Here is a 115,343-nt window from a genome sequence, read left to right as displayed (position 1 = left end):
GTTGTTTCTACCAGACCTTTGAGATGCCGCTGTCAGGGCGGTCGCTACCGCTGTCAGGGTCTTCGACCGCTGACCGGGTAGCGACCGCCCTGGCAATCAACGAATGGTTTTAACCGTCTGAATCGTCACCGGCCCCAGCAAACCCGACTCAATCAGCGGCAATTCGCCCCACGGAACCAGATTTTTGTTGGCTTTGGTAATGTTGGTTTTGGTGAACTTTTCGCCGGTGAGCGCGTCGCCCGTCAGCCGGTTCGACCAGGTGTTGACCACTTCGACTTTTAACTTGTTTTCACCGGTTTTGACCACCTCCGTAATATCGAAGCGGTAGGGGGGCGTCCAGACAATGCCCAGCGGTTTGTCGTTCAGCCAAACTTCACCAACTTTCGATAACCGTCCCAGATCGAGGTAAATCCGCTGATTCTGAGCGATATTGGAAATCGGTTTGTACGAAAAAATCGTTTGGTAGGTGCCGGTCCCCGAAAAATACCGGATGCCTTTCTGATCGGATTCGGTCCAGGAAATGAGTTTCGGGAAGGTTGCGGATTCGGGCGCTCCCCAGCCTTTGGGAAAACGGAGTTGCCACGGGCCTGTGAGTGTTACGGCGGGTTGGTTGTTGTCAATTTGCTCAAAACCGGACTCTTTTTTTACCTCGAAAGCCCCCGCCTGCAAAAATGCGAGGCCGTTGGGCGTAAAGGCCAGATGCGGTGGATTAGGCTCGGAACCCGTCACTTCGTTGTAGTGAGCCAGTACGGGTTCTTTGGAAAAGACGACAAAATACGTTCCGTACGGCGGCAGCGAAACCGGCAATTGAATGCGCCCATCCGCCTGCTTATACACCGACACCGGAGCGGTTTCGCCGGAGAGCGGGTCCCAGATTTCGGGCGTTTTATCCGCCTGACGGAAAAAACAGTTGCGGGAAACCCACTGATTCGTGGTGTTGCGGATCAGGTAAAAATCTACCTCGCCATTTCGGTAGTGAATGTGATCCAGCGGGGTTTCGCGCTGGTCGGCTTTCTGGTCAGCATAGCTGAAATCCGGCAGGATTTTCAGCTCGGTCAAGGCGGGTAAAGCCGGTTTCTGGTCCACCAAACGACCGCCCTGTTCCGCCAGCTTTGTCAGTTTCGCCCGAACGTCCGACGGAATTCGTCCTTCCGTTCCGATGCTCAACACCTTGTAGCGACCGACGCCCGGCAGCACCCACTCGCCATTTTCGACAGTCAAATCCCGCATCAGAACTTCCGTATTCACGACTTCGTAATCGTAGCCCGGCCCAACCGAAAACCAGGTGTTTTTGGGCGGAATCAGGTTTGGGACGTTGTCGCCGTAATAATGCAGCACATCGGCCACGAAAGCGGTTTTTTGCAGGATGTACGAAATCCGGCTCAGGTAGTCGTTGAACGGTTTGACTTTCGGCCAGTACGTTGTTCGGTCGTTGTAGTGCGTACCGGCAAAATAGGCGATGCCGGGATGGCCCATTTCCGCCGGATTGTGCGGAAAACCGTGAATCACCAGCCGGTTCATGCCCTCGCAGAAGGCGCGGTCGGCAATCACTTTCAGATCCGACGGACCTTCCTGCCAGTCCCAGTAACTCGTAAACGACTCTTCTTCAACAATTCCACGTTTGTAAATATGCGAAGCGGCTGCGATCTCTTTCACGAGCCAGATTTTGTCCACCAGACTATCCTTGTCGTTTTCCATGAAAAACTCGCGGTTGTACCAGTATTCCCCACGCGGTACATCCAGCGCCCCGAGTGCTTTCAGCGATTCGACCGGAATATGGTGTAAATGGCCCGGTCCGCCCGACTCCGAAATGATTTGCAAGCCGTGGCTGTTGCAGATTTCCTTGGCTTTCCGGTAGTGGTTGTTAATCATCAGTTCGGACAGTGTTTTGTTAAAATCGAACTGAAAATTGTTGGCCACTTCTGGCTGATACCATTCCTTGTTGTAGATCGCGGGCAGAAATTTATAGAGATCGTAGCCGTGAAGGTTGCGGAAAGCGGCCGGTAAGGTGGGCGTCCAGGTAAACTCCTTGGCTTCGTAACTGGCTAAATACAAGTTTTTTAACGCCGATTTACTGAAGTCGCCGATCCCGGGTTTCAGCCGGTCGATGAAATACATCACGTGCATCCGCGTCGCCGTGGAGTCGAAATGGTCGATGATCGGGCCGACCGAATTGGGCGTGGGGCGGATCAACTGCTCGCCGGAATTGGAGCAGACATACCGGTAAACATCCCACGCACCCGCCGGAGCCTTCCAGTTGAGCTGTTCGGTTTTGGCATCAAAATAGGCCGTCACGTTGATGACTTTCGTGGTATCCAGCTGGGATGTCTGACCGGCGGGCAGGGCAATCACGGCCACTTCCTCGTGGTAAGCCGGTTTGCCATCGGCACCGTATGGGATGGGTCTTGGGTTTCCTTTTTTATCGGGTGTAATGGTTGGAAAGGGCAATTTAACCGCCTGCTCGCTCGCGCCTTTCACCGTCGTTTTGGAGAAGTAAATGGTTTTTGCCGCGTGTTGGGGCTGAACCCAACTGCCCCCGGCGTTCCAGCTACTGGCGAGATTAAGCCCGACTTCCAGGTTCAGTTTGCCCGCTTCCCGAATCGCCAGTTGGATGTTTTTAACCGACTCTTCGCTCATGAAAGCTGGCCCGGCGGGAATGATCTGGTTGGGGTCGCTGGCGGGAGGCAGTCCGATTTCGAACAGATCGACGCCCCCCAATCCGGCGTTTTTGATGGCGAGCAGTTCTTCCTTCAACCGCAGGGTATCGACGTAACCGTTCAGCCACCACCAATACACTTTGGGCCTGGCCTGAATGGGCGGATTTTTGAAGCCTTCTTTTAAGGTCGAATAACTGATCGCTTCGGTTTCGGATGCGGTTTTGTTGCAGGAAACCAGTGAAACGAAAAGCCCAATCCCCAGCAGGCAGGAGGTGAATTTCATCAGTAAGAATCAGTTAAGGGTTTAGGAATTGTCACCAGAATGCGACTAAATCACCACTTACGTTTTCAACGACGTAGTGCTTTCCGTACTTTTTATCGCCGGATTTGAAGGCGGTTTTTCCTTTTTTCCAGGGATAACTGGCATTCGTGTAGACGTTCAGACCTTGGTCGGTTACCTCGTCGTCCGGGTAAATTCGCACCGTGGCGTTTTTCAGGCCCGTCAACCGCACGCAGCGTTTCATGTGTTTTACGCCCGACGTCATCTCCTGACACGAAACCATGCCCTCGGCCTGCTCGACAAAAAAGCGGCTTTCGCGGTGCCAGGCTTTGGGCATCGCATATACGGAATGGCCATTGGCCAGTTCGGTTTCGTAACCCGTCAGGATGGGCGCGCCCTGTGGCAGCTTAAACCGGTGGGTTATGGTCGTGTTCGGGCAATAGCCGGAGAACATAAAGCCGTTGCTGCTGCGCGAAATGGTCAATACCGGGTTTTTTACGGAGGGATTTCGCTTGTCGACCCGGTAATCGACACCGAACTCTTTCAGCACATACCGCATGAGCAACGGCCCCGTGAACAGTTCCTCGGGATTGTCGGGCGTCAGGAGTTTTCCGCCCGTAAACTTGCTCGAATTGGTACCGCGCACGTAGGTCACTTTTCCGCCTTTCCACGCCTGATTTTGCCGCACCCAAACCACGTCGCGTTCGCTCCCGGTCTGGGTCATTTTTGCAAGCACTTTGGTCCCGGCATCGGTTTTGTTTTTTACCTGCGTAGCGACCCCGCCCCCCGAAAACAGCGCCTGATGCACGATCTTGTTGGGGTACGGTTTGGTCAGTTGATCCAGCGTGATGCTTGAGTTGACCTGAAATTCGCCTTCAAGTGCCTTCGTATTCTGAAGGTTCAGCAGATTCAGAAAGGCGGCTCCGGCATGGTCGGCAGGGCCGTAGACGAGGAGTTTGCCGCCGTTCTGCACAAAATCGATTAGCTTTTTTTCGAGCGACGAACCGGCTTCCGGCACAATGGACACCAGAACCGACTCGTTGAAATAGGCCGGTTTTTCGGTGACGACTTTCTGGAAAGAAGTGGTCGAAATGATCGTATTAAGCGGAAAACCGTTGTTAATGGCCTGCCGAATGAGCCAGTCGCCGTAGTAGATTTCCGGCAGGCGATCCGGCTGTTTGTAGGCCCAGGTGTGGTACTCCTCGAACGGATAAACCCACACCAGTGGCCCCGGAGCCGTCGGCGAATCGTAGCGGGCTTTCAGAATGTGGGGCGTCACCTCGTCGGGCACCTGCGCGGGCATCTCGCCATAAGAGTTGTCGGCGGTCAGAAAATTCAGGTGTGTCGGCAGCCGGATTTCGCCTTTCGCGTTGATGCGGGCGACCGAAAGCGGCAGGTAAATGTCGTGCGGTTCCTGTCCGTAGCGATCGAGCCAGGGGCTGTTGACCCACCACGGATCGTGGGTGTAATACCGGAAAAGATACCGCTCGTCGGGCAGTTCGGCCATCCGCGACATGTAACCGACCATTTCCAGCCCAAAGTCGCCATCCAGAGCCGCCCAGGGCGAATTGGGTGGCGGCAGCATGTTGTATTTTCCACCATAAATCTGCTTCAGATCGACGCCATCGCGCGCCAGATCCGCGCCGGTGGAGAGGTTCGTGCCGCGCGTCTGAATCTGGAAGTTCGGGCATTCTTTCCGAAACAGGTTCCAGAAACCGGCAATCAGTTCTTTCGTATTCGCGAGTTTTTCCGGTAAAAATGCCTTACCCGTAAACGTCGCACCGGTCGATGACCAGCCTTCGACGCCAAAGCCAAAACCGTTGCTGAGCCAGATGTAATCGTAACCCAGATCGGTCAGAAAGTGTTGACTCTGACGACCCAGAAACGTACCAAAGGGCGTATTGGCCGGAATGCCTTTCGGAAAACCGGCGTACGAATCCGTATCGGCATTCAGCGTCGAGTAGCAACTGACCATCGTTTTGTGGCCCATGGCGTTGCCGCCCAGAATTTCCGGGTGTTTTTTGTACTTGAACTCCGACTTGGCAAATTCCGGTCCGGGGTCGAACGTGGCCCCAATCATCACGGGTTTGCCGGTTATTTTTTGCCCGGTTTCTTTCAGGGTCTGGATGATGAATTTCAAATCGCCGTACGTAAACGCGGGCGGGTTTTCCATGTACAGGTAGGCCCGTTCGTGAAGCGACAATTCTTTCGGCCCCGACCCGACTTCGTGCTGCGTGTTGGGATTGCCGATGTACCGCGCCCACTCCAGCGGCTGTTTCAGGTCGCCTTTGTAATCCAGAATCTCCGATCCGTCCGACGTCCAGAGCATCACCGAAACCGTGTCGGTATGCCGCAGGAGCGACTGCCACTGGGTGAAGAGTTCCGTTGCCACCTGCTGAATATACGCCTTGTCGTTTTTCTTGAATGGCTTGAGCGAGGCTTCCAGCGTGATGTTGTTGAACGGTTTTCCGCGCAAGGTCGAATTGTCCAGATTCGGGGTTTCCGTGGGAATGAAGCCGAAAAGGAGGAGGGTTAGTGAAATGAATAGGCGCATTTTTTGAATGAGTTGTTACACAGAGTTAATCAGAGAGGATCAGAGTTAAACAGAGAAAAACTTTGATAAACTCTGATCCTCTCTGATTAACTCTGTGTAATAGTTAGCATCAATACCCCGGATTTTGCTTGATCAGCGTCGGGTTCAGGTCGACTTCGTTCTGCGGAATCGGGAAAATCAACTCGAAATCGTCCACTTTAAAGGACAGATTCAGGCTGGCGTAATGGGCGTTCAGCACGGTTTGCGCCCGTCCCGTCCGCACCAGATCGAACCAGCGCTGGCCTTCAAACAAAAACTCGACCCGGCGTTCTTTCTCGATGGCGGTTCGTAGTCCGGCCTGCGTCAGACCGGTCAAGTCCGGCAACTTGACCCGCGTCCGCACCTGGTTGATAAAGGGCAGAGCCTCGGCGGTTTTACCCTGTTCGTTCAATACTTCCGCATACATCAGCAGCACATCGGCATACCGGAGTTGGGTGAACGTAATCGTTCCGTCGGATAGATCGATGGCTTTGAAGTCCACGAATTTCAGACCATAACGGCTGTAGGATTTCCGGCCATTGATCAGCAAAACCGAGTCGTTGACCGAGATGGCCTTGCGGGCATCACCAGTTTCGTAGGCTCTCAGCAAATCCAGCGTCGGCACAATGCGCCCGGAGCCCTGGAGGTTGCCCGGAAAAATCGCCATGCTGGTAATGGCCGGGGTAAACAAGGCCGAATAGTTGTTGCCCATGCTGCGCCCCGCGACGTATTCAATTTCGAAAATCGACTCCGCCAGGTTGTTGTTGCCGTTGGTAAACAGCGTCCGGTAATCGGGCACCAGCGAATAGGTTTTGGCGTCGATCACTTCTTTCAGTTTGGTTGCGGCCAGGTCGTAGTTTTTCAGCGTCAGGTAGACTTTTCCCAGCAAGGCTTTTACCGTCGGGCGCGATGCCTTCGTCCGGTCGGAATTGAGTGTAGCCGGCAACAGCGTTTCGGCGCTTGTCAAATCCGCCAGAATGACTTCATAGACCTGCGCGGCCGGTTTCAGGGCCAGATCGGCGGCTGCGACTTCCGCCGGGCTGCTGAACTCCTGGCTGATGAGCGGCACATTGCCGAACAGCCGGACGAGGTAAAAATAGCTGTAGGCACGCAGAAATTTGGCTTCCCCCTTGATGCGGTCTTTGGTGGTTTGGTCGAAGTTCACACCGTCGATGCGGTTGATGATCGCATTGCTGCGGGAGATCGTGTATAAACACGTGTTCCAGGCCGCCTGAATGTTCGTGTTGGTCGACACCACGGCATTCTGGTCGAGTTGCATCTCGTTGACCGAGGGCGACGACCACTGGATCTCGGTGTTGTCCGTCGTCAGGTCCGCCAGATACACCACATTGCTGGTGTTGAACAAACCGCGAAAGGTGCTGTAAACGCCCGTCAGGGCCGTCTCGAAATCGTTTTGATTTTTGTAAAATGTTTGGTCACTGATCTGGTATTCAGGTGTTAGGGCCAGAAAATCCTTGCAGGAAGTAGCCGTAACGAGCAGGAGCAGGAAGACTAATAGGTTCTTTTTCATGGCAGTATCTGGAAACAGGATTAGAAAGTCACCCGCAAACCGATCGTGTACGTCCGGGGGTTGGGATACGCAAAAAAGTCGATCCCGCTGCGGGCAATGTTGTCGCCCGTCGTGCTTCCTTCGGGGTCATAACCGGGGTACTTGGTAAAGGTGTAGAGGTTCGTCGCGTCGACGTAAACCGAGAGTGCCTGCAACTTCAGCTTGCTCACCACCGTTTGAGGAAGCGCGTAGGCCAGATTGACGTTCCGGATGCGGACAAACGAGCCGTCGAACAGATACTTGGTCGTACCGGCACTGAATCCGAAGGCGTAGTCGTTCCGAATGGCGCGCGACATCGTTCCTGCTCCGGGATCCGTCGGAGATTTCCAGCGATCGGCCATGATGCCCAGTTGATTCTGCACCCCGGCCCCGTTCAGCGACACTTCGCCCCCCTGAAAATAAATCTCGTTTCCTTGCGAACCGTTCACGCTAATGTTCAGGGTCAAGCCTTTGTAGGTGAAGCGGTTGCCCATGCCCCAGGTGAAATCCGGCCAGGGATTGCCCACGATGGTCCGGTCATTCTGGGTGATGGTTCCGTTGCCGTCGGTGTCCTGATACCGGTAATCGCCGGGCTGCACCCGGGGGTGTTGTTTCGGACTGGCGTTCACTTCTTCCTGCGTCTGGAATATGCCCAGAATGTTGAGCAGGCGGAAGCTGGAGATGGGATAACCCACCTGCGCCACCTGATAATCAGACGTTTGAATCCGGGCGGTTTCGGAGTTGAGCGCCAGCACCTTGTTGCGGTTCCAGCTAATGTTAAAGTCCGTACTCCACTGGAAAGCGCCTTTGCGGATGTTTTCCGAATTGATGGTCAGCTCAATTCCTTTGTTCTCCACTTCGCCGATGTTCTGGAGGGAACTGCTGAAACCGGAGGCTGCGGGCAGAATTACATTCAGCAGAAGGTCTTTTTTGTGGGTTCGGTAGGCATCCACAATAAACGACAGGCGGTTCTGGAACAACGAGAGATCAAGACCGATGTTGGTTTGCACCGATTGTTCCCAGGTCAAAACGGTATTGGCCAGACTGCTAGGCACCACGCCCGAAATGACCTGCCCATTGGAAACGTTCCGCGAGATGCCCAATAGGCCCTGGCTGGCATAATTCGGAATCAGGTTGTTCCCGGAAATACCGTAGCTCGCCCGGATTTTCAGATCGCTGATGAAGCTGACCGGTTTCATGAACGACTCATCGGACAGGCGGTAAGCCGCCGAAAAGGAGGGGAAGGTGCCCCAGCGGTTTTCGCGCCCAAACCGCGAGCTGCCGTCCTGCCGGATCGTAGCCGTAAACATGTATTTGCCAGCCAGCGTATAATTGACGCGGGCCAGCCACGACATCATCGACCATTCACTCAAGTAATTTGTTCCAGATGTAACCGCTCCGGCGGCCAGAAACGGCACGTCGTCGGTCGGAAAATCAGACGCTCCGGCCTGCAAAATCTCATCGGTATTTTTCTGAATGGTATAGCCCACCAGCGCGTCGAGGTCGTGTTTTTCACCAAACCGGTGCCGGTAATTCAGCGTATTCTCGTTGAGCCAGTTCAGGCTTTTGCCTTCCGTTACCCCGGCCGTTGCCGCGCCCGTCCGGCTGGTGGCCAGCCCTACTTTCGACGATTTCCACAGGCGGGTGATGTTGTTGGAATAATTAACCCCAATCGATGTCTTGAAAATCAGGCCGTTCGCAATTTCGTATTGCAGGTAATTGTTGGTGAATACGTTGGTATTGTTCCGTTTATCGGTGAACTCAGCCGCAATGATCAGCGGGTGTTCGACCGGGATGCCCGTCGGGTCGGAAAATTCGGAATAGTAGTTGCCGTTCGCATCGTAAACCGGAATGGTCGGATCGCTGGCCAGAGCCGCCGAAATCAGGCCCCGGTGTTGCAGGTGGCCCTCGGCGCGGGCAAAATCGCCGTACGAGTGTGCCCCCGAAAACGAAGCCCCCAGTTTCAGACGCGGAGTCAGTTGGGCGTCGATGTTGGTACGGAGGGTAAACTTCTTGAAATCAGAGCCGATGATGATGCCTTTCTGGTCGAAATACCCGCCGGAGACGTAGTAACTAACGTCTTTGCTGGTACCGCTGGCGGCCAACTGATAATTCTGCACCAGACCCTGTTGGAAAATAATGTCTTGCCAATCAGTGCCATACCCGGAGTTGGCAAACTGGTCCGGCGTCCGGAAACCCGGTTTTACCTGCGTGGCCGTACTGCGGAGGTTGTTGGGGTCCGTGGCTTTTCCGCCGGCAAACACCCAGGCGTTGTCGCGTCCTTCGGCCACGTATTGAGCATACTCGCGGGGCGTCAGCAGGTCCAGTTTTTTGGCCAGTTGCTGAATACCGGTCGAGTGTTCGAAGTTAATCGTGGTTTTGCCCTGCTTGCCGCGTTTGGTCGTAATGATCACCACCCCGTTGGCTCCCCGGGAACCGTAAATGGCGGTGGCCGAGGCATCTTTCAAGACCTGAATGGATTCGATGTCGGACGGGTTGATCGTGCTGAGCGGGTTGATCCGGTTGGTTCCGCTGCTGCTGGCAATGTTGCTGGCTGAATAGGAACTGGAGCTGAAACTGCTCAGATCGGAGCCACCACCACCCGTTCCGATGGCATAGCCGTCGACCACGTACAGGGGTGAATTTCCGCCGGTAATCGAGCTGATGCCCCGGATGACGACGTTGACGTTCCCGCCCGGTGCACCCGAGGTTTGCGTGATCTGCACCCCCGCGACTTTCCCCTGCATCATCTGATCGACGCTCGTGGCCGATGGCACCGGGACAAGGTCCTTGCTGGACAGATTGACGATGGAACCCGTCAGATCCTTTTTCCGCTGGGTTCCGTAGCCCACCACCACCACATCCTGCAATTGCTGCTGATCGGTTTTCAGCGTGATGTTGATGGACGACCGGTTTTTGACCGCTATTTCCTGGGGCGTATAGCCAATAAAACTAACGACAACCGTGGCATTGGGCGATACCGACAGTTTGAAAGTGCCTTCGGTGTCCGATGTCGTTCCGTTGGTCGTGCCTTTTTCCGTCACGGTGGCACCAATCAATGGCTGGCCATCTTCTTCGGCGGTTATTTTGCCACCAATGGATACTTTGCCACCCGACTGAGCCAGGGCAACGGTACTGGCGACCACAATAGCGAACACACTGACCAGCAGCAGTCGCAGACGATGGAAGAGATTAGGATTCATAGGAAGAGGGTTTAGTACTCTGATTTACCGGATGTTATCAATTGATAATGACGGATTCGATTTTGAGGTACTCGGCAATTTTCCGGATCGTTTCGGCGTGGTGGCCGACGCCCAGCGCAAAATGGTGCGTGGGACCTTCTTTGATCCAGCGTTTCAGGAAAGTCCGGACGTCCGGTTTGAAAAAACCGCGCGTATTGGTGTTTCCCGTTGGCGGAATGGGTCCGGCGAGCGATTCGCCTTCGGCAATGATGAACTTCATTTTTCCCTCGTACGTCGAGTTGATGCTCAGCATCGTAATCGGCCCCTGTTTGATTTTGAACTCGACACCCGCGCCAAAACCGGGTTTGCCGTGGTATTTTTTCAGGCTCCGCAGAATGGGCTGGCCGTCGGCGATGGCGATGTTGTGCGGGCCGTCGTGGCCCACCAGCACAAAATCTTCCTTGAAATCGACCGGGTGAAACTCCGCGAAACTGCCGCCGATGCCCAGCCGTTCCATGATCAGCATGGCGATGCAGGTTTTCAGGTCCGACTCGCCACACATCGGGAAACCCGCACCCTGGAGCAGTGAATTCCCAACAATCAGGTTCGACATCACCACCCGCGTGTCGCTGCCATCGGGGCCGTCGTAGTAATAGGCCAGTCCGTCCAGTTTTTTCGCCTTGACAAATTTTTCGAGAGCCACCGTCACCTGAGCGGCAATGCGCAGGTCCGAATCCCGCAGTTTTTCAGAAATGGGGTCCGAAACCGGGTCGGGCGTGTCGAAAAAAGCCAGAATCCGATCCTGAACGACTTCAATCTCCTCTTCTGTCGCCTGCTGATACTGCGTAACGATTTCGTGGGCTTCACACTGCACAATGTGGGCGCCGAAGTGCGCCGTCAGCATCGTCGAGTCGGAATGCATGTCGAGCATGGCCTCGATGGGGTGGCCGATGTGCCCGATTTTAGCGGTTTTGAGATCGTGCAAAACGGCGGCAATCCGGCAATATTCTTCGATTTCAGCTTCCGCAGCCGGATCGTCATACAGCGTACCGATCACCATTTGCGGCACTTTTTTGCCCATCCGAACGGCTACACCGGCAAACTCCGGCAGCGCACAGATGTCGTCGTTGTAGAGTTGCAGGTAAGTGGAAGCCCGGCTGTAATCCATCGCTTTATCGGGTTGCAGGGCTACCAGCACAATCGGGGTGTCGATGCTTTTGATAATGACGCCGAACGTGCTGGAAGTGGCGTAGGTCAGCATGTCGCAGAAAATCAGATCGAGGTTGGCGGCCTGGAGTTTCGGGACGATCTCGTAGGCTTTTGTCACGTCATCGACCAGTCCAAAATCGACAATCTCCACGCTTTCGAGGGCTTCGATGCGTTCGATGAAAACCGCCTGTTTTTTCATTAAATCGTCCAGCAAGCCGTCAAACTGACCCCAGTATTTGAAATAGCCCACGCCAAAGACCCCAATCCGCGGACGCGTTTTTTTTCGTTTTTCAAAACCCGTCTGTACGGAAGCCACGTGATTGAGCGATTCGTTTTCCATAGTTGCTAAGTTGTATCTTCTTTCTATTTAGTTAACGCACTAAGTTGATTTTGACAAATCTAGCCCGCGGTTTTAACCGTGGGTTCAAATGGTATCAAATGGGTATTCGTCAAACCGTTTTAACGGTTTTTGGATGGTTGCTGACGATTGGGCAAAACCGTTAAAACGGTTATTGAATCGCCCCATCGCCATTCGTTTCCCACGGTTAAATCGCAACGGCGAACCGTCCGTGGGCTGGTGTTTATAAAACCACCGGACATGCTATTGTATTCGTCAATCTGCCTGAATGCCTTCCGGAACAACGGGAGCCGGGTTAGCGTCTCCGAACAACGGTTTAATTCTGGGAATCAGCCAGATAAACAGCACGAATGCCAAGGGATACAGCAATCCCGATGCAATCCAGAGCGGGCGGTAGGAGTACTGCTGAATGACAACCCCCATCAACGGATTAAGCAGCAGACCCGAAACCGCCCCCGCCGTTCCCGACAAACCCACCACCGTCGAGGTCGCTTTCTGGCCAAACATATCGGAAATCGACGTGATGTAGTTGGTGATCCAGAAACCGTGGGCGAACATGAACAGCGCCATCAGCGCAATGGCCACTTCCACCGACGACACCCATTCGATGGCTGGTGTCAACAGGGTTAGTCCGGCCGCAATGCCCATGACGGTTTTTCGGGCCTTATTTACGGAGTAGCCACGGGCAATGAGTTGCCCCGAAAGCCAGCCGCCGATGATGTTGGAAAGGCCCAGGGCCAGAAACGGAATCCAGAAAAGGCTGCCAATTCGCTCAAAAGAGACGTTCCGTACCGAACTCAGGTATTTTGGAATCCAGAACATCATGAAGTAAAAAACCGGGTCGAGCAGAAACCGTACCAGGATAAACACCCAGGTTGGACGGTTTCTGAGCAATTCCAGAAACGATACGGTTTCCTCTTTTTCAGGCAGAAACGACGACTCGGTAATCAGGTTTTCTTTCTTCCAGGGGATCAGCAACCAGATCACGACCCAGGCAATCCCGATCAAACCGGGAATCAGAAAACCGCCCCGCCAGCCATAATTAGATGATAGCCAAATGGTTAGTGGTGGTGCTACGACAGCTCCGATGGCCGAACCGCCAATGGCAATGCCGTTGGCCAGCGCGCGCTCTTTCTTGTCGAACCAGCGGTAAACCGTCCAGGCCGCGCCGGGAAAACAGCCGCCTTCGCCCATGCCGAGCAAAAACCGGAACGTCAGCAACTGCGTGAAACTGGTCATCACCGCGTGCAAGCTATTGGCAATCGACCACAGGCCAACGGAAAGGGCCAATCCCATTTTCCCGCCAATCCGATCGATGAGCCAGCCACCCAGCGTAAACATCAGGGCATAACTGATCAGGAAGCTGGTATTGATCATGCCGTACTGAACATCCGTGATTTTGAATTCTTCCTGAATCTTCAGAATAGCGATCGAAAGCACCTGCCGATCCAGAAAACTCAGACCGGTTGCGATGAAAAGCAGAAAGACAATCAGCCAGCGGAGGTTTCGGGTCATGATACTTAACGCACTAAGTTAGTGCTTGCAAAGATAGAAGCGGTTTTGAGAAAAAAACAAGCTTTTGTAGTACTTTTTTTAAGTAGTAGCTCATGCATTGAGTCAATGCCTGGCTAACTTAAACCTCTATAGTCTGGGTGACCTCGTCTGGGCAATTTTATACCTTGCTGATGCTGACTGAGTATTCGGACACTTATTTTGTGAAGACTTCCGGTTCGTTTGTCTGCGCAGATCAATCCCGGCAAATCCGAAACCCGATTTCCCTGTCTTTTTGATTCTCTTGTTGATGATACCGTACATACGGGAAAATAAATAACTTGAATGTTTCTTTTTGTGGTGCCAGAACATTTTCGCTGGTTGCCAGATCGGCCTCAAAATACAATCCGGAAGCGTAAGAAATGCCCCGGTAAACTTTGCTATTCCCTTCGGTCGTATTGACTGGATTCGTATTTGCGCCAGAATCATAGAAATCAAGACTAAACGTGTCCTGGCACCATTCATAAACGTTACCAATTACATCATAAAGCCCTAACGTATTGGGCTTCATTGTTCCAACCTCCTGCGTACGAATTCCATATTGTGGGCCATCCAGCGTGATTGCATTCGGACCCGATGCCACATTCTCTCTCCATTTTTTTCCTGGTTTTCTGCTGCTAACACAACAAATTTGCTCTGTAAGAGTGTGGAATCGTTCCTTCCCATTTTTGCCTCCCAGGGCGATGTATTCCCATTCGGCTTCTGTGGGAAGTCGATACTTTTTACCTGTCACTTGATTCAATTTTTCGATGAAATTCCGGGTTTCATTCCAGCTTACATTTTCTACCGGACAGTTCGAACATCCCTGATGAGCACTGGGATTACTACCCATGATGGCCTACCATTGCGACTGCGTAATTTTGTATTTACCGATATGAAAGCCGCTGATGGAAACTTTATGCCGGGGCGCAGCCGAATTATCGAGTTTTCGTTTGTAAATAGCTTTTACGTCGGCCTGCGACATTCCCATTTTGAAGTCCCCCGCTTCGATAAAAACCATTTGTTCCTCAATCTGTCGGATGACGTTTTGGATCGCGACCTCTTTTTGCGCTCGTTCTGCCTGTTGACTATTTTCCAGGGATTGCCTGATCGCCAGAACTTCCTGAATTTTTGAAGAGGGATACTTTTGGGCCTGGGCCACTTCAAGAAAAACCGGAAAAGATTGCAACAGGGCTGGTTTAAATTTCTCTTCTTTTTGAGATAATGCGTATAATGATTTGATTTTTAAGTACAAGACTTTCGCATCAGGAGTCGATGATAATTGCTGGACTTTCTCCAGTAAAGTCAAACATTCGGTCAGTTTATCCTCTTCATAAAACTGACTGGCTCGCTGGTACAAATCCGTAATTATTGCCTGATTTCCAGTTTGGGCCTGTGTAACGCAGTAAGTAGATACGAATAAAAAAAACCAAAAATATTTCATTTTATGAACAGCTATTTGCATTGGTGATCGCTTTCATATTCCATGAAATTTCTTCCATTTTACGAAACAATACACCTATCTATACAAGGAATTAAACAATTCTTATTCACTTCGAGCTAATCTAAAACCGGTGGTGGCATCCGATTTGGTTGGCGCCAGAGTTGCTCGTGTGTTAATGATGACCGTTCCAAAATCATCCAGTTTTACTTTTTCATATACTTTATTAAAATAAGAAAACCCCCGAACTACCCGTTCGTTCGTGTCGGTTGAGTTGACGGGATTTAGTTCGGGGCTATTTTTGTAATAATTAGCATCGTAGCCATCCTGCACCCATTCCATTACATTTCCAACGATATCGTAAATGCCTAATTCATTAGGAGCTTTCTTTCCAACCGGATGGGTGGTTCCACCGCTGTTGGGCTTAGTCCATGAGGTTTCTTCTATATTATTACTACCACCATACGTTGTTCCATTACTTTTTTGCCCGCCTTTTCGCACGTATTCCCATTCTGCTTCAGTTGGCAAACGGTACGTTTTGCCAGTCATTTCGTTGAGCTTTTTGATGAATTCCTGAACTTGATTCCAACTGACTGTTTCGACCGGACACTCCGGGCAATCCTTGTTTGTACTTGGATTGTCGCCCATGACTTTTTGCCATAGTTGTTGCGTTACCTCGTATTTACTCAGATAAAAATTGCTTAAAGTAACCTTATGCAAAGGCTTTTCGTCTGCAGCGGGCCAATGGCCTTTTGATCCCATTTTATAGGAACCGCCCTCAATCAATACCATCGTCTGGTCGACGATAGTGGCTACTTCTAGATGGGCATTTTCTGCTCTCGTTTTTTCTATTTTTTTGCTGGAGGCTATTGTTTGTTGAAGGTTGCTAATTTCCTGAATTTTTGCGGGTGGATAATTTTGTTGTTTGGCTACTTCAAAAAACTGAGAAAACGATTTCTCAAGAGCCGCAGCAAACTGTCCGTTTTGACCCGCTAGTGGCTGCAATGTTTTGATTTTTAAATACAAAATCTTCGCGTCGGGAGCTGAAGCTAATTGCTCGGCTTTCTCCAGTAAAGTCAAACATTCGGTCAGTTTATCCTCTTCATAAAACTGACTGGCTCGCTGGTATAAATCCGCTATCAGGGTAGAGTTGCCGGTTTGAGCGAATGTAAAACAACAGGTAGCTGTCAGAAGATAAATCGATAGAATGTATTTCATAGCATATGAGTTAGGGTATTACAATTTCGTTTGGATTTCCTCCTTGTTTGTCCTGTGGTACGACCTTTGTTACAAAAAACTCTTCTTCGGTATTTTTCCAGACAGGTACATAGTTGCCCGGCCCCGCATTCCCTAGGTGCTGGATGCTTCCATCGGGTTTTATCATGCGCTGACTTCCCTCGGGTTCTGTGATGAGGATACTGCCGTCGGGGAAGGTTGTTTTTTGCTGTTTTCCACCAGTGCCAGGATCGTTGTTGGGCAACTTTTCGGAATACCGGATGTAAACTTTTAGCTTAACGGTTCCTACCGGCAAATCCGATCCATCAAAAACGACCGTTTTCTGTGTGTTCCACAGGGATCCGCCAGCACCCACCGGTCGCCCGTTGTAGGAGATTCGCACCAGGGAAGGGGGTTTTTTGCCGGTCACTTTAAACCGCACTTTCGCCATTGCGGGTGACGAAGGGGCAGATGTAGGGTTATTTTGGCTGTTATTTGGTGAGGACGGAACGCCGTTTGGCGAAGAGCCTTTCCCATTGGGCGATGAAGGCAGTTGAGCCATTGGCTGCTTACCGGGCGAAACCGGTCCCTGCGTCTCATCACTCCCAATGAATTGGCTACTTCCATCCGGATAGTCAATCCGGATGGTGCCGTTGGGTTGAGTCACGAGTGTTCCAGGCTTTACGGGTTCGGCGGGCAATATCTTTTCAAGATTCTCATTAACGGCCCCATTTAGTGGTCGTACATCAGCGATTGGAGCGCCCCCGTTATCGTCCTCTTCGCCCGGTCCTAAATCATCCATATTGAGGTTATTCCGTTTGGCATCGCCCATGATTCCCTTGTTATCAGTAGGCTGATGCTGCTTTCGAGGATTGTTGATCGCCGAAATCTTATCCTGCAAGTCGTTCGTTTGTCTGGCAAAACGGTCCGGATCAACACCAACCGACCGGATTAAGTCAACAACGCCGTTGGTTAGGGCATTCATTGCCGCAATTTGCTGGTTTAGGGCTTGCTGTTTTAATTGCTGCTCGCTTACAACTTGTTGGCCTGCGGCCGTAGCCGCCGAATTGCCATAGTCGGCATCACAGGGAGGTATGGCATTCATTTCTGCATCAGAGGGTTGATTTCCCTGGCGGAATTTGGCCGCCAACTTTCTCATGTAGGCTGCTCTGCCAAGGCATTTTGTAATTTTGGCCTGTTGTTCTAATGCGTTTGCCGCTGGTTCAAAGGCTCCTAAACCGGTTGATTTTTGAGGACTTTGGTAACTATTCGTATTGCCATTTGTATTGGAAGATGGGGTTGGTTTCTCACTATCATAACATGGGTTATTGTAACAGTCTGGGCATGATGGAGGGCATCTTAAACTACCTGATGTTGACCGCTGCCCGTAAACAATCTGCGAGCTGATGATCAACATCAGGAAAAAAGTCTTTATTACGATTGATTTCATAGTCTACGCCTGTTAAAACCGTCCTACTACTTTTTTCGGCAGCTGCATTCCCCACGATTCGTAGCGGTTTGCCTGTACTTCAATGTGTTGAAAACAGCTCTGGAATTCACCAATGGCGGTTTTCTGCTGATTGTCATCCGTTTCGGCGAGATATTCCTCCAGCGCAACTTTCAGGGCCGGTTTGTCTTTGGCATACGCCAGAAGCCGTTTCCCCACCACGTCCCGGTCGGGCCGTACGCCCAGGTGCCACAGAATTTCCAGGTTCAGATACAGCTTGTTCAATTCGACTTCGGTGCCGCTTTCATCCCGCACTTCGAAATTTTCATAGGCCACATCTTTCAGCGATTCGGCTACGGCCGCCCGCATGTTGCTGGTGACGGCCTGGGCACCTTCGAGCTGACTGGTCAACTGCTGAATGCTGGCGCTGGTCAGGGTTCCCCCGGTTTTGCTGGCTGTAACTGCCGCTCCGGCTAGTGCGCCCACCGCCATCAGGGCGTTGGTACGTTCCTGCGCCCGAATCGACCGAGCCGTTTTTTCGGCATCCTGACAGAGCTTCGCTGTGTTCTGCAAGGCCGTATAATACTCCTGATGGCTTTGCGATGCCAGAGGACTGGCCAGATAGGAGCTATTCAGGTCGGCAGCCAGTTCGAACAAGCCGGACAGGTAAGGCTGCTTACGGACACTGGCCACCTGATTCATGCGCTGATAGACCAATTGCTTGACGGCGGCTTTTTCGAGCGTGCTGGCCGCAAGGTTATGGGATAGCAGCAAGGCCGAGTAATACGAACTGGCTGCACCGTCCAAGTTATTTTCGTTTTCCCGGAAGGCATCACCGGCGGCTATGTAGCTCAGAGCGGCACCAATCCGCCGGGAAGTTGGCTGGGTGATCCGACGGACGGCGTCTTTCATGTCTTGCGGAATATTGCCGTTGGTGAAGAAAAACTGCTTTTCGTCGGTTTGCTGATAAATACCTCGTATGGTTTGAGCAATCCCGTTGGGAGTGGCATTTTTCAGGTAAGGCAGGTTATTGGACCGGTTTGATAAATGGCTGAGCGGGGCGGGTAAGGAAAGGCCGGGTGGCAGATAGTGCGTGGTGACATCCGGAAAAAGGCGACTGATTTCGGTTCCTTTCCGAATTTCGCTTTGAATCACGTCGATTTGATCGTACAGTCCCTGAGTACGAGGATGCTCCTGAACAATGTAGTTGTCGGTGTTGCTGCTTAGAATACGCCCAATCTGTTTGCCAATCAGCGTCATTCGTTCTTCAAGGGTTGTTTTGGACGTGAACGGAATGACAATTTCGGCCAGGAATTTTTCTTTCTGCCAGAGTTTCAGCCGATAGGAATCTTCATTCATTGTGCCACCAACGGCAAACTGGGTATGTGCCCGATAATCGGTTAAGGAGCTTTGTAGCGTATCTTTGTTATTGATAACGAGTGGATTATCTCTTAAATACTGATGAATCAGGAATTGTTGGTTTAAGTTTGTCTTGGTATCAATGACAGGCATGATCCCTAAGTTGGGGCGGTATTTTCCCGTAATTTCAATGGCTGGTAAATTGACTATTTGGGTCTTCTCTCCTTTGGGTTTGGAGACAATAATACCCGTCGAAAGATCCGCAGCTAAAGGGGGTAGAGGATTGGTGTCTGGATTAACATCGAAGGCAACAGCAAACCGATTGATTTCGTACGCAGCAATTTTTTCCTGGTAAGTAGCCCAGGCTTTCTGAGCAACTAGGGAGTCCGTAAAATACCCTGCCAGGACAACTTTGTGTATCGGTAAGCCCAGAGAGTGTGCAAAACGTTGCCGGGTATCTTTGGCAGAAGGCCAGGTACTATCCGAATACATGGATACGGGCAGGATGTCGGTTGTATAGGTGCTTACATTCTTTTTTCCCACCAAAAACACATAGACTTTGCTACTGTCCGTTGGGTTAGCTGCTGAAGGCATTCCCTTTTGGGGCAGTTCGTTAAATAGTTGCTCCAGAATAAGCTTCTTTAGCTTAAGACCAAATGGGTCATCGCCGGAGCGACTATTTGTGGAGTTTGTATTCTGTTGAGGAGAATGTGAAGTGCCTGAATTGGCTAACTCCGGGGAGCCAGGCCGGTCGGAGCGACTCTGCATACTCGTGTTGGGTGCCGATTCGGGTACAGAGGTCGTTGAAAGAGTGGATCGAATTGCGACCGGAGCCGCCACTGGAATAACCGGTTCTGCAGGCGTGGATTGAGGAATATCGGCATGGAGTGTTTTCGGATACCGTAACCAGGAATTGGTTGCCGCATCTACAATGATTCCCACAGTACCGCCGAATAGCAAATCAATGAAAATATACCCTCCCATGAATTTGCCTTTCAATTCGGCCGTTGTCGAGCCCTGCTCATGCTGAAATCGAACAACATTGGTCTTCTTCTTCTTAATCCTCGCTGTCCAGGGGGTATTCCCGATCAAGTTGTCATTTACGTAAACTTTGGCATTCGGCAAATTGGAGGTAAAGGTTACCTTTTGTTTGCTCGAACTCAGGATGGTCGCGCAATTGGAAAAAGTCAGCCCAACCAATAATAGGGGTAGAAAAGTCAACTTCATGAAGAGCAGTAGTAGGACGTGATCAATTGATTGTAGCTGGGTTCTTTTATTTTCCCGCGTGGCAACTCACTTTTTTAGTCGGTACCAGAAAATACCGGCTGATGAGTTCATAGAGCTTGGGATCGTATGTTCTGAGTTCCTCCCGGGTGTTGATCTCGTTATGAATCCCGTTAGAAGGAATGGCCTCTTTGTTCAGGTCATACCAGCATTGAACCCCCTCGGCCCAGTATTCATAGAAGTTCGTGGTGGCGTAGGTATTGTTCCATAGCCCTTTTGCAATTGCTTCCTTAAAAATGCTTTCCAGTTCCTTGTCAAAGGTTACATCGACATAAGCAATTCCCATGATGTGAATCGTGTGCGCAAATTCATGTACCAGGATATCTTCGCCCAAATACCGGTCCGTAGGGTAGCATAGCAGATTTTCTTCGGCGCAGCTGGTCGCTGGCCGTTGAATGGTTGCACCCAATCCCCGGGCGCGGGTATTCCAGTCGGTTCCGGGAAAAGCCGTATACAAATCACTGTGCTCAGGAATGTCCGTTGTTACTTCACTTTCGGCCATGATGGCCAACCGGGTCTTGTTCTGAATCATTTTGGCCACCACATTCGGGATTTTCTCGACCATCTGATTAATTATATTCCGGGCCTGAACCAACGCGGCATCCGGTACTTTTTCCGAACTGACGATGGGAATGCCACTGGCGTCGAGGTATTTCTTATAGAAGCTATTTAGATTCAGTTCGGCCGGAACAGAAGACACCTGCCGGACGTTGATGGTAACTTCGTACACCTGCGAGCTACCGTCTTCCGCAACAACGGTGTAATTAACCGGGTTTGTGAAGTTTTGAGCCGCTCCCGACGCGGGGTTTACCGTCGCTTTGGGTGATATCCCGATTGTGGGCACCAGCGCCGTAACGGTTGTTCGGGCCGGAACGGTGGCGGTTATTTTCCGGGAAGATTGCTCGATGGTTGCCTGAACCGCGGGCGAAAGACCGCTCAGTGAAAAACTGAGAATCTGCTTTTCCGGGGATTTCGCAACGGTTACGGTAACTTTATACTCTGCCGTACTACCATCTTCCGCCGTAATCCGGTAAGTAACGGGAGACGTAAAATCATTGGCAGTAACCCCGGTTTCCTGGCGAACCCCGCCAACCGTGACCGTCGAAAGTGGTGAACTGCTGAAGGTTGCTTTCAGGCCGTTCACATTTGCACCAACCGGTAACAGGATGGTTACCTGTGAACCCGAAATCGTACCGGTGATGTCGGCCGGGAGGGTGGGATTAGCCGGTTTTGTAAAGGAAAAGGTCAGTAAAACCTTCTGATCAGAAAAAATCTCCTCCTTTTTACAGGAAGAAACCAGAGCGAGCAGGAAGATAAATAGTCGAAGAAGTTTTTTCGTCTGACTCATTGGGCTATTCAGTGGTAAGAGACGCAATCGTAGTTGTTTTGTTTTTCGAAAGTGGTAACTCTAAAGCAAAATTCTTCATACGACGTTTGGGTTTCAATACTCATTTTTGAGTATTTTTACAGGATGCCACTTTTCAGGTACGACTTTTTTTCCGTTGAAAACTCCTCGGGTACATACGTATAGGGATTTTTTGGAGTTGTTGACTAATCAACCACAGTCCAGTTCCTGGGATCATACTTCCTTTCACAAAGAGATCAACAACGCATCCTCCTGGATGAGCGCCTTGTCGGCTGCGGTTTACCTGCTTGATTACACATCGCGGCAGTACATGATCATTGGCGAAAACGCAGAACGGGTGATGGGTCATCCACGGGAAGCCTTTTTCGAAGGCGGGCTGGATTTTATGTACCATCACTACCACGATTTTGAGTTGATGCGGAAAAGCATGTTTCCCGATGAAGTGAATTTTCTGAAAGAAAACCCGACCATCGAGTCTGAAAATATACGGGTTACCAAAAGTTACCGGTTTCGCCGGGATACAGGCGAATACAGTCACATCCTGCAACAGGCTACACTCATTCGTGCCCCCGGTCAGCCCATTCCGGTTGCTGTTTTCGGGTTCACTTCAGACATTACCGATTTCGCCGAAAAGGGTAAAGTGATTCATAAGATTGAGCAATATTCGCCAGCTTCCGGAAAGTGGCAGATTGAACATTCCAAAGAATACTATCCGGATGTGGAGCCGCATCAGATCTTGAGCAAACGCGAAATCGAGATCCTGAAGTGGGTGGCAGATGGCTATGGCAGCAAACAGATTGCCGACAAATTATGCGTCAGTTTCAATACCGTAAACACACACCGCAGGAACATGCTTCGGAAAACAAACTGTCGGAATTTAACCGAGTTGCTGCGCTACGCAATCGATCATAAATTAATGTAGATTTTGCTGATAATGAGTTCATTTATGGCCGTAGACGGTCTTTCGATTCACGTTGAAGATTTACACAAAGAACGTAAAACCGCCCTGGTTTTTATCCACAGCCGGTGCCTGTCGCTGAAAATGTGGGAACAGCAGTTAAACAGCGATGCCCTGACCGACTACCGGCTGATTGCATTTGACTTGCCGGGGCATGGACAGTCCGAGCAAAGCAACGATCCGATGACGGATTATTCCCTGCAAGGTTCCCTCCGACTCCTGACAGGGCTGCTTGATCAGTTACAGCTTAACTCTTATATTCTGGTCGGATGTTCGATTGGTGGGCATATAGCCTTGCAGGCCTTGCCCCGGCTTGCGGGCTGTATCGGCGTAATGGCGCTAACCATGCCCATCACCAAACCTCCCAACTTCGGGCAAATGTTTGCTGCGGGAGAAATAATGAACCGTGTTTATGGCGTAGCAAATCCAAATCCAACGGATGTTTCAACGTATGCAGATCGGTTAGTTAGTAAACAGCCCCTGGTTCGTCCTGCATTTCTGGAAGAAGATTTTTATAAAACGGACTACCGAATACACGAGGCAATCACGCAGGGGATTCTGGCCGATGAGTATGACGACGAAACGGAAATCATCAGAAAAAGTGGTGTTCCGATTGCTGTTGTCGTCGGCGCGGATGAACAGTTCCACAACCTGGCCTATCTGGAAACCCTTGCATTGCCCGGCATTTGGCGGAACCAAATTTTAGCGATTCCTCAGGCGGGGCATTTGCCCGGTTTGGAAAATCCACAGGTGCTCAATACGATACTGGCGGCTTTTGCCGCCGACTGCGTAACGCACTAAAAAATGCCTTTTCTCCTTTCCTAAACGGTAAATTTACCCCCGCAGCGTGATCTTCGCCCGGTGGCAAACACCCCCGATGGGCGGATTGAATTTGGAGACGCTCACCTCAACCGAATCGACGTTGGGGTAGCGTTTCCGAATTTCGGTGATGATGTTGTGGGAGATGTGTTCCAGCAGCCGGGCGGGGCGCTGCATGGCTTCGTGGGCAATGCGGTACAATTCGCCGTAGTTGACGGTGGTACTGAGCTTATCGACGCGGGCGGCTTCGGACAGATCGGCGACGACCGTAATATCGACCGAGTATTTGTTGCCAATCTTCTGTTCTTCGTCGTAGAAGCCGTGGTAAGCGAAAAATTCGAGACCTTCGAGCGCAATAGTTCCCATAAAGAGGGGCCAGACGGTTTTTGGGCCGTCTTTCCAACCGGTTAGATTTTCGCCCAAAAGTAGAACAAAAAAGCGGACTCGACGTCCGCTTTGTGTTAAATCTGATCAAAGAATGATCCGGAGCTTTTTTTCTTTTCGCCCGAATCCGATTCCTCGTGAACAGCCTGGGGTTCGGTGGTCTCTTCGTCTTCGGATTCCTGTTCGGCAATGGGCTCCGTAGCGGGCAATCCGGCTTCGGCGGCTTCATCGCCCTGGGCGGTAACAGGATCTTCAACGGCTTCGTCGGCTGGTGTTTCGGTCGCTTCGGCCGCGTGTTCCAGCGCATCGTCCGTTGTTTCGACGTGCAGCGTTTCCGGGTCTACCAGTTCCGTATCGGAAGGATGGGTTTCGGCTTCGGTGGTTGCCACCGGCTCGTCTTCGGTGTGTTGAGCGGTTACTTCATCGATTTTGGCCTGCAATGACTGCTGGTTGAATTTCTTCTCAAACCGGTCGACGCTTTCGATGGCATTGCCCGCCAGCGTGCGAATTTGTTTGATGAGTCCTTCCTTGTATTTTTCCATCGCCTTGAAGTCGTGTTCCATCGACTTCAGGTCGTTCAGGATATTTTCTTTGATAAACCGGGCCTGATTTTCGGCGTCCTGCACCATCAGCGTCGACCGTTTGCGGGCATCGGCCAGGATTTCATCGGCTTTCTGCTTCGATTCACCGAGGTATTTCTCCGCGGCTTTGTTGGCCTGATCGGTAATCTGGGTGCTGGTATCGTCGGCGGTTTTCAACGTTTTGAACAACGTCATCTCAATGTCCTTGAACTTGCTAAGTTCTTTTTCGGCCAGTTCAAGCTGCATCTTCAGCATTTTTCCTTCACTCGTAACGCGTTCCCATTCCTGCGAAAGTGACGCCAGGAAGGCATCGACTTCGTCGGGGCGGTAGCCGCCGAATCCCTTTTTTTCAAATGTATGCTGCCGTATCTCGATGGGCGTAATTTTCATAACTGAAAGGGTTAATGGTGACAAATGGTCACTTGTCTGCTAAAAGTAAAGTTATCCGACCGAAAATATCAATTTTTTAGTTTGAAATTTGTCAAAAATCCGAAAAGTAACCAAATCATTTACCTAGCGGGTAATTTCCCAGACGGAGATCAGCCGGTCGTCGCTGGCTGAAATGAGCTGGTGCTGATACGGACTCCAGAGTAATTTGTTGATCGACGTCCCGTGTCCGGCGTGTCGGGCCCGGTCGATCACCTTCAACAGCCGGAACGTATCCGCATCCCACACTTTAATGGCTTTATCCATGCTGGCTGTAGCAAATAACGCGCCATCCGGACTGTAGCAGATGTGATTAATGGCGAATAAATGGGCCGCAATATCACTTTTTGGGCTGTATCGGTCGGTAACATCCCAGATTTTCAGGTGGGCATCGCGCCCTGCCGAGAGCAAATACCGCCCGTCGGGCGAATATTGAACGGTGAAAACGGAGTTCGTATGCGCCGGAATGACGTATTTGAGTGTCAGGCCATCCTGGTCAAAAATCCGGATGCCGTTGTCGCTGTAGCCCACGGCCACCTCCCGGGTTTTCGGATTGATGGCAATGGCCCGCGCGCTTTTATCACTTACTTTCAGGTGTTTTTTAACGACAAACTCCGCAACGTCCATCACCACCAGAACGCCGTCGGACAAGGCGATCCAGGCTGTTCCTTCGCTGATTTTAATGTCGAAAATGGCCGCCGGGGTGATCTGGGCCGAGCGAACTTCCTGTTTCTGAATGGGATCGATGATGTGAATACCGTCGTAATTTTGCCCCACCCAGAGCTGTTTCCGTTCCGGATCGAACGCCAGGGCATAGACGGAAGCCGGAATGCGGGCCAGAAGCGAACCCAGATCCGGTTTGTCCAACTGCCAGCGAACCACCAGCCCATCGGCCCCGGCCGAAAAAAACTCGGTTGGCGAGGCCCCGGCATCCAGCGTATACACGCAGTCGCGGTGGCCGGCAAAAGTGTCAATTTTATGGACTTGCATTGCTATAGTTTCTGCAATGATAAAGGGAAAATATTGAATGATAAATGCAAAATGATGAATGTCGAATGGAAAAGTGAATAACGAACGAACACTTTTCCATTCAGCATTTGAAATTTTACATTTATTATTACATTTTAAATTTGAGGTATGTCCGTTTATCAAACCCATCGACTGGGGGCCGACTGTACGGCGGTGTTGTGGAAAATTGAAGAGAGTGAAGACGACCTGCGCGCGTTGCTAACGCTGACGATGCCGGAGCAACTGGAGCTGGTCGAGATCACCCACCCGGCGCAGCGTGTGGAGTGGCTGGCCTGCCGGGCTGCGGTTCGGGCGCTGGTTCAGTCGCACTGGACCTATTCAGGGTTGTACAAGGACGAATATGGAAAACCGCATCTGATTGGCCTGGCTGCGCATGTTTCGATTTCGCATACTTCCGGCTGGGCGGCTGCGGTGTTGCACCATACCAAAACCGTAGGCATTGACATCGAGCCCTTTCGGGAGCAGTTTATCCGGGTGGTGCCGCGCGTGTTGTCCGACGCAGAAATCAGCCACGCCAACGGTGATCTGCACCGGCTGGCGGTATACTGGTGCGCCAAGGAAGCCCTTTACAAGCTCTACGGCAAACGCCAGCTTACCTTCCGCGAACACCTGCACATCGACCCGTTTGCCGACGGTGCGGGGCTTTTGACGGGCCACGTGCGCCTGCCCGACGATGTGCGGGCGTTAACCATTCATTATTTCGAAACCGGCCCGGGGATGTTAGCGGTAGCGTTCTAAGCCGGTTCGGTGCGTTCGCGTTTTAGAACGAGGATGGCCGCGCGTGACTGGCCTTCGTATTTATTGGTCGCAAAAGAAGACGTAAGTTCCCAACCTTCTTCACCCAATTCATTCAGTCTGGTCGTCAACTCCTGGCTATCAATCTTGCCACCGCTCCAAAAACCGGTTGCTTCGACTTCCAGAATCTGATATTCGAATTTTTTCATGATTACGTTTGGATGAGCTTTTCTCAACTAAGACGTAAGAAGAGGCTATTCGTCACTTATTCGTGTAATCCGACAAGGGCGGAGTGGCATCTTCATCGTAAACCGCATCCAGCAATTGCTCAACTTCTTTCACGCGGCCGGTATCGCCGATTTTCTCGAACGCCAGCATCAGGTTGCGTAGCACGCGCCGGATAATATCCAGGTTCGTGCAGGGCTGGTAGTAGGTGTCGGCGGGTTTGAGGTTCAACTGTCCGATGTAGTGATCGATGTCCGACTTTGAGAACACCAGCCCGCGGTTAAAGACATTGATGTAAAACTGCGTATGGTCCTTTTTATAGGTCAGCACAAATAAACTGGGCAAGTTCACACCGTAGACGGGCAAATCAAGTTGCTGGGCGATCAGCATGTAAATCACACACAGCGAAATGGGGTTGCCGCGCCGGCTTTCCAGCACCACATTGATCATCGAATTGGAAGGCGAATGAAAATGTTTGGTGTTGGCGGCAAATTTCAATTTGTTAAAAAAGACGGTATTTAAGGTTTTGATCTGATCGATGGGGTGCATTTCGGACTTGCCTTCCAGCCACACATCCAGATAGAGTTGCTTGATTTCCAGCCGGATTTTATCGAGCGACAAATCCGGGTATTGATACGTAGCCACAATCCACAAACCTTCCAGCAGGTCGATTCCACCGGTTTCTTTCCAGAGTCTAATTCGATCCAGAACCGACTGGTATTGCAAATCGTGAATTAACTCCTCAATTTTCTTCTGATGAATAGGACTAAAACTATCTTCCCATTCACTTTCCAAATATGGGATCAACTGGCCGCCCAATTCGCGGATTTTTTGTTCAACGTGTTCGGTGATTTCCTGGTCTTCATCGTCCAGCAAAGAAATCAGGGCTTTTATTTCGTTGTCGTTTATCATGCCACTCCAATGGGTTGCGGTCCGGGGTTTTACCGGGCCGGTGCTGCAACGCTATAACCCGAAGATAAAAACTTATTTTTAGAAACCTACTGAATTTTATACTTTTGCCCCGCAAGAAACAGGCTGTATCCGAATTCTTAACACGATTTTATAAAAAATGATTTTCTTGTCCGGCGTGGGCGACAATCCGGATCGGTCAACCATAGCGGCAGGTTTTTTGCACTGTTCAATACCGTACTCAACGTTTGAAATAACGCCTTAAATGCAATTACCCTCATGAAAATCTTAGTCACTGGCGGAGCCGGTTTTATTGGTTCGCACACGGTTGTCGAACTGCTGAACGCGGGATTCGAACCCGTCATTATCGACAATTTTTCCAACTCGAACCGCTCGGCACTGGCGGGCCTGCGCCAGATTCTGAACCAGGATGTTCCGTTCTACGAAGCGGATTGCAACGATGCCGAAGCGCTCGACGCAATCTTTGAAAAAGAGAATTTTCGGGGGGTGATTCACTTCGCGGCTCACAAGGCAGTTGGCGAATCGGTGGCAAAACCGCTGATGTATTACCGCAACAACCTCGACTCAACTTTGTTGTTACTGGAAACCATGCAGCGGTATGGCGTTCCGAACCTGGTTTTCTCGTCGTCGTGTACGGTGTACGGTCAACCCGAACACCTGCCCGTGACGGAGGAAACGCCCCGGTTGCCGGCGCAGTCACCCTACGGTAACACCAAGGCCATTTGCGAAGACATCATCCGGGATACCGTCAAGGCGGGCGGACCTGTCAAATCGATTGCGCTGCGGTATTTTAATCCGATGGGGGCGCATCCGTCCGGGCTGATCGGCGAATTGCCGCTGGGCGTTCCGGGTAATCTGGTGCCGTTCATTACCCAGACAGCCGCCGGTATTCGCGAGAAACTGACGGTTCACGGGGGAGATTATGACACTGTCGACGGGACTTGCATCCGGGATTACATTCACGTGGTCGATCTGGCCAAAGCGCACGTTCAGGCGCTGCGGTTGCTCGATTCGCGCGAGGAAGCCAGTTATTACGATGTTTTTAACGTAGGCACGGGCAACGGGCAAACCGTTCTGGAACTGATCCAGACGTTTGAAAAAGTGAACAACATCAAACTGAATTATTCGATTGGCCCGCGCCGTCCGGGCGACGTGGAGAAAATCTACGCACAGGTCGATAAAGTCAATAACGTGATGGGCTGGCGCGCCGAAAAAAACCTGGCCGAAGGGCTGCAGGACGCGTGGCGCTGGGAACAAAATTTGCAACTGAAAAACTCAATCGTTTCGGAGTAAAAACGTATGTCTAAAAAGATTCTGATTACCGGCGGAGCCGGCTTCATTGGTTCACACGTCGTTCGGCTGTTTGTGACAAAATATCCAGATTATCAGGTTGTTAATCTGGATAAACTGACTTATGCCGGTAATCTCGCCAACCTCACGGATATTGAAAATGCGCCGAATTATACCTTTGTCAAAGGGGATATTACGGAGGCATCGTTTCTGGAGCAACTGTTTCAGGACCATGCCTTCGATGGCGTCATCCACCTGGCCGCCGAATCGCACGTCGACCGGTCGATCACCGACCCGATGGCATTCGTGCTGACCAACGTCGTGGGAACCGTCAACCTGCTGAATGCAGCCAAAAATAGCTGGAAGGCCGACTTCGCCGGCAAACGCTTCTACCACGTCTCGACCGACGAGGTCTATGGGTCGCTGCACAATCCGGAAGATTTCTTCACCGAAACCACCTCCTACGATCCGCAGTCGCCCTATTCGGCTTCCAAAGCCGCTTCGGATCACTTCGTGCGCGCCTACGGCAATACCTACGGCCTGCCCATCGTGCTGTCGAACTGCTCCAACAACTACGGCCCCAATCACTTCCCCGAGAAGCTCATTCCGCTGATGATCCATAACATCCAGACCAACAAGCCCTTGCCGGTCTATGGCAAAGGTGAGAACGTGCGGGACTGGTTGTATGTCATCGACCACGCGCGGGCCATCGACACGATTTACCACAACGGCAAAACCGGCGAAACCTACAACATCGGCGGTTTCAACGAGTGGAAAAACATCGATCTGGTGCATCTGCTGTGTGGCATCATGGACCGGAAACTGGGTCGGGCCGAAGGCACCTCCGCCCAGTTGATCACCTACGTGACCGACCGCGCCGGCCATGACCTGCGCTACGCCATCGACGCCCACAAGCTGATGAACGAGCTGGGCTGGGAGCCTTCGCTGCAGTTTGAAGAAGGCCTGGAAAAAACAGTCGACTGGTTTTTAGCCAACCAGGACTGGCTCGAAAACGTCACCTCGGGCGCCTATCAGAAGTATTACGATTCCATGTACGAAAACCGATAATTAATTGTGAATGAGTGAATGAGTGATTGAGTGAATGGACAAGCGTGATCTTTGATCCTATTCACTCAATCACTCATTCGCTCATTCACTCATTAAAAAACTATGAAAGGCATCATTCTGGCCGGGGGCTCCGGTACGCGACTGCACCCGTTGACGCTGGCCGTCAGCAAGCAACTCATGCCGGTTTACGACAAACCGATGATCTATTATCCGTTGTCGATTCTGCTGCTGGCAGGCATCCGCGAGATTCTGATCATCTCGACTCCGCACGATCTGCCGCACTTCAAAAAACTGCTGGGTGATGGCTCGCAGGTGGGCTGTTCGTTCGCCTATGCCGAACAACCGCTGCCGAACGGGCTGGCGCAGGCTTTCGTGATCGGCGAAGAGTTTATCGGCGATGACAAGGTGGCGCTGATTCTGGGCGACAACATCTTCTACGGTTCGGGGCTGTCGAAACTGCTGCAGGCTAACAATGATCCCGATGGCGGGGTGGTGTTTGCCTACAAGGTGAACGATCCGGAGCGGTATGGAGTGGTGGAATTCGACGATGATAATAAAGCGTTGTCGATCGAAGAGAAGCCGGAGCAGCCCAAGTCGAACTACGCCGTGCCGGGCTTGTATTTTTATGACAACGAAGTGGTCAAGATTGCCAAAGAGCTGGCCCCCAGTCCGCGGGGCGAATACGAGATCACGGACGTCAACAAGGTGTATCTGGAGCGTCAGAAGCTGAAAGTAGGGATTCTGGATCGGGGGACGGCGTGGCTGGACACGGGCACGTTTGTGTCGCTGATGCAGGCGGGTCAGTTTGTGCAGGTGATCGAGGAGCGTCAGGGGATGAAAATCGGCTCGATCGAGGAGGTAGCTTACCGGATGGGCTACATCGACGCGGAGCAACTGAAAACCATTGCGCAGCCGCTGGTGAAAAGCGGCTACGGACAGTATTTACTGAATTTGCTGAAGTAACCAAAAAGATTGGTTGAGACCAGGGGAGTGAAGACTTGACGAATGATTTTTAAATCATTCGTCAAGTCTTCACTCCCTTTTTTCCTAAAAAAAAAGCCTGGACAACGTCCTGGCCTTTTCCAAACCTAACCTATGAGATGAGAAAATCAGCTCATCCTATCGGAGACAGGACGCACCGACTCTCTGCAAATGTGCAGGGAAGATAATAAGAATGGTAGAGAAGAAATATAGGAACGGGAAAGAAGAAATACTTTTTTTTACCAGATGGTGACAAAACACGGAAAAGTACGGGATATTCCCTGAATGGTTACGTATTTATACTTGATTTTCCCGGCCCTCTACCCATCCCAATCGAATTCATTTTAACTTGGTAAAGCAAATTAATCTGCTCTACCATGCAAGAACCGCGTAAACCCTCCGACAAATTTCACGGCGATGTTGGCACCTTCATCACGGCTGCTGATGCCAAAGGCCGTACCCGCCTGCACCGCGTTTACGAAGAAGAAAAGCTGGGACTCAAGCCCGAAGAAGTTACGAAAGCGGAGTTTTTCGGCATCAACCGCATCAGCAAGTTGATGGGCCGTAAAGATTGTGTCGGCATCCGGGTGTATTACGGCAGACGCTACGAAGACGCCGATGGTGACCCCACCACCAAAGACGAAGGCGCACTCAAACCCCGGCTGGTGTTGGTGGGTGTCCGCGCCGACGGTTCCGATATCTTCGAAGATACCGAAGGATTGAAAGATAGGGGAGATGGTGATGCGCTGGCGGATGGCATGCCGTGTCCACAGTCTTGCTAATCTCAAACATTCAAAAAATGAAATGTTAGAAAGATTTTTTAAGCTATACTTAGAACATCCTTTAGAATTAGTAAATGATTTGGTCACTTTATGGCCTATTTTTTTAGGGATATTTTATGCCAATTCCAAGAACAAGGAGATAAGGTTCCTGATTATATATTTCATATTATTGTTTTCTAGGAATCTTATCTCTAATGTCTACGCCACATACCGATTGAATAATTTATTTTTGTATAACTCTTTCAGTTTTGTTGAAGTTATTATTTTGTTTTTGTTGTACTACTATAGTATTAACAGGAATTTGTTTAAAAAGACTGCGCTCATAGGATGTATCTTTGTTATTTTAAATAATATTATTTTCTGGGAAAGAAATGAATTTTCGCCTGGTATTTTTACTATAACCAGGATTTACGGTTTATTTATTGCATTGCTATATTTTGTGGATTTGTTGGCAGAGATGAAAGTGAAAAATATTCTAAAACATCCTTTGTTCTGGATCAGTAGTGGAATTATTATTCAATCGACAGGTACACTTTTAATCTTTCTTTTTTCTAAAATAATTTTATCCACCCAGGCTTCGCCAGATATTTTTTTTCAATATTGGAATTTTATATTAGTGATGTATATGGTTTTTTGTTTATTGGTTTCAATCGGTTTCTGGGTCAGCAAATACGATAAAGAAAATTATACTTGATTAATGAGTGTCATAACCCATTAAGAAGCAGGGCCGGAAGATCGAAAACCACCAAAAAGAGTCGTGCCATCTCTTTCCGTTCACTCAAAGCTGATTGCTTTCCACCACAAGCCTGTGCAACTTTGGGCAACGATTTTGAAACCTCACAAGTCCATTAAAACCTCTTTTTATCATGAGTAATATAAACCCCGGTGCGGGACGCTTTATTTCCAAAGACGAAGCCGATCAGTTCAAAGGCGCTTACCAGGAACGCAAAAAACAACAACAGATTCCGCAGGCCGACACGGTTCGCTCCGAGTTTTTTGGCAGCGATAATTTGCGGCAAATCCTGGATCAGCCGGGCTGCATCGGCATCCGGGTTTATCACGCCAAACGCCGGGAAACCGTCAACGGAAATGAACACCTGGTGCCGCGCGTTGTGTTGGTGGGCATCGACAAAAGTGGCCGGGAAATTCTGGAATTGACCGTTCCTGCCGAAGCCGGAATGAAAGATATGCCGTCCGGTCGTGAAGGGCAGTTAGCCGACGGGCCGATATGTCCGCCGGAGTGTAATCCGTAGGGAAATAGAAGTCTGTTGAAATGATGATTGATCATCCTTACGTTAAGTTAATACTCAAGTATCCGGATTCATTTTTGCCAGATCTGTTCCTCTTGCTAGCCATTGGAACAGGTCTGGTGAATTATTTTTTTCTGGACAAGCCAAACCGATGGTTGTTACGAATGTTAATTTTTTCATTCGTAATCAGTTTGATCCAAATCCACGATGCCGCCTTTCGCCAGAATAACTTATACCTCTATAATTTAAATTCGCTCGTTGAAATGAGCGGTTTTGCCGTAGCGTACTGGATCGAGCTAAAATCCCGGCGGAACCGGACGCTGATTGTAGGCGGTTTTGTGATCTACCTATTGGTGTTCCTGTACGACTTTAGCTGGACCCATTTTGCCGGGGTTGCCCTTGGTGTTCAACGAATCATCATGATTGTGTATGCACTGCTGTATTTTCATTATATCCTGACGAAGATGCAGATCCAGAATTTATTGATTCATTCCATGTTCTGGGTGAGCGCCGGAGCCATTGTCCACGCGGCTGGCACGCTGTTTGTTTTTCTGTTCGTCAAGGTGACGTTGGGAGACCTGAGTTCAAACGGCAGTTACTATTTATACATTACCATTGTCCGAACGTTCTCGGCTTTTTTCTACCTGGTCCTTCTCGTCAGTTTCTGGCTCCGCCGACGGGAATTTCGGGTAACGGACCGGCTGACCGTTTAATACATCGTTCTTGCGGTTCTGGTGCCAGAGTTTTATATTTCGCAAATTGGTTTAATTATCCCCGTGTATGGGAACGCACTTCGCTTCGGGCTCGCTGTGAACGAGGACATGAAATTATATATTGCCGTAGGAACGGCCGTTTTGCTGGTGATGGCGATTTTCATCATCGTATTTGTCGCCTATTACCAACAAAAACAAATCCGTCAGCAACTGATTCTGAAGGAATGGCAGGAGAAATACCGCAAAGGTCTCCTGGCTGCCACCCTTCAGGCGCAGGAACACGAACGCCGGCGGATTGCGCAGGATTTGCACGACGAGATCGGTACGATGTTGTCGGTCACCAAGTTGAGTCTGAATCAGTTGGGCCGAACTGTTGAACACAATGACCCCGGTTCGACGGTATTGGTGCAGAAAACCCGCTCGCTTCTCGACGAAACCATTGCCAACGTCCGGCGCATCAGCCGCGATCTGGTGCCCACCACCCTCGAACGCTTCGGCCTCGTTTCGGCCCTCGAAGAACTGGCCGAAAAAGCCAGCAACGGCGAAGTCCACGTCGAGTTGTCGTGTTCGGATAAAATGCCGACCTTGCTTCCGCAACTGGATCTGACGTTGTTTCGCATTGCGCAGGAATTGATCAATAACGCCATCAAACACGCCAATGCCGAAAACATCATCATCGATCTGCACTGCCAGCCCACCGGAATTTTGCTGTCGGTGATCGACGACGGGCGCGGTTTTGATCTGGACGAAATTCTGAAAGACAAAAAGCGTGGGTTGGGTCTGCGAAATATCGAAAGCCGCCTGAACGTCATCGACGGGCATGTTACGTTTGACGTGGAAGAAGGCCGCGGTTCCCGGATACACATCCAGGTTAAAAATTTGAAACCGGAAGTAGAGGTTGAAGTGGAAGCGGTATAGAATAGATGGTTAAAATGGTTGAATGGTTAAAATGGTTAAAAGCATGGCTTGCCAATTAATCATTTTTAACCATCCAGCCATTTCAACCATCTTTAACCATAACCCTAACCATGAAAAAGATCAAGATTGCGTTAGCCGACGATCATAATTTATTCCGGAAAGGAATGGCTTCCGTGTTGAGCCAGGTGCCTGATTTTGAACTGGTGCTCGAAGCCAGCAACGGACAGGAACTGATCGACAAACTCACCCGCCGAATGCCCGACGTGGTGTTGCTCGATCTGGAAATGCCGGTGATGGACGGCATTGCCACCACGGAATACATCCGGGAAAACCACCCCGACGTCAAAATCATCATGCTGACCATGCACGATGAAGACCGGTTTGTGCTCCATTTGCTCGAAAAAGGCGTGAGCGGATACGTTCTGAAAGATGCGGATCTGGACGAAGTGGAAAAAGCCGTTCACCGGGTGATGGACGACGGCGTGTACCTGAACGACTTCGTTTCCAAGGTCATGCACCGGAAAATGGTGAACAAACCCACCACCGTTATCAAGCAAACCTCCACCTCGACACTCTATAATAGCAAGGTGCTGCTGTCGGAGCGTGAGAAAGAAGTGCTTAAATTGATTTGCGAAGGGCTATCGACGGCCGAAATCAGTGAGAAAATCTTCCTCAGTCCGCGCACGGTCGAAGGCCACCGCCTGCGGATTCTGGAAAAAACCGGTACGAAAAACACGGCGGGGATGGTGGCCTACGCGTTCAAGAATAACCTGGTATAGGCAGGAAAAAGAAAAAAGGAAGAAAGCAGGAATCGAAGCGTGGATCAGGCGGCCGTTAGAGGCCCTTTTATCCGGTCTTCGTTTCCTGCTTTCTTCCTTTTTTTTAACTTATTTCGAGCGGCTCTTGTTACCAAAGCAAAACTGTAGGTGTATTTATAAAGAATTGAATAAATAGAAGACATCTTTCTATTTGATCGTTTAACTTTGCCATTCGAACATGGGTGATCCCGAATTATGGACAGATTCTCGTATATAGCTAACTCAGAAGCAGCCTACATCGACGATTTATACCGGGCTTATAAACAAGACCCCGGCTCAGTGGATGGAAGCTGGCAAAAATTTTTTGAAGGTTTTGAATTTTCCCAGTCATACGGCGAAAATGGGAATGGCAACGGCCACAGCAACGCCGACCAAACGACTGCAAAACCGGTTATTGACACCAAACACGCAGAAAAGGAAGTATCGGTAGCCAGTCTGATAAAAGCCTATCGCTCGCGGGGGCACCTTTTGGCCAAAACCAACCCCATCCGGAACCGGAAAGACCGCAGTCCGCGGATTGGTCTGGAAGATTATGCCCTGACCGAAGCCGACCTCGACACGGTTTTTGATGCCGGAACACTGCTGGGAATCGGACCGAGTTCGCTGCGGAAAATCATGGAATCGCTGGAGAAAATTTATGCCGGCACCATCGGTTTCGAGTATATGTATATCCGGGAGATTGATGTCAAAAACTGGCTTCGGAACAAAATCGAGAAAGAAGCGCTGGTTTTTGACCCAACGATTGAGGAGAAAAAACGGATTCTGAAAAAACTGAACGAAGCGACGGTTTTTGAGAACTTCCTGCATACCAAATATTTAGGTCAGAAGCGGTTCTCGCTCGAAGGGGGAGAAACCACCATTCCGGCCTTGGACGCCATCATCAACTACGCGTCGGAACTGGGCGTTGAAGAGGTTATGATCGGGATGGCACACCGGGGCCGTCTGAACGTACTCGTCAACATCCTGGGCAAATCCTACGAAAGCGTTTTCAGCGGTTTTGAAGGCAACGTTCCCGATCAGGTGTTTGGCGACGGTGACGTGAAATACCACCTGGGCTATTCGAGCCTGATCGAATCGTCGACAGGTAAGCAGATCAGCCTGAAACTGGCCCCGAATCCGTCGCACCTGGAAGCGGTTAATCCGATCATCGAAGGGTTCGTACGGGCGCAGGCCGATGAAGAATACGCGGGCAATTTCGACAAGATCATGCCGATCCTGATCCACGGCGATGCGGCTGTGGCGGGTCAGGGCATTGTGTATGAAGTGACCCAGATGGCGAAACTGGCCGGTTACCAAACTGGTGGAACGCTCCATTTCGTGATTAACAACCAGGTTGGTTTTACGACTGATTTTGAAGACGCCCGTTCGTCGATTTATTGCTCGGATGTTGCCAAAATCATCGATGCTCCGGTTTTTCACGTCAACGGCGATGATCCGGAAGCGGTGGTTTTCTGTGCCAAACTGGCGGTCGAATTCCGGGAAAAATTCAACCGGGATGTCATTATCGACATGGTCTGTTATCGTCGCTACGGGCACAACGAATCGGACGAGCCCAAGTTTACGCAGCCAACGATGTACAGTATCATCGAAAAACACGCCAATCCCCGCGAAATATATAACAAAAGCCTGATCGACCGGGGTGAGGTTGATGCCCAACTGGCGTCGACCATGGATGCCGAATTCAAGAAAGAGTTGCAGGATCGGCTCGATATGGTGAAGCAAAAGGCCGAAATTCCGTACAAACCACTGCGGTTGGATCGGGAGTGGGCCGAGTTGCGGGTGAGTACGCCGGAAGATTTCGAACGGTCGCCCGAAACCGGCGTGCCGATGGAGACGCTCGAAAAAATTGGAAACGCGCTCGTCACGATTCCGACCGGTTTCAAACCGCTCAAGCAAATCGATAAACTCCTGAAAGACCGTCGGCAGATGGTTTTTGAGAACAAGCAGGTCAACTGGGGTACGGCGGAATTGCTGGCCTACGGATCCATTCTGCTTGAAAATAAAGTGGTTCGGTTGAGTGGTCAGGATGTGCAGCGCGGAACATTTTCGCACCGCCATGCCGTTCTGCACGATTCGGAAACCAACCAGTCGTATAGCTTGCTGGATCACATTCAGGATGGTCAGCAGAAAATGCAGATTTACAACTCCCTGTTGTCGGAATACGGTGTGCTGGGCTTCGAGTTCGGCTATGCCATGGCCACACCCCACGCGCTGGTGATCTGGGAAGCCCAGTTTGGTGATTTCTCCAACGGTGCCCAGGTGATCATCGACCAGTTTATATCGTCCGGTGAATCGAAATGGGGATTGATGAACGGTCTGGTGATGTTGTTGCCCCACGGCTACGAAGGCCAGGGACCGGAACACTCCAACGCCCGTCCGGAGCGCTACCTGCAACTGTCGGCGGAATACAACATGGTGGTGGCTAACGTGACCACCCCGGCCAACTTCTTCCACCTGATGCGTCGTCAGTTGACCTGGCCGTTCCGCAAACCGCTGGTCGTGATGTCGCCCAAATCATTATTGCGCCACCCGCAAGTAGTTTCGCCCCTGGAAGATCTTACCAAGGGGAGTTTCAAGGAAGTGCTGCCCGACGGTTTTGCCACGGGTAAGAAAGTAAAACGGATTCTGCTCTGTACCGGTAAAATTTATTACGAATTGCTCGAAAAACAGCAGGCAGATAAGCGGGAAGATGTGGCCATCATTCGGTTGGAACAATTGCATCCGTTCCCGCAGAAGCAACTGGACGCCATCCTGGGTGGATACAGCAAAACCGCTGAACTGGTTTGGGTGCAGGAAGAACCGTCGAACATGGGCGCCTGGACGTTCTTACTGCGTTCGGCTCTGGATTTGAAACTGCGCGGCATTACGCGGAAAAACAGCGCGTCGCCCGCAACCGGGTATTCCAAAGTCCACGCTCAGGAGCAGGCCGACATCATCCGCCGGGCGTTTGAATAAGAGTTTACGGTTCCCAATCGCGGGTAACTGACAACTGAAAACTAAGAGAAAATGGCAATAGAAATGAAAGTACCCCCGGTTGGGGAGTCCATTACGGAAGTAACCGTTGGGGCATGGCATAAGAAAGAGGGCGATTCGGTGAAGAGAGACGAGGTGTTGTGCGAACTGGAATCGGACAAAGCATCGTTTGAGTTTCCTGCCGAAGCCGACGGCGTGTTGCACATCATGGCACAGGAAGGCGATGTGTTGCCCATCGGTGCGGTTTTGTGTACCATCGAAGCAGCGGGAGCGTCCAATGGCGCGGCTCCTGCCCCGAAAGCTGAAGCGCCAGCAGAGCCAAAACCGGCTGAACAACCGGCACCGGCTCCTCAACCCGAAGCGGCCAAACCCGAACCAGCCCCCCAACCGGCTCCTGAACCCGCTGCTGCCGCAGCCTCGAAAAGCATTGAAATGAAAGTGCCCCCGGTTGGCGAGTCGATCACGGAAGTGACGATTGCTTCCTGGAATAAAAAAGACGGTGATCAGGTCGCTTTGGACGAGGTTCTCTGCGAACTCGAATCCGATAAAGCCACGTTTGAGTTGCCGTCAGAAGCTGCCGGTACCCTCCGGATTGTGGCCGAAGCCGGTGCAACCCTGGCGATTGGTGCCGTGATCTGCCGGATTGAAGTGGGTGCCAGTGTTGCCCAACCCGCTGCCCAATCTGCACCTGCTCCGGCATCTCAGCCAGCCGCACAGCCTGCAGCCGCTCCGGCCGATGGCTACGCGGCCAATCACCCGTCGCCGGTGGCCGCCAAGATTCTGGCCGAAAAAGGCATCGACCCGAAAGAAGTCAACGGCACCGGTATTGGTGGCCGGATTATGAAGGAAGATGCGGTGAAAGCCGAAAAACCGGCAGCACCCGCTCCGCAACCGGCGGCCGCTCCCGCCCCCAAACCTGCCCCTGCTCCGGTCGCTTCGGCTCCGGCCCCCGCTGGTGGAAACCGGGGACAACGGCGTGAACGCATGAGCTCGTTGCGGAAAACCATTGCGCGCCGGTTGGTAGCCGTCAAAAATGAAACGGCCATGCTGACGACCTTCAACGAGGTCGACATGAAACCGATCATGGATTTGCGGGCCAAATACAAGGATAAGTTCAAGGACAAAAATGCGGTTGGTTTGGGCTTCATGTCGTTCTTCACCAAAGCAATTTGTATTGCCTTGCAGGACTTCCCGAATGTGAATGCCACGATTGACGGCGATTCGATTGTCTACAACGATTACTGTGATATTTCCATCGCCGTATCAACGGAGCGTGGTCTGGTGGTGCCGGTAATCCGGAATGCCGAGAGCATGGACTTTGCCGGAATCGAAAAGGAAATTATCCGGCTGGCGGTTCTGGCACGGGATAACAAACTGACGATCGAGCAGATGACCGGTGGTACGTTCACGATCACCAATGGCGGTATTTTCGGCTCGATGTTGTCGACGCCGATCATCAACGCCCCGCAGTCGGCGATTCTGGGGATGCACAACATCGTGGAACGGGCGGTGGTGGTCAACGGCGAAATTGTCGTGCGCCCGATCATGTACGTGGCCCTCTCGTACGATCACCGCATCATCGATGGCAAAGACTCCGTGAGCTTCTTGGTTCGCGTAAAACAGTTGCTGGAAGATCCGGCGCGGATTTTACTGGGCGTATAAAAATACCAGTAGGACGGATTGTAAAACCGCTTTTCGAGCCAGAAAATGCTCGTTGGCTGAGCGGTTTACACTCCGTCCTACATTTGTATAGAGACCATTTACCTGCAAATAGATCTGTAAATTTATGCAATACGACGTCATCGTCATCGGCTCCGGGCCGGGCGGCTATGTGGCCGCGATTCGCTGCGCCCAGTTGGGCATGAAAACGGCCATCGTGGAAAAATACAAGACGCTGGGCGGTACGTGCCTCAACGTCGGCTGTATCCCGTCGAAAGCCCTGCTCGACTCTTCGGAGCATTTCTACAACGCTGCTCATACCTTCGCCGAACACGGGATCAAACTGGCGGATCTGCAGGTCGATCTGCCCCAGATGATCAAGCGGAAGGCCGGTGTCGTGGAAGCCAATGTGACCGGAATTTCGTTTCTGATGAAGAAAAACAAGATCACGGTTCACCAGGGATTCGGGTCGTTCGTCGATGCCAGTACGCTGAAAATCAAGAAAGATGATGGCAGCGAAGAGCAGATTACGGCGAAAAATTTCATCATTGCGACCGGTTCCAAACCAACCTCGTTTCCGTCGATGCAGATCGATAAGAAACGCATCATTAGTTCGACCGAAGCCCTGACGTTGCAGGAAGTGCCAAAACACCTCATCGTGATCGGGGCGGGGGTGATTGGGGCCGAACTGGGCTCGGTCTATGCCCGCATCGGTTCGAAAGTGTCGTTCGTGGAGTTCGCCGATTCGATGATTCCGACGATGGACAAAACGATGGGGAAAGAACTGCAAAAAGCCGTCAAAAAGCTGGGCGCCGATTTCTACTTCAGCCATAAAGTTACCAGCGTTGAAAATACCGGTGAAGGTGTTATTGTGAAAGCCGATACGCCCAAAGGGGAACAGATTACCCTGGAAGGCGATTATTGCCTGGTTTCGGTGGGTCGCCGTCCGTATACCGACGGCCTGAACCTCGAAGCCGCCGGGCTAGCCGCCGACAACCGGGGGCGCATCGACGTAAACGACCACCTGCAAACCAAAGTCCCGAATATTTATGCCATCGGTGACGTCATTCGGGGGGCGATGCTGGCGCACAAGGCCGAAGAAGAAGGTGTGTTCGTAGCCGAAACCCTGGCCGGACAAAAACCGCACATCAATTACCGCCTGATTCCGGGCGTGGTCTATACCTGGCCGGAAGTCGCTAGTGTGGGCTTCACCGAAGAGGAACTGAAGCAGGAAGGCAAGGCCTATAAAGTCGGTTCGTTTCCGTATAAAGCCCTGGGTCGCGCCCGCGCTTCGATGGATGTCGACGGCTTGGTGAAGGTGCTGGCCGACAAGCAAACCGACGAAATTCTGGGTATGCACATCATCGGTGCCCGCGCGGCCGACATGATTGCCGAATGCGTTGTGGCAATGGAGTACCGGGCCTCGGCAGAGGACATTGCCCGGATATCCCACGCCCACCCGACCTACACGGAAGCCATCAAGGAAGCGTGTCTGGCAGCGACGGATAACCGGGCGATTCATATGTAGTTTCAGTGTACTCGGTTTTCTGTTTACGGTTTTCAATGACTGACGCAAGAAAATAAGAACGTGTTAGCCACCGAAAACTAAAAAGCGTAAACCGTGTACCAAATTGCAATCCGCTGGCAATCAATTGGACGAATTGCATAACTTTCAACCCGGCTTTGGAAATCAGGCCGGGTTTTCTTTTTTTAGGAGATACCCCGTCCCGAGATGAAAAAACTACTTCTTGCTTTCTGTCTTTTTGCAACCGGTGTTCAAGCGCAGTCGACCGACTCCGTTACGATTCGCAAAATCTACAACGAAATCCTGACCAACAGCCCGTCGTATGAATGGCTGCGTGAGTTGACTCAAAAGATTGGTCCGCGCCTGAGCGGTTCGGAAGGCGCGCAGAAAGCCGTCGACTGGTCGAAGCAACTGATGGAAAAGGAGGGTTTCGACCGGGTGTTTTTGCAGGAAGTGATGGTGCCGCACTGGGTTCGCGGGGCCAAAGAAGTGGCGTATATCCGGAACGGAAAACAAAAAATAACCGTACCGATTGCGGCTCTGGGCGGTTCGGTAGCCACGGCCCCGAAAGGTGTTGAGGCCCAGGTGATTGAGGTGAAGAGCTTTCAGGAATTGCGGGATTTGGGACCGGAAAAAGTAAAAGGCAAGATCGTGTTTTACAACCGCCCGATGGACCCCACCAAACTGAACACCTTTGAAGCCTACGCCGGGGCGGTTGAACAACGGGCCAATGGTGCGAACGAAGCCGGAAAACTCGGCGCGTTGGGGGCCATTGTTCGTTCGATGACCACCGTGCTGGACGATAATCCGCACACGGGCGGGATGCGTTATGCGACGGGGGTGCCGCTGATTCCGACGGCGGCCATCAGTACCAACGCAGCCGAGTTACTGAGTAAGTCGCTGAAAAAGAATGCAAACCTGACGTTTTACTTCAAACAGAATTGTGAAACCCTGCCCGACGCCAAATCCTACAACGTCGTGGGGGAAATCAAAGGCTCGGAAAAACCGGATGAAATCATCGTCGTGGGTGGCCACCTGGATTCCTGGGATCTGGCCCAGGGCGCACACGACGACGGCTCCGGCTGCGTGCAGTCCATCGAGGTGTTGCGGACTTTCAAGGCCTTGGGAATCAAGCCCAAACGGACCATTCGGGCGGTGATGTTCATGAACGAGGAAAACGGATTGCGGGGCGGAGTCGGCTATGCAGATTACGCCAAAAAGAACAACGAGAAACACATTGCCGCCGTCGAGTCCGACAACGGCGGTTTTACACCCCGGGGCTTCGGCATCGTCGGAACGGCGCAGCAACGGGCCAAAGTGATGCCGTGGAAACCGCTATTTGCGCCCTACGGACTGCACGAAATCGGTGCGGGTTCGGGCGGGGCGGATATTGGCCCATTGGCGCAACTGGGTACGGTTTTGTTCGGTTTCAAGCCAGATTCCCAGCGGTATTTCGATTTTCACCACACGGGCATCGACAATTTTGAAGCGATCAACAAGCGGGAACTGGAACTGGGGGCGGCTTCGATGACGGCGTTGGTATACTTGCTGGATCAGTACGGATTGTGAGTTTGAGCGTTGTTTCGCGGAGTTGAGCGGAGAAGAAAGGAGTTTAGCGGAGTTTAAATTTATTTTCTCTCTGCTAGACTCTTTTCTTCTCCGCTCAACTCCGCGAAACAACTCTTTTAAACCGAAGACAGCACGACGATTTCGTGATTGGGAATCCGCGGTACGCTCACCTGCGATTAAAACCGACACATTCGGTCTATTCACCTCAAAAGCGTTCGTTGTGGCAACGTTTGGGAAGCGATCCGCGTATCGGCTGGTAGTGAGTCTTCCCATACACAATCACACTGATGAGACACCAACCCATTTTAAAGAGAATTGTAGAGAAACCATCTGTAAAACGCATCATCGGCCTGGGGTCCAAACTTCTGTTGATGGCCCTGCTGCTGGCCTGCTCCAAAGAAAGCGAGGACCTGACGCCCACCGGAACCGGCACTACCGGAACGGGCACCACCACCGGCAGCTCCGTTGCCATCGACAGCACGACCACCTCCTCCGCAACGCCGGAAGGCAATGCCGACAATGCCGCCAACGCCGATGATTTGCTGGCGAACTCGACGTTTCCGTCCACCGTTAGCATCACGTTTGGTACGACGGTCAGCATTACCAACCCCCTGGCGGGCAATGGCGTATCGATTGAGCAAACCAACAGCGATGTGGTCATCACCTCCACCGCGACGGGCGTCGACTTTGCACTGACTGGAACCACGACCAACGGTTCGGTCAAAATTTACTCCGATAAGAAATTCAAACTGACGCTAAACGGGGTCAACATCACGAATGCCGACGGCCCTGCCATCAACATCCAGTCCGAGAAAAGAGCTTTCATTGTGCTGGCTGATAACACCACCAACTCGCTGACTGACGGCGCAACCTATACCGCCAGCGGAACGGAAGACATGAAAGCGACACTGTTTAGTGAAGGGCAGATGATCTTCAGCGGCAACGGAAGCCTGAGCCTGAAAGGGAATTACAAACACGCGATTGCCAGCGACGATTACATCCGGCTGATCAGCGGAAATATTACCATCACCAGTGCAGCATCCGACGGAATTCATACCAATGACGCCTTTATTGCCGACGGCGGCACGGTTACCATGACCACGCTGGGCGACGGAATACAATGCGAAGAAGGCTACATCGTCATCAACGGCGGCACGTTCACGATCAATGTGGTGGATAAAGGCATCGCAGCTTCCTACGACACCGACACGACAATCGATCCGTATCTGACCATCAACGGCGGTACCATTACGATCAACTCGTCGGCCGGAGAGGGAATTGAGAGCAAGAGTGTGCTGACGATCAATAACGGGAACATCATTGCCAAAACGAAGGACGATGCCATCAATGCCGGAACATTCATCTACATCAACGGCGGCACAGTGTACGCCTACAGCAGCTCGAATGACGGCATCGACTCGAATGGCCCGATCACGATTACCGGAGGAAAAACCGTCTCCGTGGGAGCCTCTTCGCCGGAAGGCAGTTTCGACTGTGACCGCAGTACGTTCAAAATAACCGGCGGAATTGCGGTCGGTGTGGCCGGAGGAACGAGCACGCCAACGGCGAGTGTCAGCACCCAGCCCTCAGTCTTGCTCGGTGGAGGAACCGCCAACCAGTTGATGCACATTCAGTCGGGCGAGGGTACCGAAGTGTTGACCTTCCTGATTCCGAAAACCTACACGACGATGCTTTTTTCAAGTCCGAAACTGAAAACCGGTCAGTCGTACAAGGTGTATTCGGGCGGGAGCGTAGCCGGTGGTACCAATGTGAACGGGTTGTATACGAGCGGAACCTACACGTTGGGAACGCAATCCACCACCTTTACCACGAGCAGTATGGTGACGAGGGTCGGCGGAAGCGTCGGACCGTAGCCGGTCACTGCGTCATAACTGGGGTCGGGGTGTTTATTTTGTCAACTTCCTGCGTATTTTTGGAAGAATTCACCCTTCCGTTGCCCTCGCGCACACCCCGACCCTTTATGAAAAAATGGCTTCTTTTCGTTTGCTTGTTCGTTTCCCTGCATGGCGTTGCGGTGTTGGCCCAAACGCCGGTCGACTACGTCTGGTGGAACCCCGCCCAATCCGACTTTCCGGTGATCGAAGGACAGGCCTGGCGTGGAAAAGACATCCTGAGTCCCTACGACCGGTTGCCCGCTGAAGCCGAAAAAAGTGTTCGAAAAGCCGTCTGGGATTTGTCGCGCAATGCGGCCGGGCTGATGATCCGCTTCCGGGCCAGCACCGACCGGATCACGGTTCGCTACATTGTCAAGGGAAAACAGAGTATGCCCCACATGCCCGCAACGGGCGTCAGTGGCATCGATCTCTACGCCGGTAACAGCGACGGCGACTGGCTGTGGTGCAACGGGAAATATGCGTTCGGAGACACGATCCAGTATCAGTTTGCCAACCTGGAACCGAATGATGCCTACCACCAGAAAGGCCGCGAATACCGCCTGTATCTGCCGCTTTACAACTCCGTTCAGTGGCTCGAAATCGGGGTGCCGAAAGGCGTCACGCTCACGCCCCTGCCCGTACGGGTCGATAAACCTATCGTCGTTTACGGAACATCCATTGCACAGGGTGGATGTGCGTCGCGGGCCGGGATGGCCTGGACGTCTATTTTGGGACGAAAAATGGACCGGCCCCTGATCAATCTGGCCTTTTCCGGCAACGGTCGGCTGGAAAAAGAAGTAGTGGACCGGGTGGCGCAGATCGAAGCCAAAATCTACGTCCTGGATTGCCTGCCCAACCTGGTGTCCAACACCGACGTTTATACCCTCATTGTGGACGCCGTTAGGAATCTGCGGAGCAAACAGCCGACGACGCCCATTTTGCTGGTCGAACACGCGGGCTACACCGACGGGGGCGTTAGTCCGCTCCGCCGGAAATATTACACGGATGTCAATGAGGTGATGCGCAGGGCCTTTACGCAGTTGAAAGGGGAGGGCATCGATCAATTGTATTTGTTGCCCAAATCACAAATCAACCTGGATTCGGACGCGATGGTGGACGGCACGCACCCGTCTGATCTGGGCATGCAGCAATACGCCGAAGCCTATGAACGGAGTCTGCGCGGTATTCTCAACGAACCGTCCGGAACGGTTTCGACCACAAAACCGCGCATCCAGTCCCGCGATTCCCGGATTTACGACTGGCAGACCCGCCACCACGAAATTCTGGCCCGTCTGAAAACCCACCCGCCCCGAATTGTTTACTTGGGGAACTCCATCACGCACTACTGGGGTGGCGAACCCATTGCGCCCCGGGCGGCTGGTGCCGATTCCTGGAAAACTGCGTTGGAACCGCTGGGTGTTCAGAACATGGGCTACGGCTGGGATCGCATCGAAAATGTGCTGTGGCGGGTATACCACGGCGAACTGGATGGCTATTCGGCCGCTCAGGTGGTGCTGATGATCGGGACGAATAACCTGCAGCATAACTCGGATGCGGAGATCACCGCCGGACTGAAGTTTCTGGTGCAGGCCATCAAAGTACGGCAACCCACGGCCGACATTCTGCTGATCGGGATTCTACCGCGCCGGAATGAGGAAAAACGACTCACGGTTCTCAACGAAGAACTGGCGCAGATGGCCGGGGAAGCCAACATTCACTTTGCCCAGCCCGGTTTGGTTTTCCTGAAACCGGACGGTAAAATCGACGAAGCGCTTTTCAGCGACGGGTTGCATCCCAACGCGGAAGGCTACCGGCAATTTGCGGCCAAACTCCAGCCTTTGCTGAAAGCCCCGGAACCGGTTTTGAAAGCGAAGAAAGCCAGTCGGTGATTAAGGGGTTACCCGATAGTTCGGAATGTTCCTGCCGAGGTAGATATTCCGTTCGCCTTTGTACATGTTGCCGACATCAACCAGTTTCACGATACCGCTGCCGCCCCGGTTTTCGAGCTTTTGGCGTTTTTCGGCCGTCAGCAGCGGATCGTCGTCAAACAGAAACTCATCGATGTAATATTCATCAAGCCCTGGCTCTTTGATGGTAATGTGGATGTGCGCCGGATCGCTGGCACTGGGGTAGGGAGCAGGCCGGAGGGTGACAAATTTGTACGAACCGTTCCCGTCGGTGCGCACCCACCCGCGAATAAAACCGTGCCGTTTTGCCCAGCCTTTTTCGTCGCCTTTTTTAGGATAGTGTCCGGTTTCGTCGGTGTGGTAAATATACAGGATGACACCTGGTGCCGGGGTTTTGCCATCGGCTTTGTACACCGTTCCGTTGATTCCCAGCGGTTTTTTGCCTTCCCAGGTCGCGTCGGGGAGTTTGACAACACTTTCGAGTTTGTCGAACGGCACCGGATTTTCGTAAATCGCTTCGCAACCTTCGCAGGGGCCGCCCACTTTGGCCGTTTGGCTGAACGCGTTCAGAACGCTGAAAAGGAGGGTGATGAATACCGGAAAAGGATGCTTTTTCATGGTCGTTAAGCGGAATGGTGACTGGGTCTGACACAAAACAACCCGATCAATCCGTCATTCTAAAAAATAGTAGAGCAACGACCGGGAAAGTAGACAAACCGCAGGGCCAAATCCTTTCCTCTACTTTTTGGGTCGTTGGTCGATATAATTTTTAATCCACCTGCCTTTTGTATTCATTTACAGTCGACTACCACCCGGCGGTCGCACGTCAAGACCCGTTTTTAGTATGGACTTTCTGGACCGATCCATCAAGCTACCCCTTTCCAACCGAACGGTTCCGGTTAAATATGCGCTGGTTCATGCGGGGTACTGGATCCTGATTACCGGTTTTTTTCTCTACGAAAAAAGGTACCTGATCTACAAAGCCAGTCTGTCGTATTTTGCCCTTTGCGTCGTGGTCCGCATCGGGATGCTGATTGGAATCGCGTATCTGAACCTGCACTATTTCCTGCCCCGCTATTTGCTGAAAAAACGGTATGCCCGGTATTTTTCGATGGTGCTGCTTTCCATCCTCGGCTACCTGATTTTTCAGGGGCTTTTTGACTATTACCTCTACGGCTACGTCCTCGGACCGATGCACAACAGCAATTGGGTGGAAACGCTGTCCTACAATTTTTTCAGTACGCTCTGGTATCTGGGTCTCATGGTGGCCCTGAAACTGAGCATCGACTGGTATGAACAGCAGCGGATGTTGCAGCGGATCGTGGTCGAGAAACTACAGGCCGAAGTCAACTTTCTGCGGTCGCAGGTGAACCCGCATTTTCTGTTCAATATCCTGAATAATCTGTACGCCCTGACGCTCAAGAAATCCGAGCTGGCCCCGGAAATGGTGCTGAAATTGTCTGAAATGATGGAATATATGCTTTATGACAGCGATAATGCCTACGTGCCGCTGGAAAAGGAAATCAGCTATTTGCAGAATTACATCGACCTGGAGCGCATCCGGTACCGCGAGTATTCGGACATCAGCCTGAAAATCGACGGCAACACCAACGGCCAGGAAATCGCCCCGCTGTTGCTATTGCCCCTGGTCGAGAATGCCATCAAACACGGTGTGGGCAAACAGGCTGCAAACGCCCGGTTACACAGCACGCTGTACGTCAACCCGTCCGAAGTGCAATTTACGGTGGAGAACAGCAAACCGGCGGCCAGTCCCAAAGCCGAAAAAGGCGGTATTGGTCTGGACAACCTTCGCAAACGACTGGAACTGCTGTACCCCGGTCGGTATACGTTTCAGACTGAAGACCGACCGGAGAGCTACAAGGCGTCACTGCGTATTGTATTTTCTGCGATAAATTGAGCTGGCCACACCTGCAAGGTCTTCAAGACCTTACAGGTGTAATCTATTAAAACTTGAAAACCATGAAAACACGGCTTCATTTGAAACTGCTAAAAAAGAGCATTCTGATCGTTCTGGCAGCCGGGTTTATGCAGGCGACTTCACCGGAACCGGCGGTTTATTTCGCCACCACCCCCTGCGACGGCATTCCCCGAATGTGGTTGTCGATTCCGGCCACGGCCGACTGTGAAATGATCCAATGGAACCTGGCGCTCCAGCGGGATCCGCGCAATCAGGCACCCACGTTTTACAAACTCAGCTACGCATATGGCATTTCGAAGCCCTCGACACAGACCCTGATGAATGACGGAACACGGGGCGTGAAAGAGGGCCAATGGAGCCTGGTAAAGGATCGCAAAAACCGGGACCTGTACCGGTTGACGCCAACGGCACCCGATGCCCCCATTTCTCTGGTAAAGCTGGATGACAGGCTGCTTCACTTGCTGGATCAGGAAGGGAATCTGATGATCGGACACGCGGGCTGGAGCTATACACTAAACAGAAAATGATCGTTGTAGGTATGAAAGTTAAAGTGTTATTGTTGTTTCTGCTTGGATTTGCAGGCCAGCCAAACCGCGTCATTGCTCAGGAAACTCGGGCCACCAACGTTCCGACCAAAGCGAGTGTTCGTAACCCGGTGGACAGCGGACCGGCGGTATACGGACGGTTTGACGGGCGGTTTCCCTGCGCCGAAATTGCGAAAGACTGGAAGGTGACCGTCGGCCCGGAATGTACGAAAGTAAAATGGAGTCTCACCTTGTTTCAAGACCCGAAAACCGGCCAGCCAACCACCTACAAACTCCGCGGAACCTTAGACCGGTCGGCGGCTCGGGAGGGAAAATGGGCGCTGGTGCACGGCACGAAAACCGACCCGGAAGCGGTTGTGTACCAACTGGATTCGGATAAACCGGAGGTGTCTGTTTATCTGTTGAAAGGCGATGACCATGTGTTGTTCGTGCTGGATCAGGAACGAAATTTCAGGGTTGGGGATTCGTATTTGAGCTATACCCTAAACCGGATCGTTAATTGATTGGCAATATCTTATGCTGAACTGCGTAGTGATTGATGATGAGCCGCTGGCGCGTGGCATTCTGGAAGATTACCTTCGCCGGTTGCCCTTCGTTGGATCGATCCACCCCTTCGAAACGGCCCGGGCTGCGCTGGCGTACTGTAAAAACCACGAAGCCGATGTGCTGTTTCTGGATATTGAAATGCCCGAAATGAACGGCATCGCGTTCCTGAACCGGATCGCCGATGCGGCCTTGCCCCACCCACCCATCACGGTTTTTACGACGGCCTATCGCGATTATGCGTTTGAAGGCTTCGAACTGGGTGTTATCGACTTTCTGCTGAAACCCATTTCGTACCCCCGGTTTTTGCTCGCCATGGAAAAGATCCGGGACTTTTTGGCCCTGAAAGACCAAAATGCCAACATTGAAGAAAACCCGGCAGAAGCCCCGCTGGGGTCGGTTTTTGTGAAAAGTGGGGTGCAGCGGATCAAGCTGAACTTTGACGAAGTGACCCACATTCAAGGCTTGAAAGATTACGCCATTATTTACACCAACACCGGCAAAATAGTCCTGAAAGGCTCCATCAAATTCATGTACGACATTTTTCCGAAAAACCGGTTTCTGCGGGTTCACAAATCGTTCATCGTGGCCGTATCGAAAATCTCCCGGATCGAGCGGAACCGGCTGGTGGTGAACGGAAACCAGATTCCCGTCGGGCGAAATTACAAGGACGAAGTGGAGCAGGTGTTGTTGAATCGAAAAAGATGAAAGAGTGGAGACAAGAGAATAGAAACCATCGAAACATCACTAATTTCCGGTCTCTACTCTCTTGTCTTTGCTCTCACGTCTATTCTCACTCCTTCGTCACCACCTCATCCAGATTCAGCATCGTGTTGGCCGTAACTGCCAAAGCCGCCAGTTCGGGCGTGCCGTCGGTGCAGGCCAGCAGCTTCCGGGCTTCTTCGGGCTGTTGCTGGTAATGCGTTTTTGTCGTGCGGTATAACTGGGTGAGCACGGCCAGCTTGGCAGGGGAAAGCGGTCGGAGCATGATGCGCTGAAAACCGGCCTGAATCTGCTGTTCCGGTGTTTTTCCCTGATACCGCATCCAGTCGGCCAGGTGCTGGGCGGCTTCCACATACACCGGGTCGTTGAGCGTCACCAGGGCCTGCAGGGGCGTGTTAGTCCGCAACCGGCGCAACTGGCAAAATTCCCGACTGGGACTGTCGAAGGTAATCATCGACGGATACGGTGCCGTCCGTTTCCAGTACGTATACAAGGCCCGGCGGTACCGGTCTTCGCCCTGACTCAATTTCCAGCTTTCCGGGCTGTAGGGCGATTGCCAGATGCCATCGGGCTGGATGGGCATGACGCTGGGGCCAAACTGTTTCTTGCTCAGTAACCCGGTGGTTGCCAGCGCCTGATCGCGCACCTGCTCCGCCGTCAGCCGAACGCGGGGTCCCCGCATCAGCATTTTGTTCCAGGGGTCCAGCGCCAACGCTTCGGGCGAAACGCTGGAACGTTGACGATACGTGGCGGAAAGAACGATGCGCCGGAGCAGTTTTTTGACGCTCCAGTGATCGGTTTCCATGAACTCCACGGCCAGCCAGTCGAGCAACTCGCGGTGGGAGGGAGGAATGCCCTGCGTGCCGATGTCCTCAACGGTTTCGACAATCCCGGTTCCGAACAACTGCTCCCAGAATCGGTTAACGGCCACCCGCGCCGTCAGCGGGTGCTGACGACTCACCATCCAGCGGGCTAATCCCAGGCGGTTTCGGGGCAAATCGGCCGGCATCGGTGGCAGCGATTTCGGCACGTCGGCACGCACTTTCTTGCCCTTTACCAGCCAGTTCCCGCGCTCGAAAACAAAGGTTTCCCGCACCTGATCGCCAACGCCCTCTTGCATCACCGGAACCAGTTCGGCTTTGGCATTCAGAATTTCGGTCAGTTTGTGATCCATCTCGCCCAGGGCGGTTTCCGGCTGACCCGGCAAGGCGGGCTGCACCGAAACCCACTTGACCATCACCCATTCTTTCGGGTTTTTCGGACTGTTGAGCGTCAGGAACAGGTGATGCCGCCCCGACACTTTGGGAAGCGCGAAGACCAGCGTGGTGTCTCGCCACGGACTCCCGGTTTTCGGAACCGGCTGTTGGGTCAAAACCGGCCCGTTTACGCTGTCCTGACGAATGGTCATCACGGCATTTTCGGCCTTGGTCCCCCACGCCAGAATCAGGCGGTTTTTTCCGTTCAGGTCCATGTTTTTGATTCGCGCCGAACCGCCGTCCTGAATGGCGGTATACATCGCACCCATCAGCGACGCCTTCACGTACTGATCGAAACTGTGCGAATTGACTTTGGGTTCGGTGAGTCGCGTGAACCGATTGGCGGTTTTCACCTGCTGCGGATTCGTTGCGTGTTGACTGACCCAGGCGTTTAATTCCTGCACTTTGACGGAATCGGCTTCCTTGTAAAACCGCAAAGTCGGTGTGTCGCTGGGCACGTCCTCGTCGCGGGTGTTGTTGAAGAACGCCAGGTATTTGTAATACTCCTCGTGCGTAAACGGATCGTAGGGGTGGCTGTGGCACTGCACGCAGCCAAAGGTAGTGCCCTGCCAGACGTCCCAGGTCGTGTTGACCCGGTCCAGAACCGCAGCCACGCGAAACTCTTCATCCTGCGTTCCGCCTTCGTCGTTGGTCATCGTGTTGCGGTGAAAGGCGGTCGCAATCAACGGATTATCAATTAACGATTCGTTATTATCGGTTTTTCCGTTGGGGTCTGTTAACAAATCGCCCGCCAGTTGTTCGATGGTAAACTGGTCGAACGGTTTGTCTTGGTTGAAAGCTTTGATGAGCCAGTCGCGATACCGCCACATGGGCCGCGCCAGATCGGCCTCGTAACCTTTGGTGTCAGCATAGCGGGCCAGGTCGAGCCACATGCCGGTCCAGCGTTCGCCGTAAGCCGGAGATCTCAGGGTGCGATCCACCATTTTTTCGTAGGCATCTGGTGACGTATCCTTCAGAAAGTCAGTCACTTCCTGTTCCGTCGGCGGCAAACCGGTCAGATCGAGCGACACCCGGCGGATGAGCGTGGCGCGGTCGGCTTCGGGCGACGGTTTTAGCACCGGAGCAAATTCTTTATCCTGCGAAACCTTATTCAGTACAAAGTGATCGATTTCGTTTTTCGCCCACTTTACCTCGTCGTTTTCAACCAGTCCCAGCCTCGACCAGAACGTTCCGATTTCGGGTACTTCCGGTTTCTCAACGGGTTGATACGCCCAGTGGTTGCCCCATTCGGCGCCCTGATCGATCCAGTCGCGGAGCAACTCAATTTCTTCCTTTTTCAGTGGGGGAGCCTCCAGCGGCATGCGTTCGTCCGGGTCGGTGAGCGTGAGCCGTCGAATCAGCTCGCTGGCGTTGGCATTTCCGGGAACGATGGCGTGTTTGCCGGATTTGGCGGCTGCGAGGGCTTCGCGTTCGAAGAGGAGGCTGAAATTCGATGCTTTCTTGACGCCACCGTGGCAGGCAATGCAATTTTTGTTGAGCAGCGGTTTGATTTGCGTGTTGAAATCGACGCGATCTTCCCGGACGGTAAGCCACACTACGGAAGATAGGGTGAGCAGGACAACCAGGGCAATACTTAGTCGGAAGAGTGGTTTCATAAATCGAGAAAGTATTGGGCTTCGTGCTTTTTTCACAAAAGACAAAAACCGTCTGAAAATACTAAATAAAACGCGAACTATAGGATTATTGACCCCGGAGGGGTTCGATTTGCTATAAACATCACGTGACGCTGGCACTTAAACAACTGGTAGGCAAGGACAAAATTCCATAGTTCTCGTTCAATAAACCTGAAGTGTGCGATTTTATCGCTGGTTTTGGGTGGGTTCCAGCCCGTTGGGAGAGAACGGTCTGTGAAGATTTTAACGTAAAAATAGGAGACCTCGGCTCCTGTATCGATTGATGCTGACCGCTTGCTATCCAAAAAGTTAGAATGCGGTTAAAATTAGGCTGATAAGGCGAATTAATTGGAATAAAATTTGATAAAAATTCCTGTTATTTGTGTTACTGATTTCAGCCTAATAGTAACTTCCACCGACACCATGAAGCACATTTCCGTCCTCTCCCGTCTTTTTTCGGCTATCGCTGTTTTCCTGTTTTTTGTTATATCGGTTTCCTTTGGTCAGACACAACCGGTTATAATTTCCCCTGAACGTTACCAGGTCGATGCGGGTCTGAAGCTGATTATTTGTCACAAGACACCGGCATTTCCTGCCGGTCAATCGCTGCCGGTTATTCGGTTTGATAAAGACTATACTTTTACCCAGACGGTGGCTTCTTTTGAGGTCGGTCAAGCGTATAAAATAAAGAATGGGGCTGCCGAATATACCCTTTTTTTTACGAATTTACCGCTTATTAAACTGAGCACAGTCGGGAAACAGGCAATTAGTAACACCGACGCCCGAACCAAGGGGAACTTTACCCTGACCAACGGAAACGATCCTCTGTTTTCTGCTTCAATGGGCATTCGAATCAGAGGAAATGCGTCGCGCCTTTTTCCGAAAAAGCAATATAATATCAATCTCTGGAAAGACCCGAATGGCGATGATGATCTGGAAAAATCGCTGTTAAACCTGCGGGAAGACAGTAAATGGCTCTTGATGGCGATGTATAACGAGCCGTTGCGACTCCACAATGCGGCATCGCAAAACCTTTGGCTCAACCTGCATAAGCTCTATTATATAGACAAAGAACCGGATGCCAATTCCGCCATTCGCACCAACTACTGCGATGTTTTTATCAACGATTCCTACGCCGGTATTTATATGCTTGCCGAAGATCTGGATCGAAAACAGCTTAAATTAAAAAAGACGGGTTCTAACGGCGAGGTAAAAGGAGAGTTGTATAAAACCGCCGGTGCATCCGAAGCAACGGCATTTAATACCCTGCCAGCCCCGCCGACCCATCCTGATGCGGAGGTGTGGGATCTCTTTGAAATGGATTATCCGGATCCCTATTGGAACAACCTGTATGACCTCTTGAATTACGCGGTGAAGTCGCCTGCGAATGAATTCCGGGCGAAGCTTTCTGAAAAATTTAAAGTCGATAATCTGATCGATTATTTCATTTTCTTAAACCTGATTTATGCCACTGATCACTGGGGGAATAACCAGTTTGTTGCCCGTTATAAAGAAAATGAACCGTACTTTTTAATTCCCTGGGATCTGGATGGTACCTTCGGTTATACGCCCACGGGCTCCCGATCCGAAGAGACCCGGCGGATGAATAGCAATGGTCTTTTCGACCGCTTATTAGCCCTCGATCCCAACGGTTTTAAAAGTAAAATGCGGAAAAGGTGGTTTGCTTTACGACAAACGACGCTGTCGCTGCAAGCCCTGAAAACAACGATTTCGGGTAATTTCAATCTGTTGACTTCCGAAGGCGCGTATGCGCGTGAAGGCATGAAGTGGCCGGGAACTGTCAGACCGGATGATTTTCCGAAGGTGAACACCTGGATCGAAAACCGGGTGGCTTTTCTGGATGACTATTTTGCCCTCTTCCCGGAAGAAATGACCGGCGTTCAACTGGCTTATTTTCAAGGAGAAACTGTCGGAAACAGCAAGAAACTAAGCTGGTCTTTTCACCAGGCCGAAGGTGTTCAGAAAGTCGAGGTGGAACACAGCACCAACGGCACCAGTTTCAGCTATGTTGGGCAGGTAACGGGTAGCAGCCCGAATGAACCCTACCAGTTCACACATGCGAACAGTGCTTCCCGGGCCTATTACCGGCTGAAAATCGTAACCGGGAACGGTTTTACGCATACCGCCTTCCTCCAGATTGGTGCGAACAGTTGCCCGGGTCCACCGGCGGCTCCATCCGTTGAGGCCAGTCTGACGGAGGTGACCAGCGGCCAGTCGGTGGTGCTGACGGCCAGCGGCTGTGACCATACCGTCGTGTGGAATACCGGACAAACCGGTACGATCGTGGTGATCAAACCCACCGAAACGGCCGGCTACAGCGCGAAGTGCCGCCAGGCTGCCGGGTGCGAAAGCGCGTCTTCAGCTTCAACGTCCGTCAGTGTCTTTGCGGCCAATGCGCTTCCGGGCAATTATGAAGGGTATCTGGGGCAAATCGACTGCGGTTTTATCCGGGGTTGGGCCTGGGATAAAACCGAACCCAACACGCCGGTTTCGGTCGACATTCTGGACGGGCAGCAGGTGATCGGAACCACGATTGCCGGTATTTATCGGCAGGATTTGAAAGACGCCAATAAAGGAAACGGTAGCCACAGCTACATTTTTGCGGTTCCTGAAACCGTGAAAGACAACAAACCGCATCAAATCAGCGTCCGGATTCACGGAACGTCGTATGTGCTGAGGGATTCGCCGAAGCGCTTGATCTGCGAAGCAAAGGTGCCCCTCTCTTCCGAGGCCCAGGCTCCGGTCGCCCCCGTGGTTGCGCCCCTGTCTGCGACGGCCAATGCGCCTTTTAGCACCATTTTGCCGGTCTTCTACGATCCGGATTCGCCGGTGCTGACCTACACGCTGACGGGTTTGCCCGCCGGTCTGAGCTTTGAGGCCGCTACGCGAACCCTGGGCGGAATGCCCACTACCACCGGAACCCGCAGCCTGACCTATGCCGCCAGCGATGGCACGAACACGACGGTCATGACCGTCTCTCTCATCGTTGAAGCCCAATCGTCGTCTCCCGTAACCGGAAATTTTGAAGGCTATCTGGACAAGGTGGAATGTGGAACGATTCGGGGGTGGGTCTGGGATCGCAACCGGCCCAACGAGCCGCTGACCGTCGAGTTTTTTGCCAACGGGCAGCCGATTGGGACGACGGATGCCAACATTTTCCGGCAGGATTTACTGACGGCCGGCAAGGGCAACGGCTATCACGTCTACCAATTTACCACACCCAACGAGGCCAAAACCGGGCAGGCGGTTTCGATCAGCGCCATCGTGCGGAATAGCACGTACACCTTGAAGGAATCGCCTAAATCGCTAACCTGCCCCAGAGTCAACCAGCCCCCTCTGCCGCCGGTTTCCGTGGATCCCCTGCTGGCGACCGTTTCCGTTGCGTTTTCGGTCACCCTGCCGGTTTTTACCGACCCAGATTCCCCTTCGCTGACCTACACGCTGACGGGTTTGCCCGGCGGTCTGGCCTTTGCGGCCGATACGCGAACCCTGAGCGGAACGCCCACCACCACCGGAACCTGGAGCCTGAGTTATGGGGCCAGCGACGGCGTGAACACGACCGCAACGACGGTTTTGCTGGTCGTTGAGCAACCGGCTACCCCCGTAACCGGCGATTTTGAAGGGTTTCTGGATAAAGTGGAGTGCGGCACGATTCGGGGGTGGGTCTGGGATCGCAACCGGCCCAACGAGCCGCTGACCGTCGAGTTTTTTGCCAACGGCCTCTCGATCGGTACCGCGAAAGCGGATATGTTCCGGCAGGATCTGCTGGCGGCTGGCAAAGGCAATGGCGCCCACGTTTACCAATTCACCACGCCCGATGTCGTGAAAACCGGGCAGACTTTTCAGATCACGGCCAATGTAAAGAACAGCACATATACCCTGAAAGGATCGCCCAAACCGTTGAGCTGTGCGCCCGCAGCGCGGTTGAGCGTGGTGTCGGCAGAAGATGAAAGTGTCGGCGAAGAAGGGCTGTTCGTAACGCCAAATCCCGCTCAGGGTGAGTTCGAGGTGCGTTTTTATACCGAAACCACCACCGAAAGCGAGTTGTCGGTGGTCGACGAACTGGGCCGGTCGTGGTACAGCAAGAGTTTGAAAGGCACCGGTTTTCAGCGGCAAAAAGTGCATCTCTCGGGTGCAAAAGGATCGTATATCGTGGTGTTGCGGCAGGGGACGAAGGTTCGCAGCAAACGGATTCTGATTCGCCGGTAAGTCGCAGGGGGGAAACCGGATGCGAAAACCGGTTTACCCCGCTGCCCGCCCAATTGCCTGATAAAACCGTTCCCGGTAGGTATCCGAAACCGGAATGAGGGCCTGCTGAATGGTGATGCGGTCGCGTTCGATGGATTCGATTTTGTCGAGGGCAACGAGCCAGGATTTATGCACCCGGCAAAACCGGTGTCGGGGCAGGTGTCGCTCCAGATCGCCGAAGGTTTCCAGCGTCATGATTTTCCCGGTACGCAGGTGAATGCGCCGGTAGTCGCGCATGCCTTCAATATACAGAATGTCATCAAAAGCAACTTTCTGGAGCCGGTATTCGGTTTTGACAAACAGAAACGGCGGGTGGTTTTCGGTTGGGGCGGTTTTCAATCCCTCCTGTGCACGGGTTACGGCCTGCAAAAACCGGTCGAAGGTATACGGTTTTAACAGATAATCAACTACTTGCAAGTCAAAGGCTTTGAGTGCGTACTGATCGAAAGCCGTGGTCAGGATCACGGCGGGGCGTTTGGGAAGGGCTTCCAGCAACTGGATTCCCGAAAAACCGTCCATTTCAATATCCAGAAAGACCAGATCGATGGGTTCCCGTTGCAGGATCGGAATGGCTTCCAGCCCATTGTCGACGGCATACCGCAACGTCAGAAATGGCACCCGTTGCACGTACTCCCTGAGCCGCAGCATCGCCAGGGGTTCATCTTCAATGAGCAGACAGTTCATGCGCTTTTACGGGTAACAACAGGGTAACGCGGTATTCATTTTCCGTCGCCTGAATCGTCAACGTATAGTGGTCCTGGTACAGCAGCGTTAGCCGCTGCCGAATCAGGTCATTGCCCAAACCGCCGGGCGTATTTAACCCGGTTTTGCCGGGGTCGACGACGTTGACGCACTGGAACCGGATCTGCTGTTCGTCAATCGAAATCTGAATGCGGATCGCGTCGCTGACTTTCTTGTTGGTCGCATACTTGAACGCGTTTTCAAGGTACGGCACAAAAAGCATCGGCGCAATGAGCACATCATCGGTTGGACCGTCGATTTGTAGTTTCACAAAGCGTTCATTGGTGGTTCGGATTTTCTGCAAGTCGATGTACTTTCGGATGTAGTCCAGTTCCTGCGTCAACGGAATCAAATCGGCCTGGGTTTCATACAACACAAACCGCAGCAGGTCAGAAAGTTTATTGAGGTACAACGACGCCCTCGGCGCGTCGTGTTCGATCAGGATGTCGATGTTATTCAGGGTATTGAACAGAAAATGGGGATTGATCTGGGCTTTCAGTAAAGCCAGTTCGGTTCGCAACGTCTTGTTTGCCAGCGTTTCTTTCACATGAATATCGGCATACCAGGTAATGAAACCCCGGATGGTTGTACCCAAAATGCCGTTGACCAGAGCAATTAACGAGAGGATGATAAACAGGATTTGCAGATCGTTCACGGAGAGCCTGATGAGGAAAAAATTTTCAAAGACCACCGAAAGCAGAACCGAAAGGGCCACCGCAATCAACGCTATAATTCCCCCGGTAATGGCAATCGTAACCACCAGCCCCCAACGGATGAATTTCTGTATCTTCTGGGTCGTCAGATAACGAGGAACCAGCCACGAATAAAACGCGTAGAAACTGATCAATCCGGTTAGCAGCGAAATCGACAGGATGGTCAGCCAGTCCTCCCAATCCCTGAAAGCCAATTCGGGCGTCTCGTTGGATAGTGCAAAAAGCAACGAAACCACCAGCGCATAGAGGAGCCAGTAGCCCACGTGCAGGAGAATAACCGTCGATTTTCTCATCGTTTCGTGGCGAAAAAATACCCCGCAATGGCTTCGGCTTCGGGCAGATTGATGCTAACACCACTCATGTTGGCGGTAATGGCGATAATCAGATCGTTTTCCAGATACAACAGCAGAAACGTCCGGCCCCCGTCGATCAGTCCGCCGTGGTGAATCAGCTTCCGGTTCTGTCGGTCGGTGCCATTGCGCCAGCCCAAACCGTACTGCGTGTTTTTGCCATCGGACAGGTGTTGCGGGGCAAAGAGCAAGGTCACCGTTTCTTTCCTAAGTGAAGTATTCCGGATCAGTCCTGCGCCCAGTTTCACCAGATCGACGGGCGTCGACAGAAGGCCGCCACCAGCCCATTTGTAACTGTTGTCTACGGCCGTAGCATGAACCAGCTTCTTGTTCCGGTGTTCGTAAAACCGCACCCGGTTGGTCACAATGCTGTCGCTGTAATCGGCACCGGTGTTGGTCATCGCCAGCGGGTTGAAAACCGCCGTCTGCATGTACGACAAATAATCCGTCTGACTCGCGCCTTCGATCACCGCACTCAGCAGCGAATAGCCGTAGGTCGAGTAGTTATAGGCCGTACCCGGTTTGAACAAAAGACTATCCTGATCAAAGATCGACAAGCCTTCCCGCACCGTGGCATACCGTTTCGGACACGCCAGCGGGTCGCTGTTCCGGTAATGCCGGATGCCGGCGGTGTGCGTTGCCAGGTGTCGGCTGGTAAACGGGTATTTTTTGGCCGGGAAAGTCGGCACATACTGCTGAACCGGCGCGTCGAGATCCAGTTTTCCAGCCTCCACCAGTTTTCCGACGGCCAGTGACGTCATTGATTTGGAGACCGAACCCATGCGGAATTTCGTGTCGATCGTCACGGGAAGCCGGGCTTCCAGATCGGCCAAACCGAAGCCTTCCGCCCACAGAATTTTGTCGCCCGTGCCAACTGCCACCGAGAGGCCCGGAATGTCCTGCCGTTTTCGCAGGGAATCGACAAAGTGTTCAGCCCGCTGGATGGCCTGCCGGTAAGCCTTGTCTTTGATGGGTCCTTTGGGCTGTCCAAAAACCGGGTGGAGGGAAAGCAGGAAAACGAGGAAGAGGAGCTTTTTCATGATGCGAACAGTCTGGTTTTAAACTTGCATCAAAATTGGAAGAACTCCACGCCGACTCAAAAATAGTTCTGCCAACCGGGGTAATTTGCCTGCAAAATACCGGTTTCAGTAAAGGGATAGAATTTTAAATGTAAAATGAGGAATGCTAAATGATAAAGTAGCTTTGCGCTCTTCACTTTTACATTTAGCATTCCTCATTTTACATTTAAAATTTACCAATTACTATCGCTTTACGACCGCCATTTCCCTTTCAGATTATCCAGGTATTTCTGCCCCGAGCCGGTGTTCAGCAATAGCACCTGCTCCTCCGGGTGAATCCAGCCTTGCCGAAGCAATTGCTTCGTGGCGGCCCAGAGTGCTCCACCTTCGGGAGCCGCAAAAATGCCTTCCCGGCGACTCAGTTCGCTCACGCCTTCAATCATGTCGTCCTCCGAAACCGCCAGGGCCGTTCCGCCGGATTCCCGTAAAACCGTCAGCATCAGTGGCTCGCCAATCGGACGCGGTACGGCCAGGCCGTTTGCCAGGGTCGGTTTCCCGACGTACTGTTTGCTATTCGCCTGTTTTCCATGAAACGTATCGACAACCGGGCGGCAGTTTGCGGCCTGAACCGCTACCATCCGCGGAAACCGCTGGTGTTCGGAGAGCCAGCCCAGCGCCTTCATTTCGTGAAAAGCCTTCCAGATTCCGATCAGACCGGTTCCTCCGCCCGTCGGATACAGGATGACGTCCGGCAATTGCCAGGTCAACTGCTCGGCAATTTCATAGCCCATCGTTTTTTTTCCTTCCAGCCGATACGGTTCTTTTAGGGTCGAAACGTCGAAATAACCGCCTTTCTGGTTCAATTCCTGCACTTTAGCGGCACAGTCGTTGATCAGTCCATCGACCAGAATCAGCCGCGCGTGATAGGCCAGACACTCTTCCTTGAACGCGTCGGGTGTGTGGCGCGGCATCACCACCACTGCTTCCAGCCCCGCCCGGGCACAGTAGGCCGCCATCGCAACACCCGCATTGCCCGCCGTCGGAATGATGCAGGCTTCTTCGCCGTTTTCCTTTGCCTTCGAAATGGCGAGACACAACCCCCGCGCTTTGAACGAACCCGTAGGGTTCAGGCCCTCGTCTTTCAGCGTCAGATGTTGTAAGCCGTAGTCGGACGCCAGACGAGGGAGCGGCAACAGGGGCGTCCACCCTTCGCCCAGACTAATCCGGTTTTGTTCCTGAAAAACCGGCAACAGTTTTTCATACCGCCAGAGGGATTGGACCCCGGATGATAATTCCCTTTTCGAAAAGCGGTGTTCGGCAAGATCATACCTGCAGAGGAGCGGAGCCTGGCAACAAACGGACAGGGTTTGGCCCGGTAGCGGATCAAAGGAATGGCCGCAGTTCGAACACTGCAGGTGATGGAGAAGCGATGAAGTGGTGACGGTTTGCATGATGGGCTAACTTTTCTGCAAGTTGAAAGCCGGTCCCGGATGAAGCAAACGACGTTTTGAGATGGGTTATTCCACCGGGGAATAATGGCGTTGCGTAAAACGAATAAACTCGTTTACCAGCCGGTTGTTTTCAGTACCTTTCCTTTGGATGAAATGAAATGTCCGCTGAACCGTCAGATCGCGGATCGGAACTTCAACCAGATCACCCACCGCCAGTTCCCGGACAATTGCCCGTTTGGGCATGAAGGCCAGGCAGGTGTCGGCCAGCACGAAGTTTTTCAGTGCTTCCGTCCCGCCCAGCCGAATCAGAATGCGCAGGTCCGACAGCCGGATTCCTTTCCGGCCCAACGCTTTTTCCACCACGGCCAACGTGCCCGAACCGCTTTCGCGCAACGCCAGCGGAATGGCGGGCAGGTCCTGAACGGTGAGGGTTCGTTCGCGCAGCGGACTTTTTCGGGAGCAAACCGCCAGCACCTCATCGGTCATGAAGGGAACGTACGTCAGCGTGGTCACGCGGGTCAGGCTTTCCACGATGCCAACGTCGATTTCGTGATCGAGCAAGGCTTTCTGGATGTTATCCGAATTGCGGTTCAGGACATTGATCTGAATCGCAGGGTGTTTCCGCAGATACGCCGACAAAACCGGGGGCAATACATACAGGGTGATGGTGGTGCTGGCGCCGATGGCGAGCGTGGTGGGCGGCTGGAAATTTTCGTTGACAAGCTGGAGTTCCTGGTGCAGTTCGTTTTGCAAGGCCCCCGCTTCCAATAGTTTATCGTACAGAATCTGGCCCGCGCGGGTCAGACTGATGGTGTTGCCGTGCCGCTCGAAGAGGGCAATTTTATAAAAGAACTCCAGCGCCTTGACGTGTTTGCTCAGGGCCGATTGGCTGATGAACAACGTCTGGCTGGCTTTGGTGAAGCTCAGCAGCCGGGCCACTTCCATAAAGAGTTCGTGTCGAAAAGACAGCATCGTGGTTTCTGCTTGATCGAAATTGGACCGGCTGCTTACGTAATGACCAGATCATATTTTGTCAGCAAACCCGGCAGGCTGTGGAGCGAAAACTTCGCTTTTTTCAGCTTGTTCTGCTCCGGGTCCAGAACCAGATTATAGGAAGTCGAAAAATCGACCTGCGTCAGCGTGTTGTTGACAAACACCGCCGACTCCAGGTTGCAGTCTTTGAAAACCGCCCCGTTTAATTCGCAATTGATAAAACTGGCCCCTTTCAATCCACAGGTTACAAACTTCGTTTTTTTCAGGTTGCGGTTGAAAAAGTAGGTCTGATCGAGGTTACATTCCTGAAAACCTACCGCGAAAGCAAACGGATTGCAATGCTCAAAGTTAACGCCGATGAGTTTGCATTGCACAAACCGGACCTCGTTGAGCTTGGTGTCTTTCAGCACGGCCGCATCCAGTGTGCAGTTTTCAAACCGGCAGTTGACCAGATTGGCATGAGAAAGAATGGCTTTGGAAAGGGTGAGATTTTGGAACGTACACTCTTCAAAATCCTGATAGGCCCACTGGGCCGGAGCGCCCGTAGAAGGGTCAAAAACGTGGTTAAAAATATCCATGTGCCGGGTTGTATAAACTGGGGCGTAGCAAGCGGCCAGGGGTTAAAATTACGGATACAACCGGAAGAAAAGAGGCTCGATGCTAAAAAAAGTCCCCCGACGAAGCGGGTTCATCGGGGGCGTGGTCTGGATACCGTACGGTTTTTTACTCGGGCGTACCGGCGATGGGCGGGTATTCCTTGATGAACTCCAGGGGTGTTGCCTGCACTTTTTTGTAGTAGTCGGCCCACTGCTTGCTGAAGAACGCGTTCACTTTCGTAATGGTCTCGTTGCTGAGCAGCTCGGCCTGATCCACCAGCAGGGTTTCCGTTTTCGTTGGTGGATCGGTTCGGCGGCTGATGTACGAACTCGCTTCCTGAATCTTCAAAACCGGGGTTACCATATACACCCGACCGAAGCCCTGCCGGTCGCTTCGTTTGCCCACAATGCCTTCCCGGGCGGTTTTCAGCGAATCCTGAATCGAGAGCGTCGCTTTGCGCAGTTCGTCAAATTCCTTGCCTTTCTTTTGTTTCAGTCGCGACTTCACGGCTTCGGTTGCGTCGGTCGCTTCCTGAATCCGGTTGGTGATTTCCGTCAACTGTGCAATCGTTTTGTTCAGCCGGTTTTGCAACCCCTGCCGGGCCAGTGCAGCTTCCTTGTTGTAGGTCACACGCGGGTCGGGATTGATGGTCAGGAGCGTTGAGTCTTTAGCCCCCGCATACGCAAAAACCACCTTGTAGCGACCCGGCAATGCCGGACTGCCGCCCGATGCTCCGCCCCCTCGCCGGGGTCCCGGCATACTCGGCATGTTGACGGCGGTTTCGGTCAGATTCCAGCCGATGCGTTGCAGGCCCAGCGTCGTGTCCGGTGCCTGTTTGATCGTCCGAACCAGCTTGTTGGCTTCGTTGTAGAAGTTTACCACGATCGAGTCGGCTTTCGGAGCGCTGGCCAGAACCGGAGCAGGTACCGTCGTCTGAACGGTCACAGCCGCCGGTTTTTTAGACTTTTTCGCCGTTTCCACCGGCTCCGCAACTTTGGCGATGGCGGTTTTGGGTTTCAGGTACAGATCCAGCATCGCTCCGGCGGGGCGGTTCGTGGCCTGATACAGGTCTTCGGCATCTTTTCCGTAGCCCTGCGGACCCCGGTAGGTCGCCTGATAGGCCGGTGAAGGTTCAAACGCAACCAGCGGTTGTTCCAGTATTTTTCCTCCCGTGGCGGCCAGTTTTCGCAGGGGACGAATGTTGTCGAGCACATACAGCGAACGCCCGAACGTTCCGATCACCAGATCGGCTTCCCGTTCCTGAATCGCCAGATCCATCGTTGGCGTGGCTGCGGGCATCCCGTTGTCCCACTGCGCCCAGGTTTTTCCCTCGTCGATGCTGACCCACAACCCGTGTTCCGTTCCGGCAAACATCAGCCGGGGCTCGGTCGGGTCCTGCAAAAAACAGAGGGCATACCCTTTGGCCTCTTTCTCGCTCATGATGCGGGTCCAGGTCTGGCCGAAGTCCGTGGTCCGGTAAATATAGGGAGCCAGGTCGCTGCCCATGCGGTAGAGGTTGGCGACCACAAACGCTTCCCCGGCTTTGTGGCGCGAAGCCGTAATCTGCGGAATCCAGGCTTCTTTGGGCAAACCGGGAATCCGGCTGCTGAGGTTGGTCCAGGTCTTGCCGCCGTCGCGGGTCAGTTGCACGTTGCCATCATCGGTTCCCACCCAGATCACGCCCTGCTGGAGGGTGCTGGGCGCGATGGTCAACACTGTGTTGTGGTTTTCGGCCTGGGTGGCATCGATGGTTAACCCACCGCTGTCGTCCTGCTTCTGGTGCGCCGGATCGTTGAGCGTCAGGTCGGGCGAAACGGTTTCCCAGGTCATGCCTTTATCGGTCGACTTGTGCAGAAACTGGCTCCCTGCATAAATCGTCTTTTTGTCGAACGGGTCCAGCGCAAAACCGGTATTCCAGTTAAACCGCAACCGCGTGTTCATATCGCCAATGATCGGTTTCACGAAGGCGGCACCACCGGTTACTTTGTCGTAGCGAACGATGTTGCCGCCCTGCGACATGGCGTAGCCGTACCGGGAATCTTTGGGGTCGGGAATGACGTCGAACCCGTCCGCCAGAATCAGTGCCTGCCAGTGGCTGTTTCGAATACCACCCGTATGAAACGTGTAGGCCGGTCCGGTCCAGGAACCGTTGTCCTGCAAACCGCCGTAAATGTTGTACGGAATTTCGTTGTCGACGTTAACATGATAAAACTGACCCACCGGAATGGCTTCAGGATTCGTCCAGGATTTGCCGTGGTCGCGGCTGATTGCCAGACCACCGTCGTTGCCTTCGATGATCAGGTTGGGGTTTTCGGGATGAATCCAGAACGCGTGGTGATCGGAGTGGACCTGATCGGGCGTAGCCAGCGGTTTGAACGATTTGCCGCCGTCTTCGCTGACCGAGAGCGGTGCGCTGAGTTTGTAAAGCCGGGTTTCCACCTTCGGGTCCACGTAAATCTCGTTGTAGTAGAACGGGCGATCCGTGGCAACGGCGGGATCGTCGGTCACCAGTGTCCACTTTTCACCGCCATCGTCGGAGCGGTACAGACCGTTCTTTTTGGCTTCAACCAGTGCGTAGATTTTGTTCGGCGAACTCCGGCTGATGGCCAGGCCCAGCCGACCGAAATCGCCTTTGGGCAGTCCGTCGGCTTCGCCTTTTTTCTTCCAGGTTTTGCCGCCGTCGTACGTAATGTACAAACCCGAACCGGGGCCGCCGGACGTAAAATCCCAGGGCGTTCGGCGGTGTTGCCACATGGCGACCACCAGTTTGCTCGGGTTGGCGGGGTCCATCACCATTTCGGCCACGCCGGATTTTTCGTTCGTATACAGAATCTTTTCCCAGGTCTGACCACCATTGGTAGTTTTAAACACCCCGCGCTCCGGATGTTCGCCAAACGGAAAACCGATGACGCCCGCATACACGACGTCCGGGTTCATGGGGTCGATGATGATCCGGTGGATGTTGATGGTTTTTTCCAGTCCCATCGCTTTCCAGGTCAGCCCCCCGTCGATGCTTTTGAAAATACCGCCCCCCATGTTGACGGAATTGCGGGGGTTGCCTTCGCCCGTGCCGACCCACACCACGTTGGGATTACTTTGCTGAATGGCTACGGAGCCGATGTTCAGGGTGGGCTGGTCGTCAAAAACCGGGGTCCAGGTGCCCCCGGCATTTTCGCTTTTCCAGACGCCCCCGGAAGCCGCGCCGACATAAATCAGATCGGGATTGCTGACGTGGGCATCGATGGCCGTGATTCGCCCACCCATCACGGCGGGTCCCACGCTGCGGGCTTTCATCTGTTTCAGGGCCGCTGTCGGAACCGGTTGGGCCAGAACGGCCGGAACACTCAGCAGAACGGCGAAAGCGAGTGTTAGAATTGGTTTATTCATTTTCGTAAGGATAGGATAAAAAAGGAGGGTCGATTATTTATAAATGGATAGGGCATCGAACGTGCCCGGAACCGGATTCGGGCTGTTGGGGTTCGAGTTCAGTTCGTTCTGCGAATAGATAAACCGCCCCGGTAGCTGGGTGCCGTTATTGGGCGTCAGCTTGATGCCATACGCTTCGCTGCGGGTCCGGCGTTCGTCGTTCCAGCCGATGTGCTGACCGTAAAACGAGACGTAACGTTCCTGCAATATCTCCCGGAGCAGGGCGTTGTCGGCCGAAATGCCGTCAGCGTTTTCAAGGCCACCGGCGGCAAAATCAGCCGCCACATACGGTTCGTATTTGTAGGTTCCGGCCGTTAGGTAGGTGGAGTTGATGTAGCCGCCCGTGTTCAGAAAAGCCCGGTATTTGTTCAGGTGATCGAGGGCTACCGCAAAGCCTTTCCCGGAACGCAGCGCCATCTCGGCCAGCGTCAGACTGTTTTCCTGGAACGTAATCATCGGAAAGCTGGCACTCCGGGCAAAAAAACCGCTGGCGGTTGCCGTGCTGGATGTGTTGGGTTCGATCCGTCCGGGGGTGTTGACGCCGTTTTCCAGGTAATAAAACCGGAACCGGGCGGTTTCAACGGTTTTGGCATTGCCCCGGTAAGCGGCACTGGTCGGATTCATGAGGCTCACATTGTAGGCACCGACGGCGTAAATATCCCCGAGACGCTGGTTGGTCAGAAAGGAAAAATAGTGGTTTTCGTTCACGCTCGTCGTGGTTCCGTGGGGAGCATACAGCGAGTTGGCAAAGGCGCTGATGCCGCTCAGGGCTGCCGTGTAGGCCGCATCGTATTGCTTCGTATCCGTGAGCAGCCGGGCTTTGAGCGTAAAGGCGACCTGCTTCCATTTGGTGGCGTCTCCGCCAAAGTGAACGTCCTCGGCCCCCACGGTTCCGATTCCGGCATCCAGGTCGGCAATGGCTTCGTCGACCAGCGCAATCAGCTTGGTGTAGACCTCGGCCTGAGGCTGGAATCTGGGGTTGGGAAATTTGACAATGTCGCCGGCTTCGTCGAACGGAATGTCCCCCCACAGTTCGGTGCCCGTTGCCAGGGCGTTGGCGCGCAGAATCTTGGCAATCCCGATCATTTTCCGGTTGCCTAGTTCGGCGGCTTTCTCAATGGCAATGAGGGCGTTGGCATTGGTGGCCTGAAAGACGAGGTTCCAGTCGGAATCGTAGACCCCGGCGGTTACGTTGTAGTTGAAGTAATCCCGCCACTGGCGGTCGGCACCGGTGGTGTAGCCGCTCCAGATGGTGGTCAGGCGGCTGGCCATGCCTTCTTGGGTGGCAATGTTACCCAGTTGGGCACCGGTGAATACCAGCGTGGCGGGCGCGCTGGTCGGGTTGTTGGGGTCGACGTTCAGCCCGTCGACAATCGATTTGCAGGAGACGAACTGGAGGCTGAACAGAAAGGCAAAAACGGAAACCGGTTTATAAATTCGCTTCATTTTCTTCCGGGTTGAGATGAATGAAAAGGGAAAACTGCGTAAGGAAATCACGGACGATCAGTAATTGATTTTCACGCTGAACAGCAGCGAACGCGTGTTGGGGCTGTTGAAGTAGTCCTGCCCCCGCGAGTTGCCCGTTCCGTTCAGGCCGGTTTCGGGGTCGATTCCCACCACCTTTGTCCACAAAACCGGGTTGCGGCCCGTGACCGTAAAGTCGATGGATTGCAGCCGGGTTTTCTGCCGGAATTTGGCCGAATGGAGCGAGTAGCCCAGTGAAACTTCCCGCAGCCGCGTCCAGCTACCGTCGCTGATGAACTGCTCGACCAGCGTGCTGAAACCACCGCCAATGGAGGTGTAGTAGGCTTCATCGAGCAAAACCGGCCCGGCTCCAAAATCCTGAATTTTCCCCCGAACCGTTGTTCCGGCGGCTACCACTTTCCCCGAATAATTTTTCAGATCCTGCGTCAGCGTTACATCCGTTCCCACATCTGCGTGGGTGCCGAAATGGTACATCACCCCGCGCGTTCCATTGTAGAAATCACCACCCTGGGAAGTTTCGAAAAGCACATTCAGGGAAACGCCTTTGTAGGCCAGGTTGGTACCAAATCCTCCGCGCCAGTCGGGGTTGGGATTGCCGAGAACGCCGAACGACGGCGCGATCTGCGGAAAACCGTTGGCATTGAGGGCCAGCGAGCCGTTTTCTGTCCGTTGATACACCCCGCCATACAGCGACGACATTGCATAACCCACTTTGGCTACCGTACTGGAGGTACTGCTGAAACCGCCCAGGGTGATGTTGTCGGTGCCGGCCAGGTCAATCACTTCGTTGATGTTGCGGCTCCAGTTGGCAAAGATATTCCAGCTAAACGCGTTGCGGTTCAGGATGTTGTAGTTCAGTTCCAGTTCCAGACCCTTGTTCTGCATGCTCCCGGCGTTGGTGTATTTCTGCGTAAAACCGGTGGAACCGGCCGCGGCCACATCCAGCAGCAGGTCGACAATCTTGTTCTGGTAATACGTAAACCCGACGGAAAGTTTGTCGTTCAGAAAGCGCAGGTCGGTGCCCAGTTCCCACTCGGTTTTCCGTTCGGGACGCAGGTTGGGGTCGCCCTGCCGGTTGCTGCGGACAAAGGCGCCATTGCCGTAGCCGGTGCCGCTGACGGGACCGCCCCAGCTCCCGAAGGAGGCATTCACAAACGTCGTAGTGTTCCGGTAGGCATCCGGCTGAACCCCCACCGTTCCGTAGGATGCCCGCAGTTTACCGAACGACAGGACGTTGTTACCCGCCAGCAGCGGCAGCTTGGTAAACTGCCAGGCGATATCGGCGGAGGGATAATAGAAGGTCGATTGCGACTCGCTTCCGAACGTAGAACCGGCTTCACCAGCCAACGACATGTTCAGAAACACCTGGTCGTAAAAACCCAGGTTCAGGGATGAATACAGCCGGGCGGTCCGGCGGTGGGTCGAAGTGTTGTACGGAACCCGGTTGGTTGCCAGGGCATTGCTAAAGTTTGGGGGAGCATCGGGAATGATGAAGGTGTTCAGTGTTCCGCCCAGGCTCAGGTATTTCCGGTCGTTGATGTTGAAACCGACGATCAGCGTGCTGGTAATGTCCTTGCCAAAATCCTTGAAAACCCGACCAATCACATCCAGGTTCATCTCGGTTTCCTTGAGCATCTGTTCCTCGAAACTCCCCAAACCGCTGTTTACGGCGGAAGACACCGGCGAATTGGTGATCCGCAAATCCGTGTAACTATCCAGACCGCCCCGGGCGGTGATGTCGAACCATTTGGCCGGCGTAATCAGGAGTTCGGAACTCAGAATAAACCGGTCTACTTCCGTGATATTGGTCATTTCGTTGATGGCCCACAACGGATCGTTGTAAACGGGGTTGGCCGACGCGCCGAGGTAGTTTCGGAAGGAGCGTTGCCGGTTCGGAATCGGGCTGGCCGTTGGCGACGCGTAATAATTCCCCTTGTAGCCCCGGTTATCGTAATCGGGCGGAGTCCGGAGCATGCCGATGTACAGGCCGGCGACGCTGTTGCTGCGCTGCACCCGGTTGGAGGTCGTTCGGGCGTAGGTAGCGTTGGTGGTGGCTTTGATGACGTCGTTGAACCGCCGTTCGGTATTGAACCGAACCGACGTCCGCTTGTAGTCACTTTGCCCGTTTAGAATGCCTTTCTGACGCAGATCGCCGATGCTCAGATAGAAATTTCCTTTGTCGTTTCCTCCGCTGATGTTCACGTTGTTATCGAGGTAGGTTCCCGTCCGGAACACCTGATCTCTGCGGATGTCGTTGAACGTTTCCTTCGAGTTTTTCTTGAGAATCGGATAATACGTCACGCCATTTTCCGCTTCAAACCGTTGGCCGGTCATATTCAGTTCGTCGGCAGTTCCCGACCGGTCGGCAATCCGGTCGCCCCAGGTAAACGATCCCGTCGGGCTGTAGACGCCACCCGCGCCCTGTCCATACGTGCTCTGCATCGGGTGCAGGCGGTTCGGCTCGTCGAACGAAACCGTCGAACTGAGCGAGACGTTGACCTTGTCGCTGTTGGCTCCTTTTTTGGTCGTAATCACAATCACGCCGTTTGCCGCCCGCGACCCCCAGAGTGCCGCGGCAGACGCGCCCTTCAGAACCTGCATGGAGGCAATGTCGTCGGGGTTGATGTCGTTCAGACGGGATTGCTGGGAAACACCGGCCACGCCGTCGCCGAGGGTAGAGTTGCTGACCGGGATTCCATCGACAATAACCAGCGGCTGGGTGGAGCCGGTAATGGTGTTCTGCCCCCGAATCTGGATGTAGGAACCCGCACCCGGATCACCGGCGGAGCGGGTCACCTGCACCCCGGCGGCTTTGCCGGCCATGCTGTTGATCACCCCGGTTTCGCCGGAACGGACGATGTCTTTTGCATCGATTTTAGCCGCCGTAGCCCCGAGCTTATCGGCGTTTTCTTTAAAGCCTAACGCGCTGACCACTACCTCGCTGAGGGAAAGCGCTTCGTGTTTGAGGGCGACTGAAATGAGGCTCTGATTGCCAATCGGAACCTCCTGCGTAACCATGCCGATGAACGAGAAAACCAGCGCGGCATCTTTGTCCAGATTGGTCGGAATGGCGAAGGAATAGGCTCCTTCGGGGTTGGTCGAAACCCCGGTGGTGGTTCCTTTGAGCACCACGTTGACGCCGGGAAGCGGAGAACTGTCTTCACCGGAGGTAACGATGCCTTTTATAATCCGGGTTTGAGCCCAGAGCGGACTCGAGAGGCACGAGATAAAAAGCAATACACAGAGTAAAGGTACTTTTTTCATCGTTGGAAAGGAGTTAAAGTTGAACTGGTTTATTCCTGGATAGGGCACTAGAGGTATTCCGATGGTTTTGAAAGGCAATAGCTTTCCCAGGCTGGTCACGGCAACCAGCAAAGGCCTTTAGATGGTGTGTGGTGTATTGATCGATCGTTCGCTTCCACTCGAACGGAGTGAATGGGCGAAATCAGTTCCAAACGTTTACCACCGGTAGACGGGTGCGTCTATCGGAGAGAATTCTTTGTATTCTATGACTGATAATTCGATACTTGCTCTCTTCAAGTGCGGCCAGAATCAAGCAGATGGGGTAAGAACCGGATTGTATTATTCCGTAATGATGACTCAAATATAGAAGCAAGTTTTAAAGTGTCAATAGGGTTCGGTATATAATTTGTTATTTTTGTTGCAATACTATTTATAGTTCAATAAAATACTGTATTATTCAAAATATTATATGTTTTATATTTTATTTTTCAAAATATAATTTTTTGTCGTTCAAAATATATTTTTCAAACTTTATCCAAAAACCGCTACCAAGTATGGATTTATTGCACTAATATTAATCTGACGATGAAGGCATTACTCATCGATCGGCGTGTTGCCCGAACTATTTTCTTCCGTCGTCCCAGCTTGAATTTTACCGACTTTTCTGCATACTGAAATACGCTTGTTCCTGTTCGTCCGGTCAACGGGCATACTCCTTTTTTCATTTTTGCTTATGAAGAATACCTACTTGTGCAGGCGCTCTGTCTGGCTATTGCTGGTGATGAGTGCTTTTTCAATGCCCGCTGTCTGGGCCGGAACCGCTGCCGATTCGCTGAAAATTACGGTAACCGAAGGAACCAACATGGCCGCCGTGCTTTCGCCCGATCAGAAAACCATCGCTGTCGATTTACAGGGAACCATCTGGGTTTTGCCCGCTGACGGCGGCACGGCGCGGCCCGTTACCGATGCCCTGGGCGATTGCCGTCAACCCGCCTGGTCGCCGGATGGAAACTGGATTGTGTTTCACGCCTTCTGGGATGGCATCTACCACCTCTGGATGGTGAACAAAGACGGTTCGGGTAAAAAACAGTTGACCTTCGGGGTGTTCGACGACCGGGAACCGCATTGGTCGCCTGATGGCAAACACCTCGTGTTTTCGTCCGACCGAAGCGGCAACTACGACATCTGGCAACTGACCCTCGAAACCGGTGCGTTGACCCAACTCACCCGCAACCCGGCCAATGACTACAACCCGGCTTTTTCGCCCGACGGCCGACAGGTGGCTTTTGTCTCCGAACGAACCGATTCGCCGGGACTTTACCGGATCGATGAAACGGGCAAAGAACACCTGCTGACGGCCAGTCCGGCCAAACTGGCTGCCCCCGCCTGGCAACCCGACGGCTCGCAGGTTTTTTACAACATACTGACCAAAAACCAGAGCGGTCTGGCCGTGGTGAATGTGACCACGGGCAACAGCCAGATTCTGACTCCGCCCACCGAAGACGTGTTCCCGTTCCGCATTAGCTGGGCCTCTGCGACTGACTACCTCTACACCGCAGACGGCAAACTGAAAAAGCAAAGCCTGAAACCAGCCCCGGCCAGAGAGATTGCTTTTCAGGCGACGGTTTCGCTGGCCCGCACAACGTACCAGCGTAAACGCTACGATTTTGACCAGCCTGCTCCGCAACCCGTTCGGGGAATCAAAGGACCGACGGTTTCGCCCGATGGCAAACAGATCGTTTTTGCCGCCCTGGGTGATTTGTGGCTGTTGACGAATGGCGTTCCGCATCCCAAAGCCTTGACCAGCGATGTCTACGTCGAAGCCGATCCGGCCTGGTCGCCCGACGGAACGAAACTGGCTTTTACGTCCGACCGGCAGGGCAATATGGATCTCTGGGTGCGCGACCTGAAAACCGGTGAAGACCGTCGGCTGGTGGATCTGCCCGACGACCTGAACTTTCCCACCTGGTCGCCGGATGGCAGCCGGATTGCTTTTTATGAGGGCGACCCGCGCAACGTCTGGGGGCGGGGGACTTTGAACCTCGTGGACGTTCGAACTGGGCAGGTTGAAAAATACCACGAATCCGTCTTTGTGCCGAGCCAGCCGAGCTGGTCACCAACGGGCAAAACCATTGCCTTGTCGGCGCTGGATGTCTATTCGTCGCGCTACCGGGAAGGCGTCACCGAAATTTTACTGGTCACCATCGACGGAAAAGCCGACGGCAACAGCGACCGGCACGTGTCGCCCGTTTCGGATCGGTCGCTGGGGACGCGGGGCAAAAACGGTCCGGCCTGGTCGCCGAACGGCCAGTTTATGGCCTACATCCTCGACGGTTTGCTGTGGGTCAGTCCAGTCGATGCGCTGGGGAATTTTACGGGTCCGGCCAAACGACTCACCAACGAACTGGCCGATTCGCCCAGTTGGACCGGCGATTCACAGCGTTTGGTTTACCTCGCTACCGACACGCTCAAGCAGGTGTTTCTGGCCGACGGGCGCATCGAAACCATTCCGATGAACTTTACCTGGCAAATTAAAAAACCGGTGGGCCAGACGGTCATCCATGCCGGGCAGGTGTTTGACGGACGCACGGCTGCGTATCGCAAGAATGTGGATATTCTGATCGAGGGCAGCCGGATCAAGGCGATTGTTCCCCATCAGGCGGGTCGGGCGGGTAAACTGATCGACGCGTCGGACAAAACCGTCATTCCGGGTTTGTTCGAAATGCACACCCACCAGAGTGCCATGAACGGCGAACCGCAGGGGCGGTTGTGGCTGTCGTACGGGATCACGTCGCTGCGGGAAACGGGTGCCGATCCGTATGACGCGCTGGAACGAAAAGAAGCCTGGGCCAGCGGTCGGCGCATCGGACCACGCCAGTTTTTTACCGGCGGTCTCACCGATGGAAGCCGGATTTACTACGGATTAGCCACCAGCATTGCGTCGGGGGCGCAACTCGAACTGGAATTGAACCGCGCCGTCCGGCTGAATTTCGACCTCATCAAAACCTACGTCCGGATGCCAGACCCTATGCAGAAGCGCATCACGGCTTTTGCCCACGCCCACGGTATGCCGGTTTCGTCGCACGAAATCTATCCGGCCATGAGCTACGAAGTCGATGCTGTCGAGCACATCGGCGGCACCAGTCGGCGGGGCTATTCGCCCAAAATCACGGGCATGAACCGGAGTTACCAGGATGTGATTCAATTGCTGGCGAAGTCGGGCATGAATATCACGCCGACGGCTTCGCTCCAGGGCGGTTTTTATGTGATGGCTGGAAAAGACCCCGCGTTCTTCGAAAACCGGCAGTACAAGGCGTTTTATTCGGAACGGTTTACGACCTCGCTCCAGGCGGGGGCGTCGCAAATCACCCGAATCAATCCGGGTTACCTGACTAATTTTCGGAACCTGCAAAACACGATAAAGGCCCTGGTGGTTGCAGGGGCACACGTCACGACGGGAACCGACAGTCCGTTTGTGCCGTACGCGATGAGCCTGCACACGGAACTTCAGACGTTTGTCGATGCGGGTCTGACGCCCTTCGAAGCCCTGCGTTCGGCGACACTCTGGGCGGCCGAAGCGGTGGGCGTAAGCAAAGATCTGGGGTCGCTGGAGCCGGGGAAACTGGCTGATCTGGTGATTGTTACCGGCGATCCGCTCACCACCATCCGGGATGCCTGGAATGTGGTGAGCGTCGTCAAAAATGGAGAGGTCCACACGCTCGACGATTTGCTGAAAAAACCGTAAAACCGTGTGGACCCGTTCCGTTATTTCTTCAAAGTCGCCAGAAACTCGACCACATCGCGGATTTCCCGTTTGGACAAAATGTAGCCCATCGGCGGCATGCTGGAGGGAAGGTTTTCCCGTTTGTCGATTCGGGCAACGGGCACTTTCAGCGGTTCCGCTTCGGACGTTTTCAGGACGAGTTCGTGCGCGTTTTCGGCGTTGAGAACACCACTGACGGTTTGTCCATCCTTCAGCGTTAGCGAAACCATGCCAAAACCGGGGGCCAGTCGGGCACTCGGCTCGATGAGGGCCTGCAGGATCTGCTCCCGGGTCAGCACATCGCCGATGCCCGTCAGCGACGGTCCAACGGCTCCGCCCTGGCCGCCAATGGCATGGCACCGAACGCATTGTGCCGTGGAGTTGGTATTGAAAATCCGGCGACCTGCTTGCGCATTTCCGCCAAACAGCGCATCCTGGTATTCCGCAATGCCGGTTCCGGTTCCCCGCAGCGGAGCCAGTTTGGCAATCAGAGCCGCTGATTTGGTGGAATCCACGGCTTCACCGAGTTCCAGCGCCAGGCTGGCCGGCAGTTGTTTGCTGATCATTTTATCGATGACACCGGCCAGAATCGGTTCGGTTTTTGCCGCGGGCATACTCCCCAGAACGCGCAGCAGTTGCTGTTGTTCTTTCACGGTTCCTTTCTCAAAAATCGCTTTCGAAACGTCCGCCAACGCTTCCGTCGACAGATTCAGGCCACTCACCAGACCGAGTGCCGTGGTGCGAACATCGGGGTCGGCATCGTTCATGCCCTTTCTGATCACCGTCTCCATCGCCGGGTATTTCAACTGGTGCAAAGCCGTCAGCATGGCCGACCGAACCTCGGGTGATTGGCTTTCGTCCATGATTTTGGCGAGGCTGGCGGCTTTGTCGGTAATGCCTAAATTGCTCACCATCTGCGAAATCGCCACCAAAACCGTAGGGTCGGTTTCCTGCAAAAAGACATCGGCCTGCTCCTGGATTTTGGCTTTCACCAGCGCCGGATTGCGTTCAACAACACCCCGGTAACGTCCGTCGACGCGGTCCAGTGGAGACGGTTTGGCCCAGGTTCCGAGGGTCGCGAGGGCTTCGGCCCGGAGTTCCTTGTCCACGTCTTTGCGTTTGGCAAAGGCAATCAGCGTGCTCAGTTGTTCGTCGGTTCCCACCCGCAGGGCCGCATTGATGGCGCGACGCAGAAGCGGTTCGGAGGTAAACCGGGTTTCTTTCAGCGTTGCCGCCAGGGCCGGTAAAGCCTTTTCGATGGACAAATCGTCGTTGATGGCGCGGGCCGCTTCCGTCGCGATGTATTCGTCTTTGTCCTGCAAAAACAGCGCAACTTTTTCGCTGCTTAACCGGCGAAGCACCAAAACTGCGGCCAGGCGCAGGGATTTGTTGGGATTGTTGGCCAGTGCCACCATCGGTTCAACCTGCCCGATGCGCGATAGGGCCAAAACCGCAGCGTGACGCAAATACACATCTTCGTCGTTGTTGGCCTTGATCAGGTCCAGCAGCGGTTCGATAGCGGGCTGGTATTTGATGCGTCCCAATGCCTGAGCCCCGAAGAATTTTACGCGCGGGTTCTGGCTCGTCAGCAAGGGAATCAGAAGCGGTCCGGCTTCCGAAGCAGCCGCATCACCGAGAACTTTGGCGGTTTGGGCCACGATTTCGAGATCCGCATCTTTCAGTAACGGAAGGAGGGAAGCGGTGTAGGATTTGTCCTGCCGCTCCAGTTGCCCCAGGCCCCAAATGCCGTGAATCCTGGCCAGTTGGTTGCCGGTTTGCGCCACGGCTTTCTGCAACACAACCGCTCCTTTGGCCCCGCGTTTGACGAGTTCAAACTGCGATTTCTGGCGAATGCGCATGTCCGGGTTCGACAGCAGCGACAACAGCATGTCGTCCGTTTGCGTCCCGTAATTCAACACCATCAGGCGTTTTGTTTCGGCCCGCAACGCTTTCAGGTCGTTTTTGTCGTCGGTTACATCCAGTTTCCAGACCCGTCCGTAATTTTTGGCGTCCCAGCCGTTGATCCAGTCGGCGATGTAAAGGGCTCCATCGGGGCCGAACCGGATACCGGTGGGCAGAATCCCGTTCAGAATATTCTTCTCGCCATCGAGCACGAACGATGCGCCTTTCGGTTTCAGGCCAAACGACCAGATGGGCGAGCGGGCCGGATTCCCCACGAATTCGACCAGGAAAAATTTGTTTTTCCATTCCGAACCCAGGGCCGTGCCGGGGTTGTAGACCATGCCGGTCGGGCCGTTGTGGAAGTTCTGAATCGGTGGAATGATGTAAGCCGCCTGACCTTCCCAGCGGGGCGTATACAGTTTCTCGTCCATCCAGACCTTGTAACTGTTGTTCTTCGGATCGGTGTATTTGCCATACTGCCAGTTGGACCGCCAGCCTGCATCCGAGCCTTCGACAACGTGAACCAGCCGCTCGCTTTCGCCGGGGTGATCGCCGTCGTTGTCGGAACTGATCAGGTTGCCGTAGTCGTCAAATACAAATTCGTGGGTGTTGCGCAAACCGCCCGCAAATACTTCGAAATCAGTGCCGTCCGGGTTGGATCGGGCGATGATTCCCTCGTTGGGGCGTTTGTGGTTGACCCCTTCGGCGGTGGTGATGTTGGCACCGATGTCGCCGATGTTCCAGTAAATCTTGCCATCCGGTCCTTCAATCGGATTCGACATGCCGTGGCCGCCAAAACCGATGTGAACGCCGTAGCCGTGGCTGATTGATGTTTTCTGATCCAGCATACCGTCGCCGTTGGTGTCTTTCAGCCGCCACAAATCCGGGGCAATGGCCACAAACGCGTCTTCGGCCCGGATTAGCAAACCACCCGCTACGTCGGAAACTTCTTCGAAGAAGTCGTTCAGAATCCGGGTTGCTTTGTCGGCAATTCCGTCGCCGGTGGTGTCTTCCAGCCGCCAGACTTCGTCTTTTTCAACGGCCAGGTCTTTCCAGTCGTGGCTGCCGTCGCCGTTGAGGTCTTTCAGCCATTCGTTTTCTTTGCTTTTTTCGGGCGCGAAGGTGCTGCGCAGAAATGCCCGCCGTTCCTCGACGGATTGCAGGGCGATGGACGGCGTCATCCAGTCGCGGTGGCCCCGGATGTCGAATTCGGAGTTTTTCTGCCGGTTGGTTCGGGTCAGGTACACCCGCCCCTGGTCGTCGATGGACATGGAAACCGGATCGGGAGCCAGCGAATCCGACGCCCAAAGGTCAACTTTGAGTCCATCGGCCAGCTTGATGGCGGTGTTGTCCCGGATTTCTTTCGCCCGGGTGCGGGCGGTCGCCGGATCTTCCTGAACGACCAGCGGTGTGCTGGCGGTTTTGGACGACCCGGTTGGGCTCATTTTCATGCAGGACACGACTGCGACGGCGAAAAGTCCCGAAATGAGCAGCGGTGTTCGAAAGCGGTTGGGTTGAATCATTGAGTAGTTGTCCCTTCATCTGGTTTTCATCCACGAAGATAAAGGATAAGATCAATGATGTAGCCGGTTTTTCTATTTTTCAGTTACCAGCTTAGCCCTATAGAAGTCACCGCATCAGTAAAAACCGCTCCCAGGCCGGATTTGCGCCGAGCTGTGACAGCAAAACCATCCCTACGCTGGCGTCACCTTCCAGCAAACAGCGTTCTCCGCGATTGGGCAGGGGCGTAACGGACGACACCCCGTCGATTTCCGGGGAGGGCAAGGCCTGATTCAAGGTGGCATCCAGCCAATACCGGGCGGTTTCGTCGAAAACCGGGTTGGGGTACCAGCGGGCAAATTTGGAAAACAGGTGGCTGAGTCCACTCGATCCGTGGCAGAATCCCGTGTCGGACACCAGCGTTTCCTTGCGGCTGCGACGGATGGCGGCTTTCAGCATCGTCTGTTCTGCGATCTGTTTCCAGCGGGTATTCCCGAAGATTTCACCCGCCAGTTGAAACGTGTGCGCGATGCCCGGATCGCCGTAACACCACGCCAGCCGACTGAATTCATCCCGGGTTTGATCATCCAGGAGTTGTCTGGGAAATACCGCCGGATGGTCAGTATTGCGGACGCTCCACAACCACTGCAAACCGCCTTCAACCAGCCGGGCGCATTGCGGCCGGGCGTAGCCATTCTGGTACAGCAGACTCAGGAGAGCGACGATGCTGGCCGTACCGTGCGACAAGCCCGGGTTGTAGGAAACCGACTCATCGGCGGGGTCGTTAAAATTTCGGAAATGCCAGGTAATTGATCCGTCGTTTTTTTTGATGGCTATTTTATCCAGTTGGGCGACGATTTCCTTCAAATAATACACGATTTCGGGCGTCCGAGGGCGTTCCAGGAAATACAGACAAGCTCCTAAACCGGCGTGTAAATAATCGAAACGGCCTTTGCTCAGGTCGTCCATCGAAAGCAGAAAGAGCGGTTCGTCGAGCGCGGCCACAATTTCCTGTGGATCGTCCTGACTGTCGGCCAGAAAACCGTGGTTGTGGAGGTGCAGAAAACCCCAGGCAATGCCGGAAATACCGCCCGCGAAGGTGTGATCGACGGCCCCCGATTGAATGGCGTCGATGCCCGCACTGAGTCGTTCCCAGACCCGACTGTTGTCGGTTAATCCGAACTGACGCTGGTAATACGCTTCAAAAATCGCGTAGCCGACCTGCCCCGACAGCAGCGACGGGTTTTCGGCCACCGGTTCGGCCGCAACGGTATCGTAAAGTCGGTGGAGTTCCGTTTCGATCCGGGTTTGGGTATCGGTCAACAGTGCGTTCATGGCTGGTAATTACTCCGTGAGTTCGGTGGCTACTTTTTTGAAGTTTCGGAACGTGTACTCATACAGCGTTCGTTCGTCGAAAATGATGTTGCAATTTCCCTGCATACCAATTTGGATGCGCTTATCAAGTCGTTGATAATCGGTGAGTTGCACCTGAACGTTGAAGAGGCCCTTCTCGTCGGGCGTAATCGAAACCTGGCTCACCCGGCCGCGCACGGTTCCCCATTCGTACACCGGGAAGGCATCCAGTTTCAGAATCACTGGCTGCCCGACTTGCACCTGCCCGATGCGCGACGAATTCACCTGCGTGTAGGCGTACAGGGGCGCTTCCTTGTAAATCAGTTTGAGGACAATCGAACTGGCTGCGGCTTCCTTCTCGCCGTCGAAGACAAACGAAACCGTACCGGCTCGCTCGGCTTTCAGAATCAAATGGTTGTTGGCCGTAATTTCATACTTCCCAAACCGCCCTTCAATGCGTTTGTGCATCGCATCCAGCGAGCTGCGGAGCTGCGCGCCCTCGCCCCGGAAGTCGGTATCTTTTTTGGTTAGCTGCTTTTCCAGGCTTACCATTTCCAGCCGTTTGGTCTCGATTTGCTGGCGCAACGTTCGTTCTTCCTGCCCGAAATTCTGCGTCCCCGACTGGTAGGCGGATTGCGCCCGCAACCAAGTGGCCTCGTAAGCATTCAGGTCGTTTTTGCTGATGTCGCCAGTGCGGTATAGATCCTGGTTGATTTTGAAAATCCGCTGAGCGTCTTCCTGCTCAAACTTCAGCTTCACCAGTTCCGACGCCCATTTATTCCTTTGAACGTCGATCTGCGTTTCTTTCAGCCGGATGTCTTCCCGAATCTGCGCCATCGTCAACTCAATGATCTGCTGTTCTTTGCTGGCCGAAACCGTCCGGTATTTTTCGTATTGACCCACCGCCGTGTTGGCTGCGGAGAAATCGGCCACCAGCGCGGCCACATCCGGGGCGCTTACTTCCAGCAAAGGCGCTCCGGCGGCCACGATTTGACCCGGTTTGACGAAGGTTTTTTCCACGTAAATCGTCGAAGGAAACCGGTACATTGCTTCGGCCACTTCGGATTTGACCACGAACGGCACGGCAATCATGTCCGGAAATTCAATGACAAAACCCATCGCGCCACCGACCACCGTCAACAAAACCGCAAACCAGCCCAGACGACTCAAAATCCGCTGGCGAACGTCGGCAATGGGCGCATCATCGACGTGGTATAAATTCTCGAACTGGGTGATTTCCAGATCAGCTAACAACGGGTGCATGGTTTAATAGTCGATGTACGTTTTGATGAAATCGTAGTAAATGCCTTGTCTATCAATCAGTTCGCCATGGTTGCCCTGCTCGGCGATGGTACCGCCGTCGAAAACCAGAATCCGGTCCACGTTTTTGAGCGTGTGCAGCCGGTGCGCAATGGAAATGATGGTCTTGCCTTTAAACCGCTCGTAAATGTTGTCCAGAATCCGGCGTTCCGTTTCCACATCCAGCGCGCTGCTGGCTTCGTCGAGAATAATGATGTCGGGTTGGTCGGCCACGAAAAGCCGGGCAAAACCGATCTTCAAAACCTGTCCGCCCGACAGATTGCTGCCAAAACTGCCGATCATGTGGTTGTAACCCAGGTGATTCGCTTTGACAAACTGGTGCAAATCCGCCAGTTGGGCGGCTTCCGCGATTTGCTCCATCGAAGCCGACAGGTTGGCGCAGCGGATGTTTTCCTTGATGGTATCGTTGAAAACGTAGGTGTCCTGCGGAAACAGGTGAACGTGTTTCCGGAGTGTTTTCGGGTGAATTTTCCGCAGTTCGGTATCGTCGCAAAAGATTTGGCCTTCGTAGTCGGGATAAAGGTTCATCAGCAGTTTGACGAAGGTGGATTTTCCCGTGCCGTTTCGTCCGACAATGCCGATGCGTTCGCCCTGCCGGATTTCGCAGTTCAGGTTCTTTAAAACATATTTTGCGTCTTTCTGCTGGTAGCGGAACGAAACGTTGTTGAAGCGAATGGACTTCCCTGAAAACCGGGAAACCTGCTCCTGAACATTCGCGGATTCTTCGTCTTCCAGAAAAATCTCGTTGACTTTTCCGAAGCTGACACTGAGTTGCGTCACCATCATCCAGAGCATGCTGACGCTGTTGATCGAGTTCATCAGAATCATGAAAATGGCCGTAAACGCCATGTATTGACCAATCGTGAGTTCACCCGTAAAAATCTGGTACGCACCGACCCAATACACTGCAATCTGGCTGAAAATGAAAATCAGCCGCTGCATTGAGTTGATCAAAATCTGCTTTTCCTCGTCGGCCATCACCGAATTGATCGATTCGCGGTGAAGCTGTTTCCAGCGAACGAGTTTGTATTTTTCCAGCGACAGCAGTTTGACGGTTTTGATGCCCAGAACCGTATCCAGAAAACCGCCTAATGACGCCTGATTTTTGTGGTATACTTTCGACCGCAGGTTTTTAATGATCGGGATAAAATAAACCGTCGTCAACCCATAGGCCACGAAACACACCAGCGCGATGGTCGCCAGTTGCGTGTTGAAACCGAAGAGAATCGGGAAGTAGATCAGCATGAAAAACACATCCAGAAACTGCTGGATGATGATCGGGTTGGTCAGCGCCCGAATGCCGATGCCCTCCTGAAACCGCGACATGAATTCTTCGCGCTTGCGGCTGTCGTAATATTTCTGTTTCAGTGAAATCAGCCGTTCGAAGAACTTGCCCATGAACTCGGTTTCGAAGCGGAACCGGTAGTGCATCATCAGCATACTGCGCCCGTAGGTCAGCACGACCTGCACGACAAAAACCATCATCAACCCTGCCAGAATCCCGACCAGCAGCTTTTTGTTCTGGTTGATCAACACGTTGTCGAGCATCGTTTGCGTAAACAGCGGCAACACCAGCCCGACGAGTTCGAGCACCAGCGAAAACAGGAAAATCTCGGCCAGCACGCGCTTGCCTTCTTTCAGAATCGGGAAATATAATTGCCGGAAAACCGACGCCTTTTTCGCCTTGTGTTCGTTGGCAACTTCCTCCAGTTCCGTGTTTTCGAAAAATGTTGAGGTCGGTTTTAATTCCAGAACAATACCGCTGAACTTGTTGCAGAATTCGTCTTTTTCGTACCGGGCCTTGCCAAAAGCCGGATCGGCCACGCGCACGTACGCATCCGTGGCTTCGTACACCACCACAAAATGCTGGCCCTCGTAATGGGCGATGCACGGCAGTTGAATCTTCTGTAAATAGGGATAATCCAGTTCGTAACCTTCCGCCTTGAAACCGAAGCTTTCCGAAATCTCCATCAGGTCATACAAACTGCTTCCTTCGGTGTTGATTTCGGCCAGTTTGGTCAGTTGGTGCCGAACGTCCTGCGCGCCGTAATGCTTGAAAACCATCGCCAGACAGGTGGGGCCGCAATCCATCCCGGCACTCTGATCGAGGTGCGGAAACCGGTCTACCAGCGCATAAGGGCTCATTTTTCCACCCAGAATGGTTCTCAAAACGTTTTTCATTGGTTTCATGGCTAAAACGTTACGGCTTCGAGGAGAGCATTTTTCTTCGCCAGTACCGTGCGGCCATAGGTGGTCCGGTAGTACTTGTGGAGATGGTAATAGAGCGAATATTCGACAAACCGCTGCCGGGTGCGGAACAATCGGTTGGTCGTCATGTGAATAAGGCTGCCCAGCAACGACGTCAAAGGAATTTCCAGTTGATTCTGTTCTTTCAGTTGAAGAATGGTCTGGATGAAAGGCCGCAGCGTTTCCCGGCGTTGCTGGTTCAGGTCGTAGAAAAACTGGTGATCCTCGTTGGTTTCAGCCCACAGCTCTGTGATGGCGGTTTCAATTTCTTTGTACCGCGTATCCAGTTGCTTTTTCAATACCGAGTTGTAGCCAAATTCCTGACCGAATTGAGCGGCTTTTTCGTCCGCAAAATCCAGTTTCTGTTTCAGGTCAAAACCGATCTCGTCCAGCAGCGTGTCGATGAGTTTCATGCCAAACCGCCACCGGCATTCTTCGCCTTCCGAGCCTTCGATCATACTCAAAAACTGGAGAATGGTTTGACTGTCCCGGTGAAAATACTCCTCGACGGCGTCGATGGAATTGCGTCCGTAGCGTTCCAGTTCGCGGTTGTAGGTGTCGTTCTTAATGGCGGTGATTACGTTGGTGGCCACGTAAGACGCCAGTGCATCGTGCAATTCCTGAATGATGGTCCCCAGAAAAGCCGGGTCGATGACGTGAAAGCGGAACCGGATGTGGAGTTGCGGATCACCGTAGCGGATAAAGAAAAACTGGTCGGTCCAGCCGAGCTCGGCAAACCGTTCAGACAGCGGATGCAACACCGTCGTCAGGATCGCATCGGCGGTTTTAATTCCGGTGTAAATCTTGTAATAGAGCCATTCTGAACCGGCGAAGAATTTGCGGTTTACTGTTGCCCCTAAAGTCGTGCGCGACCCTGGCATTGCCCCTAAATCCCCTAAAGGGGACTTGGGCGCGGTAAAATCCAGATTTGCAAAGTCCCCTTTAGGGGATTTAGGGGGAAAGGCTGGCGAATCCGGCTCATTTTTAAAAGCCACCACAAACTGATTCGTATGCCAGCCCGCGGGCGACTGCGTAACGGCGTTGTCGGCCCGGAACAGAAACTCCTTGATTTGAAATTTGTCCTGCGATTTGATCTCATTGACGAACGTTTCGGCCAGCCACTGATTCTCTAAATCGACGTACAATTCGTTGTCGTAATCCAGCAAGCAGATATGCCGGGGAATACCATACTGGTCGCGCCAGCGGTCAATCTCGGTTCTCAGGCCCGGCCAGTCCGTTTTTTTGAACGCCGTCACCAGCGGTTTCACCTGCTGCGCGCGGCAATTCCAGCGGGCTTCCGACAGAACGATGTTGTCCAGCACAATCCGGGGAACATAGACAAAAACCGCATTGACTGGCCCCAGCGACAAACCCAACCACGGACGAATGGCCTGATTTTGGAGGGCGCACAGAAAATGATAAACATCCAGCGAATTGGTCTGGGCGTAATGGTGAGCGTTGGAAAGCTGGGGAACAATGATTTTGTTGAGCGACTTCGACCGCAACACCACGCGGTTTCCCACCACCCGAATCACCAAATCCGTCACCGGAATCTGGTGTTCGCTGTCAACCGATGCCTTGCCTAGGTACGGAATCTGGTAGTTTTTCAGTTGGGGGCGGATGATGATGTTGCCGGTCCGGGCTTCGGGCAAGTGAATGATGTCGGCGTAAATCACGTTGGGCCGGATCTGGTCTTCGGCGTCGCTGATCTGCTGAATCAGGTTCAAAATGGTGGGATCGGTATGACCAAAACGGCCCAGCAATGACGTGCCGGTGGTTCCGCCAAAACTATCGAGCACCAGCGTTTCCCGCCCGTTCTCGCGAATGACTGAAAACATAGCGGCATTTGTGGGCGGCAGGTTAGGTCGGGCGGGTTCAATGGCCAAGAGATCCTCTTCCGTAATGGCAATCTGGGCGGTGCGGTGGAGTTGAGCCTCCGCTACTTTCTGGAACAAAAACGCCTGTTCGGGAGCCACCGTCCAGGTCTTTTTGGCTTTGGCCCGTGAGCCAGCCGCCACGCCGTCTACCAGCGGGGAATCGTCGAAGGGTTCCTGATCGGCCGGGAAACCAATTCCAATTTCGGGGTCGAGCGCGACGACGAGCGGGATTTCTTCGTCTTCGTATTTTTCGGTAAAGCGGTTTCTGAAGTCATCCAACGCTCCCTCACTGGTGGTAGTCAGTTTGAGGAGCGTTGGAATTTTGGCGACTAATTTATTGAGAAGTCCCCGGTTCAACTGGCCGGAGAGCGTGGGTAAATAGGTGTCGATCTGGAAGAGAACTTTGCGGTCGAACGGGGTGGACAGGTGGCTCAGTTTGTGCTCTACCTGGCTTAGTAGTTCGATTGAAGTCTCGTGCTCCCCACTTTCCAGGGTTTTCAGATCAACGGTAACCTCCTGCAACAACGCCACAATCCGGGCGATTTCGTCAGAAGGATGCTGGCTGCCAATCGTTTGCAGAATGGTCAGAATTTGGACTAAAAAGTTTTCGCCCGTCAGCGACGGCTCCAGTTCGCTCACCAGCAACTGGGCATCGATCACCGATTCAACGAAATCCCGGGCATCGTCTTCACTGATTTCGTCGCTGATTAAAACCGCATACAGGCTTTCAGTCCGAACGCCCGAGTTGCTTTGGTCAAGTACAGCGGCTAAATACGCGCTTTTTTCGGCGCTGCTCAGGTGGTGAACCCGTTGGCCCTTGTCATACCGATACGTGACGTAGCGGTATTGGTCATTGATTTCGTACAGGCTCGAATTCGGAAAAAAACGGAGATACGGCTTTACATCGGGGTGTTTTTCCAGATCCTGCGCCAGCGCGCAGAGGTAATTCATGTCGAGCCGAACGATCCGTTTCAGGCTACCGGTATTCGCTATACGTATATTCGAGTTGGTGGCCTCGATGGGCGCTGTGGCAAAACCGCCGAACAAACCAAAGGGCGTGCAGCGGGTGGCGTAGCGGGACAGATATTTGATCAGTGAATAGAGTACCCGCCGGGATTTTTCGTCGGGCTGACGGCTGAAATCGAACCGGATCGCTTCTTCATACAAAGCGGGTGAGGCAATGTAGAGGGCTTCGAGGAAAGCCGGATGTTGAAGTTGCTGGCTAAGCTTGGTCCAGTCCGGATTGTCGATGGCGGCAAAACTGGCAAGGGGAACCCGAACAAAAGCGGTTTCGAAAGCAATCGTCTTCATGACCGGAATGGGTAGTGTGTAGGGGGTGGTACTGGTAATACGGGAAGAACGAAGGCGCTTTTACACCCCTTCGTTCCGCTCTGCCATTCAACTTGTGAAAGAAGAATCGGAGCTATTCTCCGATCTGGCGTATCGCAAGCCGGTTTTGCTTACGGTTCGCAAATTTTGCTGGTACAAGCCGAAGCGGTTTGGTGAGAGCGACCACCGATGACATTCTGGGCCTGGTTTTTCGACAGAGCGATGATTTTGTCGGTTTTCAACGTGATTTTTGAAACTTGCTTTTTCATGATTTGTTGTTTTGAACTGGTGTGATTGATGTGCTTACTCTGGTGCGGTTTTCAGCGTCCCCGGCGGCTTTTCTGTTTTGCCGATACAAACTTGGCGGGTTTTGAAACGATAGTGAAATCGGAACTTGTAACTGGTCGGGATAGATTGATAACTAGTAGGAAATGGCATAAACGTTGCTGGCAGCGTCGGTATACTGCGGCAGGGTATTGGCCAGTCTTTCGATTCCGTCCTTTTTATGACCGGTTTCTTCCGCCATGTTCAGGAAAATGAATTCCGCCACGCCGTAGATTTCCTGCAACCTCGCCACTTCATCCAGGATGTAAGCCGGTGAGCCAATCAGTTCGTTACAGACGCTGACCGGGCGTTCAAGGGCTTCCCGGATCTGGCGGGCTTTCGCTCCGGTTTCGGCGCAGACACCGGCCACGGCGAGATTGATTTCCGGCTCCCGTCCGTGTTTTTCGTAAAAAACCGCCCGGTATTCCTGAATTTTCTCCGCATCCCGTTTATGATCCGTGATTTCGGTATGAAACAGGGACTTGCAAAGGGACGTTGGCTGACTGGCCAGAACCGCCGGGTTTTTCAGGCCCGCCGTGAGTGACCAGTAGGTGGGTAGATACCCGCCGACGGGCGCAATCAGGCTGGCGTTTTCTTCCGCAAAGAGATAGTCGTACAAGGCCCGGCAGTTCCCGGCAAACCGTTCCACTTTAGGGGCAGAACTGGACAAATCGAGATCCGGAGCCAGAAGCATTCCGATTTCCGGTGGAACTCCTCCGCCAGCCACACCCAGATCGATGCGGTTGGGAAACAGGTTGTTGAGGACTTTGAACGAAGCCGCCACGCGGTACGGATTGTGGAACGCCATCAGCAGCCCTGCCACGCCGACTTTGATGCGATCCGTCAGGCCGGCAATGATGGGCAGCAGCACTTCGGGGTTGTGGTAGGCTGTCGGGGTGCCGTAATGCTCGCCCAGCCAAAACCGGGTGTAGCCCAGTTCCTCGGCCTGCTGCGCATAGTCCAGTACATTTTCAACCATATCCATCGGACTGACACATCCGGTTCCGAATTCAAGAAGACCCAATTTCATAATAACAAGGAGTTGAAAGACAAGCGAATGCCGCAGGCCGGGTTTATCAAAGAAAAGAAGACTCAACAGCCCTGGGTTAGAAAGGCCGCTGAGTCCGGAGATTGGTAAGTAGTATTTTTGCTTCCTGGAAGCGTAGGATGACGGATTACAACTCCGTTGGGCAATAACCCGCTGTGGTGCATCCGCCGATCGTTTTTTCTTTCGGCCGGCCGCCCATGACGTTAGAAGCCTGCGTTTTGGATAAGGCAATGATCTGATCGGTTTTCAGTGTCAATTTGGCAATTTGCTTTTTCATGATGGTAAAATATGGTGTGATGGTGTGCCTACTCTGTTCGGTTTTCAGCGTCCCCGGCGGCTTTTTGGTTTGTCCGATACAAACTTGGCGGGTTTTGAAAGGATAGTGAAACCGTAACTTGTAACTAGTTGCGATTAATTGATAACAGGCTGAAATTAGGCCGTAGATTGAAAGCGGTTTCGAAGCGGTTTGCTAGGGTTTTCCCTAATTTTCTAAAAACGGGGGTTTCCCCTATTTTATAACCTACCTCCTTTGTCCTATTTTTGCTAAACAATATTCAATTTATCCGTTTCGTACAATCGAAACAGTAAAGGGTTAAATTAAAAAGGTGGTTCCGTTGTTAAACTGAAAACCGGTTTTCTCCCCAACGGAGACGTCGAGTGCCCATCCGAGTTAACGCATACGAATTGATGATACGAGTACTGATTGCCGATGACCACAATGTTTTTGTTGAGGGGATTGAGTCGCTGATTTCGGGGTCTTCGGAAATTGAAGTGACGGCGCGCTGCTTTGATGTGTCATCGGTTATTGAACAGTTGAGTCATTCGCCGATCGACGTCGTTTTGCTGGATATTTCCTTTCCGCAGGTGGAAGATGGGCTGGCGCTTTGTGAACACATTACGCGTACGTTTCCGGCTACCAAAGTGATCGCCCTGACGATGCACGACGACGCCAGCCTGATCAAACGGGTGGTGAAAAAAGGGGCAAAAGGGTATTTACTGAAAAACACGACCAAGGTCGAGCTGTTGCAGGCGATTCGGACGGTCCACCGCGAAAAGCCGTATTTCAACGAAATCATTACGAATATTCTGCTACACGATGAGCCCCGAAACCGGAAATCGGGCAGCGGAACGGGCCTGAAACCCAACCTGACGCCCCGCGAATCGGAAGTGCTGACGCTCATTTCCCAGGGATTAACGACGCAGCAAATGGCCACGCAACTGTTCGTGAGTGTCAAAGCCATCGAATTTCACCGCAGCAGTTTGCTCATGAAATTCAGCGTTCCCAATACCGCGCTGCTGATCAAAACCGCCATGGAAATGCAGTGTATTGATTGACAGATGGTTCGGAATTAACCGACAATAAAGGAATTGATTCATCAGTTGTATAGCATTTAACGACTCTGAAAATGGCAGAACTGGTACGTAAGCTAGTCCGACAAAGGTGCCTGGGTGCGGTGTTGCTCCTGGGGCTTCTGGGCCTGGGGCAGAACGTACTGGCGCAATCGGATTCTTCGGCCATTGTTAGCCTGAAAAGCCAGATCCGGCAGTGGGTGCAGGAGAAGCAGTATGGGAAAGCCGCCAAATCCTACGAAGAGTTGGGATGGCTTTATCACCAGCAATACGGTTACAACAAGTATACGCTCGATGCCAATTTCAACGGGATGAAATACTACCACCTGCAGGGGGATTCGCTGGGGTATTACAACGTCCACATTGCCATTGGCGATTACTATTCGCAGGATCTGTTTATGCAGCCCTACGCGGAGCAGTATCTGGGAAAAGCGCTGCAGTATTTCAAGCGGCAACAAAACCACCCGAAGATCATCGAATGCCGCCTGGCATTTGCGAATCTGGCGCAGAAAAACGAGTTGATTCCGAAGAAGTTGATCACCGAATTGCGGGAAACCGAGCGGATGAGTGCCCACTATAAGCAGGCGTACTCACAGGCTTTTGCTATGAATCTGCTGGCCAACAGTTATTTACGGAATAAACAACCGGATTCGGCGCAGTACTTTGCCATCCGCAGTCTGAATATGGCCCGGCAGTTGAAGACCAACTGGATGATTGCCCTGAACTACTTTTATCTGGGGCTGGTCGAGCAATTTAAAAACCGCCCGGAAGCCGCGATTGCCGCCTATCAGAAAAGTTACAAGCTGGCCGAATCGGAGAAAAACGTGTCTATGCTGCGGGAATTGTCCCGGCATTCGGCCGATAGTTATTCGTACCAGGGCGACTTCAAAAATGCCTATCGGTCGTCTTTGAAGACGCTGGATTTTACGAACCAGTTTTACTATTCTGAACAGACCAAAAGCATCCGGTTGCAGGAACTGGACAGTCAGGTGAAGACGCTGGCGGTTGAAAAACAATTGGTTGAGGAGCAAAGCCGACACCAGCACATCCTGAATTCCATGTTGGCTGGTGGATTGGTCATCAGTGTGTTGGGTGTTGGTGCGTTGGTGTTTCTGCGACGTCAGCAGAAACTGATTTCGCACCAGCAGACGGTTATTGCGCAGCAACAGATTCGGGATCTGGAACTGAAGTCGTTGCAGGCCATGATCGAGGGGCAGGAGGGGGAACGGAGCCGGATTGCCCGGGATTTGCACGACGGGCTGGGCATTCAACTCTCGCGAATCAAACTGTTTGTGGAAGCGCATCAGGAGCTTTTACCCTTGTCGGTGAAGGAACCGCTGAACCAGTTTTTGGACGAAGCCTGTACGGAAACCCGGCTGATTTCCAGCGATTTGCGGCCCTATGCGCTCTCGAATTTTGGACTGATTCCGGCCCTCGAAGATCTGGTGCAGAAGTTAAATCTGGTCAATGAAACCGCTCTGACGCTGGAACATTACGGCGAAGTACCCGATCTGGGCGACGAAGCTTCGGTGATGATTTACCGGGTCGTGCAGGAATTGCTGAACAATGCCTTGAAACACGCTGAAGCCGAGACGATTACCGTACAGATTATGACCAATGACGAAGCGGTGCTCATCAGTGTGGACGATGACGGACGGGGTGGCGATTTTGAAAACAATCCGTCGAAAGGCAATGGCATTGCAAATATCAAATCCCGGATTGCCTACCTCGGCGGTCAGGTGATGTGGCAGAGCGAACCCGGAAAAGGCACCTCGGTCATGATTTCGCTGCCGATGCAGAAACTGGTGAGGAACACACTGGCGGTTTTATAAGTCTGCCCCCAACCCCCTAAAGGGGGGCTTTGAAAACCCAGATTTTTAAGCCCCCTTCAGGGGGTGGGGGTAAGTCTGACAAATACACCTAAACCCATACTTTTTATTTTGTAGGCCATGCCGAACTAACTCCACTTGACTGACCGGGCACCTGATCTGCCAAGGGTCTGAATTTTCACCTTTATCCGATTGAATACTCACTACTCTCAAGCTCAGCTTTTTGGAGAGGTGCTGCTTTTTTGTCCCTTTATTTTACTTACTATGATAAAACATGTGCTTTCGGGGGTTTTGGTCTTGGGCTACTGGACATCAGTTCACGCGCAGGCCCGAACCAGTACCGTTGCCGAACCGGCGAAAAACCGGGTGGTGATGGCATCACTGAAGAATGCAACCGTCGGAAAATCCGATGTCAACGCCCTCATCAAAGGGGTGGTTTCCGACGACAAAGGCAACACGCTTCCTGGTGCAACTGTGTCTGTTAAAGGCACTACGCAGGGCACCACGACGGACGCCGAAGGGCGGTTTACGATCAACACCCCGGCGGGAGCCAACGTGCTCGTGATCTCGTTCATCGGGATGAAAACGCAGGAAGTCGCGATTGGCAACCGGACCAACCTGACCATTACGCTGCTCGCCAACGACCAGTCGCTGGATGAAGTGGTGGTGATCGGCTACGGAACGGCCAAACGCTCCGACGTTACCTCGTCCATTACGACCATCAAAGCCACCGAGCTGAAAGACATTCCGGCGGCCGGGATCGACCAGTTACTACAAGGCAAAGCAGCCGGGGTAACGGTAACCAGCAACGGCGGCCAACCGGGCGGTGGCGTTTCGGTGAAAGTGCGCGGGGTAACCTCCATCAACAGCAACGACCCCTTGTTCGTAATCGACGGTGTGCCGTTTGTTGGGGGCAACACGTCGAACAGTACGGGCTACGCCGGTTTGGGCGGGGGCGATGGGCAAACCGGAAACAGTGTCATGGCGATGCTGAATCCCAACGACATCGAGAGCATCGACGTCCTGAAAGATGCGTCGGCGCAGGCCATTTACGGTTCTCAGGCCGCCAATGGGGTGATTCTGGTGACCACCAAAAAAGGCAAGTCGGGCGAAGGAAAGATCAATTACGAGATGTATACCGGCGTTTCGGAAGTGGCCCGGCGACTGGATCTGATGGATTTGCGGGATTTTGCCCGCTACCAGAATGAAGTGCTGCCGATCATCGGAAACCCGGTTTCGGACGAGTTCAGAAACCCGGATTTGCTGGGGAGAGGCACTGACTGGCAGGACGCCATGTTTCAGCGCGGAACAATCAACAACCAGCAGTTGAGCTTTTCGGGTGGACGCGAGAAAACGACGTATTACCTGTCACTCAACTATTTCGACAACAAGGGGATTCTGCTGGGTTCGGATTTTAAACGGTATTCGAGCCGGTTTAGCCTCGACACGCAGTTGAAAAGCTGGGCCAAAGTTGGCCTGAGCGCCAACGTGTCCCGCAGCATTCAGAATGTATCACTGGCCGATGCGGCTGAAGGGACGATCTGGTGGGGAGCCGTTACCAGCCCGCTGGTTCCCGTAAAAAATCTGGACGGTTCGTGGGGCGGTGGTCAAACCGTCGGCGGGGTGCAGTACAGCAACTCCAATCTGGTCGGAAACAGCCAGTATCGGGGCAATACCAAGACCTCGAACAACGTGTTCGGGAGTCTGTATGCCGAACTGCAACTGATGAAAGACCTGACCTTGCGGAACGAACTTTCGTATTCACTGGGCCAGGACAACAACGTTGCTTTCCAGAAAGCCGGGAATGTGGGCGGCACGTCGTTTCGGAGCAAACTGATCGATTCGCGCTCGGACAGCTACTACTATTCGATCACCAACTACCTGAATTACAACAAGTACATCGGCAAACACGGCATTCAGGCTACGGTGGGACATCAGGCGCAATCGTCGTATTACCAGTCGATGTCGGGCACGAAAGTGGATTTGCAGGCCAATATTTTTGACCTCAACACCGGCAGTGCCGACCAGACGACCTGGGGCCTGAGCGGTGGGAAAGGCCACTGGGCGATGGAATCCTGGTTTGCGCGGGCCAACTATACCTACGACGACCGGTATTCGCTGTCGGCCAGTTTCCGCGCCGACGGTTCGTCCAACTTCGGCCCGAATAACCGCTGGGGGAATTTCCCGGGCGTGTCGGCTGGCTGGACGGTTTCGAACGAAAAATTTATGAAAGGCAGTGTGGCTAACGTGCTGAATTTCATGAAAGTGCGCGCTGGTTACGGAACCGTGGGGAACCAGAACTTTCCGGGTGGTGCGCCCAATCCGGCGTATGTGGGAGCGGTGCAGTTCTTCTCCGGTCCGGTGGGCTTCGGCTCCTCGAACATGATCAACGGGATTCCGAACCCGAACCTGAAATGGGAATCCGTCAAAACCACCAACGTGGGGGTTGACCTCGGTTTCCTGAACGGCCGGATCGACGCGACCATCGACGTCTACAAAAAAGTGACGTCCGACATGATCATCTTCCTGACCGGCCCCAACCTGATTGGCGTGGGCGACCAGTGGGACGACCTGAAAGCGCCCCTGGGCAATGCGGGACAGATGACCAACACCGGGATCGACATCGGAATTACGACCACGAACATCAAGAAAGGCGACTTTACCTGGAAAACCAACCTGGTGTTCACGCAATTCAATAATACCTACGACCGGGCTGCCAGTGCGGCTTCGGCGCTGGATGGGAAAGTGTACTACAACAACTACCTGATCACGCACACGACGCCCGGCAATCCGGTGGGTTCGTTCTGGGGGCTGGTGACGGACGGGTTGTTCCGCACGCAGGAAGATCTGGACAAGAGCTTGCCGCAGTTTGGCTACAAGGTGAACCAGAACGAAACCTGGCTGGGCGACATTCGCTACAAGGACATCAACGGCGATGGCAAAATCGACGCGCAGGATTACACCTTTATCGGCAGTCCGCTCCCGAAATTCACCTGGGGTTTGACCAATTCCCTCAACTACGGCGATTTCGACTTCTCGCTTTTCCTTCAGGGGAGCCAGGGCGCCAAAGCTTTCAACTTCCTCCGCTGGCAATTGGAAGGGCTGAACAATGCCTGGTCGAACCAGATGCGAACCGTAACGGACCGCTATACCGAAACCAACACGGATGGTGCACTGCCCCGGTTTACGGTCACCAACAAAAACAATACGGCCATGTCAGATCGCTACGTGGAGGATGCGTCGTACTGGCGGATTCAGAACATCACGCTCGGCTACCGGCTTCCGAGAACGCTGTTGAGCAAGGTGAAAATGACGAATCTGCGGATTTACGGGTCGATCCAGAACCTGAAAACGTTCACGAATTACTCCGGTTACGACCCCGAAATCGGCTCGTTCAACAACAGCATCAAGCTGATGAACGTAGACATGGGTCACTACCCGAATCCGCGGACGTTTACGATCGGTGCGAATGTACAATTTTAAGTAGCCGGTTTACGGTTTTCAGTTTACGGTTGATGACGCACGAATAGCTAGTTATAATCACCAACCGTATACCGAAAACCGAATACCGTAAACCAATAAGAAACATGAAACGAAAATCCATATACGCCCTGGCCATTTCGGCGATGCTGCTGGCTTCCTGCATGGAGGACTTTATCGAGCGGCCTTCGCTCTCGGGGACGACCACCGGAAATTATTACAATAACGCGGAAGAGGTTCGGGCTGCAACCAGCACGCTCTACAGCGGTTTGCCCTGGCGGAATTACGAAAGCCGGGCGCAGGATGCCATCGGCGATGTGATGTCCGGCAATATGTTTACCTACACCGACGTCGAGTACCTGAACTTTACGGTTTCCTCGGCCTCCGAGCGGATTGGTGCCGCCTGGGGTGCGTTTTACAAAATCATCGGGTATTCCAACGTGATGATCAAGACGTTCGAGGAGAAAAAAGCCGCCGGGGGTGGTGCTTCCTACCTCGATCCGGCGATTGCGGAATGCCATTTTATTCGTGGAACGCTGTATTTCTACATCGCCCGGACCTGGGGTGCCGCCCCGATCATTACCGATCCGGGTGCCACGGCTTTGTCGGGTAATTTCAACATTCCCCGGTATTTGCAAAAAGACGTGCTGCGGTTTGCGCTGGAAGAACTGCAACAGGCCGAAGCTGGTTTGCCCGAATCCGACGTGCCCGGTCGCCTGACGAAAAATGTCGCCAAAGGCATGATGGCCAAGTTGTATCTGTACAACAAAGACTACGCGAACGCCAAAGCGAAGGCCGAGGAAGTGATCAATTCCGGGAAATACAGTCTGGTGAGCGATTACACGGGCATGTTTACCAAAATGAGCATGAACAACAACCCGGAAGCGTTATTTTCGATTCAGCACCAACTGGCGCAGGACCCCTGGGGAACGGGAAACATCAAAAATCCGGATCGTGGCGCCAGCGCTCTGCGGACGGCCGAAGCCGATGCCTGGGAGATGTACATTCCGTCACTGGATTTGCTGAAAGAATATGAGTTTGGGGATCTGCGCCGGAAATGGTCGGTGATGGAACACGGCTGGACCAATCCGAACTGGAAACCGCAGCGCGTCAACGCCCCGAAATACAATGAGTTTATGGCCGGTGGGTTCAAATACGATACGATCCAGCCCACGGCAGACGGCGGGAGTCTGAGCCCGACCCGTTCCAATATCGTCAAATACTTTGCCGGTCCCGGCAAAAGTTTCGGTGGTGAGTCGGTTTTGGGTCAGAATTCGGGCAACAATGTGGTGTTGTTGCGCTACGCCGATATTCTGCTGATTTATGCCGAAGCGACCCTTGCCGGAGCCGCTTCCACCTCCGATGCCAAGGCGTTGCAGGCCGTGAATGCCGTTCGGACGCGGGCGGGTTTGTCGCCCCGGACGTCGCTAACGCTGGACCAGATCCTGCACGAACGCCGGGTTGAGTTTGCCTTCGAGGGCGACTACTGGTACGACATTCAGCGCCAGGGTTTTGCCAAAGCGAAAGCGATGATCGAAAAGCAGAACCGTGGAACGGTAACCGGTGCCAGTTACATCACCACCTTCACCGAAGACAAGATGTACCTGCCGATTCCGGCTGGTGAAATTGTTCAGGACCCCGAGTTGGGCAAAGATCCGGTACCCTATTATAACTAGACAAGAGAAGTGAGAAGTGAGACAAGAGAGGAAAGGGAAGTCAATAGTCTCTTGTCTCACTTCTATCATCTATCTTCTAAACGTAACCATTTCCAATGACATTCAATCGATTTAAACAACTGGCGGGCTTGTCGTTCGTGACCCTGTTGACGGGCCTCACGATGACTGCCTGCGAAGAAGATACCGACGGTCGGCCGCAGTATACGGCGGGAAATCCCGTTGCCACCAAACTGGCTCCCGACTCGGCGGCTGGCGGAACGGTCATTACGCTGACCGGCTCTGGCTTGGGCGATATGCGCAGCATTGTATTCGAAAAAGACAACGTTCCCGCCGGGTTTCAGCCGACTCTAAATACCGATCAGGCGCTTATTTTCCGGGTGCCTGACGAAGTGGTAGGGGGTGTGCAGAACGTCATTTTTACAAACAGCGAAGGCCGGACGGTTTCGGTGCCGTTCCGGGTGCTGGCCTATCCGACGGTTTCGGAGGTTTCCAATTATAACTTTACCAGGGACTCGGAAATTACGATTACGGGTAACAACCTGGATGATGTTACCTCAGTTAAATTGACCGGCACATCGGATGCCGCCACCATTGTTTCGAAGGAGAAGAAAAAGCTGGTTGTCAAAATGCCGGCAACGGCGGTGAACCGGGCCACCCTGGACATTACCAACAGCACGGGGCTGTTGCGAACGACCCAGGAGATGGTGAATAAAGATAAGGCATACATGATTTTTGGCGATACCTACGGGGCTGGTTTTCAGGACGGTTCCTGGGGTGATGCGGGAGCCGTTTCAACCACCGAATTTAAATCAGGAACGGCGTCGGTTGGCAAAAACTTCCAGAAAGGCAACTGGCACCTGATCGCGTTTGCCAACTGGTCGGCTTCGGCCATTTCGTATTCCGCCGATTATACCTACGTTTCGGGCTGGATCAAAGGCGCTTCCGCCGACTATTCGCTCTACCTGACCACCGACGCCAGCAAAGCCGGTTTTGGTGGTTTTGACGACAAAAACAAGATCGACGTGAAAGCCGGGGTCTGGACGTATTTCAAAATCAAACTCTCCGATCTGGATTTCTGGTCGGCGGGCAAGAAACTGACGCAGGTTGGTTTCCGGATTCAGGGGCCGGATGCGAAGGATGAAACCTTCTATTTCGATGACCTGATGTTGATTAAATAACGTATTTACTAATTTCTGGTTATTCTATCGGCCATCCCTACGGGATTTTAGAAACACCTCATTCATCTAGCCCCCGGTTTCAACCGGGGGCTACAATAGGGTTCATCCCTCCGGGATTTTTGGATTCAATAAATCCCGGAGGGATGAACCCTATTGTAACCCGCCGAACTCTACGTTATTGCCTCATGCTGAGTTTACACAAACGGATGCTATCACTTTTACTGATCGGCTTTTTAGGCTGTGCCCCGGCGTCTAAACCGGAACCTGTCCCTGTCCAAACAGCGCCAAAAATCATTCAGATCGAAGCAGAAACCGGCCAACTGTCCGGGGTGGAAATTGCCAAATCGCTACCCGGTTTTTCCGGAACCGGCTACGTAACGGGTTTTGATGCGGCAACCGATCAACTGACGCTAACCTTCGACGCCACGGCGGGCTTGTATGCATTATCCATCGGGTATTCAGCTCCTTCTGGTGATAAAGGGGTTGATTTTCAGGTGAATGGTGAAAAAGTCAGCAGTACGCTCACGCAGAATACCGGTTTTGGTCTGGCAAAAACCGGTAAATTCCAGGTGCGCGATGGCCGGAACACCGTGACCATTTTCCGGGGCTGGGGCTATTTTAGCATCGATTATCTGCAACTGACACCGACGACCGTCGGATTGCCAACAAAACCGTCCAAAACCCTTGTCAATCCGCAGGCGACAGCGTCGACCAAAGCGTTGTTTTCGTATCTGGTTGATCAATATGGCAGCAAGGTGATTTCGGGGCAGCAGGACGATGTCGAGTATATTCTGGAAAAAACCGGGAAGGAACCCGCCATCGGCTCGTTTGACCTGATGGACTATTCACCGAGCCGGGTTCAGAACGGAGCTACCCCCCAGCGCTCCAGCGAAGCGTGCATGGCCTGGGCGCGGAAAGGGGAGGGGCGCGGCATCATCAGCCTGCTCTGGCACTGGAATGCACCCACTGATTTGATCGATCAGGCTCCCGATAGGCTCTGGTGGAGCGGTTTTTACACCCGGGCCACGACCTTTGATCTGGCGGCCACCCTGGCCGATCCCAAGGGCGAACGGTATCACCTTTTGATCCGGGACATCGACACGATTGCCGGTGAACTCAAAAAGTTTCAGACCGCCGATATTCCCGTGTTGTGGCGACCGCTGCACGAAGCATCCGGCGGCTGGTTCTGGTGGGGAGCCAAAGGGGCCGGGCCGTTTAAGGAACTGTGGCGGTTGCTGTATGACCGGTTAACGAACCATCACCAGTTGCACAACCTGATTTGGGTCTATACCGCCACCGACTCGATCCACCCGGACTGGTATCCCGGCGATTCGTACGTCGATGTGGTCGGGCTCGATATTTACACCGATCCAACGTCGTCGCTGAGTGGCAACTGGACCAATGCGCAGGGGCCGTTTGCCGGCAAAAAACTGGTCGCCTTATCGGAAACCGGCAATCTGCCAAAACCGGATCAAATCCGGAATTTTGGCACCTGGTGGTCGTGGTTTTCCGTCTGGACCGGTGCCGATTTCATCAAAAAACAATCGGTGGAACAACTCAAGGCGGTGTATACCGACAAAGACGTCATCACCCGCGATGAGTTGCCCAACTGGCGACAGATTCCGTAAGCCAACCCTTATTTAAACCGCCCGGCTTCCGTTTTTCCCGGCCAGGTATCGGTTCGGAACGGCACCGCCGGAAGCCCCTCTTTGTTGTAGAGATTGACTTCGCCATTGTCGTCGGCCCAGCCGTAGTGTACCGAAACGGGCGTTGTTACTTCGCTGGAGGACACGATGACTTTATCGCCCTGAATTTCGGCTTTGGCCCAGTGAAATTTCTGGTCCGCTCCGGCCACTTCAAATCCTTTCAGATACCCGTATTTGTCGGACGATTGCAGCCCTCCGCCCACGTGGTCGAATGTCAGCACGGCTTTATTGCCGGTTACTTCCATTGCTTTGAAAACCGGTCCCGAATAGACCCGGTTTTGGCCGTAAACGGTTTTCAAGGCATTCAAAGCCAGTCGTTTGCCCACATCCTGTTTGTTTTTCGGGTGAATGTCTTTGCTCTCGCCAATGTCGGAGGTCACGGCCATGCCGGTATTGGGCAAAGCCAGCGTCATGGTCTGGGCTTCGCGGAGTTCGCCCCAGGTGCTGCCGGTGGCACTGGTCCCGTTGGCCGCGTTGAAGCTGGCGAGTTGCACGAACAGAAACGGGAAATCGCCCTGTCCCCAGCGGGTTCGCCAGTCGGTAATCATCAGCGGGAAGGTCTTGCGGTACTGGTAAGCCCGCCCGGCGTTCGACTCGCCCTGGTACCAGATCGCGCCCTGAATGGCGTAGGGAATCAGCGGGTGAATCATGGCGTTGTACAAAATCGTGCCGGTCATGTTCGGATTCACCAGGGCCGGATTCCGGTTGTAATCGGCAATGCGGTATTTCCAGTCGCCGACCAGTGAAATTTCCTGGCCAGCCCCCGACAGTTTAAACTGATCTTCTTTGGCCGTAAAACCGCCCGTTCCGTTCTGGTCGTCCACACGAACAACGATGACATTCCGACCCGGTTTCAACGTGCCGCCCGGAACCGTATACGTTCGGGCCTGACCAGTCTGCGTCGTATTGCCCACTTTAACACCGTTGAGGTAGGTTTCGTCGGCATCGAAAACCGGCCCCAGCGTCAGCGTCATTTCTTTGCCCGCCAACTCCGCAGGAACAGTAATTTCGCGCCGGAACCACACCACGCCGTCGAAACCGGGAATGGCTTTCCGGTCGAATAGGTCGGGCAACCGGAGTGTCTGCCAGTTGGCATCGTTGAAATCCGCTCCCGACCACTGCTGAACGTCGGCCGCGCCGGGCAATTCGCCCTGTACCGACTTGACCTGCGTCTGCAACTGCTCCAGCCGTTTGTTGGCAAACTCTTCGAGTGTCTTTGGTATGGTGGCCACAACAGGTTTGAACTCTTCGAAACTGTCCATCGCTTCCCGGCTTGTCCACGACTCGGACTGGGTGCCGCCCCAGGAGGTGTTGAGCAGACCGATGGGTACGTTGTTGAGTTCCTTCAGCAATTCGCGGGCGAAAAAGTAGCCGACCGCCGTAAAATTACCGACGGTTTTGGGCGTGGCAGCTTGCCATTCACCACCCAGCACATCGTCTTTCGGCGACAGGCTCAGGTCGTGCGGCACCTTGAAATGGCGGATGAGCGGATAGTTGGCTTCCTGAATTTCCTGAGCGGCATTGGTCGAGGATTTGACCACCCACTCCATGTTCGACTGCCCCGAGCAAACCCAGACCTCGCCCACCAGCACATCGTCGAAGGTCACCGTATTTTTTTTACCGGCCACCGCCAGAGCGAAAGGGCCACCGGCTTCGGTCGGATCCAACCGGACCATCCATTTTCCGGATTTGTCGGCCTTCGTGGTTTTGGTCTGATTATTGAACTGGACCGTTATTTTCTCGTTTGGGTCGGACCAGCCCCAAACCGGAACGGGTTTCCGGCGCTGCAACACCATATGGGAGCCGAAAATCTTGGGCAAACGGACATCGGCCCACGTTTGCAGTGCCATCAGCATAAATCCGATCGCGGCTGCGTAACGAAATTTGAATCGCATAAGAAGAGGTTTAGGAACGGTTTTTTTGACAAAAAGACTTGAATAGGCGGGAAAAATACTGATATTTAGCCCAACGTGCAATTGACCTTGATGAAGCTAGAAGATTTTCTGAGACTCCCCCACGGACACCAGCAGGAACAATTGTGGTTCCGGGGGTCGGTGCTGGCCAATCGGTACGAGGAAACGAATATCTACCTCCTCTACGCCCTGGATCTGTTTTACGTCGAGTTACAATATGATGCCGCAGGCAGCCGGCTGCTCCGGTTGTCGGCTTTCACCTCCACTGAACCCCTGACGCCATACCTGCCCCTGCTGCCGGATGATTTGCTGGCGGAGTTGGGGTAACTGTAGTTTTCGGTATTCGGTTTTCGGTGGCTGACGCATTCCATTCGTGCGTTAGCCAGCATGCGTCAGCCACCGAAAACCGAAAACGGTAAACCAGCCTTTCACTCCGGCAAATCGTACGCTTTCCGGACTTCTTCATAATTGGTGTAATCGATGGCGGCTTTCCGGCCGTTGCTCTGCTTGTCGGCCGTCACAATCACCACGCGAATGGCTTCAAAATGTTCGTTCCCAGCCTGGAAGTTGGAGGTTCGGCGCAGAAAAACCGCAGCCAGGGTCTGGCTATTCCCGGGAAAAACAAAATGCGTATAGGCATTGCCTTTGATGGTTTCGCCCGGAATGGAAAACCAGAAGGAATCCTCTTCGTTGTTGGCTTTCGGAACCGACTGTTTGACATAGACATAAAATACGCTCCGGTCGACAATGTCCCGGTTGATGGCCTGGGGCAACGGCAACAGCAAATCAGTCATTCCTTCGTGGTTGCGGGCGGTATAATTGATCTGTTGCACGTTCGAACTGCCGTCTGCTCCTTTCGCCCCCGTGTCACCCTTATCACCTTTCGGACCGGTTGCCCCGGCTACGCCTTGCGGTCCCTGCGGTCCTTCGGGCCCTTCAAGACCCTGGCAGGCACTAATCGCCACACACCCCATCATGAGGAACTTCGTCATCACGCGCAAAACTTTTTTCATACAAAATTCGGACTAGGTTGTAGAATGAATAAATGGAAAACCCGCAGGTCTTTGTCGGACGAAGCCAGCCGGGCCGGTGTTGGCATCCTGCTTCGGATTTAGCCAACACCTGGCAAATTATTCAAAAAATGTGGACGGGCAGCAGGAAGGGCGGCAATCTTTGCATCGACGGATTTAAATAGTTCCAATTCAGTAGGTTTAAATTGGGTTTGACTTTGATGCTATATGAAATAAATAAGTAGTGTATTGCGTAAGTTTTATTTTATTGCGTAAAAAATCCAGTTTTGGGTAGCGAGTTTCTTTAGCGGTTTATTTCGGTCGTATTACCATTCTTTTGGTTCATTTTAAGTCCCCTTAGCCTTTTTTATTTCGTTCACTTTACCATCTCTAATCTCCTTATTTTATGAACAAGCTTCTACATTTGAGTAGTCAGGCCAGGCGCGTGATACTGTTCATCGGTATTTTCGGACTGGCTTGTTTGGCAAACGAAGCCAGGAGTCAGACTATTTCGGGGCGCATCACGGCGACTGAAACCGGGGAAGCCCTGCCGGGTGTCAGTGTGGTGATCAAAGGCACCACGCAAGGCACCACAACGGACAATGCGGGGAAATACACCCTCAAACTGCCCGGTGCCAACGCAACGCTGGTGGTGAGTTTTATTGGATACCTCAAACAGGAAATCGCCGTAGGAGGGCGCTCGACCCTCGACATTGCCCTGGAAGTCGATACCAAAGCCCTGGAGGAAGTGGTCGTCGTGGGCTACGGTACGCAGGAAAAAGTGAACCTGACGGGAGCCGTGGGGATTGCCGACAGCAAACGGCTTCAAAACCGGCCGATTGCGTCGGTGGGTGAGGGGTTGCAGGGCGTGATTCCGAACCTGAACATCGGGGTTCGCAACGGCGACCCGGCCCAGCCCATCACCTTCAACATCCGAGGCTACGAGTCGATCAACGGCGGTTCTCCACTCATCCTGGTCGACAACGTTCCGATGGATCTGAACCGGGTCAACCCCAACGACATCGAAAGCATCAGCGTATTGAAAGATGCGTCTGCGGCTGCCGTTTACGGAGCACGGGCGGCCTTCGGGGTGGTGCTGGTGACGACCAAAAGCGGCAAAAGCGGCAAGATCAATGTGTCGCTAAACACGCAGTTTTCGTTGGCAAAACCCATTTTCAACATGGATGTCGTCACCGATCCCTACCAGTTTGTGCAGGCCCGGAACCAGGCCAACATTCGTTCGAGCGGGGTTCCCGCCTACGATGACGACATGGTGGCCGGAACGAAAGCCTTTTCGGAAAATCCGGCCACGGCACCCCAGTGGAAAGTGGTCAACGGCGTTCTCCGGTTTTATGGCTACAACGACTACCAGAACAGCATCATGACCGATTATGCGCCCACCAGCCAGCACGATCTGTCGGTTTCGGGCGGTACGGACAAGGCGCGGTACCTGGTGTCGCTCGGCTACTTTTCCAAAGACGGGTATCTGCGCTACAACAACGAGAAGTTCAAACGCTACAATATGCTGATGAAGGCGGATTTTGAAGTCAATGAGTGGCTGAAACTGGACAGCAAAGTGATCTTCAACTCGCAAAACAGCGACAAACCGCACTTCTACAATTGGGACGTCAACATCAACTCGCTGGCACGCGTCAACCCCATTGCGGCCATTCAATTCCCGGATCTGGAGTATTACATCACGCCGGGCGACCGTGAGAAATACGCACCCTACATCGGGAAGTATTTCGGCGGCACCAACTTCTTTCCGTATCTGCTTGACGGCGGACGGACGACCTTCACCAACAACGACCTCTGGCTGACCCAGGGCGTCACCCTGACGCCTTTGCGGGGCCTCAAAATCCGGTCCGATTTTTCCTACAACATTTTTAGCCGCAACTACCAGGACGTACAGAGCAAGGTCGACATTGTGGATGCCAACCTGCTGGCGGCTAACCTGCTTAGCAACGGTTTTAGCGGTGACGACTGGATTCGGAACGAGAATGAATACAACCAGTATTACGTTTTCAACGCGTATGCCGAATACAAAGTCCCGTTGCCGACCAATCACAACCTGACGACGATGGTCGGCTTTAACCAGGAACGGGGGATCAACCGCTACACCGGAGCGCAGGCCCGCGCCCTGATTACGCCCCAGGTCATTGATCTGAATGCGACGACGGGAACCCAGCAGACCTTCGGCAGCAAGTCGCACGTGGCTTTGCGGGGTGCATTTTACCGGCTGAATTACAATTACAAAGAGAAATACCTGATCGAATTCAACGGGCGCTACGACGGCACCTCCCGGTTTCCGAAAGACAGCCGGTTTGGCTTTTTTCCCTCCGTGTCGGCGGGCTGGCGGATCAGCAACGAAAAATTCATGGCCGGAACCGGAAGCTGGCTCGACAACCTGAAACTGCGCGCTTCATACGGAACGCTGGGCAATCAGTTGCTGGGCACCAACTACTATCCGTATGTGGCCACGATGGGGACCGGACAGTCGCCGTACATGTTCACCAATGCCCTGATTCCGTTTGTATCGGCGGCCGGGCTGGTGAGTCCGTCGCTGACGTGGGAAACCGTTATTTCCAAGAACATCGGTCTGGATGTGACGATGCTGCGCGGACGGCTGGATGCGTCCCTGGATGTGTATACGCGCGACACGAAAGACATGCTGATGGACGTGTCGTACCCGGCGATTCTGGGAACCGCGGCCCCGAAAGAAAATGCAGCCGATCTGCGGACCAACGGCTGGGAGTTGTCGCTGACCTGGCGGGATAAGTTCAAAAGCGACTGGAGCTACGATGTTACGCTGGCATTGTCGGACTGGACGGCGGAGATTACCCGGTTCAATAACCCCACCGGTGCCTTGCCCAACAACAGCAACATTTACTACGTCGGTCAGAAGCTGGGCGAAATCTGGGGATTTGAAACTGCCGGTATTTTCCAGACAACGGACGAGGTGGCACAGGCTCCCAAACAGACCAACATCGGGGCCAACTGGCGTCCCGGCGACATCCGGTATAAGGATCTGAACGGCGACGGCAACATCACGTTCGGAAAGAACACGCTCGGTGATCCCGGCGACCGGAAAGTGATCGGGAACACCACGCCCCGGTATTCTTTCGGGCTCAACGGCGGGATTGGCTACAAGGGTGTTCGGCTGACGCTGTTCTTCCAGGGCATTGGCAAAAAAGACCACTGGCCGACGTCTGACAACTGGACCTGGTTTTTTCCCTACAACGCCGGACACGTCGAGAAATACTACATCACCGACACCTGGACGGAAGACAACCGGGATGCCTATTTTCCGGCGGCACACATTTCAACCAACGACAAAAAGAATGTGCAGGTGCAGTCACGGTATTTGCAAAGTGCAGCCTACATCCGTCTGAAAAACATCACGTTGAGCTACGAATTGCCCCAGGGCCTGATGAAGAAAATCGGGATTGGCAGGGCCCAGATTTTTGCAACGGGCATGAACTTGTGGGAATATACCAAAATGCGGAAACCGCTCGATCCCGAGACGATTCAGTCGGCTGCTATCGAATATCCGATGCAGCGCATTTCTACGCTGGGGCTCAATGTTTCCTTTTAATGACCGATAAACGACGATCAACATGAAAAAATATAGCATTTTATCCGGCTTTTTCGTGGTTGCCGCCTTTCTATTCAGCGGTTGCAATGACGAGTTTCTTGAACGGTATCCACTGGATCGCATCACGAACCAGACGTTCTGGAACACCGAAAATGACCTGCGGGTCTACAACAACAGCCTGTATGACCTGGCGCGGAACGACGACAACGTCCCGATTTTACACGGGCATTACAACGGTTTCGACAGCCACTGGGCGAGCATCTGGTTCCAGGATGAATTTGCCGACAACATGGCGCCCCGACATGCCCGGCACAATCTTTTCCAGCAGGTGCGCTCCGGGAAACATACCATTCCGACCGACCCCCAGCAGTTTGGCTATAAAGGCTGGAATTTCGTGCGGGCCATCAACGTCGGTCTGGCCAACTATGACAAAGCTGCGGTTGCTCAGGCGATTAAAGACCGCTACATTGCCGAAGCCCGGCTTTTCAGAGGGTGGTTTTACGCCGAGAAAGTGTCGAAATTTGGGGATGCGCCGTTTGTGGACAAAGAACTCAACGTGGACTCCCCCGAACTGAATGCCGCCCGAACGCCCCGCGAAGAGGTGATGAACAAAGTACTGGAAGACCTCAATTTTGCTTCTACTAAACTGCCCGATAGCTGGGGCGACGGCAACGCGCCGGGTCGGCTGAACCGCTGGTGTGCGTTGCTGGTGAAGTCGCGGGTTTGTCTGTTCGAAGGCACCTGGCGCAAATACCACGGCGGCACCGACCCCGCCAAATGGCTCCAGGAAGCGGCCAATGCGTCGAAAGAATTGATGGACAAGGGACCCTACCGGTTGTATAGCACCGGCAATCCGCAAACTGACTACAACGCTTACCACCGCGTGCTGAATCTGGCGGGCAATCCGGAAGTGATGTACTGGCGGAAATACCAGTTGGGCGTATTTACCAACCACGTGCAGTCGTATTTTGAATACGCCGGGGGAGCCACCAAAAGCTTGGTGGAAGATTACCTCTGTACGGATGGGCTGCCCATTACGCTCTCTCCGCTTTATAAAGGCGACGATAAAATTGAAGATGTTTTCGAGAATCGGGACCCGCGCCTGCGCCAGACCGTCCTGCACCCCGAAGATGCGGTCAAGTACAAATACCATTTGGCCGACGGGCGTCCGTATCCCCGGATTCAGGGTATGGAAGGCGGGTATGTGTCGACGACGGGCTACCACATCATCAAGCATTACAACGCGGATGACATGATCGGAAAAGCGTTCGATACCGCCGAATCGCCTGCCATCATTCTGCGTTTTGCCGAAGCGTTGCTGAACTACGCCGAGGCCCAGGCCGAACTGGGGAAAATCACCCAGGCCGACCTCGACCTCAGCATCAACAAACTGCGTGACCGCGTCGGCATGGCGCGGCTGGACATGGGCAAGGTGCCGGTCGACCCACGTTACACGGCGGACGGAATCTCTCCGCTGATTGCCGAAATCCGACGGGAACGGCGCATCGAACTGTTCATGGAAGGCTTCCGCTACAATGACCTCAAACGCTGGAAACAGGGCAAGAAACTGCTCATTCCAACCATGGGAATCCGCTGGGATGCTGCCGCGATTGCCCGCTATCCGAAGGCCAACATCAAAACCGCCGTTGATCCGGTCTCCAAAAAAACCTACATCGATGTGTATCAGGGAACGGATTGGGCCAACCCGGTTTTCGACGAAACCAAGCACTATTTGTGGCCCATACCGCTGAACACCCTGGCCCAGAACCCGGCCATCAAGCAAAATCCGGGCTGGTAATCGGGGATCTTTGATCGTAGTACGTAGTACAAACCTGCCGGGCCTCTGATCAGAGGCCCGGCAGGTTACGTTCTGCCCCGCGTTTGCCCCCCAGCCCCCTAAAGGGGGAGCCTGGAGCACAAGAAAACACATCCTTTAGGGGCTGGGGGGCAAAATGTCGGCTTGAGTCGATTCTAATTCAAGAACCTAACAGCCCTGCGAATACACCAGATACTCGACGAGCAACGCCAGCGAATGCGCTTCACAGGTCCAGTCCATCCGAACCAGCCGGGATTGCGCCATGCGGTTGAGGAGCGGATTTTGGGAAGCCGTCAGCATCCCGGCAATGAAAAAGGAATAATCCCGGATGTCGGTTTCGGGAATGGCCCGAACGTCGATCCGGGGCGGTTTTTCGCCCAGTTGCAGTAGGGAAGTCGAGACAATGACCTGATCCATCACCGGCAAACCGTCTTCGAGCATCTGGTAGGCATCCCGAATGAGCGGTTCTCGAATCGACTCCAGCGGTTCCGGTCGAAAAGCTGCCAGCAAACCGGCTACATGGTAGAGAATGAGCGTGGCGCGCGGATACGAATGCGAACACCGGAACGGCTCCTGCCGATACCGCCCCGTTTGGATGACCGACCGGATGAATGCCAGGCTGTCGTCATCGTGCTGGTTGAGCGGCAACTGGTACTGGAAAATGCAGAAAAGCAGGTTGCACAACACGCTGGCGTCGAACTCGACGGGCATATTTTTACCAAACCAGGTCGAATAGGCCCGGAGGTTGACGTAATCGGCGTAGGTGTCTTCCACCTGCCGGGTGGCCAGGTTGGCGTGTTCCGTCAGTTTGTGTTTCAGCCAAATCAAATCCTCGCGCGATGGCTTGCTGGTGAGGTAGACCATCGCCGTATCGTCGGCATCGTCGGGTAACCGGAAGTGGTCGATGCGGTGGAGCAGATGGCCGTTGGGAAAGTGACCTGAAGGTTGTCCCCGTTTCGGTGTTTTGTAAAAATTATAAGTTTTTAAACCGTCTTTGTTCTGAAAATCAGGATAGTGCTGAATGGCTTTTTGAACCATACCGTCCACCTTTTCCTGTAAAACCGGTGCCAGCTTCGGCCGAATCTGTTGCAGGGTAAACACCGTAATGGCTGTAAAAAAGACGTTGGTATCCGGGCGGCTGTAGCCCATCAGCAGCGGATTTCGCCGGAAGGAAGGCAAAAGGCCCGGTGGAAAAAATGGACTATTTTCCGACTGAAGGGCCGAAATCCGGTGGAGTAGGTGTTCGATCAGGGCGTCGCGGTCAGGCATGATTCACAAAAATACGGCAACTCCCATCAAATTTACGCGCCGATGGTTCGGGTTCTGTTCATAATTCAGAAAAGGAGCCTCTTCCATTCTTTTTTCCTTTCATCCGGTAACTTCTTGCAACCACCCGGCCTTCTCCGTAGTTTCGTCTATACGATAGCGCTTTCCAGCTCATGACACCATTTCGAAAACACAGCATTTTACGCCGGGTGAAAGACATCACCCTCAGCACCACACTGAGCATTGCATTGCTGAACGGCACGGTGCTTCTGCAAAGTTGTGGTGGTTCCAATGACTCGGAAACGGAACAATCCGACCGGGCGGAGTCTTCGGACCAGTTCGGAAAAGGCGTTCGGACGTATATCACCGAAACCAGTCCGGGCAATTTCAAAATTACGGATGAGGTTCAGGTCGATCCGAAACAGGCCGGTGCCATTGTCAACTACGCCGATGGCCACCGCGACACCCTGAGCGTTCAGGCGGCCAAGCGGCTGGTGCAGTCCGATTCGTCGACAAGCCGGTATTTTAACAACCCATCGAGCTATCACCACGGTAGCGGTTTGTCCAGCGTCTTGCTCTGGGGCAGTCTGGGCTACATGCTTGGACGGTCGACGACGCCCCGGTTTTCCAACGAACAACAATACCGCTCCGGCGTCTACAACAGTCCGCAGACCTACGAACGCGCCAACCGGGTCGGCAGCACCGTAACCAGTTCGCGAATCAGCCGCCCATCCGGTGGCCGCAGCGGCTTTTTTGGTGGCGGTCGTTCACGCGGAGCGTCATCGTAACGAATGGATTCGGTTTACGGTTTTCCGTTTACGGTATTCGGTAGCTGACGCGTGCTGATCCGAACAAGGTAGCTCCGATACCACACTGTATACCGTAAACGGAAAACCGCAAACCGTATCACAACCTGAATTCTATGAAAAAAACGTTTATCTACAGTGCGCTGTTGGCGACAGTGCTTTCTTTAAACGCCTGTCAGAGTAAACAACAAACGTCGGAGGCAACCACCCCGGCCGATACCTCCGAAATTCTCCCGAACCGGGCCGATTCGCAACTGGAAGTGCCGGTGAGCGACTGGCTGGAAAAGCTGGTGGGGCCGGAAGACGGGCTGTTCCGGGGCGTCAACCTGGGCGATGCCGTAGCCGTGGTGAAGGAGAAAGAGACGCTGGAACCTTTTGAGGAAGATGCCTCCCACATTGGCTACACCCTCGACTACCCGAATCTGGAATCCACGGATATTCAGTATTTTCTGGATAAAGATAAAAAAGTCATCCGCATCGATGTCGATATTTATCTCAATAACCGGGCGTCGGTCGATACGCATCTGAAGGAGTTGACGGCCTACTTCACCCAAAAATACGGCAGTTCGGTTCAGCAAACCTGGAATGCCGCCGGAAACCGGATCACGCTGACGGATGTCTCCAAAGGCAAAGACTTTGGCTTGAAGCTGACGTTTGGGGGAAAATCGAATGCGTAGTCAAGGTTGATCCAACAGCAGCCGGGCGCCTTGTAGTGGCAAAACCGCCCCTTTCCGAACAGCTTCTTCCACGTCGGCCAGTCGTTCACGCAGCCCCGGCTGGTTGTAAAACCGGGTTTCCAATTGCTGGCGAATGGTGTTGTGCAGCCAGTCGAGGTTCTGCTGCTGCCGGTTTCGGTCGCGGTGGCCGTTTTGGGTGAGCTGCGTCTGATGATTGTTAATGATGTGCCAGAGGTCAGCAATGCCCTGATTCTGGAGGGCCGAGCAGGTCAAAACCGGTGGCGTCCAACTGGTGGAAGCGGGCGGGAAGAGGTGAAGGGCGTTCTGGTAGTCGAGCCGGGCGCGTTCGGCCGCAGCCGCATTGTTACCATCGGCTTTGGTGATGGCAATGGCGTCGGCGAGTTCCATGATGCCGCGTTTCATGCCCTGCAGTTCGTCGCCCGCACCGGCCAGCATCAGCAGCAGAAAGAAATCGACCATGCCGTGTACCAGCGTCTCGGATTGACCCACACCCACGGTTTCGATCAGGATCACCTCAAAACCGGCCGCTTCGCAGAGCAGCATCGTCTCCCGGGTTTTATTGGCCACCCCGCCCAGCGAACCGCCCGAAGGCGTCGGACGAATGTAGGCCCGTGGGTCCATCGACAACGTTTCCATGCGGGTTTTGTCGCCCAGAATGCTGCCGTGCGACCGTTGGCTGGTTGGGTCGATGGCCAAAACCGCCACTTTTTTACCGGAATCCGTGAGGTGCTTGCCAAAGGCTTCGATGAAGGTACTTTTGCCGACGCCCGGAACCCCCGTAATCCCGATCCGAACCGACTGCCCCGTTTGCGGCAATACCTGCTCCAAAACCGCCAATGCCAGGGCCTGATCGCTTTCCAACTGACTCTCCACCAGCGTAATGGCGCGGCTGAGAACCAGCCGGTCGCCAGCGCGGATGCCGGCAATGTAGTGATCGGGCGGGAGTCGGCGCATGGTTGTAAGAATAAAGAGAAGAGACGTGAGAACAAAGAGAAACCGGAAAAGAAGTCTTTACGCTCTTGTCTTTACTCTCTTGTCTACTCAATTAAGCGTATTTTCAGTTCTGAAATATCCAAATCTTCGGGCGTTGTGATCTTGATGTTGTCGTAGGAACCGTCGATGAGCGTAATCGGATACCCGGCATATTCCACCACACTGGCGCAATCGGTAAAAAAAGGCTGTTCCGGCGTTCGGAAAGCAGCTCTGAAAAGGGCCAGTTGAAATGTTTGGGGCGTCTGAATCAACCGGTAATTCGTCCGGTCGACGGCCTGACTGCTACCATCGGGCTGAACCAGCCGGACCGAATCTTTCATCGGAACGCAGGCAACGGCACTGCCCGTTCGGTCGGCGGTTTCGAAACCGGAACGGATCAGTTCCGTTGTTACAAAAGGACGAACACCGTCGTGAACCGCCACCAGACCGTCGGTTGCCCGAATTTGTTCCAGCCCGTTCCGAACCGACTGAAACCGCGTCTTGCCGCCCGGAATGACCAAAACCGGTTCGTCAAATTGATACTGTCGGCAGAGGGCCTCCCAAACCGGGATCTGTTCAGACGGCAAAACCACCAGAATTTGTAAATCTGAAGAATAGGAACGAAACCGCCGGATGGTATGCATCAGAATGGGCAAACCGCCGATCGGCAGAAACTGCTTCGGCGTATTCACGCCCATCCGGCTGCCACTCCCTCCGGCGACAATGATGACGTAATGGTTAATCATGGAAGAGAGTAAAGAGAAAAGACAAGAGACAAAAGACCGTAAAAGTCTCTTCTCTCTTGTCTTTCCTCTCTTGTCTAATTTAAAGAATCAACATCGCGTCGCCGTAGCTGAAGAATTTGTATTTCTCCTGAATGGCTACATCGTAAGCTTGTTTAATCAGATCATACCCGCCAAAAGCACTGGTCATCATGATCAGAATGGATTCCGGCAGATGAAAATTGGTCAGCAGGGAATTGGCAATTTTAAAATCGTAGGGCGGAAAAATGAACCGATCCGTCCAGCCTTCGACCGATTTCAGCCGACCGTTGGCCGACACTGACGACTCGATGGCTTTCAGCGAGGTGGTTCCGACGGCGCAAACGCGCCGGTTGTTGTCCAGTGCTGTGTTGACGATGCTTGCGGCCGAATCCGTAATCGCGTAGTTCTCGGAGTCGGTTTTGTGTTTCGTCAGATCTTCCACATCGACCGTCCGGAAGGTTCCCAGGCCCACGTGCAGCGTAATCGGTGCAAAGTGAATGCCTTTGATTTCCATCCGTTTCATGATGGTTTTTGTAAAGTGCAAACCGGCCGTTGGAGCGGCCACGGCGCCCACGTGCTGGGCGAAAATGGTCTGGTACCGGTCGCGGTCGGAGTCTTCGGTTTTGCGTTTGATTTCGCGGGGCAAAGGCGTTTCGCCCAGTTCATCAATGGCTTTCATGAACTCTTCGTGTGAGCCTTCAAACAGAAACCGGATGGTTCGGCCGCGGGAGGTTGTGTTATCGATTACTTCCGCAACCAGGTCACTGTCACCGAAATATAATTTATTCCCTACCCGGATTTTCCGGGCCGGATCCACCAGAACGTCCCACAACCGCATTTCACGGTTCAGTTCGCGCAGCAGAAAAACTTCAATTTTAGCACCGGTTTTTTCTTTATTACCGTAAAGCCGTGCGGGGAACACCTTGGTGTTGTTGATGACCATCACGTCTCCGTCACCAAAATACGACAGAATGTCGGAGAACTGTTTGTGTTCGATGGTTTTCGTTTTACGATCAACAACCATCAGCCGCGCTTCCCCACGTTCGGGCGGATACAAGGCAACAAGACTTTGGGGTAAGTCAAACCTAAATTCGGACAGCTTCATACGGTCAAGAAAAGAGCATCTCTCTCAAAAGAGCGCAAAATTAGCAAAAAACAGTTAGCAGTTGACGATGAGCCGGTTGCGATTGGTCTCTATTTTTAAAAAAATAAGATAAATGCCACCGGGTCGTCAGCAAATATACGTTGCGCGGGGGGGCGATTGCAAGTATATCGTGGAAAGGGCTTCCTGTCTACTGCCCGTTTGACCCCAGTCCGACCCCGTGAATGGGCTTTACGGAGCCTTCCAGATTGGTTTCCGGCCGCTCGGCGAGCGAAAATTTTTGCATCAGCTCGGGCGTTACCTCGTTGGAATAAGTGCCTTGGGGTGACACAAAAACGCCTTTCATGCCGTTGGCCGTCGAAATGGCGTACAGGGTCATTTCATCGCCGGGATCGGAGGTGCCTTCAAAACGGTGAAATTCATCGACGGTAATTTCGTCGCTTTTTATTTTTAAGCCAGAACCACTTTCTTCCAGATAATCGCGTTTTGGCTCAAAATCGTGCGTGTAGCCGCGCTCGCGCAGACTTTCCATCGCTTCCGTCAGGGTTTCAAAATGATGCATGGGGTTTCTCGTTATTTGATACCTAAGAAACCCGGAAGCGCGGAAGATGTTTTGAAAAAGACAAGAGAGTAGAGACAAGAGAAGAAAGACAAAAAACAGGAATCTACACTTCCTATCTCTACTCTCTACTCTCTACTCTCTTGTCTCTACTTAATCCGGCAACACTTTCACCATAATATCCTTGTAATAGACTTTGCTCTTGGGGTCGTGGGCCTGCAGGGCGAAGGTGCCGCTGCCGATTTTGCGGTCGGCCATGTCTTTGGGCCGGTCAACGCCTTCCGGTTCGGTGTATTCGTTGACCACCTTGTCGTTGATTTTGATGGTCACCTTTTTGCCCTGAACCATAATTTCTTCGGTATACCACTCATTGTCTTTTACATACGTCTCTTTCACATCTTGAATGGCATACAGGCTGGCAGTCCGGCGCCAGTCGGTGTGTGAATTGTTTACCTGCACCTCGAAGCCTTTTTTGGGCCAGCTTGCTTCCTGATACTGGGTATGGAAATACATCCCCGAATTGGAACCGGGCAGGGTCATCACCTTGGCTTTGAACTGGAAATTTTTGAAGTTGTGGTCGTTCACCGGTCCCATATAGAAAAGGTGTCCAACGGGCCCATTCACCGCAATGGCTCCATCCTCGATTTTGAAGGAGTCGGCATTTTTGCCCACTTTCCAGCCGTCGAACGTTTTTCCATCGAAAAGGCTGATCCATCCTTTCTCGGCTTTTGGCGATGAGGCCGATTTGGATGCCGTCATGGATGATTTTGAACAGGCTCCCAACAGGAGCACCGCACTGCAAAATACCAAAAGGTTTTTCATAAGGTTTATTGGAAAAGGAATTAGTTTTCTGCGCTAAGTTACACAACCGTTGTAATTACTTCATTTCCTGTTCGGCGATTGTTCGGATTTTTTAGAAACAAAAGAGGAAATGAAAAGAATTTTAAATGTAAAATGATGAATGTTAAATGTAAAAGTATTTCGAGAGCGCTTAGCTATTTTTACATTTAATATTCATCATTTTACATCAGTACTGTACGAAGGATTTGATCTTCCGGGATAAATAGCTAAGTATTTGTTGTTCTTTGATCTACTGGATTTTCGAAAGCGATGGATAAACCAATTATTCAGAGTCAATCGGTTTTGGCT

77 protein-coding genes and 1 pseudogene are annotated in these 115,343 nt (G+C 53.0%); 34 read left to right on the top strand and 44 right to left on the bottom strand.

What is annotated here, in order from left to right; all coding sequences use genetic code 11:
• Positions 1–96 precede the first annotated feature (96 nt).
• The 11 genes and pseudogenes from ACS5NO_RS21655 to ACS5NO_RS21605 all read right to left on the bottom strand — a co-directional run bounded on the left by ACS5NO_RS21655 (position 97) and on the right by ACS5NO_RS21605 (position 21,431).
• Positions 97–2,940, bottom strand: a complete 2,844-nt coding sequence (locus ACS5NO_RS21655) for a glycosyl hydrolase (RefSeq protein WP_439417072.1) — start codon at positions 2,938–2,940, stop codon at positions 97–99.
• A gap of 31 nt (positions 2,941–2,971) precedes the next feature.
• On the bottom strand, positions 2,972–5,491 hold the full coding sequence (locus ACS5NO_RS21650) for a hypothetical protein (RefSeq protein ID WP_439417071.1): 2,520 nt from the start codon (positions 5,489–5,491) through the stop codon (positions 2,972–2,974).
• Positions 5,492–5,600: 109 nt separating this feature from the next.
• On the bottom strand, positions 5,601–7,040 hold the full coding sequence (locus ACS5NO_RS21645) for a RagB/SusD family nutrient uptake outer membrane protein (protein ID WP_439417070.1): 1,440 nt from the start codon (positions 7,038–7,040) through the stop codon (positions 5,601–5,603).
• A gap of 20 nt (positions 7,041–7,060) precedes the next feature.
• Positions 7,061–10,261 (bottom strand): SusC/RagA family TonB-linked outer membrane protein, encoded by a 3,201-nt coding sequence (locus ACS5NO_RS21640; protein ID WP_439417069.1) that lies wholly within the window; start codon positions 10,259–10,261, stop codon positions 7,061–7,063.
• A 37-nt stretch (positions 10,262–10,298) separates the two neighbouring features.
• A complete protein-coding gene (locus tag ACS5NO_RS21635) occupies positions 10,299–11,789 on the bottom strand; it encodes an L-fucose/L-arabinose isomerase family protein (RefSeq protein ID WP_439417068.1) in 1,491 nt (496 codons plus the stop codon).
• A gap of 273 nt (positions 11,790–12,062) precedes the next feature.
• On the bottom strand, positions 12,063–13,322 hold the full coding sequence (locus ACS5NO_RS21630) for an MFS transporter (RefSeq protein WP_439417067.1): 1,260 nt from the start codon (positions 13,320–13,322) through the stop codon (positions 12,063–12,065).
• A gap of 232 nt (positions 13,323–13,554) precedes the next feature.
• Positions 13,555–14,781 (bottom strand): annotated as a pseudogene (locus ACS5NO_RS21625) (formylglycine-generating enzyme family protein).
• A 102-nt stretch (positions 14,782–14,883) separates the two neighbouring features.
• Positions 14,884–15,996 carry a formylglycine-generating enzyme family protein gene (locus ACS5NO_RS21620; protein WP_439417066.1) on the bottom strand — a complete coding sequence of 371 codons (1,113 nt, stop codon included), beginning with the start codon at positions 15,994–15,996 and terminating at the stop codon, positions 14,884–14,886.
• Between the two features lie 10 nt (positions 15,997–16,006).
• Positions 16,007–17,443: a hypothetical protein gene (locus tag ACS5NO_RS21615; RefSeq protein ID WP_439417065.1), complete on the bottom strand. Its 1,437-nt coding sequence runs from the start codon at positions 17,441–17,443 to the stop codon at positions 16,007–16,009.
• A 12-nt stretch (positions 17,444–17,455) separates the two neighbouring features.
• A complete protein-coding gene (locus ACS5NO_RS21610) occupies positions 17,456–20,026 on the bottom strand; it encodes a PEGA domain-containing protein (protein ID WP_439417064.1) in 2,571 nt (856 codons plus the stop codon).
• A gap of 46 nt (positions 20,027–20,072) precedes the next feature.
• On the bottom strand, positions 20,073–21,431 hold the full coding sequence (locus ACS5NO_RS21605; protein ID WP_439417063.1) for an SGBP N-terminal domain-containing protein: 1,359 nt from the start codon (positions 21,429–21,431) through the stop codon (positions 20,073–20,075).
• 274 nt (positions 21,432–21,705) lie between these two features.
• On the opposite strand from ACS5NO_RS21605, the gene ACS5NO_RS21600 reads away from it, so the two are divergent.
• Both ACS5NO_RS21600 and ACS5NO_RS21595 read left to right on the top strand, forming a co-directional pair.
• On the top strand, positions 21,706–22,371 hold the full coding sequence (locus ACS5NO_RS21600) for a response regulator transcription factor (RefSeq protein WP_439417062.1): 666 nt from the start codon (positions 21,706–21,708) through the stop codon (positions 22,369–22,371).
• A 24-nt stretch (positions 22,372–22,395) separates the two neighbouring features.
• Complete coding sequence (locus tag ACS5NO_RS21595) at positions 22,396–23,208, top strand: alpha/beta fold hydrolase (protein WP_439417061.1); 813 nt, start codon at positions 22,396–22,398, stop codon at positions 23,206–23,208.
• 33 nt (positions 23,209–23,241) lie between these two features.
• Here the strand turns inward: ACS5NO_RS21595 and folB are convergent, their stop codons facing one another.
• From folB to ACS5NO_RS21580, 3 genes are all read right to left on the bottom strand, one after another.
• Positions 23,242–23,592, bottom strand: coding sequence for a dihydroneopterin aldolase (gene folB / locus ACS5NO_RS21590; RefSeq protein WP_114407317.1), 351 nt, complete (start codon positions 23,590–23,592; stop codon positions 23,242–23,244).
• A gap of 95 nt (positions 23,593–23,687) precedes the next feature.
• The gene (locus tag ACS5NO_RS21585) at positions 23,688–24,581 is read right to left on the bottom strand and encodes a DivIVA domain-containing protein (protein WP_439417060.1); all 894 of its coding nucleotides are present in this window, start codon (positions 24,579–24,581) and stop codon (positions 23,688–23,690) included.
• Between the two features lie 123 nt (positions 24,582–24,704).
• On the bottom strand, positions 24,705–25,607 hold the full coding sequence (locus tag ACS5NO_RS21580) for a WD40 repeat domain-containing protein (protein ID WP_439417059.1): 903 nt from the start codon (positions 25,605–25,607) through the stop codon (positions 24,705–24,707).
• A 147-nt stretch (positions 25,608–25,754) separates the two neighbouring features.
• Between ACS5NO_RS21580 and ACS5NO_RS21575 the strand changes: the two genes are divergently transcribed.
• A complete protein-coding gene (locus ACS5NO_RS21575) occupies positions 25,755–26,384 on the top strand; it encodes a 4'-phosphopantetheinyl transferase family protein (protein WP_439417058.1) in 630 nt (209 codons plus the stop codon).
• Here ACS5NO_RS21575 and ACS5NO_RS21570 read toward each other — a convergent pair.
• Positions 26,381–26,590 (bottom strand): DUF4177 domain-containing protein, encoded by a 210-nt coding sequence (locus ACS5NO_RS21570; RefSeq protein ID WP_439417057.1) that lies wholly within the window; start codon positions 26,588–26,590, stop codon positions 26,381–26,383. The genes ACS5NO_RS21575 and ACS5NO_RS21570 overlap by 4 nt on opposite strands.
• A gap of 52 nt (positions 26,591–26,642) precedes the next feature.
• Entirely contained in the window at positions 26,643–27,515 is an 873-nt protein-coding gene (locus tag ACS5NO_RS21565; protein WP_114407449.1) for a transglutaminase-like domain-containing protein, read from the bottom strand.
• Positions 27,516–27,794: 279 nt separating this feature from the next.
• On the opposite strand from ACS5NO_RS21565, the gene galE reads away from it, so the two are divergent.
• The 5 genes from galE to ACS5NO_RS21540 all read left to right on the top strand — a co-directional run bounded on the left by galE (position 27,795) and on the right by ACS5NO_RS21540 (position 32,910).
• Positions 27,795–28,829: a UDP-glucose 4-epimerase GalE gene (gene galE, locus ACS5NO_RS21560; protein ID WP_439417056.1), complete on the top strand. Its 1,035-nt coding sequence runs from the start codon at positions 27,795–27,797 to the stop codon at positions 28,827–28,829.
• A 6-nt stretch (positions 28,830–28,835) separates the two neighbouring features.
• The gene (rfbB, locus tag ACS5NO_RS21555) at positions 28,836–29,894 is read left to right on the top strand and encodes a dTDP-glucose 4,6-dehydratase (RefSeq protein WP_439417055.1); all 1,059 of its coding nucleotides are present in this window, start codon (positions 28,836–28,838) and stop codon (positions 29,892–29,894) included.
• A gap of 102 nt (positions 29,895–29,996) precedes the next feature.
• Positions 29,997–30,857 (top strand): glucose-1-phosphate thymidylyltransferase RfbA, encoded by an 861-nt coding sequence (gene rfbA, locus ACS5NO_RS21550; RefSeq protein ID WP_150880681.1) that lies wholly within the window; start codon positions 29,997–29,999, stop codon positions 30,855–30,857.
• A gap of 395 nt (positions 30,858–31,252) precedes the next feature.
• Positions 31,253–31,657 carry a hypothetical protein gene (locus ACS5NO_RS21545; RefSeq protein WP_439417054.1) on the top strand — a complete coding sequence of 135 codons (405 nt, stop codon included), beginning with the start codon at positions 31,253–31,255 and terminating at the stop codon, positions 31,655–31,657.
• Positions 31,658–32,523: 866 nt separating this feature from the next.
• Positions 32,524–32,910 carry a hypothetical protein gene (locus ACS5NO_RS21540; protein WP_439417053.1) on the top strand — a complete coding sequence of 129 codons (387 nt, stop codon included), beginning with the start codon at positions 32,524–32,526 and terminating at the stop codon, positions 32,908–32,910.
• 54 nt (positions 32,911–32,964) lie between these two features.
• Here the strand turns inward: ACS5NO_RS21540 and ACS5NO_RS21535 are convergent, their stop codons facing one another.
• Positions 32,965–33,087, bottom strand: coding sequence for a hypothetical protein (locus tag ACS5NO_RS21535; protein WP_439417052.1), 123 nt, complete (start codon positions 33,085–33,087; stop codon positions 32,965–32,967).
• Between the two features lie 11 nt (positions 33,088–33,098).
• Between ACS5NO_RS21535 and ACS5NO_RS21530 the strand changes: the two genes are divergently transcribed.
• From ACS5NO_RS21530 to ACS5NO_RS21490, 9 genes are all read left to right on the top strand, one after another.
• The gene (locus ACS5NO_RS21530) at positions 33,099–33,620 is read left to right on the top strand and encodes a hypothetical protein (RefSeq protein WP_439417051.1); all 522 of its coding nucleotides are present in this window, start codon (positions 33,099–33,101) and stop codon (positions 33,618–33,620) included.
• 108 nt (positions 33,621–33,728) lie between these two features.
• Positions 33,729–34,538, top strand: coding sequence for a sensor histidine kinase (locus tag ACS5NO_RS21525; RefSeq protein WP_114407306.1), 810 nt, complete (start codon positions 33,729–33,731; stop codon positions 34,536–34,538).
• A 110-nt stretch (positions 34,539–34,648) separates the two neighbouring features.
• Positions 34,649–35,317: a response regulator transcription factor gene (locus tag ACS5NO_RS21520; RefSeq protein WP_114407305.1), complete on the top strand. Its 669-nt coding sequence runs from the start codon at positions 34,649–34,651 to the stop codon at positions 35,315–35,317.
• A 234-nt stretch (positions 35,318–35,551) separates the two neighbouring features.
• The gene (locus tag ACS5NO_RS21515; protein WP_439417050.1) at positions 35,552–38,311 is read left to right on the top strand and encodes a 2-oxoglutarate dehydrogenase E1 component; all 2,760 of its coding nucleotides are present in this window, start codon (positions 35,552–35,554) and stop codon (positions 38,309–38,311) included.
• Between the two features lie 51 nt (positions 38,312–38,362).
• Positions 38,363–39,991: a 2-oxoglutarate dehydrogenase complex dihydrolipoyllysine-residue succinyltransferase gene (gene odhB / locus ACS5NO_RS21510; protein WP_439417049.1), complete on the top strand. Its 1,629-nt coding sequence runs from the start codon at positions 38,363–38,365 to the stop codon at positions 39,989–39,991.
• Between the two features lie 124 nt (positions 39,992–40,115).
• Positions 40,116–41,516: a dihydrolipoyl dehydrogenase gene (gene lpdA, locus ACS5NO_RS21505; protein WP_439417048.1), complete on the top strand. Its 1,401-nt coding sequence runs from the start codon at positions 40,116–40,118 to the stop codon at positions 41,514–41,516.
• A 204-nt stretch (positions 41,517–41,720) separates the two neighbouring features.
• Complete coding sequence (locus ACS5NO_RS21500) at positions 41,721–43,082, top strand: M28 family peptidase (RefSeq protein WP_439417047.1); 1,362 nt, start codon at positions 41,721–41,723, stop codon at positions 43,080–43,082.
• Positions 43,083–43,369: 287 nt separating this feature from the next.
• On the top strand, positions 43,370–44,956 hold the full coding sequence (locus ACS5NO_RS21495; RefSeq protein WP_439417046.1) for a carbohydrate-binding domain-containing protein: 1,587 nt from the start codon (positions 43,370–43,372) through the stop codon (positions 44,954–44,956).
• A gap of 107 nt (positions 44,957–45,063) precedes the next feature.
• Positions 45,064–46,866, top strand: a complete 1,803-nt coding sequence (locus tag ACS5NO_RS21490; protein ID WP_439417045.1) for an SGNH/GDSL hydrolase family protein — start codon at positions 45,064–45,066, stop codon at positions 46,864–46,866.
• On the opposite strand, the gene ACS5NO_RS21485 is transcribed toward ACS5NO_RS21490, so the two are convergent.
• On the bottom strand, positions 46,867–47,502 hold the full coding sequence (locus ACS5NO_RS21485) for a dioxygenase family protein (RefSeq protein ID WP_439417044.1): 636 nt from the start codon (positions 47,500–47,502) through the stop codon (positions 46,867–46,869).
• Between the two features lie 226 nt (positions 47,503–47,728).
• Here ACS5NO_RS21485 and ACS5NO_RS21480 point away from each other — a divergent pair, with 226 nt between their 5' ends.
• The 4 genes from ACS5NO_RS21480 to ACS5NO_RS21465 all read left to right on the top strand — a co-directional run bounded on the left by ACS5NO_RS21480 (position 47,729) and on the right by ACS5NO_RS21465 (position 50,619).
• Positions 47,729–48,802 carry a sensor histidine kinase gene (locus tag ACS5NO_RS21480; protein ID WP_439417043.1) on the top strand — a complete coding sequence of 358 codons (1,074 nt, stop codon included), beginning with the start codon at positions 47,729–47,731 and terminating at the stop codon, positions 48,800–48,802.
• 62 nt (positions 48,803–48,864) lie between these two features.
• A complete protein-coding gene (locus ACS5NO_RS21475) occupies positions 48,865–49,350 on the top strand; it encodes a copper resistance protein NlpE N-terminal domain-containing protein (protein WP_114407294.1) in 486 nt (161 codons plus the stop codon).
• 11 nt (positions 49,351–49,361) lie between these two features.
• Positions 49,362–49,871 carry a copper resistance protein NlpE N-terminal domain-containing protein gene (locus ACS5NO_RS21470; RefSeq protein WP_165840963.1) on the top strand — a complete coding sequence of 170 codons (510 nt, stop codon included), beginning with the start codon at positions 49,362–49,364 and terminating at the stop codon, positions 49,869–49,871.
• A 13-nt stretch (positions 49,872–49,884) separates the two neighbouring features.
• A complete protein-coding gene (locus tag ACS5NO_RS21465) occupies positions 49,885–50,619 on the top strand; it encodes a LytR/AlgR family response regulator transcription factor (protein ID WP_114407292.1) in 735 nt (244 codons plus the stop codon).
• A gap of 85 nt (positions 50,620–50,704) precedes the next feature.
• Here the strand turns inward: ACS5NO_RS21465 and ACS5NO_RS21460 are convergent, their stop codons facing one another.
• Positions 50,705–53,506 carry a DUF1553 domain-containing protein gene (locus tag ACS5NO_RS21460; protein WP_114407291.1) on the bottom strand — a complete coding sequence of 934 codons (2,802 nt, stop codon included), beginning with the start codon at positions 53,504–53,506 and terminating at the stop codon, positions 50,705–50,707.
• A gap of 441 nt (positions 53,507–53,947) precedes the next feature.
• Here ACS5NO_RS21460 and ACS5NO_RS21455 point away from each other — a divergent pair, with 441 nt between their 5' ends.
• Positions 53,948–57,754 carry a CotH kinase family protein gene (locus ACS5NO_RS21455; protein WP_439417042.1) on the top strand — a complete coding sequence of 1,269 codons (3,807 nt, stop codon included), beginning with the start codon at positions 53,948–53,950 and terminating at the stop codon, positions 57,752–57,754.
• A gap of 33 nt (positions 57,755–57,787) precedes the next feature.
• Here the strand turns inward: ACS5NO_RS21455 and ACS5NO_RS21450 are convergent, their stop codons facing one another.
• The 9 genes from ACS5NO_RS21450 to ACS5NO_RS21410 all read right to left on the bottom strand — a co-directional run bounded on the left by ACS5NO_RS21450 (position 57,788) and on the right by ACS5NO_RS21410 (position 71,832).
• Positions 57,788–58,477, bottom strand: coding sequence for a LytR/AlgR family response regulator transcription factor (locus ACS5NO_RS21450; protein ID WP_439417041.1), 690 nt, complete (start codon positions 58,475–58,477; stop codon positions 57,788–57,790).
• The gene (locus ACS5NO_RS21445; protein WP_439417040.1) at positions 58,458–59,540 is read right to left on the bottom strand and encodes a sensor histidine kinase; all 1,083 of its coding nucleotides are present in this window, start codon (positions 59,538–59,540) and stop codon (positions 58,458–58,460) included. The genes ACS5NO_RS21450 and ACS5NO_RS21445 overlap by 20 nt, the downstream gene beginning before the upstream one ends.
• The gene (locus tag ACS5NO_RS21440; RefSeq protein WP_439417039.1) at positions 59,537–60,637 is read right to left on the bottom strand and encodes a serine hydrolase domain-containing protein; all 1,101 of its coding nucleotides are present in this window, start codon (positions 60,635–60,637) and stop codon (positions 59,537–59,539) included. The genes ACS5NO_RS21445 and ACS5NO_RS21440 overlap by 4 nt, the downstream gene beginning before the upstream one ends.
• A gap of 230 nt (positions 60,638–60,867) precedes the next feature.
• Positions 60,868–62,067, bottom strand: a complete 1,200-nt coding sequence (locus tag ACS5NO_RS21435; protein ID WP_439417038.1) for a threonine synthase — start codon at positions 62,065–62,067, stop codon at positions 60,868–60,870.
• 66 nt (positions 62,068–62,133) lie between these two features.
• Positions 62,134–63,039 (bottom strand): LysR substrate-binding domain-containing protein, encoded by a 906-nt coding sequence (locus ACS5NO_RS21430; protein ID WP_439417037.1) that lies wholly within the window; start codon positions 63,037–63,039, stop codon positions 62,134–62,136.
• A gap of 35 nt (positions 63,040–63,074) precedes the next feature.
• A complete protein-coding gene (locus ACS5NO_RS21425) occupies positions 63,075–63,638 on the bottom strand; it encodes a pentapeptide repeat-containing protein (protein WP_439417036.1) in 564 nt (187 codons plus the stop codon).
• 145 nt (positions 63,639–63,783) lie between these two features.
• Positions 63,784–67,044 (bottom strand): WD40/YVTN/BNR-like repeat-containing protein, encoded by a 3,261-nt coding sequence (locus ACS5NO_RS21420; RefSeq protein WP_439417035.1) that lies wholly within the window; start codon positions 67,042–67,044, stop codon positions 63,784–63,786.
• A 33-nt stretch (positions 67,045–67,077) separates the two neighbouring features.
• On the bottom strand, positions 67,078–68,529 hold the full coding sequence (locus tag ACS5NO_RS21415; RefSeq protein WP_439417034.1) for a SusD/RagB family nutrient-binding outer membrane lipoprotein: 1,452 nt from the start codon (positions 68,527–68,529) through the stop codon (positions 67,078–67,080).
• A gap of 57 nt (positions 68,530–68,586) precedes the next feature.
• Entirely contained in the window at positions 68,587–71,832 is a 3,246-nt protein-coding gene (locus ACS5NO_RS21410) for a SusC/RagA family TonB-linked outer membrane protein (RefSeq protein ID WP_439417033.1), read from the bottom strand.
• A 712-nt stretch (positions 71,833–72,544) separates the two neighbouring features.
• On the opposite strand from ACS5NO_RS21410, the gene ACS5NO_RS21405 reads away from it, so the two are divergent.
• The gene (locus tag ACS5NO_RS21405) at positions 72,545–75,556 is read left to right on the top strand and encodes an amidohydrolase family protein (RefSeq protein ID WP_439417032.1); all 3,012 of its coding nucleotides are present in this window, start codon (positions 72,545–72,547) and stop codon (positions 75,554–75,556) included.
• Between the two features lie 20 nt (positions 75,557–75,576).
• On the opposite strand, the gene ACS5NO_RS21400 is transcribed toward ACS5NO_RS21405, so the two are convergent.
• From ACS5NO_RS21400 to ACS5NO_RS21365, 8 genes are all read right to left on the bottom strand, one after another.
• Positions 75,577–78,999 carry a DUF7133 domain-containing protein gene (locus ACS5NO_RS21400; RefSeq protein WP_439417031.1) on the bottom strand — a complete coding sequence of 1,141 codons (3,423 nt, stop codon included), beginning with the start codon at positions 78,997–78,999 and terminating at the stop codon, positions 75,577–75,579.
• A 106-nt stretch (positions 79,000–79,105) separates the two neighbouring features.
• Positions 79,106–80,311: a lanthionine synthetase C family protein gene (locus ACS5NO_RS21395; protein WP_439417030.1), complete on the bottom strand. Its 1,206-nt coding sequence runs from the start codon at positions 80,309–80,311 to the stop codon at positions 79,106–79,108.
• A gap of 9 nt (positions 80,312–80,320) precedes the next feature.
• The gene (locus ACS5NO_RS21390) at positions 80,321–81,592 is read right to left on the bottom strand and encodes a beta-barrel domain-containing protein (protein WP_439417029.1); all 1,272 of its coding nucleotides are present in this window, start codon (positions 81,590–81,592) and stop codon (positions 80,321–80,323) included.
• 3 nt (positions 81,593–81,595) lie between these two features.
• Entirely contained in the window at positions 81,596–83,830 is a 2,235-nt protein-coding gene (locus tag ACS5NO_RS21385; RefSeq protein ID WP_439417028.1) for a peptidase domain-containing ABC transporter, read from the bottom strand.
• 11 nt (positions 83,831–83,841) lie between these two features.
• Positions 83,842–87,084, bottom strand: coding sequence for a lantibiotic dehydratase (locus ACS5NO_RS21380; RefSeq protein WP_439417027.1), 3,243 nt, complete (start codon positions 87,082–87,084; stop codon positions 83,842–83,844).
• A 149-nt stretch (positions 87,085–87,233) separates the two neighbouring features.
• A complete protein-coding gene (locus tag ACS5NO_RS21375; protein WP_191908921.1) occupies positions 87,234–87,371 on the bottom strand; it encodes a class I lanthipeptide in 138 nt (45 codons plus the stop codon).
• A gap of 152 nt (positions 87,372–87,523) precedes the next feature.
• Entirely contained in the window at positions 87,524–88,456 is a 933-nt protein-coding gene (locus ACS5NO_RS21370; protein ID WP_439417026.1) for an LLM class flavin-dependent oxidoreductase, read from the bottom strand.
• Positions 88,457–88,601: 145 nt separating this feature from the next.
• On the bottom strand, positions 88,602–88,751 hold the full coding sequence (locus ACS5NO_RS21365; RefSeq protein WP_439417025.1) for a class I lanthipeptide: 150 nt from the start codon (positions 88,749–88,751) through the stop codon (positions 88,602–88,604).
• Positions 88,752–89,161: 410 nt separating this feature from the next.
• Here ACS5NO_RS21365 and ACS5NO_RS21360 point away from each other — a divergent pair, with 410 nt between their 5' ends.
• The 6 genes from ACS5NO_RS21360 (at position 89,162) to ACS5NO_RS21335 (ending at position 99,615) form a co-directional block, all read left to right on the top strand.
• On the top strand, positions 89,162–89,809 hold the full coding sequence (locus ACS5NO_RS21360) for a response regulator (protein WP_439417024.1): 648 nt from the start codon (positions 89,162–89,164) through the stop codon (positions 89,807–89,809).
• Between the two features lie 71 nt (positions 89,810–89,880).
• On the top strand, positions 89,881–91,656 hold the full coding sequence (locus ACS5NO_RS21355) for an ATP-binding protein (RefSeq protein ID WP_439417023.1): 1,776 nt from the start codon (positions 89,881–89,883) through the stop codon (positions 91,654–91,656).
• A gap of 261 nt (positions 91,657–91,917) precedes the next feature.
• A complete protein-coding gene (locus ACS5NO_RS21350; RefSeq protein WP_439417022.1) occupies positions 91,918–95,136 on the top strand; it encodes a SusC/RagA family TonB-linked outer membrane protein in 3,219 nt (1,072 codons plus the stop codon).
• Between the two features lie 104 nt (positions 95,137–95,240).
• Entirely contained in the window at positions 95,241–96,809 is a 1,569-nt protein-coding gene (locus ACS5NO_RS21345) for a RagB/SusD family nutrient uptake outer membrane protein (protein ID WP_439417021.1), read from the top strand.
• A gap of 95 nt (positions 96,810–96,904) precedes the next feature.
• On the top strand, positions 96,905–97,987 hold the full coding sequence (locus tag ACS5NO_RS21340; protein ID WP_439417020.1) for an IPT/TIG domain-containing protein: 1,083 nt from the start codon (positions 96,905–96,907) through the stop codon (positions 97,985–97,987).
• Between the two features lie 206 nt (positions 97,988–98,193).
• Positions 98,194–99,615: a glycosyl hydrolase gene (locus ACS5NO_RS21335; protein ID WP_439417019.1), complete on the top strand. Its 1,422-nt coding sequence runs from the start codon at positions 98,194–98,196 to the stop codon at positions 99,613–99,615.
• An 8-nt stretch (positions 99,616–99,623) separates the two neighbouring features.
• Here the strand turns inward: ACS5NO_RS21335 and ACS5NO_RS21330 are convergent, their stop codons facing one another.
• A complete protein-coding gene (locus ACS5NO_RS21330) occupies positions 99,624–101,588 on the bottom strand; it encodes a sialate O-acetylesterase (RefSeq protein WP_439417018.1) in 1,965 nt (654 codons plus the stop codon).
• A gap of 90 nt (positions 101,589–101,678) precedes the next feature.
• Between ACS5NO_RS21330 and ACS5NO_RS21325 the strand changes: the two genes are divergently transcribed.
• A complete protein-coding gene (locus ACS5NO_RS21325; RefSeq protein ID WP_114410123.1) occupies positions 101,679–101,933 on the top strand; it encodes a hypothetical protein in 255 nt (84 codons plus the stop codon).
• 101 nt (positions 101,934–102,034) lie between these two features.
• Here ACS5NO_RS21325 and ACS5NO_RS21320 read toward each other — a convergent pair whose 3' ends face one another.
• Entirely contained in the window at positions 102,035–102,619 is a 585-nt protein-coding gene (locus ACS5NO_RS21320; protein ID WP_439417017.1) for a collagen-like triple helix repeat-containing protein, read from the bottom strand.
• A gap of 403 nt (positions 102,620–103,022) precedes the next feature.
• Between ACS5NO_RS21320 and ACS5NO_RS21315 the strand changes: the two genes are divergently transcribed.
• Positions 103,023–106,211, top strand: coding sequence for a SusC/RagA family TonB-linked outer membrane protein (locus tag ACS5NO_RS21315; protein WP_439417016.1), 3,189 nt, complete (start codon positions 103,023–103,025; stop codon positions 106,209–106,211).
• Positions 106,212–106,233: 22 nt separating this feature from the next.
• Positions 106,234–108,009, top strand: a complete 1,776-nt coding sequence (locus tag ACS5NO_RS21310; protein ID WP_439417015.1) for a RagB/SusD family nutrient uptake outer membrane protein — start codon at positions 106,234–106,236, stop codon at positions 108,007–108,009.
• A 186-nt stretch (positions 108,010–108,195) separates the two neighbouring features.
• Here the strand turns inward: ACS5NO_RS21310 and ACS5NO_RS21305 are convergent, their stop codons facing one another.
• Positions 108,196–109,296: a hypothetical protein gene (locus ACS5NO_RS21305; RefSeq protein WP_439417014.1), complete on the bottom strand. Its 1,101-nt coding sequence runs from the start codon at positions 109,294–109,296 to the stop codon at positions 108,196–108,198.
• Between the two features lie 170 nt (positions 109,297–109,466).
• Between ACS5NO_RS21305 and ACS5NO_RS21300 the strand changes: the two genes are divergently transcribed.
• Positions 109,467–110,081 (top strand): Cj0371 family chemotaxis-regulating polar lipoprotein, encoded by a 615-nt coding sequence (locus tag ACS5NO_RS21300; protein WP_439417013.1) that lies wholly within the window; start codon positions 109,467–109,469, stop codon positions 110,079–110,081.
• A 134-nt stretch (positions 110,082–110,215) separates the two neighbouring features.
• Complete coding sequence (locus ACS5NO_RS21295; RefSeq protein ID WP_439417012.1) at positions 110,216–110,776, top strand: hypothetical protein; 561 nt, start codon at positions 110,216–110,218, stop codon at positions 110,774–110,776.
• On the opposite strand, the gene meaB is transcribed toward ACS5NO_RS21295, so the two are convergent.
• From meaB to ACS5NO_RS21270, 5 genes are all read right to left on the bottom strand, one after another.
• The gene (gene meaB / locus ACS5NO_RS21290; protein WP_439417011.1) at positions 110,777–111,751 is read right to left on the bottom strand and encodes a methylmalonyl Co-A mutase-associated GTPase MeaB; all 975 of its coding nucleotides are present in this window, start codon (positions 111,749–111,751) and stop codon (positions 110,777–110,779) included. It lies immediately after the preceding gene.
• Between the two features lie 83 nt (positions 111,752–111,834).
• Positions 111,835–112,515 carry a 2-C-methyl-D-erythritol 4-phosphate cytidylyltransferase gene (locus ACS5NO_RS21285; RefSeq protein ID WP_439417010.1) on the bottom strand — a complete coding sequence of 227 codons (681 nt, stop codon included), beginning with the start codon at positions 112,513–112,515 and terminating at the stop codon, positions 111,835–111,837.
• 79 nt (positions 112,516–112,594) lie between these two features.
• Positions 112,595–113,638 carry a tRNA preQ1(34) S-adenosylmethionine ribosyltransferase-isomerase QueA gene (gene queA / locus ACS5NO_RS21280; protein ID WP_439417009.1) on the bottom strand — a complete coding sequence of 348 codons (1,044 nt, stop codon included), beginning with the start codon at positions 113,636–113,638 and terminating at the stop codon, positions 112,595–112,597.
• Between the two features lie 187 nt (positions 113,639–113,825).
• A complete protein-coding gene (locus ACS5NO_RS21275) occupies positions 113,826–114,197 on the bottom strand; it encodes a hypothetical protein (RefSeq protein ID WP_150880637.1) in 372 nt (123 codons plus the stop codon).
• 150 nt (positions 114,198–114,347) lie between these two features.
• Complete coding sequence (locus ACS5NO_RS21270; RefSeq protein WP_439417008.1) at positions 114,348–115,016, bottom strand: 3-keto-disaccharide hydrolase; 669 nt, start codon at positions 115,014–115,016, stop codon at positions 114,348–114,350.
• Between the last annotated feature and the right edge of the window lie 327 nt (positions 115,017–115,343).

Origin of the sequence: Larkinella fluvii (assembly GCF_051857545.1) — a bacterium.
In the GTDB taxonomy this organism is placed as follows: Bacteria; Bacteroidota; Bacteroidia; order Cytophagales; family Spirosomataceae; genus Larkinella.
Note: the sequence above shows the minus strand (reverse complement) of the source record. Positions and strands in the feature narration are given on the sequence as shown.

Excerpts from the sequence above, each read along its gene's own strand:
- ACS5NO_RS21655 (WP_439417072.1), bottom strand. The coding sequence starts at position 2,940 with ATGAAATTCACCTCCTGCCTGCTGGGGATTGGGCTTTTCGTTTCACTG.
- ACS5NO_RS21650 (WP_439417071.1), bottom strand. The coding sequence starts at position 5,491 with ATGCGCCTATTCATTTCACTAACCCTCCTCCTTTTCGGCTTCATTCCC.
- ACS5NO_RS21645 (WP_439417070.1), bottom strand. The coding sequence starts at position 7,040 with ATGAAAAAGAACCTATTAGTCTTCCTGCTCCTGCTCGTTACGGCTACT.
- ACS5NO_RS21640 (WP_439417069.1), bottom strand. The coding sequence starts at position 10,261 with ATGAATCCTAATCTCTTCCATCGTCTGCGACTGCTGCTGGTCAGTGTG.
- ACS5NO_RS21635 (WP_439417068.1), bottom strand. The coding sequence starts at position 11,789 with ATGGAAAACGAATCGCTCAATCACGTGGCTTCCGTACAGACGGGTTTT.
- ACS5NO_RS21630 (WP_439417067.1), bottom strand. The coding sequence starts at position 13,322 with ATGACCCGAAACCTCCGCTGGCTGATTGTCTTTCTGCTTTTCATCGCA.
- ACS5NO_RS21620 (WP_439417066.1), bottom strand. The coding sequence starts at position 15,996 with ATGAAATACATTCTATCGATTTATCTTCTGACAGCTACCTGTTGTTTT.
- ACS5NO_RS21615 (WP_439417065.1), bottom strand. The coding sequence starts at position 17,443 with ATGAAATCAATCGTAATAAAGACTTTTTTCCTGATGTTGATCATCAGC.
- ACS5NO_RS21610 (WP_439417064.1), bottom strand. The coding sequence starts at position 20,026 with ATGAAGTTGACTTTTCTACCCCTATTATTGGTTGGGCTGACTTTTTCC.
- ACS5NO_RS21605 (WP_439417063.1), bottom strand. The coding sequence starts at position 21,431 with ATGAGTCAGACGAAAAAACTTCTTCGACTATTTATCTTCCTGCTCGCT.
- ACS5NO_RS21600 (WP_439417062.1), top strand. The coding sequence starts at position 21,706 with ATGAGCGCCTTGTCGGCTGCGGTTTACCTGCTTGATTACACATCGCGG.
- ACS5NO_RS21595 (WP_439417061.1), top strand. The coding sequence starts at position 22,396 with ATGGCCGTAGACGGTCTTTCGATTCACGTTGAAGATTTACACAAAGAA.
- folB (WP_114407317.1), bottom strand. The coding sequence starts at position 23,592 with ATGGGAACTATTGCGCTCGAAGGTCTCGAATTTTTCGCTTACCACGGC.
- ACS5NO_RS21585 (WP_439417060.1), bottom strand. The coding sequence starts at position 24,581 with ATGAAAATTACGCCCATCGAGATACGGCAGCATACATTTGAAAAAAAG.
- ACS5NO_RS21580 (WP_439417059.1), bottom strand. The coding sequence starts at position 25,607 with ATGCAAGTCCATAAAATTGACACTTTTGCCGGCCACCGCGACTGCGTG.
- ACS5NO_RS21575 (WP_439417058.1), top strand. The coding sequence starts at position 25,755 with ATGTCCGTTTATCAAACCCATCGACTGGGGGCCGACTGTACGGCGGTG.
- ACS5NO_RS21570 (WP_439417057.1), bottom strand. The coding sequence starts at position 26,590 with ATGAAAAAATTCGAATATCAGATTCTGGAAGTCGAAGCAACCGGTTTT.
- galE (WP_439417056.1), top strand. The coding sequence starts at position 27,795 with ATGAAAATCTTAGTCACTGGCGGAGCCGGTTTTATTGGTTCGCACACG.
- rfbB (WP_439417055.1), top strand. The coding sequence starts at position 28,836 with ATGTCTAAAAAGATTCTGATTACCGGCGGAGCCGGCTTCATTGGTTCA.
- rfbA (WP_150880681.1), top strand. The coding sequence starts at position 29,997 with ATGAAAGGCATCATTCTGGCCGGGGGCTCCGGTACGCGACTGCACCCG.
- ACS5NO_RS21545 (WP_439417054.1), top strand. The coding sequence starts at position 31,253 with ATGCAAGAACCGCGTAAACCCTCCGACAAATTTCACGGCGATGTTGGC.
- ACS5NO_RS21540 (WP_439417053.1), top strand. The coding sequence starts at position 32,524 with ATGAGTAATATAAACCCCGGTGCGGGACGCTTTATTTCCAAAGACGAA.
- ACS5NO_RS21535 (WP_439417052.1), bottom strand. The coding sequence starts at position 33,087 with ATGAAAAAATTAACATTCGTAACAACCATCGGTTTGGCTTGTCCAGAA.
- ACS5NO_RS21525 (WP_114407306.1), top strand. The coding sequence starts at position 33,729 with ATGAAATTATATATTGCCGTAGGAACGGCCGTTTTGCTGGTGATGGCG.
- ACS5NO_RS21520 (WP_114407305.1), top strand. The coding sequence starts at position 34,649 with ATGAAAAAGATCAAGATTGCGTTAGCCGACGATCATAATTTATTCCGG.
- ACS5NO_RS21515 (WP_439417050.1), top strand. The coding sequence starts at position 35,552 with ATGGACAGATTCTCGTATATAGCTAACTCAGAAGCAGCCTACATCGAC.
- odhB (WP_439417049.1), top strand. The coding sequence starts at position 38,363 with ATGGCAATAGAAATGAAAGTACCCCCGGTTGGGGAGTCCATTACGGAA.
- lpdA (WP_439417048.1), top strand. The coding sequence starts at position 40,116 with ATGCAATACGACGTCATCGTCATCGGCTCCGGGCCGGGCGGCTATGTG.
- ACS5NO_RS21500 (WP_439417047.1), top strand. The coding sequence starts at position 41,721 with ATGAAAAAACTACTTCTTGCTTTCTGTCTTTTTGCAACCGGTGTTCAA.
- ACS5NO_RS21495 (WP_439417046.1), top strand. The coding sequence starts at position 43,370 with ATGAGACACCAACCCATTTTAAAGAGAATTGTAGAGAAACCATCTGTA.
- ACS5NO_RS21490 (WP_439417045.1), top strand. The coding sequence starts at position 45,064 with ATGAAAAAATGGCTTCTTTTCGTTTGCTTGTTCGTTTCCCTGCATGGC.
- ACS5NO_RS21485 (WP_439417044.1), bottom strand. The coding sequence starts at position 47,502 with ATGAAAAAGCATCCTTTTCCGGTATTCATCACCCTCCTTTTCAGCGTT.
- ACS5NO_RS21480 (WP_439417043.1), top strand. The coding sequence starts at position 47,729 with ATGGACTTTCTGGACCGATCCATCAAGCTACCCCTTTCCAACCGAACG.
- ACS5NO_RS21475 (WP_114407294.1), top strand. The coding sequence starts at position 48,865 with ATGAAAACACGGCTTCATTTGAAACTGCTAAAAAAGAGCATTCTGATC.
- ACS5NO_RS21470 (WP_165840963.1), top strand. The coding sequence starts at position 49,362 with ATGAAAGTTAAAGTGTTATTGTTGTTTCTGCTTGGATTTGCAGGCCAG.
- ACS5NO_RS21465 (WP_114407292.1), top strand. The coding sequence starts at position 49,885 with ATGCTGAACTGCGTAGTGATTGATGATGAGCCGCTGGCGCGTGGCATT.
- ACS5NO_RS21460 (WP_114407291.1), bottom strand. The coding sequence starts at position 53,506 with ATGAAACCACTCTTCCGACTAAGTATTGCCCTGGTTGTCCTGCTCACC.
- ACS5NO_RS21455 (WP_439417042.1), top strand. The coding sequence starts at position 53,948 with ATGAAGCACATTTCCGTCCTCTCCCGTCTTTTTTCGGCTATCGCTGTT.
- ACS5NO_RS21450 (WP_439417041.1), bottom strand. The coding sequence starts at position 58,477 with ATGAACTGTCTGCTCATTGAAGATGAACCCCTGGCGATGCTGCGGCTC.
- ACS5NO_RS21445 (WP_439417040.1), bottom strand. The coding sequence starts at position 59,540 with ATGAGAAAATCGACGGTTATTCTCCTGCACGTGGGCTACTGGCTCCTC.
- ACS5NO_RS21440 (WP_439417039.1), bottom strand. The coding sequence starts at position 60,637 with ATGAAAAAGCTCCTCTTCCTCGTTTTCCTGCTTTCCCTCCACCCGGTT.
- ACS5NO_RS21435 (WP_439417038.1), bottom strand. The coding sequence starts at position 62,067 with ATGCAAACCGTCACCACTTCATCGCTTCTCCATCACCTGCAGTGTTCG.
- ACS5NO_RS21430 (WP_439417037.1), bottom strand. The coding sequence starts at position 63,039 with ATGCTGTCTTTTCGACACGAACTCTTTATGGAAGTGGCCCGGCTGCTG.
- ACS5NO_RS21425 (WP_439417036.1), bottom strand. The coding sequence starts at position 63,638 with ATGGATATTTTTAACCACGTTTTTGACCCTTCTACGGGCGCTCCGGCC.
- ACS5NO_RS21420 (WP_439417035.1), bottom strand. The coding sequence starts at position 67,044 with ATGAATAAACCAATTCTAACACTCGCTTTCGCCGTTCTGCTGAGTGTT.
- ACS5NO_RS21415 (WP_439417034.1), bottom strand. The coding sequence starts at position 68,529 with ATGAAGCGAATTTATAAACCGGTTTCCGTTTTTGCCTTTCTGTTCAGC.
- ACS5NO_RS21410 (WP_439417033.1), bottom strand. The coding sequence starts at position 71,832 with ATGAAAAAAGTACCTTTACTCTGTGTATTGCTTTTTATCTCGTGCCTC.
- ACS5NO_RS21405 (WP_439417032.1), top strand. The coding sequence starts at position 72,545 with ATGAAGAATACCTACTTGTGCAGGCGCTCTGTCTGGCTATTGCTGGTG.
- ACS5NO_RS21400 (WP_439417031.1), bottom strand. The coding sequence starts at position 78,999 with ATGATTCAACCCAACCGCTTTCGAACACCGCTGCTCATTTCGGGACTT.
- ACS5NO_RS21395 (WP_439417030.1), bottom strand. The coding sequence starts at position 80,311 with ATGAACGCACTGTTGACCGATACCCAAACCCGGATCGAAACGGAACTC.
- ACS5NO_RS21390 (WP_439417029.1), bottom strand. The coding sequence starts at position 81,592 with ATGCACCCGTTGTTAGCTGATCTGGAAATCACCCAGTTCGAGAATTTA.
- ACS5NO_RS21385 (WP_439417028.1), bottom strand. The coding sequence starts at position 83,830 with ATGAAAAACGTTTTGAGAACCATTCTGGGTGGAAAAATGAGCCCTTAT.
- ACS5NO_RS21380 (WP_439417027.1), bottom strand. The coding sequence starts at position 87,084 with ATGAAGACGATTGCTTTCGAAACCGCTTTTGTTCGGGTTCCCCTTGCC.
- ACS5NO_RS21375 (WP_191908921.1), bottom strand. The coding sequence starts at position 87,371 with ATGAAAAAGCAAGTTTCAAAAATCACGTTGAAAACCGACAAAATCATC.
- ACS5NO_RS21370 (WP_439417026.1), bottom strand. The coding sequence starts at position 88,456 with ATGAAATTGGGTCTTCTTGAATTCGGAACCGGATGTGTCAGTCCGATG.
- ACS5NO_RS21365 (WP_439417025.1), bottom strand. The coding sequence starts at position 88,751 with ATGAAAAAGCAAATTGCCAAATTGACACTGAAAACCGATCAGATCATT.
- ACS5NO_RS21360 (WP_439417024.1), top strand. The coding sequence starts at position 89,162 with ATGATACGAGTACTGATTGCCGATGACCACAATGTTTTTGTTGAGGGG.
- ACS5NO_RS21355 (WP_439417023.1), top strand. The coding sequence starts at position 89,881 with ATGGCAGAACTGGTACGTAAGCTAGTCCGACAAAGGTGCCTGGGTGCG.
- ACS5NO_RS21350 (WP_439417022.1), top strand. The coding sequence starts at position 91,918 with ATGATAAAACATGTGCTTTCGGGGGTTTTGGTCTTGGGCTACTGGACA.
- ACS5NO_RS21345 (WP_439417021.1), top strand. The coding sequence starts at position 95,241 with ATGAAACGAAAATCCATATACGCCCTGGCCATTTCGGCGATGCTGCTG.
- ACS5NO_RS21340 (WP_439417020.1), top strand. The coding sequence starts at position 96,905 with ATGACATTCAATCGATTTAAACAACTGGCGGGCTTGTCGTTCGTGACC.
- ACS5NO_RS21335 (WP_439417019.1), top strand. The coding sequence starts at position 98,194 with ATGCTATCACTTTTACTGATCGGCTTTTTAGGCTGTGCCCCGGCGTCT.
- ACS5NO_RS21330 (WP_439417018.1), bottom strand. The coding sequence starts at position 101,588 with ATGCGATTCAAATTTCGTTACGCAGCCGCGATCGGATTTATGCTGATG.
- ACS5NO_RS21325 (WP_114410123.1), top strand. The coding sequence starts at position 101,679 with ATGAAGCTAGAAGATTTTCTGAGACTCCCCCACGGACACCAGCAGGAA.
- ACS5NO_RS21320 (WP_439417017.1), bottom strand. The coding sequence starts at position 102,619 with ATGAAAAAAGTTTTGCGCGTGATGACGAAGTTCCTCATGATGGGGTGT.
- ACS5NO_RS21315 (WP_439417016.1), top strand. The coding sequence starts at position 103,023 with ATGAACAAGCTTCTACATTTGAGTAGTCAGGCCAGGCGCGTGATACTG.
- ACS5NO_RS21310 (WP_439417015.1), top strand. The coding sequence starts at position 106,234 with ATGAAAAAATATAGCATTTTATCCGGCTTTTTCGTGGTTGCCGCCTTT.
- ACS5NO_RS21305 (WP_439417014.1), bottom strand. The coding sequence starts at position 109,296 with ATGCCTGACCGCGACGCCCTGATCGAACACCTACTCCACCGGATTTCG.
- ACS5NO_RS21300 (WP_439417013.1), top strand. The coding sequence starts at position 109,467 with ATGACACCATTTCGAAAACACAGCATTTTACGCCGGGTGAAAGACATC.
- ACS5NO_RS21295 (WP_439417012.1), top strand. The coding sequence starts at position 110,216 with ATGAAAAAAACGTTTATCTACAGTGCGCTGTTGGCGACAGTGCTTTCT.
- meaB (WP_439417011.1), bottom strand. The coding sequence starts at position 111,751 with ATGCGCCGACTCCCGCCCGATCACTACATTGCCGGCATCCGCGCTGGC.
- ACS5NO_RS21285 (WP_439417010.1), bottom strand. The coding sequence starts at position 112,515 with ATGATTAACCATTACGTCATCATTGTCGCCGGAGGGAGTGGCAGCCGG.
- queA (WP_439417009.1), bottom strand. The coding sequence starts at position 113,638 with ATGAAGCTGTCCGAATTTAGGTTTGACTTACCCCAAAGTCTTGTTGCC.
- ACS5NO_RS21275 (WP_150880637.1), bottom strand. The coding sequence starts at position 114,197 with ATGCATCATTTTGAAACCCTGACGGAAGCGATGGAAAGTCTGCGCGAG.
- ACS5NO_RS21270 (WP_439417008.1), bottom strand. The coding sequence starts at position 115,016 with ATGAAAAACCTTTTGGTATTTTGCAGTGCGGTGCTCCTGTTGGGAGCC.